The sequence below is a fragment of the Candidatus Brocadia sp. genome, assembly GCA_021646415.1.
Classification (GTDB): Bacteria; Planctomycetota; Brocadiia; order Brocadiales; family Brocadiaceae; genus Brocadia.
Window position 1 is genome coordinate 1 of sequence record SOEU01000010.1, and the last position, 115,343, is coordinate 115,343.

The window sequence follows — 115,343 nt, forward strand, 5'->3', positions numbered from 1 at the left end:
AAATCTATTCCCACAAAATAACTCATATCTGCTCCTCCTTTCTTACCGTTTTCACCGTTTATTTCACGATGCCCTTATGATACAATTTGGCATCGAATTGTGAAGGAGCCTTCTATATGATTATCACGTCTCACGTCCTTCCACATCCCTTATTCATCAGGTCGGCCCTGACGGAGATAAAGATAAAGTGAAAAGTGATGAGGTAACTATACATAATATATATTCATTCTTTATTCTCTATTTTATTTATCTTCTTGGTCAACATAGCTCGTATTTCCTCACAGATTGCCTCTCTCTGAGCAAAGGTATCTACCGATATATAGTTAAGTCTCTTTAATTTCTCATACCAATCTATACTTTCATTGGCAGATCCTCTGGATACATATAAATAATGCTCATACTCCTTACCTTTTCGCCTTCCATAACCTTCTGCTATATTTGCACTCACAGAAGAAACGCTCCTTAAGACTTGATTTGATATTATCCTGGCAACTTCGGTATTTGGAAACTTTTCAGCATCCTTAACAACATCCTCAAATAAACTCATTGCTTTTTGCCATACTACTAAATCTCTGAAATCATTCATATTGATCCCTTCCTTTCTCCTTATTTTATCTTTTCTTTTCACCTTCCTTTTCCCTTTCACTCTGCCCTTTCTCTTTCACTCCGCCTTAAGCGGGCCGTCTCAATCCCTTATTCATCAGGTCGGCCCTGACGGAGATAAAGATAAAGTGAAAAGTGAGAAAAAATCATTCAGCACGCACTACCATTTTTCATTCTTCCTATCTTTCACTCATCCCTTTATCTCTCACTCCAACGGGCCGTCTCAATCCCTTATTCATCAGGTCAATGATTCACACATGAGGATGGGAATGATGTCCCTCATTTATTTAATGTGTCTCAATCCCTTATTCATCAGGTCAATGATTCACACAGAAAGTCCAGGTATCATGGACACCGCCTACGAAGTCTCAATCCCTTATTCATCAGGTCAATGATTCACACAGAAAGTCCAGGTATCATGGACACCGCCTACGAAGTCTCAATCCCTTATTCATCAGGTCAATGATTCACACTCAGCAATTGAGGTCTTTGCGGCTTTATATCGCTCGCGTCTCAATCCCTTATTCATCAGGTCAATGATTCACACTTTATGATTTTTTCGTACTGTATCGGTTGCGCAATCGGTTGCGGTCTCAATCCCTTATTCATCAGGTCAATGATTCACACGCCAAGGCACTCCACTTCAGTTCGCGGTTGATACTGAAAAAGTCTCAATCCCTTATTCATCAGGTCAATGATTCACACGAAAGCGAATTGAGGGCACTCCAGGCAGACAGCGAGACGCGTCTCAATCCCTTATTCATCAGGTCAATGATTCACACGGGAGGGAGCAGCATTATCAAGGTGGCGGTCTAGTACGGGCGTCTCAATCCCTTATTCATCAGGTCAATGATTCACACGGTACCCCTTTCAACCATAATAAACACAAATACTTACAAGGCCATTTTCTGTAACCTCCTTTTTTGAGCACCATCTTTTTCTATCACCTCCTTTAAATTTGGACAAAAATTTATTATAATTATCCACAAACACATTATTTACAGTTTTTTCTGTAACCACCCCCTCTTTTTGCAACGTTTTCGAGTTTCGTTAACCCATTGCAGTACCTTACACGATGTAGACATCCTCCACTCTGGTTACTTTCCCCTGCCCGATAACGTGAATAACCCTTTCACAATTTGCACAGATGGTATATATTCTCACACTGTCGTCCTCCTGCAAGACAATTTTCTTAATTCTGGTCACCATTTTGTTCAGGAGACTGCTATCCAATATACATTCAAAGACGCTATATTGCACCCTGTCTCCAAAATCCTTAAGCACCTTTGCCAGTTTCGTTCTCCTTCCGGTGTCAGGTATGTCATAAGAGACGAGATACAGCATATCATACCTCCTGCAGAAAAGGGATATATCGTTCATTATTCTGAATACTGGCAGCCAGTTTTTCCGCCTGAAAACGAAAACACTTTCGAAACGTGGTATTTTCTTTGGTTTCTTGTCGAATAAACTCGCGATTGAGCATGCCCTCGTATTCCACAAAATAACGCTTCAATGCCTCACGCCTGAGATATACTCCTTCATTGGGGTTTGAGTAAAAGTCCTCCTGTCCGAAAACCCTGTTGTTTACGAGATTGAGCGTAAGCCGGTCGGCTACTGGGGCTCGAAATTCCTCCATGAGGTCAGAAGCGAGGGATGCCCGCCCATAGTCAATACTATGATAGTAAGCAAGGTATGGATCAAAACCCAGTCCATCGAGGAGCGATGATAGTTCACTAAAAATCATAGTATAGCTCAGGGAAAGGAGGGCATTGACGGGATCGGTGGACGGATGCTTCTTTCTTCCCGGAAAACTGAATTCACCCAGGATCATTCTGCCAAAGGCATCAAAATAAACCTTCGCCGCATTCCCTTCCATGCCAAACAACTGATTGATATAGGTAGCCGATTCCACATCTTCAAGCTTTGTTTCAAGAGCGGCAATCTCCGTTTCAAGGTGAAGCTTAGGATGATTATACGAAAACAGGCGGACAACATTATAGCAATTCATGATCTTCCCAGCCACAATTGCCTTTGAGAGCATGAGCCTGAAGTCATTATCCCAATATTTCTTGAACTGTTGGAGACGCAGGGTAATGTTTTTGGGTGTAGGAGAGGTTATCTGGCCTATGAGTTTGCCCGTTCGTGTGAGAATGGCCATCTCTATGCCATGTTCAAAGAGTTCATGCACGGCCTGAGTGGTAAACTGGACGTTCCCGAAGATAAGCACGGCATCTATTTTGTGACACTGCACTTCAAGAAGAATGTTATCATCCTTCTGGACAATAAGCCGGTCACCGCTCTTGCGTAAAACAGAGTTCTGTTCGGTCAGATAAAGGTTAGCCACAATCAAAACCTTTCTTTGGAGTAGTGCAGTACTTCTTTCCTCTGATCTTATCCTTGCCTACATCTTTCATCTTTACATTTGCTAAAAACGCAAATGAATGAACATTGCCCCTCCTTGCGAAAGAGGAAATCGGAAGCAAATTATTTCTTTACCTCCCCTTTGTCCCCTCCTTGCAAAGGAGGGGATTGAGGGGTGGTTTTTGTAATAATATCGTGTAAGACACCTTTTATATTTTTGACTATGTCATTATTTGTATATCGTAACACCTTAATTCCCAGAGCCTCTATCTCTTTTTGTCTTTGCCCATCAGAAACAATCCGAGGTTCATAGTAATGAACCCCACCATCAACTTCGATTGCCAATCTGCGTTCCGGGCAATAAAAATCGACCGTATAATTATTAATCCCATATTGCCTTCTGAATTTTAAACCGTTAATTTGTTTGCCTTTTAATTTTGACCAAAGTAATATTTCCGCTTTTGTCATCTTCTTTCGTAAATACTGCCTTTTCTTTGTATGTTCTTTTTTGTTAAACATTTCTGTCATATTTAACAACCTCCCCTTTGTCCCCTCCTTGCGAAGGAGGGGATTGAGGGGTGGTAAAATTAATTTTTATGCCTTCACCCTCCTTCGTATGGAGGGGAACTTTTACAGCCTCATATAAAAATGTGAGTATGCATAACCATTTGAGGGTTAGGATGAGGATGGGCTATTACTTCGCTTCTTGAAATAATCATCTAAGTTTAATGGACCAGGATAAAACAGGACTTTTTTCTCCTTCTTTGGGCGATCAAAAGGTACCATAATCATGCTTCGCACGAAGGTAACGCCGAGGAATTTGAATCCGTCTTCAAAGTTAAGTATTTGTTCTTCATCCAGCTTTAAAAGAAGTTTTCCAAGGGCCTGTTTTGATAATTGAAGTGCATTCTTTGCCTCTTCTGGTTTTTTGCAAAGAATGACAAAGTCATCAGAATACCTGATTAATCTATATCCTTTCTTTAACAATGCCTCATCCAATTCGTCCAGAAACAAGTTGGCCAGGATGGGAGAAATGGGTGAACCCTGCGGAATACCTTTTTCTAATACAGTTAATGATTCACCATCCCAGATTTCGGCCTTCAGCCAGAGTTCTATAAGTTTTTGGATATAGGGAATAGAGACATATTTTTTGAATTTTGCCAGCAGAAGGTCATGATCCACGCTGTCAAAAAAGGCGTCTATGTCGGCATCCACTATCCAATGATAACCATGATCATAATATTCCTTAATCCTATAAACAGCCTGTTTCACTGAACGACCTTTCCGATAAGCAAAACTGCAATCCTCGAATTCCCGTTCAAGAATAGGCTCAATGGCTTGTAAAACGGCTGCCTGGACAACCCTGTCTCTCACCGTCGGAATGCACAGTGCCCTAGCCTCACCATTCCCCTTGTCAACCAGGATCTTCAGCAGCGGGAGGGGTGAGTACGTTTGCTCAGCCAGTTCCCTTTGCATGATTCTGAGGTTTATATCCAGATTGCCCTCATATTGTTCAATAGTAACTCCATCCACCCCCGCACAACCGTGATTCTCCTTAACAGCCTGAAAGGCGGAATACCGGGATGTAAGGTTAATAGCGAAGTTGTTCATGCTCAAAATGGATTGTGGTCAAATATCAACACGTCTCCGGTTACAGGAGACCGATATGTCAGTTTCTTCGCCTTGCCATGTAGCGCATGGGCAACAGCCAGATAAAGCCACACAGGGGCTTTGCCCGTTAAAACTATTTCATTGCCTTCGCCAGCCAGGTCAACGACTTTTTTAATATAATTTGACAAGTTTGAAAGCTTGGCGGTTTCAGAGAAAAATGTGCTCAAGTCTATTTCTTTAACCATCGATATTGAATCAACCAACCTTTGCTATATGTATCTTTGAGTAAAGCTCTAACAAATATTCACCCATTTTATCTAATATGATTCCTGGTTTTATAGCAAGCGGAATAACGTTGTATTTTCCACTTTGCTGTTCTACATATTGAATATCTATAGAGGAATCTAGTGCACCGAAAATCAATCCAATAGTAATTGATTTGGTTCCACCTGAAATGTCCACAATAATATCGGTGCTTTTTAAGCTTATATGGTTCAGATTTTCTTTTGAATAAATTTTAGAGAGTAAAGATTTTACTTGTTCAATCAATTCAAGTTCGCCACTTTCAGTTAAGTGGCAAATATTCTTGTGTCCATCTCGATCATAAATCTTTGCATTAGGCATGAATTTATTGAGAAATTCTTTAATACATTCCCTGTAAGGCATACTATCTTTAGTTGCTAATGGCCATACATATTGAAGAACATCTTTATGGTGATATAATCCCTTAAACAGTTGGCCAATACTCTGTTCTTTATATAGCAGGCTTATATCAGGTTGTTTTGTGGCTAAAATTATTTTATTTATTTCTTCAGGTGGTTTCTGTGGTTTACTCAAGGACAAAACCATTCCCCTATGTTGATTCACAACCTGCGAAGTAGTCTCGTCCATAGAACGCTGATTTAAAATTGGTTTGAATTTTAGATATATATAACTTATCCATGCACAAAAAGAAAAAAACGGAAACAGATTAATGAATATGTTCAACCAATTGAGGACAAGAGGTCTTTCCGCAAAAACAGTCAATAGCAGTTTCCAAAATTCGTATAGACCATTAGTCGCTATGCCTAACCAGGCAAGAGTACCAATACCGGTAATAATAATCTTAGGAGTAATTCTGTCGATTCCTAAAATCTTTAGTGCTGTCATTTTTCATTCTCCACTATTAATTTCACCCATCCTAGCGTGTCCTGTTTGTTGTTTAATAGGTTAACAACCCGCCTTGTCTTTGGGAAATTACCTGTGTAACTAGTATTTTTCGTGGCATGGCATAGGATATTATCATAAAGGGTTTTATCTTTGTCTTTGACTAACAGTCCCATCGTAATACTAAAATAACCTTCGTTTTTCCCTATGCGGATAGCAGGGCTGGTTGGGGTATTCTGATGCTTGATACTATGAAGCATAGTAATTATTTGTGGCTTATTGAGATTTGTAAAATAGTCTATTTCCTCTCTTAAAAGCCTATCTGTAAATTGGTAACAACACTGAAATACATTTTCTATATCTGAAACCACCCACTTTTGTTCAGGAGTAAAACCGAGTTTATCAAGAACAGTTCTATTTGTTCTGTTGTTCTCCAATTGAGAGAACTGACACGTAAAGATTTGATCTTGTGTACAGAGTTCCTGGAAAAGAATGATATCTGTTAAATTACCTTGTGTGTCTCGTTTTTTGGTATTTTCTACCTTCATACTCGAAACAAATAAACATTGAAAAGGGTCTTTTAACTCGCTGTCTCCTACTTGAAAAACTTTCAGAAGATCATACTTTGCATCACTGTTGTTATTTACCCTGAAAAGCTTGTTTTGCAAGTTCTCTTCAATTTTGCCCACTTCTTTTATAAAAATATTTTTAATGTCATTTATTCTTATTTTTGGATATTCTTCATGCCGGATTTTCTTTGTTATCTCATTCAGTCTCTTTTCACCGAATAGTCTTTTTAATTCCTCTTTTTGAATTTGTTTAAGTTCCGATATTGATAAGTAACTATTACCCTTTCTACCACAAGACGAAAGAATCAAAAATGTATTTCTAAATTTATTTTGAAGTTCCAACAACTGTTTTTTTAACCATACATAATTTTCATTGCTGCCTAATAAATGATATGCTATTGCCGTCCTTATTGCCCCTTTTATTTCTGTACCAGGAATATAAGGTCTATTGTTTTGCTTGATAAAGCAATCAATATCACGCAGATTTCTTTCGGCGGAATAGTTGTTGAGGGTATATATGGCAACTTTTTTGAATTCGTTTAAAAGTTGAGGCTTGTTGAGTTCAGACTTACAAAATTTAAACCAACTTGGATACTTCTCTGATACAACCCAATCCATAAAAGATTGCAAGTCTTTCTGGTTTAATATCGTTTTTATTCGATCAAAGTTCATAACAAATACTCTCTTTGGAGTTGAGAAAATATCTTCAACGTATGACAGCCCGTTATACTTCTCTCCATTCCCAATATGTATTGGAGATAAGGTTTTAATTTGAAGTTTCATCTTGAACCTCCTATATTGCCAAAGACAGGAAAGGCAAGTCCGTTCTGATAAATCTTCTGTCTGTTTATTTCTTTTACAACAGGAATTCTTCCGTAAAATTCTCTTTTTTCGTTAGCTTCAAAACATGAGCCTTCTTTCAGATACATGACCTTAGACTTCCATACATCTTTACCTTTGAATTCTGCCTCTGAATCAACCTTTGAGCGATACGGGAATATTTCATAAAACATGGCTGGACTCTCTAGATTTATCTGTTTTACATCAGGAATATACCTGGAAAGGGTGAAAAATTTGCGTGAGTTGTCATCTCCTATGGACACTTCGTTCAAAATATCTATCTTAAACCTTCCCTTCCCAACAGAGCGATTACCGCCAATACCCTTGTCTTTGAGATAACGGAAAACTGGCCTAAAGAAATCTATCTCATTAGTTTTCATTAAAAAGTGTAGTTTAAATGCAGGACTTGTAAAATATTCTTGCTGATAAAAGGTTTGTCCTTCTCCACCGGTGGACATAGTCAATCGATCTGTGGAATTTTTCTGTACAGCCATACTTTTTGATCCTGGGTTTAACTTTTCAAAAATAGTCTTATATTCTTCATCATCCATAAGTAATTTGCCAGTAAGTTTAATACCTCCATTATAAAAAATCTTAAACAATTCACCTTCAGAAGTACCGTTCAATATTTTCATAAATAAAGAGGCCGATACATACTCTGCCTTCTTGAATTCCTTATAACGGGAGATAATACACACTATCTCTTTCTTTGTCTGCGCCATCTTGTTAATATTTGAGGCAGAAATGCATTCTAAGATTGGCCTTGGATAAAAAGGTATTGCCGTGTTTGCTTCTTCAATGTATGGAAACGTGGACGAGATAACGAATTTTGGATTTAACTGGAATTCATGCAGTATATCCACCAATGAGTTTTTATCTGAGCTATCTTGGTATATCCTTCTTATTCCCCAGCAGATCGCACCAAATAGGGTATCTGACGAAGGAAGGCTAGAAAAAGAGGAAGAAGGAGTAAGTTTTATTTGATAAATTTTCATTTCTGCGCCTTTATTGGGAAAATAGTATTAAAATTTATATGAATATCTCTTGGCGTTTCGTTACCGCTCTGGTTAACCACAGTCTCATCTTTGCCTTGGATATAATAAGCCATTTCTCTTTTATAAATTTTTATCTTTTCAAAAACTACCTTCCCAGAACCTCTGCTTCCACTTCCGCCAAGGGCACTGTCCTCAAGGAGCATCATCCCTTCAAAGACCTTTTTAATTTTCTGTTCATCCTCCTCTTTATAAATATCAAAAAGCATCTCAACTTCAAATACTGAATCGGCTGTAACCCTTTCCATCGGTCTCGGATTTGCTTCAGACGTCAGTCTGTTGATAGTATTTTCAGTTTTTATTTCCGTGTAAATTTTTTCGCCGAAGTTGATTTCCCACCTCTCAACAGTATCTTTTTTAGGAAAACTATCACGCACAGTAAGGCGCGTTGGTTCTTTAACTGCCGATGCTGCCGAACAGCCAAATACGATACAGACATCACACGTACCACAGTCACATGGCTTTATGGAAGGGGACATTCGATCAAGCTCTTCTTGTAATTTATTCTTTTTTACAGGATTGTTTTCACCCGAGATTTTATCTATCAATGCTTTTCTCTTTGTTTCAAATTCATCAATTTGGTATTCAGTACAGGTTAAATTGTTTGCTCTTTTTGTGGTCCACTCAAGCAAACTTCTTATCTTCCCTTTTAGTGACGAGCCTGGTATATAGGGATAACCTGTAATAGGGTCTTTAATTACTGGGTTTTCCATCCCCCCTATATCAAATCCCTCATCCGTTCCACCAATATGTAATCCAGTAATACAACGCATATCTCCCTTGATGATATATTTGCCAGAAAATTTGTAACTATTGTTTGACATGAGATACTCCTCCCTTTTTATCCATTTCTCTTTTCTTATGATATGCAATGACTGCCGTTAACAAGTTTACAAATCTTTTAAAATCCACAACTGTCTTAATCTTGTTACTAGACAAACATATCTTCATAACTTCATAAAAGTCTCTTGTTATTAAGCCCCTTCCGTAACTATAAGCAAGTTCGGGCATAAGTGGATAAAACCCTCTGGGGTCAACCGGATCATTATTTTCTCTACCTTTTAGTTCTACTGTTTCTATCTTTTTTATATGTCCAAAAAACTTCCTTATCTGGGTAAATTTCATTTCCCCCCTTTCTCCAGCTATAATATCAGCAATTTTCCCTTCAAGAGCATAATCCTCAGGTTCTAGCACGGAAAGTGTTTTAAGGCTTTCAAGATGCTTTTTTACATCTCCCATTGAATTAAAAGAAATCATCATTAATCCCCCTTTCTTGATTTCAACAAGGCATAGCTTGCTGGTATTCTAATTTTTCTAAAATATCCGTTGCCAACCGTTAGTAATTTCTCTTTGAGATATTCTTTCAATTTTATTTCTCCACTCGTTATTTTTGCATCCTTTTTAATATTCCTTTCCATTTGATAAATTAATGCTGGAATATAATTGAGGTCATCCCCTGATTCATACTGTTTATGTTTCCTTAAAAGTCCATGAATAAAACCCCTAGGCAAACGATCTTCTTTTTCAACAGCGGTAATTGCCTCAAAAAACATTTCTCCGCAATCGAGAAGATTATCAAAACCAATAGATTCTCCATCCATCCACTCAACTGTTTCTCCAAAAATAGTTATTCGCCTTCTCCCTTTATCCTTTGACGATTCAAGTGCATCACCAGCAGCCTCTACCGCCAAGCTTATAGGATACTTGGGTTTGCAAAAAAATATACCGGCAGAGATATTTATATCAACATTATTACAGGTATATACTTTAAATTCGTCACGAATCTTCTTTGCAAGAACTGGCATCTCACTCCACGGACCAACAATCATGAGGTCATCTCCACCAGAATATACAATATAAAAGATGTTTTCTATCTTATCGGCTTTTTCTCCCCAACCAGCCTTATGGGCATCCTTTTTCCATTCTTCAAAAACTTTTTTACAAATATTATTCAGGTATCCACCAAAAAACCAATCCATCCCCCTGCTTAAGGCAGCAATTCGGGATATAGATTTTTGTCCTTCAGGAAGTCCAATGGCAAATATAAGTCCAAGGTAATCCACATCCATCTTAAGGATGCCAATCCTCTTATCGCCTATGCTCATATCTGCTATAGTCTCAAAGGTTAAAACCCTATCCTTTAGTGCCTGCTTTTTGCCATCTTCCTCTTCTTCTGTTTCTTGCTCAAAATCCTCCTTTGCTATAGGGGCGGCATTACCAATGAATCTGAAATTGCCAATAGTCTCATTCATCATTTGAATAGTTAAAACATCTGGAAGTTCATTGTATTTGTCAGTATATTCATTTGCTGATAAAAGATAAACATTTCCAAACTCACCAAACTCTATGTCAACACCCTTCATCGAGTTATTGGGTCTTGAGAGAAAGGCTAAATAGCAAGTTTTGGGCAACTTGCTCCCTATTTCATGGTGTTTTTTGCATAATATACATACCTCATCATTTTCCCCTTTTTTTACAAGTGTTGTATTGCAAGACCTGCAAACTCTAATCTCTTCCTCTGGTTTTCTATCTTCCAACCAAAACCAATTCTCACCCAAAAACTCTTTACTCTTCCTTTTCTTAACCAATGATAACTTGTCATCTAGAGTCTTTAAGAGATTAGAATAGTCCTTGAGGTCATTACGGTCGGCACTTACTGAAACCAGCACGAGTCCTAATTCACCGTTGTATTCTTTCAACAGCCATGTATTTATCTGGGTTAATATTTTACCAATATCATGTTGAATTTTATCTGTATTAGGTATCAGCATTTCAAATCTGCCACCACCGCAAAAGAGGAGATGAGGCGTTGCCAGAAATAATTTATTAAGGATGTAAGTAGCCATTACTTCTTGCAGTAATACTAAATAAAATGAACGCCCTCTTAACCTCTTAGAAATACCACCAATACCTTGAGTGCTTGTTATTTTGTAAATAAATTTCTGGATGCCTGAAATATCACCACTAAGAAGCAAAAATTCATTCCCATCTTTCTCACCACTTAACTTTTTAACAAATAAACATCCTGCTATTGCAGAGGTTGTTTTAAGATGGTCAAATAGAGAAATGTCCGACTCACTTTTGTAAGCTTCACTCGGTATGCACCATGTATATTTTTGGAGAAGTGAATAAAGAGTGTTTAAATAGGAATGTGTGTTAAATGCTAGGATATTTTTGACTTCCAAAGCAAAGTCTTCCCACAATTTTTTATATTCATCTTCAAGATTTTGTTCAGGGAGCTTACAAGGAAATAAATCATCCTTTTTTAGGGATAGAGGTTTCAGGTGGTGGGAATATTCATTTATTTCCATCCCATTATTGTAAAGAGATATTTTTCCAAAAACTGACCAAAGTCGTTCTTTAGATGGGTCTCCAGTTTCTTCTGCATCAAGACTAATTCTTTCCATACCAGCAGATAAGGCATCTGCCAAGGTAATAAATTCAGCATGGTCATGATGTGTGTTTATTGCAAACGCTATTTTCTCTTTTTCTTCCTCTCCAAATAGAATTCGTATCTTTTTAGCAAAATACTTTTGGTAACATTTTAGTCCAAGAGAGGCATGATCTCTAGCTTTTCTTTCTTCTTTGTCTAATCCTCTTTGATAAAACTTCCCAATATCATGGAGCAGTCCTGCAAGCACTACCGTCTGATATTCCCTTTTCTTTTTTTCGTCCATTTTTTCCTCCAGTATTATCGCTTATCGTGACCGTGTACCGTATCCGTTGAAACACACCCCTGCGCCCCTTATTCGACAAGCTCATGACAAGTCTTGTTTGAAGGAAATTACGGACACATCTCACGATAATTTAAGCTTTATTCCCGTCCTCTTTATCTCCTCCGCCAGCATCCCTCCATCGTAAAAATCTTCGGGTCTGAAAGGGAGTGGTTCTATACGACTATCAATCTTTCGTCTCAGTGGCACAATCCTTCTCCGGTCTTCAAATCGATCTCCGGTAAAATCTGGTGAAACCAGCACAACGTCAATATCGCTCCATTCCTTAGCCGTACCCTTTACAAAAGAGCCAAAGAGAATTGCCTCTCTTATTTTGATCCCCTTTTTCAAAAAGGTGGTTTGCAACCTTCCATTATTGGGGGGATTAAGGCGCAGTCTTTTTGCGCCGAATCCACCTTCCACATTTTTCTAAATGGTGGATTCGCTTCGCTTAATCCACCCTACCCATACTGAAGATTCTAGCCAGTATTGAACGCTTTTCCTCTGTTTTTCACCCATTTTTTTCTTCATTATGTGTTCGTTGTTCGTGACCGTACTCGGTGTCCTTGAAACACACCCCTGCGCCCCTCTTTTCAGAGGGAAATATACTTCCTTGCCTCTCGTTCAACTGGGTGCTCACGACGAATCTTGTTAAAAGGGAATTACGGACACGTCTCATGAAAAAAGCCTTTCCCTTATCCTTTTTGCCTTTTCCGACATCGCCTTGTGGAAAAACTCCATCTGTGCCTCAAGCCACAGAAGCTTTTCCCGCACAGGCTTTTGTCTGTATGCTTCTATATCTTCTTTGGATTTGTAATAAAGCAAGGGTGGTTTATTTTTCATACTTCCATTCCTCTTTAATCTGTTTCAGATAAAATACATCTGCAATATCCTGCGGTCTGCCTGACTTTTCCTTCATCTCGATGAGATATTTCAGGGATATTACAGGAATGATTATCCTGCCTGCCTTCATCTCCTCTCTTGCTTCATATACCTTTTTGAAATCGAATGGTAATTCAACAAAAATATCAAGGAGAAAGAACGGATTTTTTGGATCGAATAAACTAAAAACCATCATCCCTTTATCTTTTATCCAGCTTTCCCTATTTTCCCTTTTAATAAAGTCATCGAGATTTACCGGAATTTTTGGTTTAAAATTCAGCTCTTTCATAACTGCAACAAATCTATTGATGTTATTTTCTTCCAAATCGACAACGAGATCGATATCAGCCGTAGCCCTTTCGATGCCGTAGAGATTGACAGCAATACCTCCGGCAACCAGATAGCGAACCTTAGCTTTATTTAATGCTGAAAATAGACTTTCAAATTTGATCAAATCAAACTCCTTTTTTCTTTCACCCCTTTGGGGTTGATTCTCTATTATTTCTCTGTCCAGGTGCTTCGCCCCTGGCTACATACTTTCTGCCCTTTGGGCATTTGAATTATTGCCTCCGTGTCTCTGTGGTAAAAATAAGTTTATTGTATAGGAATTTTTATTTTATTTAAGCGATTTTCGAGTCCATAACCAATATGGCATGGTAATAGTCTAATGGAAGACCTCCCCTTCATCGTTCGACTGAGCGTTCGTCTGAGCTCACGCCGAAGACTCACGACGAAGTCCCCTCCTTGCGAAGGAGGGGAAAGAGGGGTGGTTATAAGTTCTATAAAATCTCATACTTCCCCAACCCAAAGGATGTCCCTTTCCCCACATGCACATACTCTCCTAACTTTAGCAAGGGTATAAATTCATTCAAATCGCCCTCATATGAAACGGTACCCGTAACACCACCCAGCGACATCCATTCTTCCTGCCGTGTGGAATAGCGCTTCCAGTCAAACCACTGAATGTCCGATGCTGTCTGCCTTACTGTCTTTGCTTTTTCAATAAGACCTTTAAAATCTAGTTCCAGCTTTTCGCCACAATGGAAATAAGATAAAGAGGAGATACGACGCAAGAGGTTTCTGATAAGGACATGGAATTCGATTTTGTCGGTTATATGGCCATCAAAACGCAGGCGTAGCGGGGTTAATAGCGAAATGGTTATTTTGTTGTTATGGTTATTTCCATGAGAACTACCCTGTTGAGGCAAGTTTTTGACCCCGCCTTTATCCTCCCCTTCGTAAGGGGAGGAAACTGCGCTGTTTTTACCTTGCAATGATGAGAAAGTTTTATTGCATTTTGCCATAGAGCGGTTTTCCATATTTTCCTGGACAAATTGGCGGGCTTGTATGATGGGATAATGGTTTGTGAGTGTTTGGTCTTTACTGTTGTAAATCTGAACAGACTCGTTTTCTAAACCGATGCCTTCCACCTTTAGCAGGTCGTATTTACCCCTGCCCTGTCCGACCCCCTGTTTTCCCAGTTCGGTAAAGGTATAGATAAAATAGGGCAGGTAATCGATGGCTTGACCTATGAGGATCAGGTGAAAGGTGAATGCTTCGCCTGGTGCGAAGGATTGTTTCTTGTCTGAAGGCGGTTCAATAACAAAGGGGTGGGGTACTTTTGGATAAAGCCGAAGTATCTCGGTATCTTGTGGAGGAGGGGTCTCAAAGATGTACGAATAAATGCACTTTTGTTTCAGGAGACACTCATCACATCCCTTGCCTTTTATCACACAGACAACACGTTTAAAGGCATATCCAAAACCGCCACGAAAGGCAGCGCCTTTATAGGTAGGAAAGCGTATGTGCTCTTTGGCGCAGACGGTAAATCTGAACTTTGCCAGTCGGAATGTATTGAGCATAGAAAACCTAATAAAAATTAGATTAATTCCAGCGAAACCGGTGTTTTTAAAGATCTGCTTAACCCCAATATATTGTATATCCTATGAGAAAATCAATGAGAAAATATAATTGATAATGGTTTATTTCATGAAGAAACAAATTTCCTTGAATACCTCACTATTACTGGTAAAATATGAAAATTTGCAAGAGTATCAATACAGGTAAAAACAACAGAATGCCCTATGTATTTGTTTTCTCAGCGTTCTCTGCGCCTTCTGTGGTGAACTATTACGATTTTTATGTGATTACAATTTATACTATTAGCTTTACCCGCTACCATGGACAAACTTCATGTAACGACACAGTCCCATGCAGAGTTTATCGATATCACACAGGAAGTGAATGGAATCCTGGAAAAAAGAGAGATTAAGGAAGGGATATGCTATGTATTTGTGCCCCATACAACAGCCGCCGTTACGATTAATGAAAACGCCGACCCTTCCGTCCGAAAAGATATAGTAAATGAACTCAACAGGCTGGTACCATGGAATGGGCATTATACTCATATGGAAGGGAATGCCGCGGCCCATATCAAAGCATCGCTGGTAGGCTCTTCCGTATCTATACCCATTTCAGGCGGGAAATTGGCCCTTGGGACATGGCAGGGTATTTATTTCTGCGAATTTGATGGACCCCGACGCAGAGAAGTTTTTGTACAAATTATTAAGCGTGAATAGCACCCAAATTAAACACAGAGCCGCACTCAATTGCCCCTGGAATCTAAAAGACGCCATAAAGGTTTTCCTGGCCTACATGCTCCTTATGCTTGTCGGGATGCCAGTTATCGTACGGTTCATCAACGCATTATTTGGTTATAACGTTCTGAACAACATTACACCGCGGAGCCTGATTCTCTTCATTTCACTTTTTGTTAATCTATCGATCTGTGCCTACGTATTGTACATTGTCTGCATTCAATATCATCAATCAATTGCCGCCCTGGGACTGTCTGTCACAAATTTATTTTCCAATATAAAACAGGGTATTAAACGATATCTCATTACGTTACCTCTCATCATGCTTGCGGGTTTCATTATCAACCTGATCTCCAGCTATTACGGGCAAAATCCGGAAATGCAAGATGTTGTTCGATGGGTGCTGGAAGAAAAGTCACTCTTCATCCTGGTCAGTTTGATATTTTTCGGGATTATTATTGCCCCGGTTATCGAGGAGATCATGTTTCGTGGATTTCTGCAACCGGCATTGAAAAATTCCTTCGGCAGACGATATGCCGTTGTAGTAAGTGCATCACTTTTTGCAGCCGTGCACATGGATATCTTTGCCTTTTTCCAGATATTTATTCTGGGAATGCTCCTGGGTTATTTATATGAAAAGACACAAACTCTTATTGCATCTATCGTCGTGCATGTCTTACACAATTCATTAACCCTTGTTTTTTTACTGTATTTTAAATATTTTTTAAAGGGAAAGGTTCCGGTATTCTGACTGGGAAATGGTAACAGTTCCCCACAGAGACGCAGAATATCACAGAAAATATACGCTGGAGTTGCAAGCTGTAAGCTATCTCTTTAAATTCTGAACTGTTACTGAACTTTCAGCTCTTCACTTACCAGCATCAATTCGGTGGTGTTCCTTGTGTATCCGTGGTGAATTAGTATGATACATGAACCCCTGGAGGCACTATGTTTAGAGATGCAGATGAACAATTAGAAATTATCACGCGTGGAACGGTAGATATCGTTACGAAAGAAGAGCTGATAAAGAAACTAAAAAGGTCAGTAAAAGAAAATAAACCACTCCGGGTAAAATTGGGGCTCGATCCCACAGCCCCGGATATCCATATCGGGAATGCTATACCCATCCACAAATTGCGCGCATTCCAGTCGCTCGGCCATACAGCTATACTCATCATTGGGGACTATACAGCAACGGTAGGAGATCCTTCGGGGGTTAATAAGACGCGTCCTATGATTACCTACGAAAAGGTATTGGAAAATGCCAAGACCTATCTTTCACAGGCAGGCAGGATCCTTGATATGAAGAAGACGGAGGTGATTTATAACAGTGAGTGGTTTAAGAAAATGACCTTCCATGAGGTCATCCAACTCGCTGCAAAGATGACCGTAGCCAGAATGATGGAACGTGACGATTTTACCAGGCGTTACCATGCCGGCATTCCCATTAGTGTCCATGAGTTCATCTACCCCCTCATGCAGGGCTACGATTCCATTATGGTAAAAAGTGACGTAGAATTGGGCGGCACAGACCAGTTATTCAGCCTGCTCGTGGGAAGGGACCTGCAAAGGGATGCCGGTGTAGAACCACAGGTTGCCCTGACCACACCCCTCCTTGAAGGAATCGATGGAAATAAAAAGATGAGCAAGAGTCTGGGAAATTATATCGGCGTAACCGAATCTCCCGGAGAAATGTTTGGTAAGGCGATGTCTATCCCGGACAATCTGATGCGCAAGTACTTTGAACTTGCAACAGACCTGAGTACCGGTGAGATCAACCAACTCCTTGATGTCCATACCCATCCACGCGCGGCTAAAGTAGCTTTAGCCAAGGCAATTGTCCGGCGTTATCATGATAGTAAAGATGCAGAGGCAGCCGCGGCAGAGTTTGATCGTGTCTTTAAAGAACGTGAACTCCCGGATAAAATCCTTGAAGTCGAAATATCAGAGAATGAACTAACGGATGGCAAGATATGGATTGCCAAACTTATCGTCCTGTGTGGCTTTGCTGCTACCAGCAGTGAGGCACGACGATTGGTTCAACAGGGCGGAGTAAGTGTGAATGGCGAAATCGTTAATTGCCCCACCTTAAACATCGAGATAAAACCTGATATGATCCTTAAGGTAGGAAAGCGCAGGTTTGCACGGATAGTAATAACTAATTAGCATTCAGCGGTTAATTGAGAAGCCGATCGCTCACAAATGAACAATGCTTTAATCGTGTTCCTCAAATATCCCGAACCCGGAAAAGTAAAGACCCGCCTGGCAAAGGCACTGGGGGATGAAAAGGCATGCGCAATCTACAAATCTCTGGCAGAAGGTGTTATCAAAAACATTATCTCAAAAAATTCAAGGACGTTTAATATCCACATCCTTTTCACACCTGCTGATAAAGTAAATGAAATCAAGGATTGGCTAAGACCCCTCCTCAACAGCGATCAGGGAGTTGACACACACCACATACCCCAGGAAGGCAAAGATCTGGGCGAAAGAATGCTCAATGCCTTTCAACAAATATTACAAGAAAAACATTACAAAAACGCCATAATTATTGGAACAGACTGTCCTGGAACAGATGCCTCATTGATTGAAGATGCCTTTGAAGTATTGAAGAAAAAAGACATTGTTATCGGACCGTGCAGGGATGGTGGTTATTACCTGTTAGGTATGTCAAGCTTAGTGCTTGATTTGTTTAAAGATATTGACTGGAGCACAGATCGTGTCTTTGACCAAACGATGAAAAAAATAAATAAGAATAATTTATCTTATAACATTTTAAAGACCTTAACAGATATTGACACAAGGGAAGACTTATATCGATGTGCACCAGATATCCTGACATGTGCAAGTCAAAAATAGTAATGCGTCTTTGATGAGATTGTCTATAACAGAAGGGACGATGACACAGAGGGTTTTCTGCGCAAAAGTGTGTATCTTTATTAGGCTCAGTATAGATAATTTTACATCTTCTTTCCGGTATCCACACAAATTCTATGAAACTTGAATTCCACTACTATATGTGCTAAACTTTTTTAAGTGTAGTTTCTCTGTTAAGAAACTGCTATTGATAACAACCATGTTGCGATCTTTTTGAAAAGAGCTTTTTCCCAAAAATGCTTTAGCATACTTCTCACTATTCTTTCCGGCATAACAGGAGATTCGTTCTGCTACTTATGAAAGGATGAGGCTGACGTCTGCATAAAGAATTAATCGTGATCATAACTCTAAGACAGGTTAACTAAAGAGGGAAAGCTGTAAATGTATTCGTGAATAAATCGGAACCTGTTCTCTGGCCTTGTCAGACTTTTACCATGGTTGGTTCTGACAAGATTCAGGCTGGTTCTGGAATATAAAATGAACGAATATAAAACAATTAAAAACACTACTACATTTATAAAGGATGCAAGTTTTGATTCCAAAAGGATGGATGACCCTTTTATTACCGGGGCATATATTCCTGAAGAATACAACTTAAAGATTTCTGGAGAAGGCCTTCAATTGGCAAACAGAAACGAATTGAGACATCCTGTTGGGGTTGTTGCTGCCAGGTCTTTGCGGTATTTCAGCACAAATGGCGAAAATTTTAATATCTTCCGTATACGAGATATGGTCGTCTGGCGGCTCAGGCACATCTACAACAGTTTCAACTGGTGGAATGCCTACGTGGTAAATGCAGAAGGTGAACGGAAATATATGCCCATGTTATACATAGGGGAAAAATTCGGTACTGTAACAGGTAATACAAACGAGGCAGATATTGTGCCAAGTGCATTTGAAAATGACCGGTGTATCATCAATCAGGAAAGTAAGGGAGGGGCGATTTTTGCCGTTGGGTACAGTGAAAGAGGTGCATTATTCAATTCTCCCGATATGTATGGGGTCAAAACGATTGTTGGAAATAAGTATAAAGGCGCTGGCGTTAATGTGATCCATAGTATTACAAAGAATCTCAGGCTTATGGCAGAACGCTCATTAAAAGCCAACGGTAAAGAGATCTCTCCTCAAAGTATTCATGATGAAATCAAGGAGATGAAAATTGTTATCCTGGACAGGCCCAGGCATGAGAAACTCATTAAAACAGTAAAAGAGCTCGGCGCCCAATTAATTCTCGTTACGGATGATGACCTTACTCCTACCCTTGCAGTCACGAGAAACGACATTGACCTGATCACCGGTGTAGGTGGAGTTCCCGAAGCAATATTAAGTGCAATTATCGTTGAAAAATTAGGCGGCGAAATGAGCTTAAAAATATTACCTGCTGATATAGCACAGGATGAAAAGTTATTGGGGAAATTACATAATTGGAATCTCTTCAAGAAAAACGAAATAGATATCTTACGGAATTTTAAAATTGTAAGACCCGGCACAGAAAAAGAAGGAGAGAAGCCATGGGATACCGTCTGGACTTCAAGGGATTTGGCCAGGGGCATGGATATGGTTTTTACAGCCAGTGTCATCAAAAAAACCCCATGGATAAGGTTCCCGGATGGGAAAGAAGTTCCCGGAGTAGAATTAGAACCTGAAACGGGAGAAGTAACGGTACATATAGTTCGTATTGCCGGTAATAACCTTGAAATTGTCCCCGTCATCTATACAACAGCAATCAGTGAATGCATCATGCAATATAAAGAGCCGGCAGAAGCTCATGCCAGGATGGATGGAGATTTGCTCATCCAATGGGGAAAAGCGTATGCAGAGTTCGGTATGTTTCAAAACGCAAAAGAATGCATACGAAAAGCACGGACATGCGAAGACGCAAATGAGGATTTCCTGCAGAAGTGTGATGCTTTGTACGATTATATTGAGGGATTAGATGTCCTTGTCAACAAGCATGTTCAAACACCAGGAACTTTAATAGAACATTTTAAAAAGGTATGCCTTTTAGGACGGAAAGACGATTTATGGCTAAAATCCAAGCTCATGATTAAAAGATTTTTCGAATACCTCGGTGACAAGCATTATCATGACCGGCACTATGAGGATGCCCTTGCCTGTTATAAAGAGGCATTACAATACAGCCCCCAATTGAATCTCTACCGTAAGGTAAATTCTATTCAGATGAGAGATATGCTGGAAGAGTATTTTCATCTGATTGACAAAATATATAAGGAACTCAATTACAACGAATCGAAAGATCTGGAAAAATACAAACTTGGAATCGCATTGGAAGTTTTTTATAGCAACGAGGGGTTTTTAAAATTTTCGTGCAGAGAACCGTGGCTTATCTTCTTCAGGAGAACTGTATTACATGGGATAAAGCCTTCTTACAAATTGGCCATTCTCATCAAATTATTAAGATTACATAAGAAATTAAATACCACAAGCGATGAGGAACTTTCCCTCTTTTTAAAGAGAGAATTTGGTATGATGGAAGATGAAATAGATAGTATTCTCAATTATAAGAGGGCGCACAAAAGATTCCATTCTGTAAGTGAACTCTATCGTGTAAAAGGATTGAATTTGGAGAGCTTTTCAAAATTACTGCTCCCACATGTAATTGTAGAAAGCCAAAACGAACTGGAGGATGCCGATATCCCGCTGAGTATCAGCCTTGTTGAGGTAATGGAAAAAAGATATAAAAATATGCTGGAGGAACTTAAGGATGGATACAGGAAAGAGGCGCAAGAGCATTCGTATGCAATGGCAGAAGCATATCATTATGTAGGTCTTGCACTGTATGATGTCGGTGATGACGAGGGTACAAAAATATATTATGAAAAGGCACTCACAAAATTTCATGAGGTCGTAGAGAAGTTCAAGGGAATAACACCGGTTAATACTCAGTATCGTATTGGCAATCTTTACGAAGAATTAGCCATGCTCTATGAGAATGAGAAGGGAGAGTATTACAAAAAGGCAATAGATGCCTACACACGTATTATAGATGAGCAGCAATCAATAAAATTATTTGGTTATATACGCGGGTTGGTTTCGGTCCGAATAGAACAGGCTAAGGAGAGGGTAGAATGTTTGAAAAGAGAATTGTTACAGGTAACTGACGGCCTTTGGCCTTCTGTCATGTAAATTTATCAATAAATTCCTTATCTTGATGATTCTATAACAGCCCCATCTTCTCATCAAATCCACACATCACATTCATGTTCTGCACGGCCTGGCCGGATGCCCCTTTGATGAGGTTGTCGATAGCGGAGAGGACGACGATGCGGTTTTCGGTGACCTTTGTGGCTATATCACAAAAGTTGGTATAAATTACGTCTTTTGTTTTGGGTGTTTCATGGCCTTCTTTCAAACGAATAAAGGGTTCGTTACCGTAAAATTCTTTATAGAGTTTGTGTACCTCATTGTCACTGAGAATCATACTCGCTGGCCTCATCTCATGCTTTGGCTTGGCATAGATGGTACACAGGATGCCACGATTCATGGGGACAAGGTGAGGGACAAATTGGATAGATATCTTCTGGTTTGTCTTAATGGAAAGGATATGTTCAATCTCCGGACTGTGGCGATGCCCTCCAACACTATAAGCCTCGATGTTCTCATTGCATTCGCAATAGTGGGTATCTTCCCTGGGTTCACGCCCGCGTCCAGACACACCTGACTTGGCATCCACGATAATATCGTCTGAAAAGATGATCCCTTTCATGAGCAAAGGGGCCAGGGCCAATATCGTTGCAGTCGTATAACAACCTGGATTGCCTATCAGATTCGTTTTTTTAATTTCGTCCCTGAAAAGTTCCGGAAGGCCATACACGGCTGTTTCAATACCCTTGCTATCCATATGCTGTGTCTTATACCACCTTTCGTAAAGTGATTTGTCGCGGAAACGATAATCGGCACTGAAATCTATGACCTTGATGCCCTTTTGTACAAAGAGAGGGACATACTGCATAGAGATGGCTGGTGGTAATGTAATAAAGGCGAGATCAATATTTTCAGGAACTTCTTTCTGCTCAATAGTTTCGCACGGCAAATCAAGCTGGTTTTTTAAAATGGGGAATATGTCTGATATCCTGGGACGGTCGGTTCGGCGTACTCCGAGATAGGAAATTTTTACCTCCGGATGGTGTAAAAGAATTTTTATTAGCTCAAGGCTTGTATAAGCCGTGGCGCCAATGATTCCAACATTTAACATATTTTAAGAGTAACCACAGATTTCACAGATTACACTGTTTTTTTTATTTATCTGCGTAATCTGTGGTTTTAAAAGTTTTTTATTTGTCTGAAAATTGTGTCATGAAACCTTGCTAAAAATTCTTTTCTTTTTCTTTTCCGGTCCTTTTAGTCCGAAAACGACCGGCAACATCTCATCCACTTTTTCTACAAATACGAAGTTCATCTCCTTCTTTGCATTTTCCGGCACTTCCACCAGATCCTTTTCATTTCGTTTAGGCAAGATAACGGTAGTGATCCCTGCCCGCTTGGCTGCAAGCACCTTCTCTTTGATACCTCCTACCGGCAGAACACGACCACGCAACGTAATCTCCCCCGTCATGGCTACGTTGGAGAGAATTGGTGTTTCTTTCAAGAGGGAAATCAGTGCCATTGCCATCGTTACACCTGCAGAAGGCCCATCCTTCGGAATGGCACCTGCGGGGATGTGGATGTGAAAATCGTATTTATTAAAATCCTTGAAGGTGATTCCTAGCCTCGTCAATTTGGCCCGAATATAACTCATCGCAGCCTGGGCCGATTCCTTCATGATGTCACCCAGTTGCCCTGTCAGCAAGAGTTTTCCCGTGCCAGGCATGAGAGTAGCCTCAATAAAAAGGATGTCACCGCCAGCCTGTGTCCAGGCAAGACCCGTTGCTACACCGGCTTCCGAGGTCCTTTCCGCGGCTTCTGAGAAAAATTTGATGGGGCCTAACAAATTGTACAACATATCAGCCGTTACGGTCACAGACTTTTTTTCTCCTGAAGCAATGTCTTTGGCCACCTTCCGGCAAACATGGGCAATTTCACGTTCGAGATTACGGATGCCAGCCTCACGGGTATAATCACTGATAATGGTTTTGATGGCATCATCCACAATGGTAATCTGTTCTTTCGTGAGTCCATGTTCCTTCAATTGCTTTGGTATTGTAAACTGTTTTGCGATAAATACCTTTTCATCGGCTGTGTATCCGGGAAGTTCCAGTACCTCCATTCGGTCCTTAAGCGCAGGAGGGATGGGATCCAGGAGATTTGCTGTGGTAATGAACATTACCTTGGAAAGATCGAATGGTACATCGAGATAATGGTCTGAGAATGAGTGATTTTGTTCAGGGTCTAAAACCTCAAGCAGCGCCGCCGAGGGGTCGCCTCGAAAATCAGCACCCAGTTTATCAATCTCATCCAGCATGAATACCGGATTATTGGAACCCACCTTTCGCAGACCTTGAATAATACGCCCGGGTAATGCACCTATGTATGTACGCCGGTGGCCGCGAATCTCAGCCTCGTCTCTTACTCCTCCAAGTGACATACGCACAAATTTTCGACCGATGGCACGCGCAATCGACATCCCCACAGAAGTCTTTCCGGTGCCAGGTGGACCTACGAAACACAAGATGGGGCCCTTCATGTCCTGTTTTAATTTTCGGACTGCGAGATATTCCAGAATCCTGTCTTTGACCTTTTCCAGGTCGTAATGGTCTTCATCCAATACCTTACGGGCCGCCTGGATGTCCAGGTTATCAGTTGTGGTAATTGCCCATGGGAGAGCAACCAGCAGGTCGAGATAAGTCCTGGAAACTGTATATTCTGCAGAGGCAGAGGGCATTTTGACGAGCCGGCTTAATTCCCTCTCGGCTTCTTTTTTAGCTTCAGGAGGCATTTTCGCCTCTTCAATCTTCTTGGTCAGTTCTTTGACCTCAACGGCACGCTCGTCTCCCTCGCCCAATTCTTCCTGGATCGCCTTCAGTTGCTGCCTCAGATAATATTCCCTTTGCCCCTTTTCCATCTCACTTTTCACCTGGGACTGTATCTTTGTGGCCATCTCCAGCACTTCCATTTCGCTCGTGATAAAGGCAGTTATCTTCTGTAATCTGGCCTTCACATTGATTGCTTCAAGTACTTGTTGTTTTTCCGCTACGCCAATATTCAGGTGGGATGCAATCATGTCTGCCAAACGGCTTGGGCTGTCAATGTTGACAATTGCTATTTTCAGCTCTTCGGGTAAGGATGGCGCCATGGATATCATACGAATAAACTGATCCGCAGCATTTCTTGCCAGTGCCTCAGTCTCCATATCATTCTCAATAATATCTTCCAGAACGGTCACCTGGGCCTTAAAATAAGGTTCTGTTTGGATATATTCATCGATTTTGATTCTGCTGACACCTTGCACCAGCATCTTCGCAGAGTTATCGGGCATACGAAGCATCTGGAGCACAACAGCCGCTGTGGCATAATCATGCAGATCCGATTGCTTTACAACCTTGAGATCTTTGTCTTTTTGTGCCACAAGCGCCAGAAATCGGTTCGCTGCAAGGACATGATTCAAAAGTTTAATATCTCTTTCCGTAACAACGCTGAGGGCAGCTACCATACCGGGGAAAACCACAGTATCCTTAACGGGAAGGACTGGCATTTCCTTTGGTATCTTTAGCTTCTCTGGCTTGTTCTCTTCGGCTGATCCAGATTCCAGGTTTAACGTGACTTTAGCTTCTGATGGGTCTTTGCCTTCATTATCTGCCATATAATCATACACCGTTTCAGAAAATAATTACCATGAACTTATTGATGAAAATTAATTTTTATTGAAAACTTTTGAGATGATTGTTGCTGCGCCTTAGGTAAAATGACTTGCAGAAAGCCATCCTTATACGTGGCTTGTATATTGTCCATATCAATGGGTTTCGGAATGAATATACTCCTCTCGAAGTACCCGTAACGGATTTCTACCTGATAAAAGCATATCTTTTCATGTGGTGCAGTATCCCTTATAAATCCACTGATGGTAAGGACTTCGTCTAAAAAGGAAACACGAATATCCTCTGATTTAGTGCCAGGCAAGGACATCGTTACTACCACTTCATTGGGAGTTTCATAAACGTCAGTAGGAGGTTGCCATGGCGTTGAAGAATTGGTAGGAATATTTTTGTTAAAGGCAAAAAATTCTGCAAAGAGCTTTTCCAATTTATTCTCTTTTGCATCAGCTTTGTAATGAATACTGTTATAATTCGCCGACATCTTTAACCTATCCGCCTCCATATTTTTATGAATGCCAATAAACTGGCACAAAAGGATGAAACCAGTAAGACAAAAAAGAATGCCATTTCAACCGAAGGGAAAAATCTTACTGTTTAAAACGGCAGAGATTCCTTACCCCAATCGGAAAGACCATATATTTAAAGGTATTGCCAAATGGAAACCAGAATTACTATAACAATTTTTATTTTCAAGTGCAAGAGGTTTCAATTTATCAAACTTTTGATACGTGCAAGAAGATAGAGAAATTACGAAGTCACCAATAAAAAACCCCGCATACATGCGGGGTTTTTTAAAAAAATTGTTAAATTTAGTTATAAACGCTTAGGGATTTTCCCGATTCATTATTAATACATATCTCCGTACCCACCGTATCCTCCACCCGGCGGCATGGGAGGCATCTTCTTCTTTTCAGGTATCTTACCTACAATGGCATCTGTTGTGAGAAGCAAAGTGGATATGCTGGCTGCATTTTGCAGTGCCGTTCTTACTACCTTTGTCGGATCAATTATGCCTTCACTTACCATATCACAATATCGATCCGCACTGGCATCATAACCTTCGTTCCCTTTTGCGCTTTCCACTTTCTGTACAATTATGGCAGCGCTCACTCCTGCATTTGTAGCAATCTGTCGTAAGGGTGCCCTTAGCGCCCTGCGTACAATATCAATGCCCACGGCTTCATCTCCGGATAGCTTAAGTGCATCCAGGGCCGGGAGGCACCTTAAAAGTGCCACACCTCCACCAGGGAGGATGCCTTCTTCAACAGCAGCACGGGTTGCATGCAGGGCGTCTTCCACTCGCGCTTTTTTTTCCTTCATCTCGCTTTCAGTAGCAGCGCCCACATTAATTTGCACCACACCACCAGCCATCTTTGCCAACCTTTCCTGAAGCTTTTCGCGGTCATAATCTGAAGTTGTTATTGAAATCTCCTTTTTGATCTGTTCAATGCGGGCTTTTATCTTTTTGCTTTCCCCTGCCCCTTCAATAATGATCGTATTTTCTTTATCGATCTCAACTTTCTTTGCCCGGCCAAGATCTTTGAGCTGGATAGACTCCATATTAATACCAAGGTCTTCAAAGACCGCCTGACCACCAGTAAGGATAGCAATATCCTCTAACATGGCCTTGCGCTTATCTCCAAACCCCGGTGCCTTTACTGCTGAGCATTTTAAAGCTCCACGCAGTTTATTAACAACTAAAAGAGTTAATGCCTCCCCTTCTATGTCTTCAGCAATAATTAAAAGTGCTTTTCCCGTTTGAGAAACTTTTTCCAGTATAGGTACCAATACCTTGGCGGTAGTAATTTTTTTCTCATGGATTAAAATATAGGGGTCTTCCAGCATGCATTGCATCGTATTTGGATTCGTAACAAAATACGGTGATAGATAGCCTTTATCAAACTGCAGGCCTTCAATCCATTTCGCTTCGGTTTGCAGGCTTTTGCCTTCTTCCACCGTTATAACTCCGTCCTTTCCAACCTTTTCCATGGCATCAGCAATAATCTTTCCAATTTCAGTGTCGTAATTCGAGGCCACTGTGGCTACCTGCTCAATCTCCTTTCGCCCTTTCGTAGGAATACTCATTTCCTTCAACTTTTTGACCACAGCTTCAACGGCCTTATCAACGCCGCGCTTGAGTGCCATCGCATTAGCGCCAGCCGTAACATTTTTTAATCCTTCAACAAATATGGCTTCTGCAAGTACGGTAGCAGTTGTGGTACCGTCACCCGCAACGTCGCTGGTTTTGGATGCAACGGATTTTACCATTTGCGCACCAATATTTTGCATATGGTCTGAAAGTTCAATTTCCTTCGCAACGGTAACTCCGTCTTTTGTAATGGTGGGAGAACCAAAGCTTTTTTGGATAACGACATTGCGTCCCCTCGGTCCCAGTGTAATCTTTACTGCATCCGCCAGTTGTTTTACGCCAAGCTTAACGGTTTCCAATGCATCATGATCAAATATAATCTTTTTTGCCGACATATCTACGTATCCTCCAAAATTTTTCTACCGCTAATAAATACTGTTGACGTATGGGCAATGAGCAAAACTGATGCCGATTTATTCATATTATATCGCCCCCGGCCGACATTATCCTCCAAATGCTAACTTCTTGTGTATCAATGAAATAAAGTCCACATACCAGGAAAATGGAAAATACGAAAAACCCTTTGCTGTGCAGACATGCCATTATGGCGGTGGCCTTATTGAAACACCTATGAATTGTATGCCAAACTGACAGGAGGTTTTTTGGTGAGGTGTATTTGAAATTTCTTTCAAAGAAATAAAGCCGTCGCAAATTTATTTATTCTTTATTACTGAAGATATTTCATATACAATAATCACCATGAAAAACAAATATTTTTCCCATATCACTCTTTTTATTTTTTGCCTGTTTTTTTCTTCAGGCTGTAGTTTCATATCTATTTCCCTGGCCCCATCTGTCGAACCACTCAAGGAAACAACGGTATCTGGGAGTGGAAAAGACAAGATACTCATGATCGATGTTTCCGGCATTATTTCAGAAGAAAGAAGGCGAGGCCTTGCAGGGCTTTCGGAAGAACCGGATATGGTTGCCCGTATCAAAGAAGAGCTGAAGACGGCAACCAGAGACAAAAACATGAAGGCCATTATCCTGCGTATCAATAGCCCGGGTGGCACAGTTACCGCCTCAGATATGATTTATCATGAGATAGAGCAATTTAAGAAAACAACCAATATTAAAATTATTGCATGTATCATGGATTTAGGGGCATCGGGTGGTTATTACGTGACCGTTTCTGCTGACAAAATTATAGCACACCCAACCACGGTTACCGGCAGCATCGGTGTTATTATGATCAATCTTAGTGTTGAAGGGCTTCTGCAAAAAATCGGCGTGAAGGACACCTCCATTAAAACGGGTGAATACAAGGATATGGGTTCACCCTTAAAAACGATGACAGAGGAGGAACGAAGGATATTTCAAGGCGTAATGGATACCCTGTACGAGAGGTTTTTGGCAGTCATTGCGGAAAACAGGAAGAAACTAACCCCTGAAAAACTGAGATTCCTTGCCGATGGCAGGATTTATACCGCCCGACAGGCATTGGAATATGGTCTCATTGATCAGATTGGATACCTCGATGAAGCCATTTTACTGGCAAAGGAGGAAGCAGGGCTAACAGAGGCACGGGTTGTCACATACCATAGGCCCGGAGTTTACAAGAACAATATTTATTCCCAACTCAGCAATGCAGGTTTTGGCGCCATTAACCTTCTGAACATCGACCTAAAATCATTCGTTAATTCAGGCACGCCGTCGTTTATGTACCTATGGGCACCATAAGATAATGAAAATATCAAAATACAAAATGCAAAACTACCGACTTTTATTTTGTGTTTTTCAATTTTCACTTTTCATTTTGCATTTTTCCGGTAGTTTTGAGATAGCATCCTGCTAGGATTTAAGCTTATGTAAATACCCCACCACCTTATCTCCCATTCCGGAGGTCGGGAGTATTTTGTCTTTTGGGGTATTGGCACTGGCAATATCACCCGTTCGATACCCATCTTCCAATACAGCCATAATAGCCTGTTCAATGGCATTTGATTCTTCACGAAGACCGAAGGCATATTTCAACATCATGGCTCCAGACAAGATTTGGGCTAATGGGTTGGCTTTATCTTGTCCTGCAATATCTGGTGCTGAACCGTGGATAGGTTCAAAGAGCCCAAAACCCGTCTCTGAGAGGCTGGCGCTGGGAAGCATGCCAATAGAGCCGGTAATGGCCGATGCCAGGTCTGACAGGATGTCTCCAAACATATTCTCGGTAACAATCACATCAAATTGTTTCGGGTTTGTTGCCAGTTGCATGGCGGCATTGTCCACGTACATGTGATTAAGCTGAATTTGTGGATAATTTTTCAGAACGTAGTCAACAACCACCTTTCTCCAGAGTTTTGAGCTTTCCAGGACGTTTGCCTTATCAACAGAGGTTAGCCTCTTATTGCGTTTCATAGCCGCCTCGCAGGCAACTTTCGTAATCCTCAGAATCTCTGGTACAGAATAGATCATATAATCCACGGCGTAATCCCCCTGAACAGCCCCTTCCTTCAAGGTAAGTGACTTGACCTTGTTCTTACCGAAATACACCCCCCCTGTCAATTCCCGCACAATCAGAATATCCAACCCCCCTTTCAGGCGTTCTGATTTCAGGGATGCCGCGTCTGCCAATGGGCCGAAGATTACAGCCGGACGCAGGTTTGCAAACAAGCCATAAATACCCCTTAAGGGCAACAATGCCCCCCCTTCAGGGGTTAATTCTGCGGGCAAGTTCTCCCATTTTGGCCCACCCACTGCACCGAAATAAATAGCATCTGCATTATCACATACCTTTTTTGTTTCATCCGGCAATGGATGACCATATTCATCATAAGCGCACCCTCCTACTAATGCCTCTTTATATTCAAAGGTATGGCCAAATTTCTTCGCAACGGCATCCAACACCTTTCGTCCTTCCTTCATTATTTCAGGCCCGATCCCATCTCCGGCCAGTACAGCAATGCATTTTTTCATTTATTCATCTCCGTATAATCCATAATCTCTATAGGTAAATTGTTTAAATCAGGACGCAAATTTATGCAGATACATACAACTGGGGCACGGAGCATTGTCCCCTACAAACCTGTCAATCGTTCGACTGATCGCTCACGACGAAGTACGCGTTCATCTGTGTCCAAAATAAGGAATGATTTTACCTTTCTTTTTCAGAAGAATCTACTTCTATTTATTATTGATTCTGCATACGAAATGGCTAAAATTACACAAATAGTCGGATCACCGCAGAGTCGCAAAGGTCGCAAAGAACGAGTGGAAGACGACGGGTATCGTGTCGCACGTCGCATGTCACCCATCACTTTTCAGCGTTTTCTGCGCCCGTTCGATTGACAATAACTATTACAAATTATAATAAGAGGCACTTCATTGAAGATATCGGTTGTTATTCCCACACTAAACGAAGAATCCCACATTGAAAAAACACTTCAAAGCATTACAAAACAGGACGGTGATTATGAATTCTTTGTAGTAGACGGAGGCAGCAGCGATAATACAGCCACTATCGCCAAAAGATACACCATGGTGATAAACAGCAAACGTGGCCGGGCAATTCAAATGAACACGGGGGCAAGAGCATGCAGCGGTGACATTCTATTATTCTTACACGCCGATACAATTCTGCCGGGCAACGCCTTCCGTGAGATACGAAAAAGGATGAAAGATGATACGGTAGCAGGAGGTTCATTTTTTATTGCGTTTGACACAGATACCTTTATACTAAAAGGTGTTTCTTTTATCACACGCTTTAACTTCAGACTCTTTCATTTTGGTGATCAGGGTATCTTTGTGCGGCGGGAAGTCTTTCAAACACTCCGCGGATACAAAGAAATACCCATTATGGAAGACTATGATTTTTATAAAAGGCTAGGGAACCAGGGTAAGGTTATCCTTATACGGATGCCGGTGATTTCTTCGGCAAGACGATTCGTCAAGAAAGGTGTAATAAGACAGTTGTTGATTAATAAGTGCGTGGTTCTGGCCTATTGGGCTGGTGTGAATATACAAACCATTAAACGTTTTTACGACGACGTGAGGTAAAAAATATGCAGATATTGCTGACAAATGACGACGGCATCTATGCCCCCGGAATTGATGCCCTGAAGCATACCATCCAGGACCTTGGCCAAATTACCGTGGTGGCTCCTGATGTCGAACAGAGTGGGGTTGGACACTCCATTACCTTCAGTCATCCATTACGAATCAGAGAGGCACATTTAGACAATGAATTTCTTGGTTACAGTGTGAACGGTTCTCCGGCCGATTGTGTAAAACTGGCCATTTATGAGGTCATGAAACAGAAGCCAGATGTAGTCATATCAGGCATCAACATGGGTTCCAATGTGGGTATCCATATCCTGTATTCCGGAACAGTGGCTGCCGCAGTTGAGGCTGCCATCATGGGATTTCCCTCCATCGCCATTTCATTCGAGATTTCTGGCCAATATGCTGACATCCATGGCGCAGCAAAGGTTGCAAGGAGCGTCATAGAACGCATTCTAACGCATAAGTTGCCTGCAGGGTCGTTACTCAATGTAAATATCCCCTCAATTCCCCCGGATCAAATCAAAGGAATAAAGGTAACACGACAATTTGCCCATGATTTTAAAGAAAACTTTGAGAAACGTATAGACCCGGGTGGAAAGGCCTATTACTGGTTAATAGGCACAGACAAGGCCCTCCACCGTGAGGAAGACACGGATATTAATGCCGTCAATGAAGGCTATATCTCTATTACCCCTCTCCGTTATGACCTGACAGATTACACCATGCAAAAAAAGGTTGTGGAGTGGGACTGGAAAGGCATCGTGTCGTAAGTTTGGTGAAACCGGGCTCGCCTTAAGACTTGAAAAATCCGGGAATAGTCGTGCTCATGAAAAGTAAATTGAAGCATATTTACCAAGATAAAAATCAATTTTGAAGACTGGAAAATTCTCGTTTGCAAGAAAATTCATTTAATTGTCTCTATTGGAATCGCGTATAGGGATTCTTCACGCATACATTCGGTAGCAAAAGCAAAAACAGCGCGTATACTCTCTTTTGTTAACGTTGGATAGTTTTCCATGACCTGTAGTTCTGTCCATCCCTCGGCAAAAACCCTAAAATAAATTCCACTGACATTCGCGTTCCTTTAACGACGGGCTTGCCAAGCAAAACTTCTGGATCTGAATGTATGTATTTTCTCCAATCTATATTTGTCATTATTTTGTCTCCTTTCATATGAATCTGTTCATATGCACTGCGGATATACTATCAATTTTACGATGTTTGCGCAACCGGCAAATTGTCTAAAAGCTTTATTATATGAGGGATAAAATGAAAGTAAATTGGAAAGATTATATCATAAGCACTTCTGATGTGCTTCATGGCAAACCGCATTTCAAGGGTACAAGAATTCCCGTAAACCTTATTCTAGGCTATCTTGCAGCGGAATACAGCAGGAAGGAAATGATCGCAGAGTTCCCGGACCTTAAAAATGAGCATATTATTGCATGTCTGGATTATGCTATCTACCTCACCTGATCCATCGCATTTACTACATTCGTGCCATGCTTCTCCTCCAGTAAATGCCTCTAAGAAAGAATGAATACTACCTGATCCGTTACAGGTTTCACATTTAACTGTTCCATTACCATCACACCGAGCACAGGTTGCCATTCTTACTCTACCTCTCTTTCTAAGTTATTTAGAATATAAAATTAAAAGAAAGCCGTAAATTTCACGGTTTTTTGGAAGTTACCTAGAGGAGTAGGGTCATAGGCACAAGTTAATCATATTTTGTAACACTTTAGTTTTTTGAAAAACTATCAAGGCAAAGCCTTGTGCTGATTTCGCCCCGGAGGGGCAAATTGCTCATAGGCAGGCAATTTATTGCCTGTGTTAATGGAAAGATAAAAATAAACCCTGTAGGGGTGAATGAAGATTATGGATACAAAATCGTCTCAATCGTCCCTACGGGACTGTATTTCTATTTGATAAAAATACAGGCAATAAATTGCCTGCCTATTACCTCACGTCCCTATAGGGACTTAAAAAGCACAACTCATCTTTCAAAAAACTAAACTGTTTCCATATTTTTAGTATCCACCATCTCCATCTCCATCACCACCACCGCCAGTCTCTTTTTTTAGTTGGACATCGGCTATCTCATTTTCCCCTTCTGCAAGTTCGATTTTCTTTTTTGCATTCTTGAAGCCCTGCTTTTTTACCTTCAAAATATAATTACCAGCACTTAAATCTGAAAATAGATATTTACCGTCACTATCAGTAATGGTTTTGTCCTTGAAATCCAGTTCCTTGCTTTTTAAAGAAACTTTTGCACGCTTAACCGGCTTGCCGGATTTTTTGGCTGTTACTGTACCGGATACACTACCTTTTGAAATGGGTGTAGGTACTAAAGTAGGGGTAGGTGTTTGGGCGTTTATCGTGTTGTAAGAAAATACATATGCACTGGCCATGATAAGGCATAAAGATAACGTAATGTTTTTAAACATGGTAACCTCCTATTTGTCAAAAAAACAAATATTAATATTGTTATTCAGCGCCGAATAACTCTTTCTGGTTGCGGTTATGCTGCACTAAGGTAATTTCTAATAAAAGTAATATTATACGTATTACCAAGAGAGTCAATAAAAAACCTTGACTTGTCTCTATTTCAATTCTATAATAAAATTCAAGTTTGCCACGAAGACATCAGGATTTTTCTTTGTGAGACTTTGTGTCTGGTGGCGTAAGAATAGTCTAATGACTGATTGAAAAATATGGGCAGATAGCTCAGTTGGTAGAGCACAGGACTGAAAATCCTGGTGTCGCCGGTTCGATCCCGGCTCTGCCCACCACTTACTACCCTGATATGTGTTTAGAACAAGAAAAGTCGAAGTTTCGTGACCGCAAATCAATCATTGAACAATTGTCCAAGACCTTATAATTCCCTGCCTTTTTATCCATTTCCCGATAATTAGATAACTTGCTCGATGTCCAGTTTATAAATATTACTTTATTAAAAAAAACAACGTAGTCCTGGAATATTTTATTTTCCCCTGGTAATAATACGATTATGATGAATTTGAAGCGATTAGATACGAAATCCTTAGAAGAGCGTGCAAAGGTTATTCGGAGGCATATCATACGGATGCTAACGAAGGCAGGCTCCGGGCATCCTGGAAGTTCACTATCAACGGTAGATCTGCTGGTTGCTCTTTTTTATAACAAATTACGGCACAATCCACAGTCCCCTCGATGGCCAGATAGGGATAGATTTATTTTGTCGAAAGGTCACGCATGTCCTTCGCTCTATGCCATACTTGCTGAAATGGGCTATTTCGATACAGCCATGCTTGATACACTGAGACAGTTCGGCAGCACCCTCCAGGGACACCCCTGTATGAAAACAACTCCGGGCATTGAGGTATCCGGTGGATCGCTGGGACAGGGTCTTTCTGTCGGTCTTGGGATTGCCTTGGCCGCAAAATTGGATAAAAAGGATTATCGAACGTACGTCATGTTGGGCGACGGAGAAATCGAGGAGGGGCAAGTGTGGGAAGCTGCGATGGCCGCAAGCCATTACAAGGTGGATAACCTTTGCGCCATTCTTGATCAAAATGGGCTGCAAATTGATGGGTTTATTCATGAGATTATGTCATCACACCCGATACCTGATAAATGGCGGGGGTTTGGCTGGCACGTGATTGAAATTGACGGACATAATTACGAGTCTATCCTGGCCGCTTATGATGAGGCAGAGAAGATTAAGGGACGGCCAACCGTCATTGTGGCGAAAACTGTGAAAGGAAAGGGTGTGTCTTTCATGGAAAATCATGTTGACTGGCATGGGAAGGCCCCTTCGAAAGAAGAGGCAGAACGTGCACTGGCTGAATTAAAGTAAATGGCAATATACATGACAACATAAGTTTACAACTGTCTGTCATTCCGGGCTTGACCCGAAATCCACTGTTTTTCTGGATTCCCGCTTTTGCGGGAATGACATATTGGTATTTGATTAATGACGCTGTGTATAATTCACCGCAAAGAATAAAAAGAAAAGATAAAACAAATTAATGGAAATATCCAATGACTGAAATGGTAGCCACGCGTCAGGCATATGGTGACGCACTGTTAGAGCTTGGAGAAAAAAACAAAGACATCGTGGTTCTGGATGCTGACCTCTCAAAGTCCACGACAACAGCCAAATTTGGCAAAAAATATCCCGAACGGTTCTTTAATATGGGAGTTGCTGAGGCCAATATGATGAATACGGCTGCGGGGTTGGCAACGTGCGGAAAGATTCCTTTTGTGAGCAGTTTTAGCATCTTTGCAACAGGCCGGGCATGGGAGCAGATTAGAAATACGATCTGTTACAGTGGACTAAATGTAAAAATTGTTGCCACCCATAGCGGTGTATCAGTTGGACCTGACGGTGCATCACATCAATGTATAGAAGATATCTCCCTGATGCGAACAATTCCAACTATGGCGGTTGTTGAACCGTGTGATGCAGTTGAAACAAGAAAGACCATTCTGGCGGCTGTAGACTATAAAGGTCCACTCTATATCCGGTTGGGTAGGGCTGCCGTGCCCATAATTACTAAAAAAGAAGACCCTTACACCATTGGAAGGGCAAATATCCTCAGAACGGGAGAGGATGTGGCGATTATCGCCTGTGGGGCATTGGTGGTACACTCACTTGCAGCAGCCGACATGCTATCAGAGGAGGGAATTAAGGCAACGGTAGTCAATATGCACACGGTAAAACCAATAGATCGGGAAATACTGGAAAATGCAGCAAAACAATCGAAGGCCGTGGTAACTGCAGAACAGCATGTACTGGACGGTGGTTTGGGCAGTGCGGTTGCGTCGATATTAGCACGAACCTACCCTGTACCTATCGAGATGGTCGGCATCGATAATCGTTTTGGCCAATCGGGAGAACCCGATATCCTCTTCAAAGAATACCACCTCTTACCGGAAGATATTGTTCTGGCAGCAAAACGAGCCATAGAGCGAAAGAAAAAATGAAAAAAAGGATATGCATCTTTTTCTTATTTATAACCCTCACAGCACTGAGAGCGATTTCGTTTGGGCAGGACAAACCTCCCGAAAAACCTCAGGTTGAGGGAAAAGAACAGGTTAAGCCGACCAGTGAAAGCATTTATGAGGAGTTTGAAGAGCTTATTAAAGTCGTAAAGGAATTACAAGACAAATATGTCGAAGAAATACAGCTGAACACAATCCTCGTAAATGCATACTGCGGGATGCTTTCCGGGCTTGATCCTTACAGTCAATATTTTAGCCCCGAAGAGTTAGAAGATCTCAAAATTGAAACGGAGGGAGAGTTTGAAGGACTGGGAATCGAAGTAATCATTAAAGATGGATTGTTAATAGTGATTACCCCCCTGCTCGATTCTCCTGCATTTAAAGCCGGAATTTTGGTGGGTGACCGAATCATCAAAATCGATGGCGAATCTACGGAAAACATGAGTATTCGTGAAGCAATAAAAAAGCTTCGGGGAAAGTTAGGGACAAAGATTACCCTGACTGTTGTTCACGAAGGCGATACAGCACCTGTAGATATTACCATCGAACGTGCGAAAATTTATGTAAACAGCATCCGGGGTGCCAGAATAGCGGATGATGAGTATAAGATCGGTTACCTTGCCGTATCGAATTTTCAGGAAAATACCACAAAGGACATGGATATAGCTATCCAGGATTTGTTGAAAAAAGGCATGAAAAGTTTGATACTGGATTTGAGATTTAATCCTGGCGGATTATTAAACGCCGCTGTAGATATGGCCGATAAATTCCTTGAAAAGGGTATAATTGTTTCCACACGTGGGAGAGATAAGACACAGAATTATATATACCACGCCCGGAAGAAGGGAACGTATCCCAATTTCCCAATGGTAGTATTGGTAAATAATGGAAGTGCAAGCGCCTCAGAAATTGTTGCGGGTGCACTGAAAGACCACAAACGGGGATTACTGCTGGGTGTTAAGACATTTGGCAAAGGGTCTGTTCAAAGCCTGATTCCCGTGGGAGATGGAAAGGCTGCTTTAAAATTGACGACCGCACGGTATTATACCCCTTCCGGAGTTTGTATCCATGAAAAAGGGATTGAACCTGATATACAGGTACCACTCAATTTTGCGGAAATAAAGGCACTGCACGAGCATTTAGCCACGTTAAACATTGAGAGCAAAATGAATGAAGTTAAGAAGAAGGATGCAGTTCACAAAGATCTCACTGAGGGAAAAGAAACGCCAAAATATGAAGATATCCAGCTCAAAAGAGCAATTGATATTCTGAAAGGCATTGAGGTTTATGCGAAGAGTATGCGCACTCATTAAAAAAATTAAAATTGTAGTTCACGTGTAAATTGTTTTAACGAAGGCAGGGAAATCTCCTGCCTTTTTTTAATTATGCTAATTCTGGGCATTGAAACATCCTGTGACGAGACATCGGCTTCTCTTGTGAAAGATGGTAGAGAGATATTAGCAAGCATTATTTTGTCACAGGATACATTGCATCGTAACTTTGGAGGTGTGGTTCCTGAAATTGCCTGTCGCGCTCATTTAGAGTCCATCATAGGGGTCATTAACAATGCCCTTGCAGATGCAAAAATACAACTTACTGAAATCGATGCAATTGCAGTCGTTAATACACCCGGGCTGATTGGCGCCTTGCTTATTGGTGTAACGGCGGCTAAGACGTTGTGCATGGTGTTGGACAAACCTTTGATAGCTACCGACCACCTCCATGCCCATATCTATGCGAATAACCTTGAATACGCCGATATACCGTATCCTGCTGTCAGCCTTGTCGTTTCGGGAGGCCATACCATACTTTTTTTATCCGAAAGCGAGACGAAACATGTTCCGCTGGGCTGGACAATTGATGACGCGGCTGGCGAGGCTTTTGATAAAGTAGCAAAGATATTGGGCCTTGGTTATCCCGGTGGGCCCATCATTGACAAACTGGCAAGGCGTGGGAACCAATGTGCAGTGACATTCCCTAGGGCTTATCTTGAGAAGGATTCACTTGATTTTAGTTTTAGCGGACTCAAGACGGCGGTACTCTATTACTACCGGGGGCAAGATTTAAAAGATACCGATACAAAAACATTATCTGATCAAAAAATAGCAGATATTGCCGCAAGCTTTCAGGAAGCAGTGGTGGATGTTTTGGTGGATAAAACTGCCCTGGCCGCAAAAATGTATAACGTATGCAGTATACTGACGGGCGGTGGTGTTGCGGCAAACTCCAGGCTTCGGCAGAGACTAAAAGACAAATCGAAAGAGTTGTCTATTCCGGTCTATTGTCCATCAGTTCGGCTCTGTACGGATAATGCTGCTATGGTGGCTGGACTTGCCTATAAGAAGTACTTAGAAGGGGATATTTCAGGGTTTGATATAGAAGCTATTCCCTAAAGTAAAATAAATGCGTAAAATCCAAAAAGATATTTTATATATAGAATAGAACCAAGTTATGAGTAGGATGGATTAAGGCGTTGGTTTTTACGCCGAATCCACCTTCACGGTATTTGTAAATAGTGGGTTCGCTCTGCTTAACCCACCCTACCGAAAATCCGCTTAAATAAAATGAAAATTGCTATACAATTAAGTTATGGATATTGATGTTATAAAACAATTATTAGAAGGTTATAAAGCCGGGGAAGTGTCGATACATGACGTCCTGGGAAAGATCAGAGAATTGCCTTATAAGGATATTGGTTTTGCTAAGGTAGACAGTCATCGTAAAATTCGTTGTGGTTTTCCAGAGGTCATTTTTTGCATGGGAAAGACCCCTGATCAGGTTGTGAAGATCGCAGAACATATCGTTGCAGGTGAGAATGATATGCTTGCAACCCGCGCGAGCATGGAAATTTATGAGGCCGTTTCAAGGAAATTTCCAGAAGCCGCTTACCATGAACAGGCAAGAGCAATTACGATACGAAAGACCCGTCGAAAGACCCGCAAAGGGTTAATCTTAATCATAACCGCAGGTACCTCTGATATCCCTGTTGCAGAGGAGGCAAGGGTGACGGCGGAGATCATGGGCAATAATGTGCGGGTATTGTATGATGTTGGTGTCGCAGGGATCCATCGGCTTATGAAAAATCATAGTGAATTACTAAAGGCAAGCGTGATTATTGTAGTGGCCGGAATGGAAGGTGCATTGGCGAGTGTCGTAGGAGGTTTGGTAAATTGCCCTGTCATTGGTGTGCCAACAAGTGTTGGTTACGGAGCCAGCTTTTATGGAATTGCAGCACTTTTATCTATGCTGAATAGTTGCGCCTCTGGTGTATCGGTTGTAAATATTGACAACGGCTTTGGGGCTGCTTATGTTGCTTCTTTGATCAATCAGACAAAAAAGTTACTGTAATTTTATGTATGAGGTAAAAGCATTACCAAAGATTCCTTCCAGAAAACCTGATACTCACAAAGGTAACTACGGAAGGGTATTGGTGCTGGCTGGTTCCAGTGGTATGACGGGTGCAGCGTGCCTGTGCAGCAGCGCTGCGCTGCGTGCCGGCGCTGGACTTGTAACCCTGGGAATCCCGGAGAGTTTGCAGGGAGTCGTGGCATCCAAACTGACCTGCGTCATGACGCATCCCCTGCCAGAGACGCATGTAAAAACCCTTTCTGAATTGGGGCGTCAGGATATCCTTGATTTTTCGCAACAGTTTGATGTTATTGCCATCGGTCCCGGACTGTCCCAGTACCTTGAGACGAAGAGACTGGTACTATGGTTATTACAATCTCTGGATCGGCCCATTGTGCTGGATGCTGACGGAATCAATGCTTTGGCAGATAATCCGGAAGTATTACAGAAAACAAAAAAACAGATCATTTTTACACCACATCCTGGAGAGATGGCACGCCTTCTCGGAATATCTTCTACGCAGGAAATTCAATCTCACCGCTTGGATGTGTCCAGGATGTTTGTTAAAGGCAAGAATAATGTGACCCTGGTGTTAAAGGGACATCAGACCATTGTTATGAATGAAGAGAAGTTTTATATAAATAAGACAGGTAATCCCGGAATGGCTACTGCCGGGGCTGGCGATGTGTTGACCGGCATGATTGCGGCCTTCCTGGGGCAAAATTTTACACCCTTTGAGGCTGCACAGATTGGTGTGCATTTACATGGTTTGGCAGGAGATCTTGCAGCGCAGGAAATGGGTGAAATTTCGATGATTGCCACGGATATAGTGAATAAATTACCGAAGGCATTCCTGACTTATAAAGAAAGTACGAGTATATGAAACGATTGCTAATCGTGGTGATTCTGGGATGGTTTTCCAATTCCTTAAATTCCTTATATGCTGAAAATAGCGCCTATTATACTCCAAAAGGCACTGTCAATGAGCAGTTGAAGGAGGGAATTGACTATACAAAGCGGTATATAAATATTTGTATCCGCACCTTTGCAGCCTTAGATATCATAAAAGACCTGGAAGTTGCCAGAGATAAAGGCATCCGGGTACGTATTGTAATTTTAGAATATGACAATAACAATAAAAGAGGCCCGCTGGCTGATACACTGCTTCACAGAGGATTCGATACCAGGGTTCTTAAGACCCGGATTGATAATGATCAGGTACAGGATTTTATATTATTGGATGACAGGATTTTGGTAACCGGGGCGTACAACTGGCTTGCCTACCGGAAAAGAAACATTTATAATGACGTTCTGTTCCATTACGACCGGGAAAGAATTCGCGCTTACAAGAACATATTTTATACCCTGTTTACAGAAGGAGAGGCCGCTCCTTTCTTAAATAACCGCAATGAATGGGCCGCGACGAAAGATCCGCTTGTTTCTGGTATTCCTTCCGATATCTCGGATGCTAAACAACCGGCTCAGGATCATATCCCGGATAAAGAGCTAATGGCTACCGGGAAATCTTCAGAACCGGCTTCGGAGGCAACAATACCGAAAGATTTTCTTGAGATCTCTTTTGATGAGTTGGACAAGCAATTTGGGAAGAAAAGTATGTTTTCTCGTTCTGAAAAAAATGAATTGTGGAAGAAGTACAAGGGTAAATATGTCCGGTGGCAAGGGGTTGTCTCTTATAAAGGAATGGGACGTGTAGACTGGAATCGTATCGGAGTAAGTCGTCAACAGAACAAGGATGCGGAAGTAGAAATCCGGTTTGACTGGAGGATGTTCGAAAAGATAATGAACGTTAGGGTGGGAAGTACGATTACGTATACCGGCAAATTGGTCTCCCGTTCCGGGCTCAATGCCCCTTATCGCCTGGATGATGGAAATATAGAATAATAGTATCTTCCAAAGATAATTTTGACATTTTTCAGCAAAAATATAAATAAAATTAACCCTGTCAGGGTTGACTCACGAATTTCGTGCTTCGAATTTTGTCTTTTCCGACTTGTTCAGGTTAGGAGGATAGCGTATGAAAAAGATTACTGCAATTGTAAGAGAAGATAGGTTTGCGATGGTAAAGGACGCTTTATTGGATATTGGGTATCCTGGTATGACGGTAACCGAAGTAAAAGGGCATGGTCATCAAAAGGGCATTACCGAGCAGTGGCGCGGAAGAACATTTAGAACAGATCTTTTAAAGAAAATACAGATGGAAATGGTAGTTTTGGATAAGGATGCCGAAAAAATTATACAATGCATCGTAAAGGAAGCGAAGACAGGCAATATCGGAGACGGAAAGATTTTTGTTTCCCCTATTGAAAATGTTATTCGTATTCGTACAGGGGAAAAGGGCGAAAAAGCCATTTAGTGAATGTCATCATCAAACAAAGGTTCTGCGGATGACACAAAATACAATACTTATTGTGGATGATAAAGAAAATATTCTCAAAACTTTGGAAGCACTCCTTGAGAATGAAGGCTATAAGATTTTTTTTGCAGATAATGGTTTTAAGGGGCTGGAAATTATCAAACATGAAGATATACATCTGGTCATCTCTGACCATAAGATGCCCAATATGGATGGTACACAGTTTCTCAAAGAGGTAAAACAGTTATTACCGGATACGGTCAGGATCATGTTAACCGGACATGCCGATTTAGATGTAGCTATAAAAGCAATAAACGAAGGTGAAGTTTATCGACTTATTACAAAACCGTGGAACAACACAGAACTTTTAAGTACTATCAAACAAGGCTTTGAATACTACAATTTGCAGCAGGAATTAGATCGATTAAACAAGCTTATACAGTTACAAAATAGAGAACTTAAGGATTGGAATTCCAAACTTGAGCAAAAAGTGTCTGAACAAACCGAGCAAATAAGGGATTTATTCCTTGACGCTATTAAATCCCTTGTCTTCGCACTGGAAGCAAAAGACAAATATACGGAAGGGCATTCCCGGCGGGTCACAAAATACACTACTTACATCTGTGAAAAACTGTCTTTATCAAATGAAGATGCAGAAGATATTAAACTCGCAAGTCTATTGCATGATATTGGGAAAATAGGCGTCAAAGAATCCATATTAGACAAACATGGCAAATTGACAGGTGATGAGTATGATCATATCAAAACCCATGTTGTTATTTGTGAACGTATCCTGGCGCCCATTATCAAAAAAGAATCAGTCATCCAGATCGTTATGCACCATCATGAACATGTCGATGGCAGTGGATACCCGGAAGGGCTTAAAGATACTGCAATTCCTCTGGGGGCCAGAATAGTTGCCGTAGCGGACGCCTTTGATGCATTGTTATCGGAGCGACCTTATCGTAAAGCGCTTGACAAAGAAAGTGCCCTTAGAGAACTGATAAAATATTCAGGCATATACTTTGATCCTGAGATTGTTAAGATACTTGCAGAGGACGGATGTAACCTTGTAAAATGAATCTGCATCTGAAAGATCTCTCAAATATTGTTGTAATAGGCGGAGGACCGGCAGGTAGTTTCTTTGCACACTTTGCTTTAAGACTTGCGAAAGAACACGGTCTTAAGGTTATTATAACCATTCTAGACGGAAGAGATTTTATTCAAAAGGGACCTGTTGGTTGTAACATGTGCGCCGGGGTTTTATCTGAAACCCTTACCGAAAAAATGGTAAGCCAGAAGATTATCCTCCCCAAAACACGCGTACAACAGGAAATAAATGGCTATTACTTTCAGACACGGGAACGTGGCATTCAATTACACCACCCCAAACCAGGACATACACCCAAAATAATAACGGTCTTTCGCGGGAACGGCCCCAGATTTTCAGAATTGACAACCAATATTAGTTTTGATGACTTTCTCCTGAAGCATGTGGTATCTGAAGGAGTAAAAGTCATCTCGGCAGTTGTAGAAGAAATAGAATTGCCAGAACATCCGCAGGATCTGGTAAACATCGTTTACAAGGAAGCCGATTTAAGAAAAAAGATGGCTGCTGACCTCATTGTTGGCGCATTTGGGCTCAATACAGCCCTTATAAAACGAATTGTTGGCAAGGAATTCGGCTATCGGGAACCCCAATCGGTACGGACATGCAATGCAGAACTTTACCTGGGGCGTTCCTTTATTCAAGAGCGTTTTCATAATACCATTTACGTATTTGCCCTGGGGATGAAACCCATCAAGTTTGCCGCCTTTACCCCGAAGGGAGATTACATAACTGTCTCTCTCATCGGAAGAGAAGATATAACAAAGGCCCATTTGATAGAATTCATGAACCATCCAAAAGTACGTGCGCTTCTGCCTGCAGGATGGATGCTACCAAAAGACCTCTGTATTTGCTTTCCTAAAATACCGATTACCCACGCCAGCCATCCCTATACGAACAGGTTGGTAATCATCGGGGATGCCAGTATCTCCCGCACCTATAAAAATGGTATTGAATCTGCTTTTGATACTGCGCAATTAGCTGCGCATACAATCTTCGAAAGAGGTATTTCTGAAGAAGATTTTAAAAAGGGGTTCTATAAACCTGCTTTAAAACTTTTGGCGCAAGATAATTTTTTCGGCAATCTTATATTCAATATTCATGATTATACCACATCCCAAAAGCACTTAGTAAATGCACAAATTGATCATCTGATAAAACGACGGAATGCCTGGGAATCTATTCAGATTAATAGCATCTTGTGGAATATGGTTACTGGCAACGCCAGTTACAAAGAGATTTTTTTTAAGGTTATCGACATTCGCTTGCACATTGCCATGCTCCCCTATATACTTTCTGCGGCTGTAAAGCAAGCGCATGATTATTGTAAGAACCGGACACGACTGGAACATGAGAAAAAATTAAAATTTTTAAGAAATTTGGGGCTGGGTCCTTTGCAGGACAGACAAACAGTCGCCATAATTGGCGGAGGACCCGCAGGCTCCAGTTGTGCGATAACCCTCAAGAACCTTGCAAAAAAACGAAATATCAACCTGGACGTTATTATCTTCGAACTGAAAGATTTTGAAGGTGGTATTGAACACAATGAATGTGCGGGGGTTCTTTCTCAACCCATTGAACACATTATTGAGGACAAACTGGAAATTCCTTTCCCCTGGCATCTCGTGAAAAGGGAGGTGCCTGGCTACTATCTTCATACCAACAGTCATATCATCAAGCTTGATGGAGAGGGAGAAATTTCTTACGCCCTGCGCAGGATCCAGTTTGATGCCTATCTGTTGCAAAAGGCAAAAGCGGCTGGTGCAACCGTGATCAGAAGCAGGGTTACTGATGTAGAAATTGGTAAAGATAAGGTTACGGTATATAGTGAGGCGAAACACATACGGGCTGACGTCGTTGTAGGTGCATTCGGCCTTGAAGAAGGTACCCATAGGATATTTGAAAGGGAAACCCCTTACAAGTCTCCAAGGTTTTTATTGACCATATTAACCAAATTTCATCCCAAAGGAAAGCACCACAACCTGGAGGATACAGACGGGTACATCCATGCCTTTCTACCTTCGCTAAAAGAAATAGAATTTGGTGCTATTACCCCAAAGGCAGATCACTATACTATCAATATCGCCGGGGCAAAGATTTCCGCCAGGTCTATGGACGAATTCTTACAATTACCTGCTGTTTTAGAAGTACTCCCCAAAAATTTCACTGAATTACTGGGAGGGCTGGACTACCACCGGGGTTGTTTTCCGATAAAACCTGCCAAACACCTGTATGGAGACAGATATGTCACCATCGGCGATGCAGCCGGTCTCATTCGTCCTTTTAAAGGCAAAGGGGTTAATTCTGCGTGCCTGATGGGCATCAAAGCAGCGGAAACAATGATAAATATTGGCATATCCAGAGAGGCATTTCAAACATATGCAAACAGCTTTAACGAGGTCACAAAAGACCTTCCGTATGCGCATGCCGTGAGGAGGTTTGTTATCTGGGGTGCTTATTATGGCTTCCTAACACCCATTCTTCAAATCGCTTCGGATCATCCGGCATGCAAAAGGGCGTTATTCGATAGCGTATCCGGGAAAAAGGCATATCGTGAAATCTTGATGAGCACAATCAGCATAACACTCTTCATCAGAATAACTATGACACTTATCCGATGGCTCGTAAAGCGCACAGCAACATTTCATAACAAACATTTTCTCATTTAACTACCTCTCTTTAATTCTAAAAAATATTCAAAATTAATGGATAAACAAAAGCACTAACCTCACCACCCCTATTATCAAGAGTATAATACCTATAAACTTCGCTAACTTCTGAATAAAAATCAGCAATATGCCTAATCCTATAATGATATATGGGCTCGATCCACCTATAAAATTCCCTATCCGCTGCGGAATTGATATTATATCGGGATTTACTTCCTGCCCAAAAACCACTCTTGCTGTAAGAAATGTTATAACAAGAAAAGTAAGAAACAGCGATATCTTCAGAGTTCCAATGCATCGTTTAACCATAAGCAAAGCCTCCCGTAATTTTCCCCCTGGCAATGAAGGAATTGAAAAAATTGCGAAAATAGTGTTTTCTACAATTTACCATTTTAAGCTTCTGTTAGAGTTTTTATTCCAGATTGGAATGCCTTTTATGCATTTCGTTCTCAGAACTATTCAATCTTTTTACCAACGAAAGAATAACCCCATCTAGGTATACCAGGCACGCCTGCTCAAAGAGTGTACTGCGAAATTGAATCGACCCACTGTTTTTATAATTGGTACTCACTTCCTGTACAGGCAATTCGATAACAATGTCCGCCTGTGCGGCAAGCGGGGAGTTTTTGTGAGAAGTTACTGCAACTACTGTGGCGTTGGCCTTTCTTGCCAGTCCGGCGATATAACGGGTAATGTGTGTACTGCCCGAACTGCTACATGCTATCAACAGATCACCCCTATCAATATTCGGGGTTGTAGCATCACCAACACAGTACGCATTTAAACCGATGTGAGTGAGCCTCATGGCAAAGGTACGGGATACCAGACCCGATCGTCCCTGGCCTGTAACAAATACGTTTTTAGCAGCGAGAATTTGCGATACAAACTCCTCGTAAGCTTTCTCATCGATCCTATCGAGTACGGATTGGATTTCATCCAATATAATGTGCGTAATTGCCTTGATACCTATTGAATTACCACCGATCTTCAATTTATTTTCCTCTAAACACTTGTCGGACATTATAGTAAATTTAATAGTTCACCCCACCCTTGCCCTTCACCCCGGGAAGGGGCTGAACTGTTACTAGTAAATTTAGTTATCAAAAGGAGAAAATTAATAGATGCACGTCACATGCCCATTCGGAAATTACTGGGAAAAAAACCAATAAAATTCTATCATGCTGCATGCCGCATTTCAAGTAATCATCTCCTCTGACGGCCAGCACTTCCGTATATTTATTTTTGTTGCTCTCTGCCTTAAGCTGTGTTAAAATTCTTTCCGTTTGAGTATCATAAGCAAATAAAAAATCTATTCTTGTATTCCCTAATAAAAAGGAGTCTTTGCATGGGAGAGATTCTCGGTAAACTCATTAGCCTTTACGAAATTGCACTGCTTATTAGAATTGTACTCTCATGGGTACCGCACAATCCCTATAACCAGGCTATACAATTTCTCTATAAAATTACAGACCCCGTGTTGAATCCCGTACGAAAACTCATTCCACCCCTGAGAGGTATAGATTTTTCCCCCGTGATTGTATTTATTGGTTTAGGTATTGTCAAACGGATTGTAGGGGGAATATTTTGATTTACAACATATTAAAAGAAACACATGGTAAACCTACACGTAGCGCAAAATAGCCACAACCAAATTCCCATCGATGCTTCCCTCTCTCCACACGTGGGAGTAAAAAAACTCGTCATTATGGATGTAGATGGCGTCCTGTTTAAAGGACAATTCATTTTACATTTGGCGCGCTCCCTTGGGATATTGGCATATGTACGAACGGCGATACTATGCCTTCTTTTTAATATGAACAAAATATCTATCTATGAGTTGCTCATCCGGGTATATGCAAGCTTTAAAGGCGTTACGCTTGAACATGCTCAAATGATTTATAATACTATTCCCATAATAAAACATGCGAAGGAAACGATTGAGACACTCCACAACCATGGCTATCTGGTAATTCTCATAAGCAGCGGCGTACCGGATCTATTTGTAAAAGACCTTGCGATAAAACTATCGGCAAATAACGGACACGGCCTGGAGGTCGGTACAAACAATAATCAATTAACGGGTGAAGTGTTTGGGAGACTTTCTAAACCCAACGGGAAGAGAAATCTCGTCGAAGAGATATTGAGCAAAAATAATCTTACCTGGCAAGATACTATTGTCCTTGTGGATGATCGTAACAATCTTGATATCATGCAGAAAGCAGGTATTACTATTGGTGTCAATGCACATTATGCGGTACGACAGCGGGCACAGTACTTAATTGATAGCGGAAACCTGTCAGAGGTACTTGATATTATGGATATCGAGGATGCCGATACTTACAAGACCCTGTTTGCGGGTATGAGGAAACAGTTTACCCATTCGTGGTATCAGGAAATCAGGAGAAAACTCTTGCATATCCTCATTGCTTTTGTACCCCTCTTTTCATCTTTCATTTATCATACAACGCTTTCAGTACTTTTTTCCCTCTTGGTTGTTTATACGATTTCTGAGTGTCTGAGAGTAAATGGATATTCATTTCCTTTGCTCGGTAGTGTAACAAGGTCAAGTATTCGTAAATTGGAGGAACGTGGTTTTGCATTTGGACCAGTAACCCTGGTTTTGGGTGCCATTCTGTGTCTGCTATTTTTCCCTGCGGTTATAGCAAATACTGTTATTTGGATTGTTGCCTTTGCCGATACAGCAGCTACAATAGTAGGCAGGAGCCTCGGCAATCATAGAATTCCTTATAACATGAAAAAAAGTATCGAAGGCTCTCTGGCGGCCTTGCTTGTAGCTTTTCTTTGCGGATGTATTTATTTGCCTCTTTTTCCGGCTTTACTCGCCTCATCGTTTTCCAGTATACTTGAATCATTACCACTGAGGTCATTGGACAATTTGCTCATGCCTGTTGGCACCGGGATTTTATTAGTATGCCTTGGGTACTCCTAGCGCAGCACAGCCGCAACTAAAAAGAGTTACTCAGTGCTGAAAATAATACTAAAGAATATCAAATATCATCCATGAAAAATCGTAAAAGGTGAAAAGAACGGGTTGATATGGTTACCGCCCGGTTAATATTACAGGGCTATTGAGATAGACCCAGGATCAAGAAATGATGCAAACAAGCAACTTTACATACAAAAAACCTGAACTGGTTGCGCCAGCCGGAGATATTGAAAAGCTCAAGACAGCGATTGAATATGGCGCTGATGCCATCTATGTGGGTGGAGAAAATTTTAACCTGCGTATGGGGGCTCCCGGTCTGACGTTATCGGAAATCGAAGAGGCAACAACCTGGGTCCATGAACGAAGGAGAAAAATTTATATTACCTTGAACATCTTTGCCCGCAATTATCATGTTTCTGGCATACGTCCTTATTTAAAAAAGCTTGCTGAAATCCCGATTGATGCAGTAATCGTTTCAGACCCGGGTATTTTCTTAACGGTAAGGGAAATTGCCCCGCATATTCCCATACATCTCAGTACACAGGCGAACACCACCAATGTAAAATCTGTTGAGTTCTGGCATCAACAGGGCGTGAAACGGGTGGTACTCGCCAGAGAATTAAGTCTGGGGGAAATCCGGGAAATCACGAATACTTCTCAAATAGAAACCGAGGTATTTGTACATGGCGCCATGTGCATGTCATATTCCGGACGTTGTCTCCTGAGTAGTTTTATGACCAACCGACATGCAAACCTGGGAGACTGCTCCCATTCGTGCCGATGGCAATATGTCCTGAAAGAGGAAAAACGACCAAATGAAACATATCCAATTGTGGAAGATGAAAGCGGTACATTTATCCTGAGTTCCAAGGACCTTTGTATGATTCAACATATTCCCGAACTGGTGCACGCAGGCATTGCCGCGTGGAAAATCGAAGGGCGTATGAAGAGTCAATATTATGTCGCCGCGGTGACAAGGATATACCGGGAGGCACTGGATCGTTATTTTGCCGATCCCCATGGATATGTGTATGACCCAAAATGGTTATCTGAGCTTGAAAAGGTAAGCCACAGGGAATATGGAACGGGCTTCTTTTTCGGAAACCAAGGGTATAGAAATCAGACTACACATCCTGGAAATTTTTACATTAAAGAATATGACTATCTTGGTATGATTCATAATGTGCTTTCTGATGGTCTGGCTGAGGTGTTGGTAAAAAACAGGATTTCGGGTAACACCTTTGTAGAAATAATGGGAAGACGTTTGAATGAAGATTTTACCCAGGTTCTGCTGGACCTCAGGAATGAATACAACGAGGCTATCGAAACTGCCCACGTGGGACAAAAGGTACTCATAAAGGTATCACGACCCGTCCATAAATATTTTATGCTCAGGAAATGTGGATGAAAAAGACGGTAAAGAACGTTGCAAAGAATACGGGCGGTATCTGCCTTATACTTATGGGTTGTATGATGATTTTTACCCCTGGTCCGGGACTGTTTACAATCCTGGCAGGATTGTATATCACGAATTTCCCCGGAAAGTCTCTTCTTGTTGCTAAGTTGAAGAAGACAAAATTTTACCATCAATATGTGATTAAGATTGAATCAAAAATAAGAACAAAGCTAAAAAGGAAGAAGATCTAGTAAAGAATGAACATTAAAACATGTATCTTGATTGCTTCTGTCGTTTTCGTAACCGGATGTGGTTCAACTGATTATTTAAAAAAAATATCCCCTTTTAAAAAGGAAGAATCAACCCTTGAATCGAAAGTGGGTACACAATCCTCTGATACACAGAAAAAAGAGGAAATATTTGTGTGTGCGGGGGATATTAACGTTGCTTACAAAAAATTGGGGGAAGTGAGTCTGGGAGAGTTCGGTTTTTCGGGACACGATATTCTGGCTTCTAAAATAAGAGACAAGGCTCGTGCTGTTGGCGCGCAGGCAGTCATTAATATCCAGTATGACACGGGGGCTTCGAAATCATGGGCAGGATACGGCGAACTGGGGGGAACTGATTACGGGGTAAGGCATACATCGTGGTGTAAGGGAATGGCAATTGTGTTTTTAGAATCCCATGACTCGCTGGGCCTTCTGTTATGTAATCTTACAAAAGAAAACAGGGAGTGGTTTGGATTTAAAAAAGCACAGACTGGAGTAATGGTCGTTAATATTATGCCGGGAAGTATTGCAGAAAATGCCGGTATTGCGGTAGAAGACCTTATTACAGAGTGGAATGGTGAAAAAGTTGAAAACAAGTTCCTTTTCAAACAGATGATTGAAAGGACTGCTGGCAAGGAGGTTAAACTCAACCTGCTTCGTGCCGGGGAAATTAAGATGGTAACCTTATCCGTACCTGTCACCGTGAAGAGACTGGTTGTGTCATCTGAATCCACCCCTCCCGAAAAACAAAAATTGCCTACAAATGAAAAAGCAGAACCTTCCCCGTATAAAATTAGCACACATACCCCTGAGGTTCACAACGAAATTGGCGATCTTTACCTTCGAAAGGGAATGTATGATGAGGCCATCGAAGAATATAAAAAGGCCATTGAAGCTGACCCAAATTGTGCCATTGCCCATTTCAACCTCAGTATCGTATATGATAAAAAAGGCATGAAAGAAAAAGCCGACGAGGAGTACGCAACGTATAAAAGATTAAAACCAAATCGAAAGTAAACGATATTTGGCCATGGATTAACACAAGTAATTACAAATGAATATAAAATGAGATTCTTTGCATTTACCTTATTAATGTTTAGTTTATTTATACTACAGCCATTGTCTGCCGCAGAACTGCTTAAAAACGGTGACTTTGAATCGGGAGATATTACGGGCTGGAAGTACTGGGAAACCTTTCCGTGGGATGGGGACGGAGCTCCTGTAGAATCTCCCACCCATGTAACTATTGCTATTCCCGGTACGATTGGAAATCCTATACCACCTACGACAAGCGGTTTCTTCGCTTTGACACAGCAGGTTGGCTCCAACGGAACTGCAAGGGGTGGCCTCTATCAGGAAGTTAAGGTAATAGTAAATACCCCCTATATTTTAACCGGTCATCTTGCATTTTATGGCGATGATATCGGAGATTTTACTATCGTAGGAATTTTAGACGGTAACTGGAATCCGGCACTTGCTTTTACCACGGTAAATAAGAATTACATCGGTGGCAATACTACTTCATCATGGATGGAATTTTCTCTTATGATCGCACCCACAAAAGACGTAATTACCGTCTTTACGGAAACAAGACAAGACTGGATGCACGGACACGTTGCAGGATGGTATGACAATCTGAGCCTACGTCCAGTCCCAGAACCCACAAAACTTTCTCCATCACAAAACCCCAAAGACAATTCCGTACGCGAAGAAAAACAAACTACCAAATGAGCGTTGGTGAATGATTGCATCCTGACGGTCCCGCCCTGGTGACCAGTCTTCGTCCGCAATGCCCATTTCCCGGGTGAATAATTGCGTCCAACTTGTTTCTTCTTTTTTTTATCCTTCTGTTTTGTGAGCAGCTTCTCCTGTCATAGTTTCTTGAAAAACGGAAAATTTGTAGTACAATTAAGAGCAGTAAAAGGTATTATAACGAAACAGGCTCATAAAAACTCTTCTCCAGCTCAAATAAGGCGTATGTTTTGTTACTTAAAAACAACAAATAAACAAAGTCAATGGGATAATTCAAATTTAATAAATGTCTTAAGATGTTCTTATGTGTTAAATTAAGAATCACTCAATGTATGATTGAAAATTATTTTATATCAGGTTTATTAATGTAATACAGCTACTGTAATTGCATATCCTAATAATAGCTCTTTCTCAGCCAAGTCTATAAAAAGCTGTATCCTGTGTGAAAGATGTTATAGTACAAGAACACACCATAAAGGACATTCATCCTTTTGCATCAATCCGTTGTTGTCTTTGGTATACTTCTTAAAACATATCCTTTACAGGTTGCGATCATCGATAATCAAGTTGCCTGTACAATGAGCCCGGCAATGAAAGCACATGACGGAACCGACTTGATACACCGAGATTATATGCCTTCGGAGGTAACAATCATGAATGAAAGACCAAGACCATTTGTCCGAATGTTAATCGCGGGTTTCTTTTTTCTTGCCGCAGTCACCCTCAACATTTTATTGCCGCGTTATTGGCATAATATACCTGAAATTGTTAAGCATTTGCTTCTCATCTTCAGCGCGATAATGTGCGTTCATATCCTGGAGTATGCATACCTCTGGTGGGAAATTTTTGGGCATATAAGAAGTATTTTAAAAGAAACTCTTCAAGCCACACATCAGCTCATTGATAATAACCGCAGTTCTTTGGAAAAATTTTTACAAGCCTCCAACCGGCTCATCAGTTCAGCAGCAACCTGCGGGTTAACGAATATCTATTGTTCCCGGAAAGATGTTAAGGGCGATATATATGATGCTGTAGAAAATGCTGAAAAAAGGGTATGGCTCCTCGGCATCACGTTCTCAGAGAATGTTCATCTCGACGAATTACTTTCTACACTCAGCAAAAAGATTTCGGACGGGCTCGATGTTAAAATACTTCTGCTTGACGTATTCCGGGATACAGCGGTCTTTAGAACATTGCTTGAAAGTACTGCCCCTGAGGTTGCAAAGATTATTAATATTAATAGATCAAAAATACAGCCAACAGACCCCTTCTTCCATCAACGATTGTACAGCGACTTTACCCATGCCTTTGACAGACTTCGGAACTATCCAAATGTCACACCTATTGTTAGATTTTATGCGCATAATCCGGCCTGCTGGATGATGATTGTAGACAACACCGCACACTTTCAACCTTATACATTTGGACGAAGCGCAAGTCAGCATTCATTGAATCTCTGTGTTGGCGCCAATATGCCGGTATTCAAATTTCAGATGCAGACGATAGGAAAACCTTTTGAGATACTCGAAGACCATTTCAGGAAGCTGTGGCTGACGTCCAACGTGGATATGTTTCACATTGAGGCCCGAATAGCAGACCGTAATCGGATCATTAACGACATATTCAATTCTAATCTTTCATGGTTTCAACATGTGTACGAGACACTTCATGCATCCAGGGAGACTATGCACTATGCAATTGACCGAAAATTCCCACGTCAACCCTGGGAATGGAAGCAGCTGTCGCTGAACGTTTGTTCTGAAGACTGTAAAACTGTTATCAGTGCAACCATCTGTGATTATTCTCGTGAAAGCATCTCTTTAAAAACAGAGGGTTCTTTTCCATTGAGCGAGGGGCAAATCGTTATTTTACAGGGCATACCTCCAGCAGAACCATTAACAGCCAATTTTATTATCGATCATTTCCTGAGAATAAAGAAATTCATGGTCAAACGAATAGTGAACGGGCCACAACCGACCATTGGATTACAGGCAATTCCTGAAAATGAGAAATATAATGGACAGAATCAAATTGACAGTGCTTTAACCGTTTCTTCCGGATAATGAAACAAGATTACCTGGAGTAAGTGTCCCATATGGAAAGCATTCAAATAAACATCAATCACATCTGGCTTATGGCAGCGGCATGCATGGTATTCTTCATGCAACTCGGCTTCACCTCCTATGAAGCAGGCTTTGCACAATCCAAGAATGCCATTAGTGTTTCTATTAGAAACCTGATGGTTACTGTCATAGCTTCTTTGGTGTTTTATACCTTCGGATTTGGATTTATGTTTGGTAAAAGCCATATGGGGTGGATTGGGTTAGATCATTTCTTTGCCATGGGAGTAATGGCACATCAGGGCAATCTGGCTTTCAGTTTTTTCTTTTTCCAGTTGGTCTTTGCCGCTACTGCCGCTACCATATTGACAGGTGCCATAGCAGAACGTTCAAATATTATTTCTAATATCTTAGGTATTATATTTGTCACGGGCATAATCTATCCGGTTTTCGGTCATTGGGCATGGGGGAATCTCTTTTGTCCGGGGCAGTCCGGCTGGCTGGGAAGATTGGGGTTTATTGATTTTGCAGGTTCCACTGTGGTACATTCGATTGGTGGATGGTTCGCCCTGGCGGGTGCTGTGGTTGTGGGTCCAAGAATTGGTAAGTATAACCCTGATGGTTCTTCAAATCGAATGGGGTTACATAACATTCCCCTGGCTACACTGGGTACCTTCTTCCTTTGGTTTGGTTGGTTTGGCTTTAACGGCGGAAGTCTTCTAAGGGCTAGTGCGGGCATCGGTCTTGTCATTACCAATACAAACCTGGCACCGGCTGCCTCTGGGGTTTCGGCACTAATACTGAATTACTTGATGGAAAGGAGGCTGGATGCAGGAAAACTCTTTACAGCTATACTGGCTGGTCTGGTAGCTATAACGGCAGGCTCAAACAGGGTAAGTCCAGATGGTGCTGTTTATATTGGTTTAATTGCCGGTATCGTGTCAATCATGGCCCAGGACTTTATTGAAAAGATATTAAAGGTCGATGACCCTGTCGCAGCTATTGCAGTTCACGGAGTGGGTGGTGTTATTGGCACCCTCTGCGTTGCTCTCTTCGCAGAAAAATCAACCCTCCTGGCAGAAAACGGCAACCGATTGTACCAGTTCGGTATCCAGGCTATGGGCGTAGGGGTAGCCTTTCTATGGTCGTTTGGGCTGGGAATGCTTTTTTTCTGGTGTCTTAAGAAGATCGTAGGTGTTCGTGTAAGTCCGGAAGAAGAAAAGAGGGGGCTTAATGTTGCCGAATACGAAGACGTGGCTTCATGGCTTGATTTTATTCGTATAACAAGGCTTCAAGACTTGAATATCGTTCTGGAGAAAAGAGTTGCAGAAAGAACCGAAGAACTTCAAAAGGCGAATATTGCACTTGAAAAGGCCAACAGACTGAAATCAGAGTTTTTGGCGACAATGTCTCATGAGCTTCGAACCCCGCTGAATGCCATCATCGGTTTTGCCGAGGTTTTAAGGGACGAAATCACCGGAACCCTCAACGAAGAGCAAAAAGAATTTGTGGGCGATATCCATAGCAGTGGCCAACACCTGCTCAACATGATTAACAGCATCCTTGACCTTTCAAAGATTGAAGCGGGGAAATTAGAGCTTCAATTTGAAGAGTTTCCTGTAGAAGAGGCTATTCATGAAGTATTGAACACGATTGTGGGATTTTCTGATAAAAAAGGCATCAGTATACGCACCTATATCCACGAGGACATACCTTCTCTAACGGCAGATAAAATGAAATTTAAACAAATTATGTTTAATTTGTTATCCAATGCCATCAAGTTTACACCTGAAAATGGCAGAATTACCATCAAGGCAAAACTTATAAACCAACATATCCAGATTGCCGTAAGTGATACGGGTATTGGCATCAGGCCAGAAGACATGGACAAATTATTTGAGGCGTTTCGTCAAATAGATGGTTCATATGCGCGCCATTACGAAGGAACAGGCCTTGGCTTGGCACTTATAAAACGTCTAATCGAATCGCATGGGGGAAAGATATGGGTAAAAAGTACGTATGGGAAGGGAAGCACCTTTACCTTTACGTTACCCATAAAACCGCCAAAAAATCTTTCTTAACAATTGTTCATCGTAAGTCCAGCCGAAAGGTTTTTCCGATTTTTATGTAGGGCAAGGCATCGCCTGCCTGATCAAATGCGGCAATGTGATGCAATGCATACAGCCTCCATCATTGCAAGAAACCGTTCAACGTCAGAATCATTCCCAACCAATTCGTTCATTCCACATCCCGCACAAATTATCCACGTGCGTACGAAATAAGTGGTAGGCGATGCCTACCCTACACGGTTACCAAAAACACAACCCATTGACACGAGCCTTATGTAGGGCATGGCACTATGTAGGGCAAGGCACCGCCTGCCATATAAAATGTGATAATCATATAGAAGGCTCCTTCACAATTCGATGCCAAATTGTATCATAAGGGCATCGTGAAATAAACGGTGAAAACGGTAAGAAAGGAGGAGCAGATATGAGTTATTTTGTGGGAATAGATTTACATTCGGATAATAGTTACCTGGGAGTGATCGATAAGAAAGATAGTCGGATATTTGGCAAGAAACTCCCCAATGATCTTGGCATGATCTTAAAGGCACTGGAGCCATTTCAGAAGAAGATACAAGGGATTGCGGTAGAGTCGACATACAACTGGTATTGGTTGGTGGACGGATTACAGGCGGCGAAATACCAGGTACACCTGGCCAATCCTGCGGAGATGCAGCAGTATAGTGGCATGAAGTACACGGACGATACTTGGGATTCCTATTGGCTGGCACATCTGCTGCGTTTGGGCATATTACCGGAAGGGTACATTTATCCGAAAGAGATAAGGCCGATACGGGATTTATTGAGAAAGCGAACCATGTTGGTACGGCACAGAACAGCGCACATATTAAGCCTGCAAAACATGGTGAATCGCAATACGGGAAGAAAGGTGAACGTCAACGATGCGAAGAGGCTGAGCGAAGAAAAGATAAGCGAGCAGTTAACGGATGAACACCACAAAATGGCCGTGCAGAGCGACAAGGCAGTGATAGACTTTTTCCATGAACAGATAGACCGGATAGAAAAGGCCGTACTGAAAGAGGTAAAATTACGATATCCGTATGAAGAACTGCTCACCGTACCGGGGATAGGCAAGATATTAGGGATAACGATCATGCTTGAGACAGGAGATATTAACCGGTTTCCCACGGTATCAGATTACTCCTCATACTGCCGGTGTGTATCGTCCCAAAAGATATCAAACGGGAAGAAGAAGGGAGAGGGGAATAAAAAGAACGGGAACAAATATTTGGCGTGGGCGTATGTGGAAGCGGCAAATTTTATGGTGAGATATAGTGAACCTGCCAGAAGATGGTATCAACGCAAGGCAGCGAAGACGAACAAAATCGTAGCAATCAAGGCATTGAGTAACAAGATAGCCAGGGCATGTTACTTTATCATAAAGGACCAAACACCGTTTGATCCGAAGAAATTATTTCACTAAAACCGTGGGTGGAGCAGGGAACCAAAGAGATACGAAGTGGTTTATAAAACCCAAATAAAATGGAAACTGTTCCACTCACCAGAGAAAGGAGTAAGGGAAAGGGAATCCCGGATAATTTGTCAATAATCAGTACGAGGGGTGGCAGAAGATTGCCCTGGAAAAAGCCATTCATGGGTTATTTAACACCCGAAAAAAGATATGTTTAAAGAGAAAGTCATGTGAAGAGCAAAGGCAAAGGAAAAAGTGCAAGAGAGGAGGATCAGATCAAAGAGATGAAAGAACAGGGAAGCAGAGGTATGTAAAGGAATGAAAGAATGGGGCAGTGAACCGGTATAAGGGTTGGTAATCAATCCATGAGATGTGATTGGGAAGCTGTTCCATGCATAAAATGGAGTCTGAAGGCATGATCTTCAAAGTCCGCCTATGCTGTGAGCCACAAGGGGTTGGCCGGAGAGCCACAGGTTTGTGACAAACAATTGGACACAGCATGGTACCAACGATTTTCTGGGGCAGCTACTTGCCAGGGGCATAAGGAATTTATCGTACAAGCACGTCCTCATGGAAATGAGGAATAATTCCTGAACGTGTGCTGAATTTGTTCAGCACGAGCCTTGATCCGGATGGGTGACTGGTGCTGATTTTTGTAATCCGTAACTACAAAGGAGAAAATACGGGTGCGGTCAATGAGGTGAATGCTTATGAGACAATATCATTTTCGTGATAATAAAGGCAAAAAATCTTCGATTTTTTGCTCGAGAGAATTTTTTTTCGCTTGACAAAAGCCTTCTAATGGGTGACAAAAGCCTTCTAATGGGTGACCCTGTGAACTCCTCTATGCGATGTTTACCAGTAATTTTCCATTGACAAATGTTTTACAATTAAGTAAACATAAACACATGCGTACAGTAAAGCAAAAAGAATGAAATAATTATGGAGTTAAAATTATGATAACGATAAAGAAAGAGGCGCTGGAAGTAATTTCCAGACTGCCTGATTCTGTCAATATGGACGATATTATGTATCATCTTTATGTTTTAGATAAAATTAGAAAAGGGCAAGAAGCGATAAAAGACGGTAAAATCATTTCAGTTGAAGAATTGAAAAAAGAAATGAAATCATGGTAATCTGGTCTATTCCTGCAAAACAGGATTTGAAGAAGATATATGATTACATAGCAAGGGACTCGAAATATTATGCAAGAAAGGTTTCGCAAGGCATTGTAGAAAAATCTGAACTGTTACATAAATTTTCAAAAATTGGAAGAATTGTTCCCGAAATTGGCGAAACGAATATTCGGGAAGTGATTGTCTATTCATATCGTCCTACTTACGAAATATCACCCGATAAAATTGAAATTCTCGCACTAATTCATTGCAAGCAGGATTTTTCACCGGCAAGTTAAATCTTTTTCGTTAATGTTTTTTCGTCGGTTTCCATCCATGATGGTAGCGGTTCTCCAGTTGCTTCGTGATAGATAGTTTCCGGTGCCACATCCACGTCTCCAGGCCAACATAAGACACCCAACTCAGGATGTATATATGCCTGTTTAAAATATTCAATGTCAGAAAAGCGGGCATATACACTACCTTCTTTTATGTAATCTTTGAAGTCAACTATTCCGCTTTTCCCGTTTTCAAATGTGAGCTTAAGTTTGTATTCACCTATATATTTTATTTCTGTAATATCATAATACATTGAATCAATCTCCTTATTCCAAAGGTTCAATTTTAATTAATGGTTTTTCCTGTTCTACGGCTTCCCAATTTTTCAGGAGTTCGTCTTTATGGAGTGCTGCCCACTCCATAATAAGCCCAAGTGCTCTTGGTGGTAAATATCCATTCAGAATTGAAAAATCGAGAATATTGATAGATATTTTATGATTTCCATAGCGAGCATGAAAATGTGGTGGATTGTGATCTTTGTGAAACATACTTATCACAATACCAAAAAATCTACATATTTCCGGCATCTGGTTCCTCCTCTTCTTTGTTAAGTGTTATTAAAATCAACACAAACACTCCTTGTCAACATTATTATTACAGAAATTGCCCTCTGATTGTCATAGCTAAAAAATACCCCCGCGGCCTCAACAGCTCAGGGGGTATTTTTTGTTATCACTCTATATATACCAAAACGCTTGCTGTTAGTTTAAATTCTGTTCATTCCAGAGTTTGTCGATTTCGTTTCTAATTATATTTTTGATTTGCGATTCTTCGCTTAATTCCGGCGGGCTCAGGTTTGCATGTCTGTGCGTAATCGCACACAAACAGGCAACATTAACCCACCGATGGAAATTATCAAGGACTAATTTGATCCAGAAAAGCACGGCTTAAATACCCTGAATTTTATCCGTTGTTCGAATATTGCTCGCTAATCGTGAGAAGCAGCCCGTAATGCCGCTATTCTTACCGCTGTATTAAAATCGGTTCCACATCTATGGACAACCTTAAAGACCTTTATTGACGAAGGGAGATTAAATAAAGAATCACTACAGAAATTTGGATTTTCAGCTTTGAAAGGTTCTTACGAAGGCGCCTTGAGAGGTGGAATTGCTGCTGCAGTAACTGCTTCACGTCGAAAGTTGCTTGTGGTAAAATGATAAAAAGATGAATATGAGGTAGACATGACCAGTATCAAAGAGATAAAATTTACCGAATACGATATTAAATCAAATTGGAAATTGTATAAACAAACCTTCTCAGTAGGTACAGGATATGAAGGAAAAAAGTAAAGATTTTTTTATGAGAAACGCTGAATTAAGCACAGAGTTTAGTAAATATATTTTAGATCATCCTGAGATGGATAAGCTTTTTACAGAAGAAAAAGTAATTATATTTCTGCCGGAATTTGACCCAGAATTAAAAGAATTTAATCTCAATATGGCAAAAGAGATTGAGGACGAAGGCGGAAAAGTTATCTATGTAAAAGTAAAGCAGTTATCTCCAAAAATTCAATCGAGATTGGTTGGAGTAGAAATTGGGGTTAAATGAAGATGATTAACAGAGAGGACATTGTATTTGAGAGGGGGCCACTCTTGATTAGTGATTTAATTTTTTTTCTGTAATAATTCATCAGGTAATTAAGGTGTCACCATATCTGATTTTAATAAGGGTAAACCGTTCCAAACGATTGTACCCATATCTATTCTCTTGGCGCTCTTGTGGGTAATTTTATAGGAAGCACGTGTGCCGTATTAATTTTTGAAGGGAGTAAATCCATCTTCCTGTCATTCTTTATTGAATCCGGTCTCTCTTTTTTTAACATCGTAAAACAAGACTTCATTATCCCGTTGGAAATCCTTGAAAGATGCGGCTTTGATTTGATTCAGATTGATAAGGTCGAACTTGATACAATCAAATTGGACACTATTAAACCAGACAAATCTAATTTAAGCATAACCAAAACGGACGGCAGCATTGACATTACGTTATTGAAAAGAGGATTAATTAACGTTAATACGATAGGGTACGTATATTAAGGGGCAATTAGGGCTTTATTTCTGACGTAACGAGTCTTTCGGGTTGTGCAGCCATAATCTTAAACCGCCGGTTTTTTTTTCATCCAGCCTTACATGGCCAGGTTTAAATACAAATTTTATATGGAAGGTATGAGAAATGTTGAAAGTAAAAGACAGAAATAACAGGGAAAAAGATTTTATTCCTTATCTTCCTGTCTTCCTCAGATGCCACTGAAGAATTAATCTTTTTTATATACTCCCCCTCTGACTTTGGCTTCCAAATTTAAGTATGGCCCATTCCCCGAATTGCAGTTTTACAGGGAAATCTTTGATCATATTATGTATAATTTGAAGTATGATTTAAAATTCTTATTTGGAGGAATAAAAATGGAGCTAACAATAGATGATAAGAAAATGAGAGAAATTATGAAGGACGTTATTATTGAAATGTTGAAGGAAAACAGAGAAGGATTTTGTAATCTTAATGGTGAATACCTGATGCATCTTTCCTGCAATATCCATAGGAATCCGTTGCGAGCCAAACGATCTCTAGCGTCTGCTTTTGAATACTGTAAACTTTAAAGCTCTGGTGGTAGAAACGGTAGATAGGGTCTTCGTAGCGCCAGTTACTGCTGCATTTTGTAGGAAGTTCCTCAAGGGAAGATAACTTAGTCTGAAGGTTTTTGAAGAGTTCTCTCACTTCTCTTCTATTATCCGAAGTGCTTGCTTTTTTTGCCATTATCTACCTCAATCTTTGTGCACCAACTCTTTTTCTATAGCTTTTTGAACGAGCTGGTTCAATGACAGACCCTTTTTGATAGCTGTTTCAACTACCCGTCTGTGCATCTCTGGCGGGATACGGACATTAAAACTTCCTTTATACGACCTCATGGGTGCTTTACCCATCTTTTTGCAAAGTTTTATATAGTCGTCTACTTCCTCATGGAATGCCTTTATCAGTTCGTCTACGCTGCGGCCTTCAAAGGTTACCAGATCGTCTATTCCTTCTATTTTCCCGTGAAATACCTTATCCTCCGCACTAAAATGGACAGACCCTATAAAACCCTTATACGTTAAAACATCTTTCATTATATCGCCCCCTTGTTTCTCAGTGTTTCCTCAATATCATCCAATTGATACCGTTTACGCTCTGGTCCTGGGTGTGGCCTATATAGTTTAATGATATGTTTCGTCTCAGGATTTACAAAAGCCACTCTTGACCCTGCCGTCTTACCTGTACTTGTCTTTTCATAACCAAGACCCGCCAAAAGCTTTGCGAGCTCATCACAAGTAAAATCCTTCGGCTTTGACAAAAAACGTTTCAGTAGCTTTTCAAACTTGCTCGTCAGCTAATGATAACATGAAATATTTACTATGCAACTGTATTTTAGTTACGATTTCATGTTGTACCTGATCATAAAAACGCATCAGGGGAATTGAGGGGATGGGGGTCACCCATTAGAAGGCTGTCCGAGAATGTGGTCAATAAATAATAAGAGACAAAGGAATACTTATGCTCTCTATCGCATCACCTCCAAATCGATTCAACAACCTCTCTGCCAGGGGAATCGGTAACGACACCTACGCCTATCTCTCAATGACCTGATGCTCTATGATAAAACCCCATTGATCGCTTGCCACCAGTCGGCAAGCATTAAAATCGAGGCAAATACAAATACCCCCAATGCCATTCCGGATGCCGTAAGTGTGGAAGTAAGCCTGCGTATCAAGAGAGTACGAAAGCTATAGAAGAACGGTATTCTTGGTCTTCCGGTTGCGCAGAAAAGCGGTCTTCTGGTCACGTGGAAGAATATATTCAGGATACAATTCCAGATAGCCTTAGGCTCTATGGCAAAGTTAGCAAAAAAATTTTTTCGTCGATATAGATACCGCCAAACTAGTCTTCGCAGGAATTTCCTTTAAAATTAAAGACAATCACGTATCTATCATTATCCCTGGTAAAGGCTACAATGCCATTATCATTGTGAATGTGTGTGATTTTGATATCACCCCAGGCAAAACGCCCTAAGCCGCTTCTCTGGATATCAAACATTTTTTGGTACCATAACCGGACTTTACTCCTTCCAGGATCGGTCTCATAATCCTCTATAAGAATTCTATCATCCCACCATGTATTGCCAGTACCAGGATCGTAAGCGCCAGGGTTATGTGCAGGCAATTTGCCATTATTCTCACCGAATTGCATAGTTTCACCCCTCCCTGGCCCATAAAAATCATAGGAATACCCTTAGCCAGAATAGTTCCGGAGGCCGCTATCTGGTTCATTTCCCAGCCTTTTCCGTCACGACCTCGCTTAGCGATCCTATCGTCCGTATCGGCAAATGAAATGGTCGGTAACAACACGATAAAAAGAAAAATGGAAATACCTATGGTAGCGGTTTTTGGGAATTTATACAGTTCGATTAGCTCCTTTCGATCTTAGTTATTTTCTGAGAAATAGGCTTGAATTATCGAAGCGCAGGAAAAGTTTTGTCTCCATATTTATAGTGAAAGGGTAAAGGTGATACAAAGAATATGAGGAAAATATTATGACCCTTTGGCCTTCATTTTCACAAGTATTCAAGCAACCATATCAGCAGCTTTAGATATTAAGTTTACTACTTTCGCTATCTTTTCAATAGTTTCAGCAACTTTTCCTAAATCTTTAATAGCCGCCTTCACGGTTTCATGTGCTTCCTGAATTCCTTCGACGGCTTCTTTGTACTCTGCGGTATCCTGACGTACGTTTTTATCTATCAATTCCTGAAGTTTCTTAGCTATCTGTTTTTGTTGCTTCCTTAATTCTTTAACTTTTTTGGGATTTCGTTCTTTAAGAATTAATTCGGTACAATCATCAAGTAATTTCGGTAAACTTTCTCCAATTGTTGTTGGCATAACAAATCCCTCTGAATTTTTAAAACGTTCTTATTCTTGTCCGAGCACTTTAATTGCATCAATAATCATTTTTACAGAATCACGATAACCTTTAAGGTTTTTGAAATCGTCCGGAGTAAGTTCCAGGTTTTCCATACTTTTATAGAGTGCATCATTTGCCTTTTTCATATTTCCAATGGCTATAGATACATTTTTAGCAACGGGGGCGACTCTGTCACGATTTGCCTGGGTTTGTTTGTACATCTCAACTAATCGCAGTCGGGTAATAACATCATCTGGTTTTGTATTTAAAAAAGAATCTTGGATTGCAGCAATTGCAACGTCTCCTGATTTTTTATATTGCATTAGCAAGCGCACCCCTTCTTCTTTAAACTCATTACTTAACAAATCACATAAATGATCAATCTGGCCTTTTGTGTTAGTGACAACTTCTCGTACAGCCTTTGCCTTTTTTGCTTCAACAACAAAACGCCCTATTTGATAAACAACCTCACCAAGGGCATCAGCTTGTTTATCACTCATCTTTTTGTCGCCACTTGGAAGCCCATGAATACTTGCAACAAACTTATCCGATGCATTTCTCAGTCCCTTCTCTTGCGTTTCATCGACTAACGCCTGTAATAGCTCTCCATAGGTTTTTAACACTTCAACAGCTTGAATCCTGATTTTAACATCTTCAACATCGAACGCTTCATCTAAATTGTCAAGTCCGGCTTGCCCTTCCTCTTCACCAACGGCGGCAAGCCGATATGTGTTCATAAGAATTGTACCATCTCGCATTTGTACAAATTCATTCAATGTCACTTCCGCTAAAGCAGTTGTAGCTTTGCTGAAATCAGCAGCATTCTTTCGCTGGTTCTCTGTTAGGGTAGCACATCCGATTTGAGCTAACAGCCAAAGTACCGAAGAAAGACATAATATCATTCGGTACAACTTCTTTGTAAAAACCATCATCGGTCTCCTTTTAGTTAATAAGATTGAGGAATTTAACTTATCAGCAATACACAGAGAGGAATTTCAGCAAACTATTCGTTTCATCTATAAGGGATTACCTTCCTTTCTTGATAAAATCAGAGGATATGGTTAGGCGCTTGGCGCTAATAGGGCAGAACAAATAACACTTATTCTTTAATATTTTGGCTATTCATGAACTACCCCTCTTGCCCGGAAGTATTCTTTATCTTGTCCTTTTCTTCCTTCTTTTCCTGTGTTACTTCTGTGATATACACCTCAACTTCGCGCTGTATGATCGTCTCCACACACCCGGCAAAAATGGAATAGGCTTCGGCATGGCTCTGGTAATTTTGATAAGAACTGCTTAATTGAAAGAATTGCCATCCCTTAATCTTCAGGCATTCAACGGTGCGCCGATAGTGTCTCCAGCGTTCACCGTAGTGGAAAAACTCTTCCACGGCAACGCTGGTAGCTACCAGCAGACTAAGGCCAAAGGTGATCCATTTAATGGCTTTAGCAATCTGTCCTACACCACTCAAACTTACCAGTGCAGGAATAACCACGCCACCAACAATGGCGATCAGGCGTAAGGTCTAATACAGAGCACGGTCTTTATTTGTCTCTCTTTCCATCCATAACACCTGATTAAGCCATCGGGAACGCAGAAAATGCTTTTGCGGATCGGACGGCGTCAGCGTCTCAACAATTGCACTAAAATCTTGCTTCGAAAACTCATGATAGTTTTGCTGTGGTATCATTCGATCCTTTAGAATATGTGCTTTTTAATTCTAAGGAAAGCAGGAATGACAGGAAAATTCATCGATTCCTGTGTCCTTTAGCTATAGACTTTTTATTTTTCTCCGTATCCTCTGTGATTAATTGTTGTTTTTCCCCTTCTCAGAACTGCTTTTGACTTACATAAATATTAGCTTCCTTATACTTGCAAGTTTTGAGGTATTCCTCAGCAATCTTAATATACTCCTCTTTCTTTTTTTCTCATTTTTCATACCTAAGAATTGTCATATTTCCAAAATCATTTACAACCGTGCCTGTTACAACTTCCACAAATAGGGGTAAATGTACGTTAGGAAAATCAAAGTCCGCTTGTATATGCCATAGACGAGCGCCATCTTTTCCCCATGTGCGTATCAGTGGATTCATCCCTATTTAATAAAACCCCTCTGATACCTTCATGTTTTAATTGAAAACCTTTGTTTTATGCCTCTTTACGAGAAAATAATGCCCACGCTGATAATCCAGACAGGGTTATTATGGCAACGATAGCTGCGCTAACCAGAAAATTACGCTTGCGAACCTGCCTTTTCTTTTCTCGTTGCTCAATTTCACTGCGGCTCACATCGTAGATATTGGCAAGGAGTGTATACCAGGAACCAGAGAAAGTGCCTTTATTTATCTTGTCTTTTCGTTGGTCAAATCCAAGATAGCTTGTGGCAAGTGGCATTTCCATGACTTCACAGAGCGATTCAGGGAAGGCCTTACTATCTTCCTGCTCGGGTTTTTTTGCCTCATTGTTAGGAATACCTGAGAGGAGAATTGGAATAATATTATGAGCACCATGAATCTTTGCAAAGGTTTGAATTTCACCATTTACAAAATCACTTTTACGGGCATCAGGAGAGCAGATAATGATAAGCTTTTTAGAGTTTTTGAGGTGTTTTCCAATAGATTGATGATACTCAACACCTGTAATATCCTCTACAATAAGATTGTGTTGCGTGGCTTCTTTAAGATCCCTGGGAGGCTTATATGCGCTTAAGGCCTTTTCCAATCTACTGGCAAATTCTTTATCCTTACGCGAATAGCTTATGAAAACATCACTAACAGCGGAAAGATTCAACATCGATGTCTGATGATCTCCCATTGGTGTGCGAGAAACAAAGCATAACGTGCTCAATAACAAGGAATTATTCATCAATATTCGTTAGGATGTCGTTTCGTCCAGTCGTGAAGCTGACCACCATCTTTTGGGCATTCATATGGTCCGAATCGTTCAGATTATACCATTGATCTGGGAATTGATTGCGCAAACTAAACTGCATGTCCAACTCGAACGCACCCTACGCTTGTTAAATAGATAAAACAAACTGCATCCGCACAAGTTACCGCATAAATCAAAATAAATGGCAGGCGATACCTACCCTTGACTGATCATGAGTTCCCGTATTCATTTGAGACTGAAACAAAACTAGTTGATCAGGATTTTCCGTATTCATCTGAGATGGGTCTGGCCAGAATGTTATAATTGCGTAAAGAAGGAGACCGGAGAAGAGGATAAGATATGCTATAATTGAAGCAATGCCTCCTATACCAACCGGCTTTTCACCTTTTCGTGCAATTTTCTGTCCTTCGTTTGTTTTATCAGATATTTCAGCCATTTTCATCCTCGCTTTTCATCTAAAGCTTAAATTTTCCCGTATCAACCCACTCATTCTTTATCAGCGACCACCAATCAACAGCGAGACCCTTCAATACATAATCATAAGGAAGCCAACCATAACCGCTCTCACCCCAACCCGTCCCCCATGAGTTTCTTATCAATAATGCTCCTGTTGTTTCTACACCTCCAACATTATTATTTTTTATTTTTATAGTGTCATCATAACCAACAGCGACAACGGCATGACCGCCAGCAAAATCGTCATTGGGAACCGGATAAGGTATCTTTCCCGATGTATCTGCCTGAGAGATTGAGCTATAAACCGTAAACCCAAACATAGAGGGAAGACCTGCTGCTAAATTTGTTTTAATTCGATTCAGCAATGCATCCTTAGAAGTCCCAAGTGGATCAAGCCGATAATATTTAATCGCCTGATAATTCTGGGCATATGCATAACAAAAAGCAGACGGCTCTTCTTCAAAATCGGCAATTCTATAAGGCCAATGCTCTTCTGGAGGAACACCAAATAATACCAATGCACTCATTGTTGTCCGAAGATATGCACCGGTATCTCCCTGCCACTTTAATAAATTCCGTGTAACCTTATAAAGAAATAGTCTGGAAGCATCGATATGCCTTCCAAATGCCCTTCTTTCAAAATACTCAACAATCCCAATACCAGCATGTGCGGTGCATGAACCAATTGTCTCTTGATCCTCAATAGGAGAACACCATGATCTCAAGTCGATAGAAGATGGTAGGCTTGCTTTTGCAGTTTCTACCACTCCAGTTTTCTTAAGTATTACTTTTACAGGATCTTTTTGCTCTAATCGCTTATGCCTTAAAGAAACTTCACTACTTTCTATTGTATAATCACGAAATTCAGGATAATCTCTCCTCCATCCCATTCCATATTTTTTAATAGTCTCACTCATACTATTTTCCTTTCATCTTAAGATTGAAAAGGTAAATTGGATAAATTAAAAAAATTGTAATATTTTAACTTTTTGAAACAGTTTAGTTTTTTGAAAGATGAGTTGTGCTTTTTAAGTCCCTATAGGGACGTGAGGCAATAGGCAGGCAATTTATTGCCTGTATTTTTATCAAATAGAAATACAGTCCCGTAGGGACGATTGAGACGATTTTGTATCCATAATCTTCATTCGCCCCTACAGGGCTTATTTTTATCTCTCTATTAACACAGGCAATAAATTGCCTGTCTATGAGCAATTTGCCCCTCCGGGGCGAAATCAGCACAAGGCTTTGCCTTGATAGTTTTTCAAAAAACTAAAGTGTTACAACTTTTTGAAAAATCATAGCAGCTTTACTGGGTAAAACTCCCATTTTTGGGTATCTGGACACCATAAGAAATTCTTCGGCCTATTCTGGACTTTAACATATTTAGTCTACTGCCTGAATCTTGCACTTGCGCAAGATAAAAGAAGGTGAAACCATAAGGATTACCTCATTATAACAGGGTAAGTAACATTAACCTATAATAAGAGGAGGTAACCCAAATGGTTAAAAAGCAAAATAAGAATACCGCCAAAAGGCGGGAAAATCAAGAAGAAGCCGACTGTCCAGCAAATGCTAGTAAAACAGGGTCACAGTTATTGCAGTGAGCGTTTGAGCCCATTTGGAGGGCTTTTGGGGTTGGTAAAATTTATGGAGTTGATACGATTCAAAGAGATATTGAGGGATTGTATAATCCACCGTCACGAACACCGGACATGGGTCACCATAATATGGTGTATGGTTTTATAATGCTTTTGTTTATTGGGTTCAACCGGGTATGGCATTTTCTGTATATCCAGACAGACTCAATGTTGTGTTCGATATTTCATGTGGTAAAACTTCCGTTTGTTACGACATACTGGCGATATGTGAATTCTCTGGGGATAAATCAAGGCGGGTCTCTGTTGATGGTAATGAGTGCGTTGAGAGAGCGGGTATGGCATTTATGCGAAATGGGGTACGAGATGATCCACATCGATATAGACACTACGGCAGAAACCATCTATGGGAATCAGCAAGGTGGTCGCAAAGGGCATAATACAAAGAATCGTGGGAAGAAGGGGTTTCGTCCCGTGCTGTGTTTTATCGGGAAGACGCGAGAATATTTTGCTGGCAAGTTGCGCAGTGGAGAGACGATGGGAAGTGAGGAGGTAGGAGAGGTTATTCGGAGTTTTAAGAAATATCTCCCTGGTTGCGGTAAAGAAGGTAATCCTTCGTGGTGACGGGGAGTTCATCAGTTGGGAGAGTGTGGAAACGGCTCTTGAAGAAGGAGAGAGACAACGTGCTGGCTGCATAAAATCGCTCCGGGAGTTGGAGCGCAAGAAACACATAGTTCCTCCCCGGTCTGGTAACATACGAAGCAAAAGAAGTCCGAGGCGTCTTGTCGAAGGGGTGGCGGAGGCGAAAGGGATACCCGGTGACGTTAGTGAAATAAGAGAATTGCGGTTAATCAGGGTAAAAACGGAAGAAGAGATGCGGATATGGAACAAGTTGATGGTCCAGGGTCATCCGCGGGGAGCCGGGCCATTGGTAGGACGGCAACTTTACTATTTGGTGAAGTCTGAACATGGATGGTTGGGAGGAGTAGGGTTTAGTTCTTCCGCGTTACATTTGGAGGCTTGTTGAAATTGCGGCGGATAAAGCTGGGCAACCAGGTCGGGCATATTACGGAGTTGCAGAAGGAGACTGGCCAAAAGTCAAGGCCTATTATCGGTTTATTGACAAACCGGACGATTCGGCGGTAACCATGTCAGCAATACTCCAGCCGCATCGTGAGCGTACAATACAGCGGATGAAGGCACAGAAGACCGTGTTTTGTATTCAAGACGGTAGTGATCTCAATTATTCCACATTAGAAAGATGTGAAGGTTTGGGGTCTCCCGGCACAAACCAGACTGGCAAGCAGAGTAAGGGATTGCACCTGCATTCCACCTTTGCAGTAACAGGCAGTGGTCTTCCCCTGGGAGTACTCCGGGCAGAGTGTACCGCCCGGGGGCAGAGGTCTCTGGAAGACGATCGCCCCTCTATCGGCAATCCCGATAGAGGAGAAGAATACCTTCAGTTGGATTCAAGGAGTTCGCGATTGTATGGATATAAAACTCCTGATGCCCCACACATCGTTAGTCTGTGTCATGGATCGGGAGGCTGATTTTTTTGAAATCTTTGACGACCGGCGCCGTAAGAGTCCTCGTGTAGATTTACTCGCCCGCGCTCAACACAACCGTAAGACAATGGGAGAGAATAAGCTATTTGAGGAAGTCATGCAATTGCCGGTACAGACCCGGATAACCATAAAGATTCTCCGGCAAAGTGTCAGAGTCAAAAAGAAGAATCAGAAAGCACGGAATAAGCGTGCAGCCCGTATTGCAGAGGTAACAGTTCGATATGCCTGCAGAATTGCCCAAGCGAATCCATAAGTGGATGCCACGTCTTGCCAAGAATGTATTGTTGGCGCAGATGCCATATTTGCCAGCCTCAATCCCGCATTGGAAATCTTTTCCTGATATTCAAAGGTAGAAAAGGCATCGAACGATGTTGTTACCCTTAAAGAATATCTTGAACACGTCTGTGCTGCCGTGGCAAAAGAGGCGTTGAATATGATATTTGAAGGGGCATATACCTCAGGTTTTGAGGAAGATGCCCGTTTGACGGCCATGTGGTTATGGACATTATCAACAGGTGTGACCAATGGAAATAATAATATAAGGACAGATTTCAAACCTGCCTTCATAGAAGATAACGATGAAGAAGTTGATGAAGATGTTGAGAAAAGCAAGAATACAGGAAAAACAAAAATGTCTGGTTACATGCTTGAATATGATGCCGCGACAGGTTGCATCAGGCCATGATACTCTTTGCGGCAGAGAGAGGTGAAGCTTTGAAAAGATTCTTTGTCGAGGATGGCGTTGGTCGCGACGAACAGTACTGGCGTCTCGCCCAGGCGTTTTTCGGCGCACCCAAAGACCCTCTCATTACCCTTGGGACAGCTCCACTTGATGATCCGATGTTCCGTGCAGCAGTTTTTGAACAGATCGGAAGTGACAAACCCGAAGGGGCTGTAACCACTGATATCTCTGGTAAACCAGATGCACATGCAGTAAGACTTGATAAAGAGTTTGTCGATACGATAAGAAGACCCCACCGCATCAGAAGACAGCAACGACGATATTTTTTGAATCAAACGGCGGTCAGGTAAAAGCGGAAGCAACGTTACCGGAAATCAGACTGGCTGTTGCAGAGCCTGAACTTGATATAGGCAATGTGGAAACAGTGCTTGATGCACTATCAGAATCCTGTTATTTTCTTACGGTTGAAAAGGCAAAGTATCGTTTTCAGCCTGCTCCCTAACCTGAACAAACTCCTTGCAGACCGCAGAACAACGATTCTTCAGCCACCAAAAATTGAGGAAAGGGTCAAAACGGAAACACAAAAAACTTTTGCTATACTGCCCTCGAATATTTCTGGAATTAAGAGGATCTATTTCCCTGAAAGAAGTAACCAAATTCCAGATAGGGCAATACTAACTTTTGTTGTTCTATCGCCTGATCAATCAATGCAGGATGAAAAGAGAGCGAGTCAATTCATAGACCAGATGACACGGGAGTATTGAGCCTTGGCAAGGACATTGAAAAGCGCCCTGATATGGTGTGTTCCGGATAATCCGACAATTCTCCCTGAAGAAGCCAGAAAATTGCTTGCATGGGAAGATATCGAAGAAGAACTCGATGAATTGCATCTAGACGAGACACAAAAGCATCAGTTATCTATAAATCTGAAAAAGGCAGAACGGGATTTAAAAGAATCCGTATGGCGCACGTACAATAAAATTATACTCCTGGGAAAAAATAACGACTGGCAGGATATAAACCTCGGTCTTACACATTCAAGCGCTGCTGAATCTCTTACGGCATTTATTCTCAACAGATTGAGACAGGATGGTCATGTTGAAGAAGGAATCAGCCCAAACTTCCTTGTACGTAACTGGCCTCCGGCTTTTAAGGAATGGAGTACTCAATCAGTAAAAAATACCCTTTTTGCATCCCCTCAGTTTCCTCGTCTTTTGAACCCTGAAGTTATCAGGGATACCATTCCCCGTGGTGTTGGCAATAGAATTATTGGATATGTAGGAAAGATTTCTGACAGTCATTATAAACCATTTCATTACGATGAAAGTCCATGCCATCGGATATAGAAGTATCAGATGATATGCTCATTATTACAGAGGAAGAAGCAAAAAAACATATTGAACCACCAAAACTGACCAGACTCGAAATATCCCTTTCAAACGTTAGTATGGAACCTGGAAAGAGCTATAGTTTTTTAGTGAAAGGATTCGATCAACACCATTGACCTATCGATGCAGATGTAGATATTTCCCCTTCTAACGGAATCCCAAAGCAAAAGATCGATGAAACAAAATGCGCTTTAAGAGAATTAGGATTGAGTGATGTAATATGGATAGAATAATTTTTCCGAAACAAATCGAGCCTACTTAATCCCAAAACCCAAGATAGGATTTTGGGTTAAATGGAAAGATAAAATGTATCAAGGAAGCCATGCTCCACTAATAACAAAAGAGTTGTTTGAAAAAGTGCAGACTGTTTTAACAGGTAACTTTCATCCATATTCAAACAGGAAAAATTTCCACTTTAACAATACGATAATTTACGGAGTATGTGGTTGTAAAGTTCTCGGTGAAGAAAAAAGGGAAAAGGTATATATAATATCATTGTACTTTTTCAAAAGGGAGACAAAATGATAATGGAAATGGATATCTCAGGGAAGAAAAGTTAGTAGAGATGTTTGAATATCCTATAAAAAGGATCACTTTGAACGATGAAATTACAGAATGGATTATAGAAGGTTTAAAGGAATACACAAAAAATAACGTTGAATTGCAAGAGAAACCGATATTATACACTCAAAAATCAATATGATAAAGTAGTCGATTAAACAGATTATATGATTCTAAATTTGATAATGAGATTACTGAAGATATTTTTAAAATCAAAGAAAAGGAGTATAAAGATCAACTTATCGAGATTAAAACACAATTGGATAGTTTCAAGATAATCAATCCTGATTTTTATGAATTAGGCTATAAAACCTTCGAACTTTCAAAAATACTTTATTCTCAATATGTTAGAGCAAATTATGAAGACAAGGCCAGAATCTTGAAATTTATAGCTTCGAACTACACACTAAATGACGTAAGCCTTTGCCCTACATACAGAAAGCCCTTCGACATCATTGCCGAAGGGCTTTCTCATACAAATTGGCTCCCCCGGTAGGATTCGAACCTACAACCAACCGGTTAACAGCCGGCTACTCTACCATTGAGCTACAGGGGAACCTGTTTATTTTCTCTTTCTATAAATTATTGCAGATAATTAATCAGTCTGAATAATTCTTTTTTCATATCCTGACGATTGACAATCCTATCCAAAAAGCCATGCTCCAGCAAGAACTCAGCCGTCTGAAAACCCTTTGGAAGGGTACGCTTTATTGTCTCTTGAATAACCCTGGGACCTGCAAAACCAATCAATGCCTTTGGCTCTGCTATCGTAATATCAGCCAAAGACGCAAAGCTGGCCATTACTCCACCCAAAGACGGATCTGTTAGTATCGATATATATAAACCACCAGCATCTTGAAATCGTGCTATTGCGGCACTCGTCTTCGCCATTTGCATGAGAGAAAAAACTCCCTCCTGCATGCGCGCACCACCGCCAGAACCCGAAATAATAATCAAAGGCAGCTTCAGTTCCATAGCTTTTTCTGCAATTCGAGTGATCTTTTCACCAACTACGGAACCCATGCTTCCCATAATAAAAGATGGATCGGTAATTCCAATCATTACCTCTCTCCCATTGATCTTTCCCTTTCCCACAATCGCAGCTTCTTTTAGACCAGTCTTTTGTTGTTCTGCAGCCACCCTTTCAGGGTACGTTACCCGATCTTTAAAACATAAAGGGTCGCACGGCACCATATTAGCCCACATTTCCTCAAAGCTGTTTTCATCGACTAAAAGCTTCAATCTATCTCTGCTAAATATCCGAAAGTGATAGTTGCATTCGGGACACACGAACATCTTTTCTTCAACAACCTTTTTAAACAGCATACCCTTACAAGCATCGCAACGTATCCACAAGCCATCGGGCATATCCTTTTTTTTTCTGAAGAAAACCATTGGGAAAACACCCTACCTGTTATAAAATTTTTTATACATATCTTAAAGAGCAATTCAGATATCAGAGATTACTCTGATATCACACAAAACAACCCTTCCATCGCGAAGAAATCCGTTTTTTCGCACACCATCAAATCAATCCGATGATGTCTACTTATTTTAAAATCCAATCCGATAAAACATGACACTCTAGTCTATAAACTTTTAAGAAAAAAACAAGTTGTTTTTCCAGATGAACGAATTTGCAAAAATAAACCTTTTCAAATCTTGATACAAGAATTTTATGCGCTTGACACGAAAATACCCTTCACCCTAACCCTCTCCCGCAAGGGGCGAAGGAGCTTTCTTCCTCTTTTGATGGGAGGGACTAAGGGAGGGTGGCGCATTTTCATGACCTTTTGTGAGCCTGCTGCTCATGAATGTTTACTCTATTTTGATATTCATCCCTTACTGCCTGCTCTGCCATTTGTCTGAGGGTTTTAATTGCAGTACATGGATCATTTGTTTTAAAAATTGCGGAAGCCGCAACTATCACATTAGCACCCTGTTGGACAGCTAGAGTAATGGTTTCTGTTGTAATACCGCCGTCAACTTCGATATCCGTTTCATCCGGTGCGATACTGCGCAATCTTGCAATCTTTGGTAGAACATTTGATATAAATCTTTGCCCTGCAAAACCAGGATTTACAGACATAACAAGTACCATATCCACCGCATCCAGGAGATCTTCAACCAACTCCGCCGACGTATCTGGATTCAGCGATACTCCAGCCTTTAAACCCGCATTCTTAATCAAGGAAATAAGTTCTTTAGGTTTTTCGGTGGTTTCTATATGGAATGTTATCAGACTACCATCCTTTGCCGCATCGGCAAATGCATCCACATAATGTTCCGGGTGTTCAATCATCAGGTGAATGTCTAAAGGCACCTGAGTAATACGCCTTATCCCTTCTACAATGAATGGTCCCATAGTTATGTTTGGGACAAAATGACCGTCCATGACGTCGATATGGATCAGATCAACGCCAGCCATTTCCACCCTTTTAATTTCATCCTCTAAGCGTACCGGATTGGCAGCGAGTATAGATGCTGCAATTTTGATTTTTGGCTGCATGTGCTTCTATTTTTTTGCTTTATTCCCCTGATCGTTAAATATATGGCAAAAAGGTTCTCTATTTTTCAATAGCTCCATTCTATTTAAGATACCGGAGGCGAAGAGGTTCTTACGCTTCTTCTTCTATCAGACAGCGATGCAACTCCCGGGAGTTCGCCGCCTTCTAATAGCTTTAAGAATGCTCCACCTCCTGTGGAAATAAACGTTACTTCGTGCGTCTTTCCTGATTTATGAAATGCCATATCGGTATCACCACCACCCACGATTGTTGATGCATGAGAAGTTGTTACTGCATCTACCATCGCATATGTCCCTCGACTAAAAGCATCAAATTCAAATGCCCCCATTGGGCCATTCCAGACAATCGTCTTTGCATCCTGGAGTGCTTCAATGAACAGTTTCGTAGTAGCAGGACCAATATCAAGGGCAATCCACTTTTCCGGAATTTCCTGATATGGAACTACCTTTGTCTCTGCCTGTCCATCAAAATTTTCCGCAACAACAAAATCCACAGGCAGATACAGTTTTGTGCCATTTTTTTTAGATATATCCATCAAATTTTTTACCGTATCAAGCATGCCATCCTCAACCAGGGACTTGCCGACGCCAAAACCTTGTGCCTTGAGGAAGGTAAATGCCATAGCCCCTCCAATAAGGATTTTATCCATTTTCTTAGCCAGATTTTCAAGGATCTTTATCTTGTCAGAAACCTTCGCCCCACCTAACAAGGCTACAACTGGCCGCATGGGATTATTGACTGCCTTCTCAAAATAATCTATCTCTTTCTTGAGTAAGAATCCCGCCGCAGATGGTACATATCCATCGATACCAATCATTGAGGCGTGCTTTCTATGGCAGTTCCCAAAGGCATCTTGTATTAACACATCACACAGACTGGCCAACTCTTTTGCAAAAACAGGGTCGTTTTTTTCTTCACCAGGATGAAATCTCAGATTTTCCAGTACAATAACATCCCCATAGTGCATCTCTTCGATCTGTTTTTTTACCTTTGGGCCAATGCAATCCTCCGCCATAATTACCTTTACCTTTTCACCGAGGAAACGCTGTAGTCGCCTTACAACTGGCTTGAGACTGTATTTAGGATTTACTTTACCCTCCGGCCTCCCCAGATGTGAAGCTATAATTACCTTTGCTTCTTCATCTAACAAATAGTTAATAGTCGGCAATGTTGCCCTTATTCTGGTATCATCAGTAATGTTCCCCTCTTCGTCTAAGGGTACATTATAGTCCGTTCGGACCATTACCCTCTTTCTTCGTACTTCGATATCTTTTATAAATAATTTTTGCATGGAATCAGGTTGGTTTGATAATAATTTATTATTTTATAGATTTATATACGGGCTACCAATTCGACGAGATCGACCATACGATTTGAAAAACCCCATTCATTGTCATACCAGGACACTACCTTCACCATACGTTTATCAATTACATAAGTTAATGCCGAGTCAAAGATGCTCGAATGGGTATTTCCAATAATGTCGGAAGAGACGATAGGATCTTCGGAATATTCCAAAATGCCCTTTAGCTCACCTTCAGCAGCCTTTTTCACAGCAGAATTAACAGCATCTACTGTAATATCTTTTGAAACGAGTGCAACTAAATCTGTTACAGAGCCGTTGGCAACGGGTACACGCATAGCCAGACCATCTAATTTACCCTTCAGTGAGGGGATGACCTCTCCAATGGCCTTAGCTGCCCCAGTCGTTGTGGGAATGATATTCACCGCAGCAGCCCTTGCCCTCCTTAGGTCTTTATGGATGAGATCGCTAATACGCTGATCGTTTGTATATGCATGAATTGTTGTCATGAGACCCTTTTCAATACCAAAATTATCGTTTATTACTTTTGCTAAAGGCGCCAAGCAATTCGTGGTACATGAGGCATTTGATACAATTTTATGTTCGGGTTTAAGATCCCCGGTATTAACGCCGACAACAATCGTGGCATCGATTTTGTCTTTAGCTGGTGCCGAAAGTATGACCTTCTTAGCCCCGGCATCCAGATGCTTCGCGCAATCTGCCCTGGAAGTGAATATCCCGGTCGATTCTATTACAATATCTACCCCAAGGGATTTCCATGGCAACTTCGCAGGGTCTTTCTCCATTAACAGCTTGACTTCTTTGCCATTCACCATTAATGACTTTTCTTTTGCCTCTATGCTTCCGTCAAATCTACCATGTACCGAATCATACTTTAATAATATTGCCAGCGATTTCGAGTCGGCAAGATCATTGATAGCCAAAACGTCGATGCCCCCTCGTTGAGCAATCGCACGAAAGACATTTCTTCCGATTCTTCCGAAACCATTTATACCAACCTTAATAGCCATAGCAACCATCCTTTTGCAATACCTATGCTTACTGTTGCGAAGGAGCTAAACTAATACTCCAACAAAATAGATCTATAATAAAATGCCAAACAAAAGACAAGGTATTTTAACAGTCAGGTATAATTTGTCAAGTATTTTAATAATCCTCATAAACAGACTTTCCTTTTAAAACCAGAGGGTTTTCTTTCGGCTTTAAAATGGATTATGTTTTATTGCAAGAATCTGTGCGTCATCGTAAAAACACTAAATTGCATTGAAAATATTGAAAATACCATTAAAATTGAGGGAAAGCAAAAACCGTAAAAATACATATAATAAAGTATTGCAGAATTTCATAAAACTTTAAACATCGCCGAAATTGTTTATGTCTGAATCGTATAATTTATTTCGTTCCGTAAGGATTATTAGCGTCTGCACCTTTTTAAGCCGCATACTCGGTCTTGCAAGAGACATGATATGCGCCAGCATTTTCGGAACAAGTATGGTATGGGATGCGTTTACCGTCGCATTCAAGATCCCCAATTTATTCCGACGTCTCTTTGGTGAAGGTGCCCTCAGTGCGGCCTTCATTCCTGTCTTCACCGAACACATCGAAAAACGTGGCAGAGAAGAAGCTTTCGCCTTTTTCAACGTTGTAGCCACAGCACTCATTATTATTTTGGGTGGCATTGTCTTCCTTGGCGAAGGCTCTTTCTTTGTTATTCCAAGGGTATTTCAGATACAGGAAAAATGGCAACTCATCATTAAACTGCTTATTATTATGTTTCCCTATGTCTTCTTCATTTGCCTTGTTGCTTTTATGGGTGCGGTACTGAACACCCTTCGTCATTTTTTTATGCCGGCATTTGCACCGGTTGTCATGAATGTGTGCTGGATATTGGGGGCCGTTTTGGCCCCCTATACGGGAAAGGCGCTGGACAAGATGATTTATGCAGTTGCCATCTCGACCTTTCTCTCAGGCCTCGTCCAGGTAGTCATTCATATTCCTACCTTACGGAAAAAAGAATTATACTACCGGTTCATTCCCAGCTTTTCACATCCAGGCTTGAAATTGGTACTGACGCGCATGGCGCCTATTGTCTTCGGGCTCGGCATTGTGCAGGTCAATGTTTTGCTTGATAGCCTTATCGCCGTTGGGTTTTCTTCCTCACAAGGCGGACCAGGCAGCTTCAATTTTGCAGGGATGACTGTCCATTTCCCCATGAAAGCCGGCGCAGCATCTGTACTCTATTACAGCGACCGACTGATCCAATTTCCTTTAGGCGTATTCGGCATCGCCATGGCCACAGCAGTATTTCCGCTCTTTTCCACCCATGCAGTACGAGAAGATTGGAACAATTTTTCGACTGCTTTCAACAAGGCGTTAAAATTTATCCTGTTAATCGGCATTCCTGCATCACTGGCTATCATCGTGCTTCGGGAACCGATCATCGATCTCCTTTACAGGAGAAATCAGTTTAATGCGGAATCGGCTTACAGGACATCACGCGCCATTCTCTTCTATGCTTTCGGGATATGGGCATACTGCGGTCTCCATGTATTGATCCGTGCATTCTACTCCGTCAAAGATACCGTTACCCCTGTCAAGGTGGGGGCAATGTGCGTTGGTTTAAATCTCGTTTTAAATCTTTCGCTTATCTGGGTATTACAGGAAGGTGGGTTAGCACTTTCCACTGCCATCAGTGCCATTGTTCAAATCGTTATTTTAACCATCATATTGCAAAAAAGACTCCGTATTAAGATAGGAAGTGAGGTTTTTGTCTCGTTACAAAAAACCGTAATCGCCTCAGTAGCAATGGCCTTTGCGTGCTGGTTCGCCCTCAGGATGTTTCCCGATTTAAACGGAAGTGGGAGTCTTTATTTTAAAGGGCTTCGATTATTTATCCCTATGCTGTCCGCACTCGCTGCATTTACTGCAACCTCAATCTTACTCAAATCAGAGGAATTTGGGCACCTAGTCAGACTATCCTTAAGAAAAACGCAATAGTTGCATTTGAATTGTAGAGGAAAAATGCCATAATATTGATGTTAAAAGCAAGACCTGACCCCAGCCCTTCTTACGATAGTGTAAATCGACTGGACGAATTTTTTAAATCTGGAGTTTAATTCGATGGAACTTCCTCATGCAAGAAACCTTCTAAAAGAGAATTACTCCGACGAGAGGTCTTGAATCAACTCGTTCCCAAATTTCATTTGGGAACGCAATGGGTCGAGAAACTCTGTTTCGATGGACATACACGAAACAGAGTTTCGCTTGACACTGTGTTCCCAAACGGATGCTTCAACAAGTTCAGCACATGGTTTGGGAACAAGCAAATAAAATAAAAATCAAGCCTGACTGGGTTGACTCACAAATTTCGTGCTTCAGATTTTTGTCTTTTCCGACTCATACGGTTCGTCTCTTAAAAACTATAAAAAATTCGTCATATTACAAATTGATTTATGGAACTTGTATTACAAGGCATTTCAATTCTTGATAAAAATATTTTTGCCGGAAATCTCAAAATTATCTTTGGAAGATACTATCACAGTTAATTTCTTAGCTATTTCATTGACTCGTCTTTTAGAGAGCCAATTTTTTGCCCCATTTTAACTTTTACATTGCTCACCTCATAAACAGTGTTGTTAACATAGATAGGATCCATCAACCGATTCGGTTCAAACAGGAGCACAATTGCAGAACCACCATATGCAAAAAAACCTAACTCGTCACCTTTTTGAACAACATCGTTTTCCTTGCGAACGAAACTTATTGAGCTGATGTCAGCAAGACCAACAGGAACAACGCCAACAATGCCGTAGCGAGAAGTTTCTATCAAAAAGTAACCACGCCGACGTTCAAAAAAGTAATTTGTCCAACCCTGTGCAGCGAAATAGAGACCTCCGAGTTGTTTTACTTCAATTATTTTGCCATTAACCGGAGAATGAAAACGGTGATAATCCGATGGCATCAAAAAGCAAATTGCTCCATCTCCGTTTAAGAACCTATCAGCCAACGTTGAATTATCTAACAATTTTTTCACATCGAATATTTCATCCTTTACTTCGAAAATTGCCTCTGTATTTAACTTTCCATGTATTTTACTGATGGTACAATCAGCCGGAGAGGTAATAATCGAGTCATTAGCTGACATATAAATTGGCCTGGCACCCGATTTTATTTTTCTCGTAAAAAAATCGTCAAAACTTTTGAACCCACCAGATGGAACTTCATATTCCCCTATATTAACGGTTGGATCTTCCACCCATTCTTTAATATTCTTAACTGATTTTTCACTATCCATGAAGTTACCCCTGGCAGTGACAAATTTATTGAGCCAATCTCTGAAAAGCGGTTGCCTCAATAGCATTCTAATATTTTGATTTCTTCTATAAATTTCATTGAAGAGATAAGAATATTTTTCAGGATTATCGGTTGTTGGGAGAAAAACAAGCCAGTCATCAAAAAAACTAAAAACATCTTCAATCTTCTTATTGTACCAGTAGGAACCTTCTTTCTGCTCTTTTAAAGCTTTGTCCAGGTTTAAACGAAGATCTTCGTTTGACTCCACAATTTTTTGTAATTCTTTAACAACTGGAGAGTGTTCGACTTGACTCTCCATGCCTGATGCATTACTTAACAGAAGCATAGAACAATTACTGATACAAAAAATTAACGAAAGAATTTTGTTCATTGAATTCATTTGTATCCTCCTGACCCAAACGAGTTGGAAAAGACAAAATCCGAAGCACGAAATTCGTGAGTCAACCCTGTCAGGGTTTAAAACCCTGACAGGGTTAATTTTTATTTTTGCTAAAAAGTCAAAATATTTTTTAAAAGATACTATGGAATTTTTTATTTTACTACTGTGATTAAAAAAGAATCTATTATTAAAGGCAGATTATACGAATAAATCTTTGTTTTCCCACTCAAATTTACACGATATCGGCGAGCTATATTATTCGTTGATAATATATGTTTTTATAGCGTATAATTAAGAAAAATACAAAATTGAGAAGCACGATTAATTAGTAAAAGAAATCAACAGATTCATGGACAAGGCAGAAATTCTATCGATTACCAATATGTCTTTATCTGAACTTGAGGGACTTTGCACCACAATGGGTGAACCCGCTTACAGGGCCAAACAAGTACTTTCCTGGGTTTATGGCAAAGGCGCAACGACCTTTGACCAGATGTCCAACCTGCCCAAAAATTTTCAAAAGCAGCTTGCTGAGCAGTGTCAGGTCTTTCAAACCAAAGTTGATGCCGTTACACAAACTGAAAACGGCACGGAAAAATTTTTAGTTCATCTATACGATGAAAACGTAATTGAATGCATCCTTTTAAGGGAAGGGAAAAGGATTACCGCGTGTGTCTCTACACAGGTAGGCTGTGCAATGGCATGCCAATTTTGTGCAAGTGGACTCTTAGGTCTTGAAAGAAACCTTATGGCAGGTGAAATTGTTGAGGAGGCCATCCATGGCAAAAATCATCTTTTCACCAATGAACGCCTTTCCAACATTGTCTTTATGGGCACCGGTGAACCACTGGCAAACTACGATAATGTCGTTAAGGCGATTAGGATTATGAATGCCGAATGGGGGCTAGGAATTGGGGCTCGGCACATCACCATCTCAACAGTGGGCATTATAGATGGTATCCGCCAATTGGCACACGAAGGTCTCCAGGTAAATCTAGCGATATCCCTTCATGCACCCAACGATATTATACGATCGCAGATAATCCCATCGAATAAAAAAATAGGTATTAAAAATATTATTGCAGCAGCAAGAGAATATTTTGAAGTTACTGGTAGAGACATCAGTTTTGAATATACCCTGATCGATGGCCTCAATGCATCAAAACAAGATGCAGAATCACTGTCAATGTTGCTCAAAGGAATTCAATGCAATATTAACGTTCTTCCCGTAAATCCCGTGGAAGAATTTGACTGGAAACCCCCTTCCCAGGAAACGATTGAAACCTTTTGCGGGACGCTGGAAAAACATGGTCTCGTAGTTACCCTCCGAAAGAAAAAGGGTAGCCATATTAACGCAGCCTGTGGACAACTCCGTCTGCAAAGGCATAAATTTTTATGGAAAAACCCATAATATTTTGTTAAATAAACTTATTCATTTAAATTTAGCAAAAAGGAGCATTCCCATCGCAAGTCGCATAAAAATAGAACTTATCGATACGTTAAAGGAAACTGTCTCAAAGGTCATTCAACAGACCAGTTCTCTAAAAAATTGCAAGTACGCTGACATCCGGCTTGGCATACATGAAATAAGGTACGCTCATGCCGAGAATGGCAAGGCGAAGGGAATAGGCGAAGATGCTTCTATTTCTTTTGGCATCAGGATGCTCGCGGGTGAGATGAGTGCATGGGGGTTTTATGGTCAGCCTATTGGAGAGGCAGAATCCAACCCAAAAACTTTCAGCAAAATAGTCACCCTGGGAATAAACAGGGCGCATGCAAGGGCAATAGCCAACGCGGACAAAAAGGCAGAGTTCAAACCAATCGGCCCGTCACTGACAGGGGTAAATCTTGCAAAAACCGATATCAGCCGGGATGTTATTGGAGCCGTATTTGACGAAGATCCGAGGAATGTATCTTTGAAAGAGGTCATTACCCTTTGCACAAAAATTTCTGGTGAAATGCATGGCATTTCTGAAGACGTGCAATACGCTGCCCTGGACGCGCAAACAGGCATAAGGCGGGAATTATTTTGCAGCACCGAAGGTGCCATCATTGACCAATCATATGCACTTACCCAGGGAATGGTAGCTGTTGTGGCACAAAAAGCCGGAGGCGTCCCTGAGGTTTGTTACGATTATCTTGGAGATATTCGTGGATGGGAAGTTATAAAAGGGAAAAACGTTTACAAACAATCCCTTGCCGATTTTGCTTTCATGCGAACACATGAAACCCTGGAACTTACAGAGGCAGATTTTCTCCCCGCCACGAACGACGCTGTCGTGGTCGTAACAAATCCGCATTTTAATGCACTTTTAGTCCATGAAATTGTAGGACATCCGACAGAGGCAGACAGGGCATTAAAACTCGAAACGGCTTACGCAGGGCGATCCTGGCTATTTAGAGATTTTCATGATAACGAGTTGGGAAAACAGATTGCGTCTCCTCTTTTAAGCGCATATTCAGATCCATCCATCAATGGATATGGACACTACAAGTATGATGCGGAAGGGACTCCTGCAAAACGGGTAAATCTTATCGAAAACGGAGTACTCAAGGAATTTATGAATGGACGTGAATACGCTGCAATACTGAACTACCCCCCAAATGGCTCTATGAGGGCAACTGAATCCGATTATGTCCCTCTGGTACGAATGACTAATACAGTCTTTGCAAACGGGAGTAAATTTCCCGCAGAAATAATTGCCGAAGTGAAAGAGGGGTATTTCATTGTTAACCACCGCATCCCGTCCATTAGTGAATCCAGAGAAAATTTTCGAATTTCTGCACAAAAGGTATACAAGATAGAAAATGGGAAATTTACAAAACTATATCGGCAAGGCGGCATTACTGCTGATTCAAAGGATTTTCTCATGAACATCGATGCCGTGGGAAATGACTTCACAGTCTTTCCTATCCCAAACTGCGGAAAAGGACAACCCATGCAGATAATGCGCGTTGGGAACGGTGGCCCAACATTGCGTTCAAAGGCACGATTAACAGGACGTCAAGAATCATGATAAGTATAGAAGAACTCCAAAGTTGTGTTCGTAACGGAATAGAATTCGTCAAAAAGCAGAAGAATGTCATTGATGCAGAAATCTTTGCATCCTGGAACGAACAGATAACTGTGCGTCTCAATTATACATCAGACATTCCTTGCAGCGGTGTCCAAGAACCCAAATCAACGCAATTAAGCGGTATTGGTTTATTGGCTGTTTTTAAGACAGGAAAAGAAATCAAGATCGGATTTGGCAGCACCTCTCATACTATTACCCCCAAAGGCATTGCAGAGGCATTCAATAAGGCAAAGAAAAACAGAATCCACGACCCCGACTTTAAATCTCTTCCGGTACCTATCGGGAAACCCGTATTAGAAAACTACCATGACCCTGCGGTCATGGAAATGAGTGATGAGACGATTGTTAATTTGGGTTGGCAAGGACTAAAAGGTGCCCTTACGGAATACAATCAAAAAGGGTTTACGAAATCAATTATCGTCGGTGGCGATATTACCATAACAAAAGAACGTATGGCCATTGTCAGTACAAAAGGTATCGACGATTTCGACGAATCCACCATTCTTACAACCACTATAACCTCTATGATCGAGATGGAAAGGGTCAAAGGCGCAGGATGGAATACCAGTACCCATTTATCCAGTTTTCATCCTGAAGAGGCGGGACGCGAATCAGCTGAAAGCGCAATAAGGACAATCGGGGGAGAGAGAATACCCGATGGAACATACAATGTTGTTTTTGGAAGACAGCCTGTGACGGACTTATTTACAAACCTCGTGATACCGGCCTTAAGTCTTTCTTCTATAAATACATCTGATACTCCTTTTCTGGGAAAACTGGGACAAAAGATAGCGTCTGAATTATTAACCGTTTATGACGACGGCACCATAAAGGACGCTATCGGGAGTAAAAAAGTCTCCTGTGAGGGTATTCCTACGGGAAGAACAGACCTCATCCATAATGGTTTTCTTGTGGGTTTTCTTGCAAACAATTACCTTTCAAAAAAACTGGCAAATAAAATCGTTTCGTTTACACCGAGAAATGGTTTCCGTTTTGGAAAAGGTGGAAGGAGCCATACCATACAACCCCGGATATGCCCAACGAATATTGTCATAGGAGGCAAGGAAGAAGTACCCGGTCAATCTTTATTATCAAAAATAAATGATGGTATTTATATCGGAAGAATTTGGTATACTTACCCCATCAATGGACTTGCCGCAGGTGACTTTACCAGTACCATCATTGCCGATTCCTACTTAGTTAAGGGAGGTAAAATTGTTAAACCTCTAAAACCCAATACAGTAAGGATTAATAATAACATCACGGATATTTTGGATAAAATTATTGCTGTATCAAACGATAAAAGGCAAACGGTTGTCTGGGGAGGTGAAGAGGTTGTTCTCGCACCGGAGATTGCAGTTCAAGCTGTTAAGTTAGAAAACATCTCTTGTTTTATATCTTAAACTGATTGTTGAGTTTTTGATCATTAACTTTTAACAATTTCACAGAAAGGAGACACAACGATAGTTAGTTAATAGCTTTCATTGGTAATAATTCTTTAATACCTTTAATTAAGATATTCAATAAAAAGGAGATTGATCATGCGCGCAAAAGTAGATGCTGATGTTTGTACAGGTTGCGAACTTTGTACCCAGACGTGTCCTGAAATATTTTCCATGCAAGGTGACGTAGCTGTGGCCAAAAACATTGAAGTGCCTTCAGAATTTGAAGATGCTTGCAGGCAAGCGGCTGAAGAATGCCCAGTAGAAGCAATTATAATTGAAGAGTAAAGAAATAGTCAAAAAACAAAAGACCTTAAATATCAGTTTCTGATATTTAAGGTCTTTTTTATTCATGCTACTAAACATCAAGGAGGGGTCTTCTGCCAATTCTTCTTCTTCTCCTTAAAATTGCACGCCCGCCCTTCGTCCTCATCCTTTTTCGAAAACCGCACATCCTTTTATGCTTTATAGAACTTTTCCTGATATTAACCTTCATGATTGCATACCTCCTCAAAATTTTTACACAAGACACAGAAATGAAGAATTTTGCTAACATATCACATCTATCAATTTATTGTCAAGACATTTTGTAAGAACTATTGAATCATGATTTTCTGTGCTTACCCCTTAAATTTAGAACTTTAAAAGTGTTAAAATCGTATTGACATTAATCTTTTGAATTGATAATATGTCCGCAGTTAATCATAAATATCATACCTAGAAATTAGTTAAGACTAAGAAATATTTTTCCCTAATCTCGTGCTATAACAAGGAGGCAATGTTTTTCAAAAAATCCATTCACATGAATCTTTATGTAAAATTACCACTTCCACAACAAAATAATATCTTTCGTTTTAAAAAGGAGAATTGTAATGCAAACAACGACAAAAAGGGACTTATGTGAAAAGATTGCCAGAAGGACAGACAATACCCATATGATTGTAAAAAAAACGATCCAAATGTTTTTAGACGAGATTATTGGTGAGCTTGCGCAAGGTAATCGTATCGAATTACGTGATTTTGGAGTTTTTGAAATACGTCAGCGCGCTGCCAGAAAAGCAAGAAACCCAAGGACCGGAGAAGTAGCTTTTGTACCTGCTAAAAATGTGGTAGTATTTAAGGTAGGTAAATTAATGAGAGAAAAGGTTGGCAACGCAACACCAACCCAAGAGCCCACGCAGGAAACGTAAAATTATTAATACAGCATGTTCAAACAAAAACAGATTATCGAAAAAGGAATCATAAAATATATCAATGGCAATCAGGCGACTGTGGAAATAATAAAGCCTAATTCACAGGAATGCAAAAGTTGTGGTGTTTGTATGGGTATAGAAAACAATCCTAATCTTTTAGAAGTCAATGCATTTCCTGGTTTAGGCGTGGGTCAGCAAGTGACATTAAAAATAACCGAACATTCCCCATATAAAAGCATGATACTCCTTTTCATATTACCTATCGCAAACTTGCTAGCAGGCAGTTTACTGGGTCAAAAATTTTCCTTTATCTATCCAAGCTCGCAAAACATGAGGATGGTATTCTGCGGGTTTATTTTCTTTATATTATCTATTGTAGTTGTAAGTATCTATGACAAAAAAACAAAAAACAAAAAACACGCACACCGGAAAATCATATCAATTGATGCTAAAAACAATTATAATATAACTACACGATAACTAGTCACTTCTCAGACAGAACTTCTCCGGATTCTTTATCTGTATAACCATTTTTCATCAAAAATCATTATGGAAAACAGATTAGATACAGAGTTTGGGAATCTTGCTATCTCCGAAGGATTTGCAACACCTGAACAGGTATATATTTGCCAACTCGTTGTCGATACCTTTGAGGAAGAAAACCGAAAAAGTATTGAAGTTATCATGAAAGATCGTGGCTATATAACATCCGAACAAGAAACATATCTTTTTAAAAAGATGGGGGTCACGATCGTCTTATGTCCCCACTGCAATAAAAGAATCAAGAAAGCTAATGATGATCTCCAGAAAATTATTGATTGCAAACACTGCGGGAAAAGATTTGAACATGAAGCATCTTGTCAATCCGACACTCAGCAAACATCACTAACGTCCAACAAAACGTTGGCAGCCTTTCAACTGCAACAAACGTGCGATCGCCATATTGGTAAATTATTGGGGGGAAAATATGAAATAATAGAAAAGATCGCAGTCGGTGGCTGGAGTACTATATATAAGGCCAAAAGAAGGTTATTAAATATCGATGATATTGTTGCTGTGAAAATATTACATATAAACCTAAGCGACAACCCTCACGACATTAAGAGATTTTATAATGAAGCGGCTACTATCAGGGAATTACGGCATCCCAATGCGATCCACCTATACGATTTTGACCGGGACGCAAATGGTACAATTTACATGGCCATGGAATTTATCCATGGCAATAATTTAAAGGAAACTATAAAGAACAACGGCACATTCGACGTCTCAAGGATGTTAAATATCATTTTTCAAGTGTGTGATGTAATATCGACTGCGCACAAACATCCCAGAAAAATCATCCATCGGGATATTACACCTCAGAATATTATGTTGTCCAGAGTTGGAGAGGTAGACGATTTTGTAAAAGTTTTAGATTTTGGAATAGCAAAACTGCGGACACATGACAATATATCTCTGACCGGAAGCATCGTAGGAACCCCCCTTTATATGGCACCAGAACAATGGCGAGGTGAGTGTGACGAAAGGACAGATATATATTCACTGGGGGTAATCATGTATGAAATGCTGGCGGGAGAGACTCCGTTTCGAGGGGATCAGATCACATTAATGAATAAACATTTAAATGAAAAGCCGCAATCGTTTCGAAAGTTACATAAAAATTTAAAGATTCCAAAATATCTTGAAAATATTATATTCTGTTGCTTAGAAAAAAACAAGAATAAGAGACCCCAATCAATAGACGAACTCAAATCATTATTACAAAGAGGAAAATGTAGTACTAAGTTACAGCTTGCGCATTATTCCAAAAATAATTTGCTTATTATCATTCCAACCATCCTCTCAATTCCATTGGTACTCTACGTATTCTTTTTTCCAGAAGAATATAAAAAAACCACCACTATTCCACGTAAGAGTGTTCATATTCCTGACTCCTTCAGAGAAACAAACAGGGCTCAAAAAAACGACAACACCAAAAGACAAAAAACCCGGGATAATAACTTGGAAGCATTTTTAGGTGAAGAACCGGGTAAAAACAAGAGGTCACAAGATTCTGCAAGCAATAAAATATCAATCAAGCCTCCGCATCCCATTGATAGCGGAAATTTAGATCATATTGCCGATGAAAAAAAAACTGCCAATTATCACTATTTAGATACCGCTGTTGACAATATTCAAAAATATGGCATTTATACAAGCACAAAAGAGGCAGTAACAAAACCGGAACCGAAGGAAATAGTAAAAAGGGAAATCCGAAGCTGGCTACAGGAGTATAAAAAGGCATGGGAAAAAGGAGATATTGAGACATTAAAAGAGATTGGTCATATATCTTCAGAAAAAGAAGAAAGTAAACTACGGCAACATTACCAGTATGTACACGATGTTAAGGTTTTCATTCAAAATGAAATAATTGAGATAAACGATGATAACAGCCAGGCAACTGTTAGTTTTGACAGAACCGATGCGTGGACTGATGAGCGTGGGAATCGTCATAAAAGAGTTTTACCCAGAATAACCAAAATCCTTCGCAACGAAAATAATATATGGAAGATTATCAAAAAGACAGATGAATTGGAGAAGCAAACCCCAATATATAAGAATATTTTGGATAATATTACCACAAAATATGATTATTTGCGGAATAACCTTACCATAACATATGATCTTTTGCGGGAACAAATCAATAATCGTTTTACAAAATAAACTAAGGTACGGCAATCATGTTGTATAGATGTAATATTCTCCTTATACCATTTATTTTTACGCTCGTATTTTGCCAAACGACCTTTTCAGATAGTATGACCGTTAGTCCTGACTCATTTATTCTCGACCTCCAGGGCAAAGGCACTGCTACTGTGAAAATTTTCAGTAATCAGGGAAGCCCATTAAGTGGCATCATGGTTGTTGCAAAAAGTGAAAAAGAGAACACCGCCACAGTTACGCCAAACAACGGATTGACAAACTCAAATGGACAAATTTCCTTTACGATTAATGGTACATCCAATGGAATTGCAACAATAACTTTTACCGCAAATGCCCTGTCAAACTCCCTGTCTCTTACCGTCGTTTCAAATATCGCACCCTGTGCAATAGCTTCCAGTAGTGGCGGCGGTGTAAATACCTTTGGTCCGAAAAGGATGAACGACGGCAAAGAAAAAGATAATTGCAGTTACCATTGGATAAAGACACGAAATAAGGTCGGGCAAAAGAAAAATGCATGGATTCGACTCGATTGGAATAAAGCAGTTACTCTTACAAGGATGACTATACAGACAACAGATTGTAATGAAAGTTGTGGTGAAGATCCAGACGATCCTTTCTATATAGATCCAGGCAGAAACCTCGGCAACGGATTAGTTCAATATTTAAATGCGGATGCAATCACGTGGATTACAGATAGTAACTTTGTAAAAAAAATTGGGGACATCGAATATTCATTCGCAAAACCCATAACTACCAAAGCCATCCGTATCAGGAAAATTTCCCCTTCAGCAAGATGCAAGGGACAACAATCCAACCCAGTTGTTTTTGAATGGAAGGTCTACGGAACACCATCCTGTAATTAAGCATTTCTCCAAACGCTTCACCTTATGAATACCTATCCCTATTCTAAAAACTTTATTGACTTTTCAAGGATAATAACTAAGTATTATAGTATCTCCCAAAGATAATTTTGACATTTTCAGCAAAAAATAAATTAACCCTGTCAGGGTTGACTCATGAATGTGCATCGGATTTGTCTTTTCCGGCTTGTTCTGGTTAGGTATTCGTCCTTTATTCACAGCATTTTGGATACACCATATTTTCATGGTAACAAGATCCCTGTTAATCATACTTGTCACTTTATTCATAGTTACTCGTTTTGTAACCAGTGGTTTAGCCAGCGGTCTATCAGACTTAATAACAACATTATATGGTGGAAACGGCATCCCTGTAACAAAGGTATTTGAAAAGGAAAGAGAAACTGGTGGGGTAGATGTGATTACAACCGTTCAGGTACCTTTAGATTCAATTTCTGAAATTCAGGGTCTAAATTCAGTGTTAAATACCGAAAAGGGTGAGTTCCCGGTAAGTTCAACAAGTGGTGGCTTTGCTTTTCAGTACGATAGCGAGTTAGAGGTATTCACAAGGACGACAGACAGCCTTGGGCCTATTTTTGCAGAAAGGGCTCCTACCCTCGGGAAAGGAAAGTTAAATTTTGGTTTTTCTTATACATACATTAACTTTTCTACATTAGAAGGAAGGGATTTGGACGATTTAAAGTCTACTGTATTATTAGACGAAAACCAAAAAGATAAAAATTTACTTCAACTGAACTTTGATGTGGATGTAAAAAGTAATTTATTTTCTTTTTATGGTACATATGGAATAACAGACCGTTGGGACTTCTCCATTCTTGTACCAGTCATGCAGATCCAACTCGACGTCGATAGTACTGCAACGATATTAAATCGGACACGAAAAAAAGGGGTAACCGGTAAAACCCTGGGTTACAGTCTGGATTCCGGAGAAACAATGAGTGACTCAGTTTCCGGCGCATCCACCGGACTTGGGGATATTTTCCTGAGAAGTAAGTATAACCTGGTCACATCTAAATGGATAGATTTTTCAGCTGCACTCGATGTGAAGCTGCATACGGGAGACGACGATGAACTTTTAGGAACGGGAAGAACCAGTGTAAAACCATTCCTCATATTTTCAAAAAATATTAGCCATTTTACACCACATTTTAATTTAGGATATGAGTTCAATAGTGGAACTGAAGGGCACGATAGAATTATGTACACAGCTGGTACCGATTATGCTTTTAGTATTGAAAATAACCATTTCTCTGTTGCAGTAGATATTATTGGCCGTCACAAAACAGAGAGGTCTGATATTGGTAATGATATCGTAGATTTTTCAACAGGATTTAAGTGGAGTCCACGCATGGGAATGCTTGTATTTTTTAACATACAAACGCCCCTTAATGACGACGGACTCAGAGCCGATTGGATTCCAACAATAGGATATGAGCTAAACTTCTAAAAACTTTCAATAATGTTATTATATATATGCCTTACTCATCACAATTCATAAGTTGGCCAAGTTTAGATAAGGCCTTTTTCTCAATCTTCCTGACCCACTCCCGGCTAATGTTGAGTTTTTTGCTTACTTCCCGAAGTGTCATGGGTTCTATATCATCAAAACCATATCTCATTTTTAACACCCGCGCCTCTTGATAATCAATTATCTCAAGCAATCTTCTTAATTCATTCTTATCATGAGATTCAATCAACTCATCTTCAGGCATTTTCACACTTTCATCAGGAATACGTTCGCTCAGTTCCATTGAATCATCTTTCCGGGAATCTATCTCGTTTAAAGTGAAGGTATGCCGTACTGCCCTTTCTATCCACCGGGCCTGTTTCTCATCGACGTTCAACTCTTGTGCAATTTCGTCCCGACCGGGCTGCCTGTGAAGGGTATTCGTCAATTTCGACGACATTCTTTTCCACTTGGAAACCCTTTCTGCCATATAAATGGGAATGTGTACGGTTTTTGAGTTATTAATCAGAGCACGTTGAATAGTCCATTTTATCCACCATGAAGCATATTTGCCAAACCGTTGACCCATCGTATAGTCAAATCTTTCCACGGCACGTATTAGCCCGATATTTCCTTCACTAACCAGGTCCAGAAGCGATGCCCCATAGTAAACAAATCGCCGGGCAATCTTTATAACCAATGGAAGATGAGCTATCACAATAGACTCTTTTGCCTTCGAATCACCCTCGGCAACCTTTTCAAATAACCTTCTTTCTTCTTCTATTGTGAGAGGAGAAATTTTCTTTAAATCTTTTATATAAATCTGAAGTGCAAATTCCATTCATTATCCTCCTTCATTTTTATACAATCTACTCTGAAAAATCGGTGGGAGTATGCTCTCCTGATCATGCCATAATGAACACGCAGATCACAAAAATTAAAGAAAGATGTGACCTGCGAAGTTCACAAACAAAATATTAATTCAACACATGTGACCGCTAATATGCAGATGGTATGCCAGTGAATTTCAAAAAAAGTTATACATTTTTTAAATGCTGTAACAGTCTGTCTTGCCTGATGTTATAAAACACAACAAATATGTATACCTTTAAAATGTGAAAAAGAAAAGAGTATAACTACTCGTGACATTTCTTGAATGCCACGTTTTTGAATTCTATTAAATACTTGTAAATTAGGGGCAAACAGGGTTGCTACTTTTCGTAACACCTCAGGTCTGTGCCGATTGTATACAAAATCACAATCTTATGTCCCTGATAGAATACTTAACTGGAAAAAGTTTCGCGTCTCTATCCTGGAAAAGATATGGTCCGAAGTATTTACTCTTTATAGAGGTGGACTGTCCCGATCACTACAAAGAAATGCTTTTCAAGAAAAACAATCAGTATGAGGAAGGATTTTTTTCTTATCAGTTTGATTTTATCATACGACTTTACAAACGAAGAAGATGTGCATTAATTCTTTTTCACTGATTTCAACATCTCAAATACTACTCCAGGCAAACCCTCTCTGTTTTCATAATTCACCATTACTATAGTGACATCTTTACGTTTTTTTATACCTTCAGTAAAAACATCGCCGTTTTCTTTTATAACACAGAGAAGGGATTTTTCACTATCGAGAATTCTGCTTACGAGTTCCCTGAATTTCATTGAAAAGAGTTCCATTTTCCCGATTTCATCTATAACAACAACTGATTTCTGTTCCATAGCCCTCTCTAAAGCAGGTATGGCAACCTTTTCGAAGGAAACCAGGTCAACACGATATTTACCAACTTTATAATTACTATTAAACTCAACGTGAGCCAGAACGCCATCCTCACCATCCAGCGTGACAACCCTGAAACCCATACGTCTATCCAACTCACGAATTTCTTCAGTATAGAATCCTCCTGCATCCACTCCCAGGAGGGGTATAATCTTTTTCACTACCGATGTCTTACCTATACCGGGTTTACCCGTTAATAAAATATGTTTCTTCATAATCAGCCCTTAAGTTGAGGGAAAACGAAGGTGTGATATAACTCTCTCCTTTACTTCTTCCGGTACTGCAGTTATAAACTTACTGACCGAGCGCTTTGACGATGGTCTCTCCAAATTTTTGCGCAGCAGTGGGACCACTGGCAGTGATAATGTTACCATCCCTTTCCACATCGGCACCAGTATAGTTTGCGCCAGCAGATTTTATATCTTTTACCGTTGAGGAATAGGTAGTAGCATTTTTATCCTTAAGCAAACCTGCCCTTGCAAGGGTTACCGGTGCAATACAAATAGCCCCAACGATCTTTTTCGCATTACTTGCATCGGTCGCAATCTTATGGGCAGTTGGGTTATCCCAATATTCGTCAGCTCCTGAACCCCCAACAAATATAACAGCATCATACTCTGCCACATGAATGTCTGTAAACAGGATGTCTGGTTTTACCTTCGCTCCCAACATACCTGTAGCCTCTTTTAACAAAGAAGAAGCAACAGTAACTGTTACACCGTTTTTCTCCAAAACTTCCCTGGGTTTCAACAACTCTTCATCCCTGAAATTATTACTGGCAATAATCATTACGGCTTTTTTCCCTTTTGCAGATTGCATAATATCTTCCCCCTTTGCATGGACAATCAACATGCCTGATAAAATAAACGATGTAAAGACCAAAGCAACCGTGAAATATTTATTTCTCATTTTTTCAGACTCCTTCCCAGCTCCTTCTCCACAGCCTGCACTTTATGTTCGAGCATCTTTACCTTCTTGTCCTTCCTTTCATCAATCTTTACCATGGTATACACCCTCTCCGATATCTCCAGCATCTTATTGTGACATTTCTTAATCAGATCAAATACCCGGTCACTTTCTCCCTCTATTACAGTACCCATGGCGTTGAGCTTATAATCCAATCCGCTCTCATCGATGATTTCGACAATCTTGGCAACATAACTTGCCAGGTCTATCCCCTTTCCAATGGGGACCACACTGATCTCGGCAATCATGCAACACCTCCTTTAAAATTTGCTTTGGATTCATTAATAAAACACAAATCAAACGATAATGAGTCTCAAAGGGACGAAAGAACATAGCCAGGGGTGAAGCCCCTGGAGAAGAAAAGATCATAATATCAGCCCTGAAAGGGAGAAAGAGAAATCCCGACTTTTGGTTGCAGCGACGCTGGTTTAAGTCTACTTGCTTACTGACTCTGCTATAGATCTCTGCCCACACGACACCAGTTCGTAATCCATACTCCCCAAACCAATCTCCTGTGCATAAGTAATTTGAACGGTATAATCAATTTGAGGCCAGACATCTTTAAAGAAATCCTTTCCTATGTGTTCCTTGATAATATCCGCTGTTGCCTTCTCAATGGCGACAGGATCCCTGGAGGCTAGAATACCGATATCCGCAATGTCGGGTTCGAAGGGCTTATCCATACAATCGCAATGCTTAGTAATATGGGTCAGGAAATTGAAAAAGACCACTTTCTCTGTCTTTCCTTTTAAAATGGCCAGACAGTGTTCCGCAACCTTTTTTTGAAGGTTGACCGTGCTCTCATCCCAGGCAATCTTTACGGCATCAAACTGACAAACGGCCAGACATTCCCCGCAACCAATACATATCTTAGGATCGATAATGGCATACTGCTCACCCATCTGAATTGCCCCCACCGGACACCACCTACCGCACACACCACAGGTATTACACCGTTTCTTTAGGATTTGAGGAATTACACCTGAGTGCTGGGCCAGTTTTCCGCCACGCGATGAGAGTCCCATCCCAATATTCTTTAGGGTAGCGCCCATACCGGTTGCCAGATGCCCCGTTACGTGTGCGATTGAGACAATGGCATTGGCCGCCTTGGCCACGCCGGCCACATACGCATATTTGCATAATTTCAGGTTGATCTCCACCTGTATGTCATGCTCCCCAAGGAGCCCGTCTCCGATAATAATGGGGGCGCCGACATTTTCATAACTAAAACCGTGCTCGTGGGCATGCGAGATATGATCAACGGCATTGGTACGGCGACCGACATACAGGGTGTTCGTCTCTATCAAAAAGGGTTTTCCTTTGCAATCCTTTACCTTGTCCACAACTGCTTTAATGATTGGTGGTTTGAGGTAGCCAATATTCCCTTTTTCGCCAAAGCTGGTTTTCACTGCCACCATGTCATTCTTCTGAATCGTATCTGCAAAACCAGCAAAATCAAAGAGTTGTTTCGTCTTTTGCACAACGGAAGAAACACCTTCACCATTTTCTACCTTGATAAAATAGACCTTACTCTTCACAAGTTTTCTCCATGAAACAACAAAGGTATCGCCAAAGCTTGGTTACAGAACTGCTATATAAGAAGAAAAGTATTTAAACAATGGAGGATAAAATGCAGAACGTTTCATATTGGTACACTTGATCTATATATTGAACCCGAGGCAACAAAACTCTCGACAATCTCACAGATGATATTTTTAGTGATATTTATTTCTTGTCCAGTTGAACAGATACTGGGACTGGATTTGCGATAGAATTAAATACTGGTGAATATTTCTGCGCCATACGGATGAGTTCCTCTTTCTTTTCTTCGGATATATCAGCGTCGATTTTGAAGTACACGCGGATATTCTCATATCCGACTTTCACGTCTGCCGCTATACCAAGAAATCCACGGAGGTCTAAATCACCCTCTAATCTGGATTCAACTGCTTTTATTTTGATTCCTTTGGCAGACGCATGAGCAATCAGGCTTGTCGTCAGACAACCCGACAAGGCAACCAGAAGATATTCGACAGGATTAGCACCCTCGTTCTTTCCCAAAAGAACAGGGGGTTCGTCTAATTCAAACATCATAGGCTTCCGGGAAGTATCTTCCTTACCGGCACCAAAAAAATCTTTAATGGTTGCACGATTGTGTGTTCCGTCGATCCATTTATTAGTTGCCCGAAATTTGAACTTCGCAATTTCTGGTGTCTTCTTAATCTGCTCTATTGTGCTATACAACTGGTCGACGTCTACTCCGTTGACTTTATTTTCCGGTGTCATCCCGTTCCTCTCCTTTCTTTAATAGCCAGAGTCTCTCAATGATATAAAATTCGCCCCCAACATGGATTCCACTGCCTATATGCCGCCTTTTAATACAGGTATCATAAAATTTATATTGGTAAGGTATAATAAAGCAGGTCATTTTGTCAATAGTGAGTTCGCTTCGGGTGCAACGTCACCTTTCCGGCGAAATCCTTGTAGAGTGTAAATATTCGCTGTGTTTATCAGCGTTTATCTGCGTCCCATTACAGAATTATGAACTATCATACAATAGGACATATTCCTTGATTTTGACGTCAAATTCTGATATTTTCATAAAAATGGAAAAATTATTAAAATTATCACCTGTTTACGATATCCTCCAAAAGGCAGAGCATGATGAACGCTTGAGCTTCGAGGACGGTGTACGGCTTTTCAAGTCCAATGACATCCTCCATATCGGTCATGTAGCAAACATCGTCCGTGAACGGAAAAACGGCAACAAGGCATACTATATTACCAATCGCCACATCAACTACTCCAATATCTGCAAGAATCGATGTAAATTCTGCGCCTTTAGCAGGGATAAAGAAGAATCCGGTTCATATGAGATGGATATGGAGGAAATCCTCGAAAAGGCCGTAGCTGCGGTTGAAGAGGGTGCAACGGAACTCCATATCGTAGGCGGATTGCACCCGGATCTCCCCTTCGATTTCTACATAAAAATGCTTCGTGAAATTCATGAAAATTGTCCCCACGTACATATCCAGGCATTTACCGCAGTAGAAATCGAACACCTGTCTCAAATAGCAAGGCTTTCCGTGCGGCAAACGTTGAAAGAACTCAAAGAGGCAGGGCTGGGTTCTTTGCCGGGAGGAGGCGCTGAGGTATTTTCTCCAAAGATTCGGGAGGCATTGTGTCCGGAAAAACTCAGCGGCGATGGGTGGTTACAGGTAATGCGTGAGGCCCATACCCTAGGATTACGGAGCAATGCAACGATGCTTTATGGTCATGTAGAGACTCCGGAGGATAGGGCCAACCATCTCATGAAGCTAAGAGAACTTCAGGACGAAACGGGCGGCTTTATGTCTTTTATCCCACTGGCATTTCATCCAAAAAACACTAAATTGTCAAATAATTCCAGTACTACAGCTATGCTGGATTTAAAAGTCATCTCGATAAGCCGGTTGATGCTTGACAACTTTGACCACATCAAGGCATTCTGGATTATGCTGGGAATCAAGCTATCCCAGATATCTCTTAGTTTCGGCGTAGACGATATTGATGGAACCGTACAGGAAGAAAAAATTACCCATGCTGCTGGTGCAGAAACACCGGAGGCCTTGTCCGTCCATGAAATCATCAAACTGATCAAAGAGGCCGGCCGTGAACCCGTTGAACGGGATACACTTTATAATCCCGTAAAAAGAAAACAGCGGGACGTCATGCTTCAAAAAGTATAAGTCAACATGTTGGAAGAAAAATTACGAATTACGATTTGCGAGTTACGATTTCAAATCTCAAATCGTAACTCTAAAATATTTTCGTTCTAGTTTGTTCAGGTTAGGAGGTTTTAACAATCAATGACCGAGTTCCCAAAACTCTTCAGCCCATTTAAGATCGGTTCTCTCAACGTAAAGAACCGCATGGTAATGTCACCTATGGAAACCCATTTATGCGACAAAGAGGGCTTTGTAACGGAGGAGATTATCGCTTATTACAAAGAGCGTGCTTTGGGCGGAGTGGGATACATTACCCTAGAAAATACTGCAATAGACCCTGCTGGCAGGGTTAATGATGGCATGTTATGTATACATGATGACAAATTTATTCCCGGTTTAAGAAAACTAACGGATTCCATCCATGCAGTCGGTGGAAAGATTATCATACAATTAAGCCACGCAGGGAAAGAGGCGTTGCCCTACTTTACCGGTTTGAAACCCGTAGCCCCTTCTGCCATTCCAAGTCCTTTAACCAAAGAAATGCCCGATGAGTTAACGGCTCAAGAAATTAAGTCTCTAATTAACAAATTTGCCGAGGGTGCGACCCGTGCCACAAAGGCAGGATTCGATGGTGTTGAAATCCACATGGCACATGGATATCTGGTAAATCAATTTCTTTCCCCTGAATCGAATATACGAACAGACGACTACGGGGGAGACACAGCCCGCCGTTCACGATTTGCCAGGGAAATTGTAGAAAGTATCAGAAGACATGTACCCGAAGACTATCCGGTTATATGCCGTATCAGCGCAGACGAGTATACCGACACAGGGCTCAAACTGGAAGAAAGTAAGGAGATAGCCAGAATCCTTGAAAATGCGGGCGCCAGCGCCATTCACGTTTCTGCATGCAATTATGCATCCGCCTTTTTTAATATACCCTGTTATTATTTAGAAGAAGGTTGTTTCATCCATCTGGCAGAGGGTATCAAGTCTGTTGTAAAAATACCTGTATTAGCTGTTGGCAGAATTGTTAATCCCACTATGGCTGAAAATATACTGCAGGAAAATAAGGCCGACCTCATTGTTTTGGGACGTACCCTTATTGCAGATTCCCACTTCCCCAATAAGGTGAAAGAAGGCTGGTTTAATGATGTAAGAACCTGCATAAGCTGTAACCGATGTATCGAAAGTATCTCTGAGAAAAAGCTTGTATGCACGGTCAACCCTTACATTGGCAAAGAGGGCATTTCCTGCACAACAAAAACCACTCAACCAAAGAAAATACTCGTCGTTGGGGGTGGACCCGCCGGGCTCTCCGCTGCTCAGTTACTATCCAGCCGGGGGCACAACGTTACTTTGTGGGAAAAGGAGCCGCAGCTTGGCGGAAGTTTTCGTTATGCATCCCTTGCACCAAGGAAAGAGTCTTTGGGGAAGTTTCTCGATTATTTAATAAATCAGGTTAAAAAGACAAACACTACGATTCTGCTCAACAAAGAAGCGACTGCGGAATCTATCAAACAGTTTGCGGCAGATGTAGTCGTTCTTGCGCATGGTGCCAGAAACGTTCCCGTTGAAATTAATGGCGCACAAAGTAACGGTGTGCTTAATGTCACAAGAGCCTTCGTGTCTGCAAATACCCTTGGAAATAACATAGCTATTGTTGGTGGAGGCCCCGAGGGTTGTGAACTAGCTGACTTCCTCGCATCTCGAGGCAAGAAAATTACCCTTATAGAAATGCGGCGTGTCCTGGGACTGGGTTTGGTTGCACATCCCCGCTATCATGTTTGCGAACGTCTTAAAAAAATGGGCGCTCAATTGCATATCAACGCAAAGGTCACAGAGATCGGACACAACTACCTGGTCATCAGTCGCCGAAGGGAGGCAGATCAAAAACTTGAGGGGTTTGATACGATCGTTATTCCCACGCTGCATCAACCCAACAATGCACTTGCAGCTTCTATTCAAACCTTCGTTCCTGAGGTTTATATTGCTGGTGACGCCGCGGAAGGCCGTACAGCACTTGAAGCTGTCGCTGAAGGTGTAGAAATCGGGATGAAAATCTAAAGAAACGGGAATCACATGGGGAAAAAATCGATTGTCATTGGCCTGGACGGGACTCCTTACAGCCTTATTCATAAGTTAACGCAACAAGGTATTTGCCCAAATTTATCCAAATTACTATCCGCTGGTTCACTCCGCGAGATGAAATCCACACACCCAGCGGTATCTTCCGTGGCATGGACATCTTTTATGACAGGGAAAAATCCGGCCAAACATGGTATTTTTGGCTTCATGGATAGAATTCCCAATACCTATGATATGTACTATCCTAATTCCAGGCACATACAGGGTAAACCGATTTGGGACATCCTCAGCAGTTATAACAAGCGGTCTGTAGTAATTAACGTACCGTCGACTTATCCTGCCTCAGAAATGAATGGTATCCTTATAGCGGGATTCGTAGCAATAGACCTTGCCCGGGCATCGTTTCCAACCTCAATTGTGCCCACTTTGAAGGAAATGGGATACAAAATCGATGTTGAAACACATCTTATCCATGAATCAAAGGACAAGTTGTTTGACGACTTATTTGTAACACTGGAAAAGAGAACCCGAGCAATTCTCCACTTTATGAAGCATGAAGTCTGGGATCTTTTTATCGGAATATTCACAGAGACAGACAGACTGCATCACTTTTTCTGGGAATTTACGGAAAGAAACGACCCCAAATACAGTCCGTTATTCCTGGACTATTACAAAAAGATAGATGCAGCTATCGGCAAAATTGCGGAAAATATTGACAGTGACACCACTCTTATCCTGCTGTCTGACCACGGATTTTGTTCATTACAACAAGAAGTATTTATCAATTACTGGTTAAAAGAGGAGGGGTTTTTACATTTCAAAACAACTCCACCCAAATCTTTAGCTGATATAGGCGAGGGATCAAGGGCTTACTGCCTTGATCCTGGAAGAATTTATATCAATCTGAAAGGAAGAGAACCAAATGGCTGTGTGGAGGCAGGCAATGATTATGAACAATTGAGAAATACGCTTATATCAAAACTTACAGGTTTGGAAGACCCTGCCACAAAAACAACCATAATTGATAAAATCCACAAACGGGAAGAAATTTATCATGGAAAATATTTTGATAGAGCACCTGACCTGGTAATAGAACCCAAGCATGGTTATGATTTAAAAGGGGCTATCCATAAAGAGGCACTTCTAAGTAAGAGCGTTTTCAGTGGTATGCATACCTACGACGATGCATTCGTGTATGTGAATCACAAAAATATCACCCAGCATTCTTTAGCGATTATGGATGTTACCGCAACTATATTCCATTCATTGGATATTCCATTACCTGACGATATAGACGGTGTAAATTTTGTAAAATGGAGATAACGATTATCGGTTCCGGCACAGGGATGCCATCGAAGACAAGGGCATATCCATGTACCCTGTTAAAAATAAAAGACAAACATCTTGTTTTCGACACTGGCCCCGGCTCCTTACGACAACTATTCCTTGCGGGCGTTACCTATTTGGATATCGACCACATCTACTATTCCCATTTCCATCCCGATCACTCACTAGACCTCGTTTCGATCCTATTTGCAATGCGATATAATGAACCGAAAAGAACCAGGCCTCTTTTTGTTACAGGCCCCACGGGTTTAAGGGCATTTCATGAAGGCTTGTTATCGGTATTTGGAGAAACAATAGAACCCAAAACCTTTGACCTGCATTTAGAAGAAATCGACAAAGGGGAAATGGTCTATTGTGGTTGGAAAGTTATTGTGGAACCCATTCAACATTCAATGCATAGTATTGGCTTCCGCATAGAATCCATGGAAGGTAAAACTTTGACGTACTCTGGCGATACGGATTATTGCGAAGGCATCCTCCGTTTAGCCAGAAAAGTTAATACTCTGATTCTTGAATGCTCTTTTCCAGATGACCAAAAGGTTGAAGGCCATCTTACTCCCAGACTTTGCGCTCAAATTGCGAAGGAATCCCAATGCGACAGATTACTATTATCACACTTTTACCCAGTCTGTGATTCCAGCATAAAGAATAATATGTACTTGCCAAGGGAACTTAAAAATATTTATACCGGCGAGGTCATTTTTGCAGAAGATTTTGCAAGATTTACCATTTAACCAGCATGCATATCTCACAAGAGGTTAAAATATGAAAAATGCAAAACAACCCTGACAAAGAAAAGTATGCCATTCTCGTCGCTGATATGTTAAACGATTTTGTCAATAAAGGCGCTTCTCTCGAAGTTCCCGCAGCAAGAACGATAATTGGCAATATCAAGAAAGAAATAAAAACGGCAAGAAAAAAACATATTCCCATTATTTATTGCTGCGATGCACATAAAGATAAAGACCCGGAATTTAAACTGTGGCCAAGACATGCCGTAAAAGGAACTGAAGGTGCGGATGTTATCAAACAACTCAAACCACATAAAGAAGATTATGTGGTGGCAAAAAGGAACTATTCCTGCTTTTATAAAACCTCTCTGGATAAATTACTAAAAAGATTAGGCATAACACATTTAATAATTACCGGTGTTGTAGCGAATATTTGTGTTTTATATACTGCAGCAGATGCCTATATGAGAGGATATAAAATTATTATCCCTCATGATTGCGTTGCGGCACTTACCAGAAGCGAACATCAATTTGCTTTGCAACAAATGAAGCGACTCTTTCATGCGGAAATATTATAAAATTTCATAATTCCTCGCAAAAATGCAAAAGGGGTATATAAAACGTACATTTTTATATACCCCCTTTTCTATTCTTCAACTCTTTATTTTGAGATTGCGAATGTAGTCACGATGGTTATTTTGTACCAAAATTTCTCACAATTTCAACCATCTTCTCAATCATTTCAGGTGACATCTTTCCCTGATAACCAGGGCATTTTCCCTTGCCTGTGTTTATGTGCTTTACAAGTTGTTCATCTGTTTTCGAGGATTGAAAAGCAGGATCGGTAAAATCAGGAACACCAAACTCGTGCCCTTTAGCAGTACCCTTGCCACCATTTCCGTGGCAAAAATAACAGCTCTCTTGTACAGCAAAACCAAGACCAGCGAAAATCGTATATGGGCTCTTTGTCGTATCTCCAGGGGTATGATGGGTTAAAGCCCATACTGATGAACTAGTTACGGATAACCCCAAACCCACAACCGCTGGTATGATGTATGATAAACGCAAAAATTTCATAATTCAATTCCTCCTCGTTTATAATTTATGTAGGATGTCTAATGTATTTTATTACGGAACAAGCTTCAGTTCAGACCTATAAATCTTATGACAATTCCTGCAGGCGATAGTTAGCCTTCTGAACTGTACCTGAATTTCTTCTAGATCCTTATTTGCTGCTGCCTTATCAATCTCAGTTGAATGATAGAGAACCTCATCATTCAAAACATTATAATTCTTATCGGTTGCAAATTTGCTCTTGGAAATTTCCGTGTCTGCGTTAATCGCCTTAGCAGCTTCCGAAAATTTTGCAAATTGACTTTCATCTGCGGTAGAAAGCCCAGTCATAGCCCTCATTGTCTGAAAGTTATCCCACATTTTTTTACATAACTCGCCCTGGCTTTCCTGTCCAAAACTCACTGATGACACCGCAGCAATGAACAATGTAATCGTTCCGGCAAAAATACCTTTTTTTAGCCTCATTTTCCCCTCCTCACTTTCCTTTTTTTCAAAATAACTTTATAAACGTACATATTACTTGTCGAAGTACAACAAAACATCTGATTCTGATAAATACGAAAAAACCACAGAACAGAAAAGGGCTTTTATTCTTCAACCTGTATCTCGCAAGTTTAGCGATCAGCCCCTAATTTCAGACTTTCACTTCACCTCCCTTCATAACTAAAAACGTTGCATTGCATAGTGCAAATGTCGTAATTTAAATGAACCAACTACGCGTAAAAAACTACCCTAACGTTTCCCAACAGCTTTTTACCATATAATCGGCGAAAAATCGCATCGTTCTTTCTTCTTAATGATGGAAGAACGATCAGGAGATCAATATTGTTCAGGAACCAAGACTCACTATGTACTTGAAGCAGAAAAGGAGCATGGGAAAATGGGGTATAGCGGGTAGTAGCCAATTTTTCTACCGCTGTTACCAAAAAATCTGATGGGATCACAGCAAGATTAATTTTAAAACCCCGATTCACGGCAATATATCATTGAAGACAAAATGAGTCAAGGAAAAATTTCATGGGTAATTGAGCAAGAACCTGTAAAATTCGATTTTTTATTATATTTAACAATCTTAATATGCTTCCTGAAGAGAATCTCTACCAATCGTTTGGAATACCCGTTTCTTTTGGTGCAGGTATTTCTACTTGCCCTGGTTGTAATTCCTCCTTTTTGCCAGGATACAATTGTGGGTAAATGTGAATTCCTAAATGTTTATGACACAAAGCACACGTTTGTCTTAACCGTCTTACCTGCCATTGGGCATCTTCCAATGCACCTTTCTCGTCCTTATGGTTTGCAACTTCTAACATCTTTTCTGCCTCTGACAACATTGTCTTATTCAGATCCTGATATTTTTTATCATCAGGCCGAGCAAATTTACTGATGACTGTCTTAGTCAGCTGGACAATGTTTGCACTCGCCTCAGATATAACCTTCCAATCATTACTGGTATATTTGTAATACCCTGATATTTGTTCAACAGCCTTATAGTTCTTATCTATTTCACCCATAATCTTGGCTAATTCACTCTTTTCTTTTTCACCCTTCGGCGTCTCATTGGCTAACCCATGAGTTGCTGTGATGCATCCGACAACAATCAATCCTGCAAAAAAAATCTTTCTTACCAACTTCTTTAACCTCCACCAATGAACCAAAATTTATACCTGTATCAACACAGACTGCTACCTGTTTATCGCTGGTACGTTCATACAAACGGTCTCACCTTAATCATTTTTGTCACGTACAGCAAAGCATATAGCATACCAAAATAAACAAAAGAAACAACTCCTCCAACAACAATGATTTATTACATCAACCAAAAATCAAACAAAATATCTAAAGGAAAATAATTGGTTTAAATTAACCACAAAACGAGAAACATGAACCAAAATTTACAGGGAAAAAAAACAAAAGAAAGGCTATTATAAAAAAAATATTCTATATGTCAAATATTTAATTCGAGTAATCACCTGAGAACATGACCTGCTCAGGGGCATAAACAACGCAGCTTATCACATGCAGATGATTTCCTCGCCAATAATAAAATGAAATGGTTTTTTACAACACAAACTTAACCTTTGTCCGTAAAAATTCCCACGATTGCGCCAGTCATGCAGGTAGCAATGGTTCCAGCTCTAATGGATTTAATTCCCAAAGAGCCTATTTCGTCTCTCCTTCGTTTTTTGAAGGATCCACGATAGGGACTTTACAATAATCGGCAAAATCCGCCAGTATGAATTGTATTGCCAGCCTCACCAGTATGTCACGCAATTTAACTTTCCATCTGTTTTCACTCATAGCCCAGGCTATAGTGGTCAATGCCAGTATTCCAAAGATGCCGTGAATAATCGTTTTCCCTTACCTTTGTCCTTTATATTTCGAATTTGTCAAAAAACAAACGATAGTATTTGCTCCGTACCGAGTACATCTTTTGGGTTGTGGCTACGCCACACCAGGTTACACACAAACCTCTTATGCAAGTGCTTCTCTCGTCAGCCTTTCAGCTGTCTCAACCATATCTTTCAAATCCCCTGAAGACCGCGTCTCCACATAAAACCTTACCTTCGGCTCAGTACCTGAAGGCCTTATCAAAAACCACGACCCGTCATCAAGCACGATCTTTATTCCATCTACGCTTATTATCGTCTTGATATTTTTAATTAGATTCCCAACTGTTATTTTGTTTCCAACAGCCAGTTTCACCTGGAGGCGTGAAAGCTTTTCAAGAAGTGGCGCACCTGCCAGAGAACGATCAACCTCCACACCAGCCCTCTCCGGGAAATAAGCCCCAAATTCCCCCTCGAGTTCACGGAGATACGCACCGATATTCTTCCCGGTAACTGCCATCATCTCAATCGCAAGCAAAAGCCCAAACATCGCATCCTTCTCGAGCGTATTATTATAGCCTGATATACCGTCGCTTTCTTCATAGGAAACGATAGCCCTTTCTTTTGCGTCCTGAAGCATATACGGTCTGAAATTTTTAAAGCCAACTGCCGTCTCTTTTATAGGAATGCCAAGTTTCCCGGCAATAGCGTTTCCAAAATTGCTTGTAGCTACAGATTTTACCAGGACACCCGAAATATGCTTGTATGTATACAAAAAATGTAACGCCATAGCCCCAAAGTGGTTCATCGTAATATCCACTTCTCCATCAGTAAACCTTATTCTGTCACCATCGGGATCCATGATTACACCCAACTTAAATTTGCACTCACTCTTTCCCAATAAATCCATCACCAACCTCATATTCTTTGCTGAAGGTTCTGGTGGTATGCCTCCAAAGAGATAGTCATCATCCGCCCTTAGATATTTTATTTTCGAACTTTCACCAAGGAGTATGTTCGGCCTTTTCCTCGTAGCGCCATGGACATGGTCGATACAAACAAAACAGTCTTCCTCTTTTATAAATCGCCTTATCCTCTCAAGGTCTAAGGTGCCACGTTTTCTGAGAAAGTCCTCATAAAGTGTTATCGTATCAATTTTGTGGAAATCCGCTACTTTTGGTTCTTGTATCACCGTCTTCTCAGCCATCATCCTGTTTGCATTTTTTTCGATAACCTTTGTTATTTCTGAACCAGCCGGGCCACCATCAGATGGGTTAAATTTAAATCCCGAATAATTCGCAGGATTGTGCGAAGGTGTAAGGTTTATCGAGCATGCCGCATTTAGCATGTCAATAGCAGCAGAAAATTCCGGTGTAATAGCTTCCCCTGCGTAATAGACCTTTATCCCCTCTTTCACTAGCAACCCCATTACGGATAAAGCGAATTCTGGCCCTAAAAACCTATTGTCATGGCCTACTATCACACCACGTCTTTTAACCTCATCAAAATCCGTTACTCCAAGCGACTCCATCACCTCTTGTCCACCAGTCCTGAACATTTCTATAATCGCCGTAGTTATTATACGCACGTTATGAAAGGTAAAATCTGTACCTATTTCACCTCTCCAGCCAGATGTCCCGAAAATGATCTCAGCCGGTGAAATGTTCTCTATCGCAAACCTTTTAATTTCTTTGAGAAGGCCAGCGTTCCTTTTCACGTCTGAAAGGATAACCTTCCAGCATTCAGTTGCATCTTTAAAATTATTCATTTATATATCTACCTCCGGAATAATCGCAATATACTTCCTTGCATTTTAAGAGTTTTACGTGCCAGAACCTTTTCTTTTTTTGTCTTTGATTTTACCTGCATTTTCAAGGCTTTCAAGGAAATTAACTTTAGTTATTGACACTATAATCTTATTTATTTAAGCTAACCGTAGATATCTGAAAAGCCAGCTCAGGAGTAGATAAACAATTTATACAGGAGGTTTTTGAGATGAAATATCAGGTAGGCAAAATAGGAAGAGTTGTTGTCGCAAGATTTGAAGACAAAGAAGATGTCCTTGGGAATCTCAGTAGCATAGCAAAAAAAGAGGTCATTAGCTCGGCAGCATTTTATCTGGTAGGCGGTATGCGTGAAGGGAAGATCGTTGTCGGGCCTGAAAAAGATGAACTCCCTCCGACCCCGGTATGGAGAGAGCTTGGCGAAAGCCACGAAATCGTCGGTTTTGGAACCATATTTAACCAGAACAACGAACCAAAGGTCCATCTACATGCCGCGTTCGGCAAAAAGGATAACGTAAAAGTAGGATGCCTCAGAGAAAATTCCAGTACATTTCTCGTCCTTGAGGCAGTAATTATCGAACTCAGCGGAATCAATGCCGTGAGGGAATTTGACCCCGTGTCAGGATTAAATATACTTAAGCTTTAATAAAAAATCTTTTTAAAGTTAAACAAATTCATTATGCATAGATATTTTCCATCCAAGATTGGTATGCGAGGAATATCAAATGTACCCGGAAATTCATTTTTTACTGAACGATAGAGAAATTTGCATCTCTGGGCATCCCGGTATGCCAGTGTTGGATTATCTCCGGAGAAGAGAAAGATTGATGGGTACCAAGGAAGGTTGCCGCGAAGGTGACTGCGGGGCGTGCACGGTGCTCGTTGGCGAACTATCCGGTGAGCAAATAGTATACAAACCTGTTACCTCCTGCCTGATGCCATTGGGAGAATTGTATGGAAAACATCTTGTTACAATCGAAGGATTGAATATGCCGCACCTCTCGCCCGTACAGCAAGCTATTGTGGATGAAGGGGCTACCCAATGTGGTTTTTGTACACCGGGTATTGTCGTCTCCATCACAGGCTATTTGATGGAAGACCATCAGGAAATCACTAAGGAGGGAGTAAAGAAGTACCTCAGTGGACACCTGTGTCGTTGTACCGGATACCGTTCCTTAAAGCAAGTTGTAGGTCATTTTAAAAAGATGTTAAATAACAACAAGGGTATCGAGTTTCTTGTTATTAATAAAATGCTTCCAGGATATTTCCTTGAAATTCCAGCCAGGTTACGCAGGATTCCCGAAATAAGCTTTCGTGAGGAGGAAGAAAAACCAGACTTTTTTATTGCAGGAGGTACTGACATTTGCATACAAAAAGACGAACTCCTCACTGAATCCCGGGTTTGTATCCTCAACAGGCGACCGGAAATGAAGGGTATATTTAAAAAGAATGGTTATCTGCATATTGGTGCATTAACGACTTTTGAAGAATTTTCCCAACATACCGAGACAATCAAAATTATTCCATACATCCGGGAATATATGTTTCAGATTGCCTCTTTGCAGATTCGTAATCGTGCGACCCTGGGGGGGAATATTATCAATGCCTCGCCGATTGGCGATATGACAATCCTCCTGTTGGCGTTGGAATCATTGTTAGTTTTCAAAGATGGTGAAAAAGAACGTACCGTGCCCATCACGTCCTTTTACAAGGGTTACAAACAGCTTGATAAAACATCAACAGAAATCCTGACAGAGATTCTTATTCCCGAACCGACCTCCGGTACCCTGATCAATTTTGAAAAGGTCTCGAAAAGGAAGTGTCTTGATGTTGCCTCTGTCAATAGCGCCATAAAAGTACGTTGTGAAGATGGGATCATTCGCGAGATTGGTCTGGCGATGGGCGGTGTTGCACCAATCCCTTTATTCCTGAAGGTAACCTGTCAATATTTCCTTGGCAAGCAGGTATCCAGGGAAGTCATTGAAGGCGCTTTTCTCATTATGCAGCAGGAAATTTCTCCCATAGATGACATCCGTGGAAGTGCAGATTACAAAAGGCTTTTAGCCCGCCAGTTTTGCATTGCCCATTTTACAAAAATTTTTCCGGAAAGGGTGAAAGCGAGGGATTTCTATGGAACGTATTGATGCCGCTGCTCATACGCGTGGCGAATCTCAATACATCGATGATATGCCCCTGCCGGGAGAAATGCTGTATGCCTGCGTTTTCTCTTCTCCCGTGATGCACGGGAAAATACTTTCATTGCATATCGAAGAAACATACTCGCTGCAGGGAGTAGTTACTGTTTTAACTTCAAAAGACATACCCGGCGAGAACCAGATCGGCCCGATCATCTATGATGAAGAATTGCTGGCGAGCAGTGAGGTATGCTATGTTGGACAGCCCGTGGCAGTAGTAGTGGGAACGAGCCCGGAAATTGCCCTAAGAGGTGTTAAAAGAATTGTTATGAATGTCGCCGAACTCCCTGCGGTTACTGATCCGAAGGAAGCTTTTCTGCAGGGTAAAATTATTGGCGTTCCGAGGACCTTTGTGCTCGGGGATGTGGATGCAGTATGGCAAAATTGTGACTTTATCGTAGAAGGCACTTGCGATATCGGAGGTCAGGAGCATGTTTACCTTGAAACCCAGCGGGCACGTGCAATTCCACTGGAAGGGAATAGTATCCGTATTTATTCAGCAACGCAGGGTCCAAGTGCTGTACAGCGGCATGCAGCAAAAATCCTGGGAGTGCCCGCTTCTTCCATCGAGGTAGATGTTAAACGGCTGGGAGGCGCATTTGGCGGCAAAGAGGATCAGGCAACACCATGGGCATGTATGGCAGCCCTTGCGGTCTGGCATACTCAAAAACCGGTGGAACTGGTACTCCGACGGGCTGACGATATCAGGATGACAGGCAAACGACATCCGTATAAATCCGACTTTAAAATTGGTGTGACCAAAGAGGGTAAGATACTGGCATATGAGGTCAAACATTACCAGAACTCCGGAGCCACGGCAGATTTATCTACCGCAGTTTTGGAAAGGACACTCTTTCACAGCACGAACAGTTATTTTGTCCCGAATGTACGGATATTTGGAGTCTGTTGCCGAACCAACCTCTTATCAAATACCGCTTTTCGGGGTTTTGGTGCTCCACAGGGGATGTTTGTCATTGAAAGTGCTATCACAAAAGTTGCTGAGAAATTGGGCATACCGCGGGAAGAGATTCAGCAGAAAAATCTCCTGAAAGAAAATGACCTTTTTCCTTACGGCCAACGCGCAAGGAATTGCCATATTCAAGCCACATGGAATAAGGCCGTGGAAAGATATGATTTGCCAAAAATCCGTCAGCGTATCGAGGACTATAACCAGACCCATTTTGAGACGAAAAAAGGGGTTGCCCTGATGCCGGTTTGTTTCGGTATCTCTTTTACAACAACCTATATGAACCATGCAAGTGCTTTAGTTCATGTATATACTGATGGCAGCGTAAGTGTTTCCACAGGTGGAGTAGAGATGGGACAGGGTCTGACTACCAATTTAGTTATTGCTGCCGCAAGAGCCTTTGGAATCGAAGGTCATCGCATCAAGATCGAAACCACAAATACAACGCGAATTGCTAACATGTCACCCAGCGCTGCCAGTTCAACAACCGTTTTAAATGGGAACGCAATGCTACGGGCGATCCGGCAGATTCTTGACCGGCTGAAGTCTCTTATAATTCAGGAACTTCGTGTTCCGGACAAGGATAAAATCACCATCGTTGACGAAAAGGTTTTTTACGATGGACATGAAACAGGCTGGGGGTGGGAACAATTGGTTCAAATTGCTCATTTGAATCGTATAGACCTTTCTGCACACGGTTTTTTTGCCTCACCGGAAATATATTTTGATAAAACAAAAGAAAAGGGCCACCCTTTTGTGTATCACGTCGTCGGGACTGCGATTATCGAGGTAACACTGGATTGCCTGCGCGGCACATATGATATTTGCTCGGTAAAAATTGTGCATGATTTGGGCAGGCCGCTCAATGAACACGTCGATCGTGGTCAGGTCGAGGGTGGACTGGCTCAGGGATTGGGGTGGATGACAATGGAAGACTTGCGATTTAATGAAAAAGGCCAAGTGCTTTCAGGTGCCCTGGCAACTTATAAAGTCCCCGACGTTTATTTTATACCCGACGACATTGAGGTGGAGTTTCTGGAAAATGGAGAAATCCTGGGGCCTTATGGAAGCAAAGCGGTTGGTGAACCGCCCTTGATGTATGGGATTGGAATTTTCTTTGCGCTCCGTTATGCCATGCGTGCCTTCAAACCTCACAAAGAGTTTACATTCGCTTCGCCCCTGACACCGGAACGCATCCTGTTGCAACTGCATTCAGAATATTTGAATAAATAAAGGATGCGTATTTACACAGATAATACTAAAATTCGTTGGCGTGTTTTGGGTTTGTAATTTTAAAGTTTAGGAATTTCAAACTTTCTGCTACTGCCTTACACACCCCCAACCCCTCTCAAGAGGGGATTAGAAAAGTCCCCTCCCGGGAGGGGATTCAGGGGTGGGTTTTGTCTTATTATAAAAAGTCGTCGAAGGCCTAATTTAATGATAGGAATTTCAATCACAGTTTCCCCTCTTTTTAGAGGGGAGATTTAAAAGTCGCTGCCAAAGGCAGCCTAATTAATTATAGTGAACGAATTAAATAAGTATACATCACGTACCCTCTCATCAAGGGAGGGGAAATAAAGTACACCTTTAAATAATGAGATATAGAAGTACCCATCTCCCCTGGCGGGAGAGGGTAATGGTGAGGGGGGACGTATACTTAATTTTTGTCATTACTAAAGTTGTATTTTCAAACTTTGCATTCGTTGTGTCTCTGAAGTGGGACAATTTGACCGGGATATAAGTTATGAGGGAAGTCGTTGAGGAAGCTCTTCGTTTAACAGGTAAGAACGAATCTTTTGTAATAGTTACCGTAACATGCACCAGAGGTTCCACTCCCCAAAAGGCCGGCGCTAAATTATTAGTCCGCCAGGATGGTAGCCGTGTTGGCACCCTGGGCGGTGGTTGCATTGAAGGGGACATTTGGTGCCTGGCTAAAGAGATTTTGCATAAACAGGGTGGCCCATTGTTGCGCAAGTATGATTTGAATGAAGAATTTGCAGCCAGGGATGGCCTGGTCTGCGGTGGAACAATGTATTTTTTCCTAGACCCCATTTTGAAACCAGATTATTTTAAACCTTTTATCACTGAAATTGTGCAGGCCTATCGTGGTAATTCATCAGTAGCTATGGCAACTGTGGTCAGTATTTCCAATATCCAATCAAATTTGGGCTCAAAGTTGCTCATTAAGGAAGACAGCTCTACCAAAGGAAGTTTAGGTGATCCTGAAACAGACCATGAAGCAAGTTCAATTGGCCGTGCAATTGCTTCATGCGGTGGCAATAAAATATTCCAGACAAGGGATGGGAAAGAAATCTTTGTAGAGGGCTATACATCCCCACCAATACTTGTCTTAATGGGCGGGGGACACGTCAGCAAGGCAACTTCCAAACTAGCGGCTACATTGGGATTTCGCATCTACGTAATTGATGACCGACCGGAATTTGCCAGTAAAGAACGTTTTCCGGAAGCTGAAGGTGTTGTAGTTGCTGATTTTGATAAAGGGCTTGAAAAGATACCCGTTAATCCCAACACTTACATTGTTGTAGCTACGCGCGGACATCGGTATGATGATATGGCATTGTCAGCGGCAGTTCAAACACATGCCCGCTTTATAGGACTGTTGGGAAGCAAGCACAAGACTCTTGAGATTTACAAAGGCCTCATACAAGCAAACGTCCCGTTGGAACGTTTACAAGAAGTGCGCGCCCCGATAGGGCTCAATATCGGTGCACGCACTCCCGAGGAATTAGCAGTCAGTATCATGGCAGAAATCGTTATGATTCGTAATGGGGGCGACGGCGCTCCCATGAAGATGGACGCGAAGCATTTGAATAATTTGGTTGTAAAATTGTAAGAATTTATTTTTTGGAAGAAATCTATGGAAATTTTAAAGGCAGTTAAAGAGAGAAGGAGTATAAGGAGTTTTCAGAAAAAGGACATTTCCGACGAAATTGTTGATAAGCTCATAGATGCATTAATATGGGCACCGAGTGCTGGAAATCTGCAGGCAAGAAAGTTCTTTTTCATTAAAGATGCAAAACTTAAAAGGGGAATTGTCTCAACTGCTTTAGGCCAAAGTTTTATTGCTGAGGCACCTCTTGTAATCGTCGGTTGCACCGACAGCAGGATCTCCGGCAGATACGGAGACAGGGGTGTATATCTTTACTCCATTCAGGATGTTGCTGCCAGTATTATGGGTATGATGCTGGTAGCGCATGAAAACGGGCTCGGCACGGTATGGGTGGGCGCGTTTGACGAGGAAGAGATATTCAATCTTTTAAATTTACCTGAAAATCTCCGTCCCATTGCGATAGTGCCTGTTGGTTACCCCCTCAGGATTCCTTCACCCCCTCCGCGTGTATCAAGGCATGAAGCCGTGGAGTTTCGATAATCAAATGTCCGGATAGCTGTAATAATTTAATCAGGCCTTCGCTACTCTTCCAATGTAGCGCGAAGGGTCTCTTCGCTTTACAACCGCAGCTTTCGCTGGTTCAATCGTCCTCGATTGAACCGAAACATTTGATATAATCCCACATCACAGCATAAATTCAAGCTTTAGAGTGCTGTTCAAATATATGGTTCAACCTGCAAGATTGAACCAGCCTTGAGCGGCTATCCGATGTCCTAAAACCCATATAAATAAAATTGGGCATGGACAAACAAGTTTGTCTGTGCCACTCTCGAAATTTGTTTAATGAATCTAAACCCCCTTGTTACGGTTACACATGATGCATTAGAGTATTACGCCGTAAAACTTTTTTAGGAAGTTTTTTCCTCCCCACCATCGTTTGACTAAACGCTCACGACGAAGTCCTCTCCTTGCGAAGGAGAGGAAAAAGGGGTGGTCTTTGGTTGCGGCTGTTGCTGCATTGTGCATCATTCAGTCTTTATGCCTGCAACCCGCAAGGCCTGCCACAACCCCTTCCAGGGCACTCACCACATACGCAAGCCGGTCGTAATCGATTTTGTCAGGAGTATCCTCC

112 protein-coding genes, 2 tRNA genes, 4 pseudogenes and 1 CRISPR repeat array (1 of these 119 running past the window's edge) are annotated in these 115,343 nt (G+C 41.0%); of the genes and pseudogenes, 63 read left to right on the forward strand and 55 right to left on the reverse strand.

Going from position 1 to position 115,343, the window contains the following annotated elements; all coding sequences use genetic code 11:
• Positions 1-223: 223 nt before the first annotated feature.
• The 15 genes from E3K36_09380 to E3K36_09450 form a co-directional block, all read right to left on the reverse strand.
• Positions 224-628: a four helix bundle protein gene (locus E3K36_09380; GenBank protein MCF6155448.1), complete on the reverse strand. Its 405-nt coding sequence runs from the start codon at positions 626-628 to the stop codon at positions 224-226.
• Positions 629-823: 195 nt separating this feature from the next.
• Positions 824-1,463: a CRISPR direct-repeat array (repeat unit 37 nt; unit sequence GTCTCAATCCCTTATTCATCAGGTCAATGATTCACAC).
• A 208-nt stretch (positions 1,464-1,671) separates the two neighbouring features.
• On the reverse strand, positions 1,672-1,947 hold the full coding sequence (gene cas2 / locus E3K36_09385; protein MCF6155449.1) for a CRISPR-associated endonuclease Cas2: 276 nt from the start codon (positions 1,945-1,947) through the stop codon (positions 1,672-1,674).
• 1 nt (position 1,948) lies between these two features.
• Positions 1,949-2,998, reverse strand: a complete 1,050-nt coding sequence (gene cas1 / locus E3K36_09390) for a CRISPR-associated endonuclease Cas1 (protein MCF6155450.1) — start codon at positions 2,996-2,998, stop codon at positions 1,949-1,951.
• 89 nt (positions 2,999-3,087) lie between these two features.
• Positions 3,088-3,492 carry an endonuclease domain-containing protein gene (locus E3K36_09395; GenBank protein MCF6155451.1) on the reverse strand — a complete coding sequence of 135 codons (405 nt, stop codon included), beginning with the start codon at positions 3,490-3,492 and terminating at the stop codon, positions 3,088-3,090.
• Positions 3,493-3,639: 147 nt separating this feature from the next.
• Positions 3,640-4,575 (reverse strand): RNA-directed DNA polymerase, encoded by a 936-nt coding sequence (locus E3K36_09400; protein MCF6155452.1) that lies wholly within the window; start codon positions 4,573-4,575, stop codon positions 3,640-3,642.
• Between the two features lie 2 nt (positions 4,576-4,577).
• The gene (locus tag E3K36_09405; protein ID MCF6155453.1) at positions 4,578-4,820 is read right to left on the reverse strand and encodes a hypothetical protein; all 243 of its coding nucleotides are present in this window, start codon (positions 4,818-4,820) and stop codon (positions 4,578-4,580) included.
• Between the two features lie 10 nt (positions 4,821-4,830).
• Positions 4,831-5,724, reverse strand: a complete 894-nt coding sequence (locus E3K36_09410) for a hypothetical protein (GenBank protein ID MCF6155454.1) — start codon at positions 5,722-5,724, stop codon at positions 4,831-4,833.
• Positions 5,721-7,073 carry a type III-A CRISPR-associated RAMP protein Csm5 gene (gene csm5 / locus E3K36_09415; GenBank protein MCF6155455.1) on the reverse strand — a complete coding sequence of 451 codons (1,353 nt, stop codon included), beginning with the start codon at positions 7,071-7,073 and terminating at the stop codon, positions 5,721-5,723. Before csm5 ends, E3K36_09410 begins: the two co-directional genes overlap by 4 nt.
• Positions 7,070-8,125: a type III-A CRISPR-associated RAMP protein Csm4 gene (csm4, locus tag E3K36_09420; protein ID MCF6155456.1), complete on the reverse strand. Its 1,056-nt coding sequence runs from the start codon at positions 8,123-8,125 to the stop codon at positions 7,070-7,072. Before csm4 ends, csm5 begins: the two co-directional genes overlap by 4 nt.
• Positions 8,122-9,006 carry a type III-A CRISPR-associated RAMP protein Csm3 gene (csm3, locus tag E3K36_09425; protein MCF6155457.1) on the reverse strand — a complete coding sequence of 295 codons (885 nt, stop codon included), beginning with the start codon at positions 9,004-9,006 and terminating at the stop codon, positions 8,122-8,124. The genes csm4 and csm3 overlap by 4 nt, the downstream gene beginning before the upstream one ends.
• Entirely contained in the window at positions 8,993-9,442 is a 450-nt protein-coding gene (gene csm2, locus E3K36_09430; GenBank protein MCF6155458.1) for a type III-A CRISPR-associated protein Csm2, read from the reverse strand. Before csm2 ends, csm3 begins: the two co-directional genes overlap by 14 nt.
• Positions 9,442-11,859 (reverse strand): type III-A CRISPR-associated protein Cas10/Csm1, encoded by a 2,418-nt coding sequence (cas10, locus tag E3K36_09435; protein MCF6155459.1) that lies wholly within the window; start codon positions 11,857-11,859, stop codon positions 9,442-9,444. Before cas10 ends, csm2 begins: the two co-directional genes overlap by 1 nt.
• Positions 11,860-11,979: 120 nt before the next feature.
• Positions 11,980-12,291, reverse strand: a complete 312-nt coding sequence (locus E3K36_09440; protein ID MCF6155460.1) for a nucleotidyltransferase domain-containing protein — start codon at positions 12,289-12,291, stop codon at positions 11,980-11,982.
• Between the two features lie 436 nt (positions 12,292-12,727).
• Positions 12,728-13,231 (reverse strand): hypothetical protein, encoded by a 504-nt coding sequence (locus E3K36_09445; GenBank protein MCF6155461.1) that lies wholly within the window; start codon positions 13,229-13,231, stop codon positions 12,728-12,730.
• 325 nt (positions 13,232-13,556) lie between these two features.
• Complete coding sequence (locus tag E3K36_09450) at positions 13,557-14,639, reverse strand: CRISPR system precrRNA processing endoribonuclease RAMP protein Cas6 (GenBank protein ID MCF6155462.1); 1,083 nt, start codon at positions 14,637-14,639, stop codon at positions 13,557-13,559.
• Between the two features lie 318 nt (positions 14,640-14,957).
• Between E3K36_09450 and E3K36_09455 the strand changes: the two genes are divergently transcribed.
• The 5 genes from E3K36_09455 (at position 14,958) to E3K36_09475 (ending at position 21,398) form a co-directional block, all read left to right on the forward strand.
• Positions 14,958-15,356 carry a YjbQ family protein gene (locus tag E3K36_09455; GenBank protein MCF6155463.1) on the forward strand — a complete coding sequence of 133 codons (399 nt, stop codon included), beginning with the start codon at positions 14,958-14,960 and terminating at the stop codon, positions 15,354-15,356.
• On the forward strand, positions 15,271-16,125 hold the full coding sequence (locus E3K36_09460) for a CPBP family intramembrane metalloprotease (GenBank protein ID MCF6155464.1): 855 nt from the start codon (positions 15,271-15,273) through the stop codon (positions 16,123-16,125). Before E3K36_09455 ends, E3K36_09460 begins: the two co-directional genes overlap by 86 nt.
• 197 nt (positions 16,126-16,322) lie before the next feature.
• On the forward strand, positions 16,323-17,540 hold the full coding sequence (locus E3K36_09465) for a tyrosine--tRNA ligase (protein ID MCF6155465.1): 1,218 nt from the start codon (positions 16,323-16,325) through the stop codon (positions 17,538-17,540).
• A 36-nt stretch (positions 17,541-17,576) separates the two neighbouring features.
• Positions 17,577-18,233, forward strand: coding sequence for a glycosyltransferase (locus tag E3K36_09470; protein MCF6155466.1), 657 nt, complete (start codon positions 17,577-17,579; stop codon positions 18,231-18,233).
• A 495-nt stretch (positions 18,234-18,728) separates the two neighbouring features.
• Positions 18,729-21,398 (forward strand): fructose-bisphosphatase class II, encoded by a 2,670-nt coding sequence (locus E3K36_09475; GenBank protein ID MCF6155467.1) that lies wholly within the window; start codon positions 18,729-18,731, stop codon positions 21,396-21,398.
• A 31-nt stretch (positions 21,399-21,429) separates the two neighbouring features.
• On the opposite strand, the gene E3K36_09480 is transcribed toward E3K36_09475, so the two are convergent.
• From E3K36_09480 to groL, 4 genes are all read right to left on the reverse strand, one after another.
• Complete coding sequence (locus E3K36_09480; GenBank protein MCF6155468.1) at positions 21,430-22,467, reverse strand: N-acetyl-gamma-glutamyl-phosphate reductase; 1,038 nt, start codon at positions 22,465-22,467, stop codon at positions 21,430-21,432.
• A gap of 99 nt (positions 22,468-22,566) precedes the next feature.
• Positions 22,567-25,011, reverse strand: coding sequence for an endopeptidase La (lon, locus tag E3K36_09485; protein ID MCF6155469.1), 2,445 nt, complete (start codon positions 25,009-25,011; stop codon positions 22,567-22,569).
• 38 nt (positions 25,012-25,049) lie between these two features.
• On the reverse strand, positions 25,050-25,526 hold the full coding sequence (locus E3K36_09490; protein ID MCF6155470.1) for an Hsp20/alpha crystallin family protein: 477 nt from the start codon (positions 25,524-25,526) through the stop codon (positions 25,050-25,052).
• Between the two features lie 344 nt (positions 25,527-25,870).
• Positions 25,871-27,508 carry a chaperonin GroEL gene (gene groL / locus E3K36_09495; protein MCF6155471.1) on the reverse strand — a complete coding sequence of 546 codons (1,638 nt, stop codon included), beginning with the start codon at positions 27,506-27,508 and terminating at the stop codon, positions 25,871-25,873.
• Between the two features lie 355 nt (positions 27,509-27,863).
• Here groL and sppA point away from each other — a divergent pair, with 355 nt between their 5' ends.
• Positions 27,864-28,853, forward strand: coding sequence for a signal peptide peptidase SppA (gene sppA / locus E3K36_09500; GenBank protein MCF6155472.1), 990 nt, complete (start codon positions 27,864-27,866; stop codon positions 28,851-28,853).
• Positions 28,854-28,964: 111 nt separating this feature from the next.
• Here the strand turns inward: sppA and leuB are convergent, their stop codons facing one another.
• Positions 28,965-30,083, reverse strand: coding sequence for a 3-isopropylmalate dehydrogenase (gene leuB, locus E3K36_09505; GenBank protein ID MCF6155473.1), 1,119 nt, complete (start codon positions 30,081-30,083; stop codon positions 28,965-28,967).
• Between the two features lie 387 nt (positions 30,084-30,470).
• Here leuB and E3K36_09510 point away from each other — a divergent pair, with 387 nt between their 5' ends.
• Both E3K36_09510 and surE read left to right on the forward strand, forming a co-directional pair.
• Positions 30,471-31,163: a glycosyltransferase gene (locus tag E3K36_09510; protein ID MCF6155474.1), complete on the forward strand. Its 693-nt coding sequence runs from the start codon at positions 30,471-30,473 to the stop codon at positions 31,161-31,163.
• A 5-nt stretch (positions 31,164-31,168) separates the two neighbouring features.
• Positions 31,169-31,939: a 5'/3'-nucleotidase SurE gene (surE, locus tag E3K36_09515; protein ID MCF6155475.1), complete on the forward strand. Its 771-nt coding sequence runs from the start codon at positions 31,169-31,171 to the stop codon at positions 31,937-31,939.
• 134 nt (positions 31,940-32,073) lie between these two features.
• On the opposite strand, the pseudogene E3K36_09520 reads toward surE, so the two are convergent.
• Positions 32,074-32,315: pseudogene (locus tag E3K36_09520) on the reverse strand (DUF433 domain-containing protein).
• Positions 32,316-32,438: 123 nt separating this feature from the next.
• On the opposite strand from E3K36_09520, the gene E3K36_09525 reads away from it, so the two are divergent.
• Together E3K36_09525 and E3K36_09530 are read left to right on the forward strand one after the other, a co-directional pair.
• Positions 32,439-32,645 carry a DUF433 domain-containing protein gene (locus tag E3K36_09525; GenBank protein MCF6155476.1) on the forward strand — a complete coding sequence of 69 codons (207 nt, stop codon included), beginning with the start codon at positions 32,439-32,441 and terminating at the stop codon, positions 32,643-32,645.
• A 326-nt stretch (positions 32,646-32,971) separates the two neighbouring features.
• Positions 32,972-33,184, forward strand: coding sequence for a hypothetical protein (locus E3K36_09530; GenBank protein ID MCF6155477.1), 213 nt, complete (start codon positions 32,972-32,974; stop codon positions 33,182-33,184).
• Positions 33,185-33,199: 15 nt separating this feature from the next.
• Here the strand turns inward: E3K36_09530 and E3K36_09535 are convergent, their stop codons facing one another.
• Positions 33,200-33,616 carry a carboxypeptidase regulatory-like domain-containing protein gene (locus E3K36_09535; GenBank protein ID MCF6155478.1) on the reverse strand — a complete coding sequence of 139 codons (417 nt, stop codon included), beginning with the start codon at positions 33,614-33,616 and terminating at the stop codon, positions 33,200-33,202.
• Positions 33,617-33,885: 269 nt separating this feature from the next.
• Between E3K36_09535 and E3K36_09540 the strand changes: the two genes are divergently transcribed.
• From E3K36_09540 to E3K36_09590, 11 genes are all read left to right on the forward strand, one after another.
• A tRNA-Phe gene (locus E3K36_09540) sits at positions 33,886-33,961 on the forward strand.
• 218 nt (positions 33,962-34,179) lie between these two features.
• Positions 34,180-35,007: a transketolase gene (locus tag E3K36_09545; protein MCF6155479.1), complete on the forward strand. Its 828-nt coding sequence runs from the start codon at positions 34,180-34,182 to the stop codon at positions 35,005-35,007.
• Between the two features lie 185 nt (positions 35,008-35,192).
• On the forward strand, positions 35,193-36,137 hold the full coding sequence (locus tag E3K36_09550) for a transketolase family protein (protein ID MCF6155480.1): 945 nt from the start codon (positions 35,193-35,195) through the stop codon (positions 36,135-36,137).
• A complete protein-coding gene (locus E3K36_09555; protein MCF6155481.1) occupies positions 36,134-37,468 on the forward strand; it encodes a S41 family peptidase in 1,335 nt (444 codons plus the stop codon). Before E3K36_09550 ends, E3K36_09555 begins: the two co-directional genes overlap by 4 nt.
• Before the next feature lie 72 nt (positions 37,469-37,540).
• Positions 37,541-38,548, forward strand: a complete 1,008-nt coding sequence (tsaD, locus tag E3K36_09560) for a tRNA (adenosine(37)-N6)-threonylcarbamoyltransferase complex transferase subunit TsaD (protein MCF6155482.1) — start codon at positions 37,541-37,543, stop codon at positions 38,546-38,548.
• A gap of 196 nt (positions 38,549-38,744) precedes the next feature.
• Positions 38,745-39,503, forward strand: a complete 759-nt coding sequence (larB, locus tag E3K36_09565; protein ID MCF6155483.1) for a nickel pincer cofactor biosynthesis protein LarB — start codon at positions 38,745-38,747, stop codon at positions 39,501-39,503.
• Positions 39,504-39,507: 4 nt separating this feature from the next.
• Positions 39,508-40,386: an NAD(P)H-hydrate dehydratase gene (locus tag E3K36_09570; GenBank protein ID MCF6155484.1), complete on the forward strand. Its 879-nt coding sequence runs from the start codon at positions 39,508-39,510 to the stop codon at positions 40,384-40,386.
• The gene (locus E3K36_09575; protein MCF6155485.1) at positions 40,383-41,405 is read left to right on the forward strand and encodes a hypothetical protein; all 1,023 of its coding nucleotides are present in this window, start codon (positions 40,383-40,385) and stop codon (positions 41,403-41,405) included. The genes E3K36_09570 and E3K36_09575 overlap by 4 nt, the downstream gene beginning before the upstream one ends.
• A 133-nt stretch (positions 41,406-41,538) precedes the next feature.
• Positions 41,539-41,877, forward strand: coding sequence for a P-II family nitrogen regulator (locus tag E3K36_09580; protein MCF6155486.1), 339 nt, complete (start codon positions 41,539-41,541; stop codon positions 41,875-41,877).
• The gene (locus E3K36_09585) at positions 41,831-42,958 is read left to right on the forward strand and encodes a response regulator (GenBank protein MCF6155487.1); all 1,128 of its coding nucleotides are present in this window, start codon (positions 41,831-41,833) and stop codon (positions 42,956-42,958) included. The genes E3K36_09580 and E3K36_09585 overlap by 47 nt, the downstream gene beginning before the upstream one ends.
• A complete protein-coding gene (locus tag E3K36_09590; GenBank protein ID MCF6155488.1) occupies positions 42,955-45,654 on the forward strand; it encodes a hypothetical protein in 2,700 nt (899 codons plus the stop codon). Before E3K36_09585 ends, E3K36_09590 begins: the two co-directional genes overlap by 4 nt.
• Positions 45,655-46,066: 412 nt before the next feature.
• Here the strand turns inward: E3K36_09590 and hxlB are convergent, their stop codons facing one another.
• On the reverse strand, positions 46,067-46,675 hold the full coding sequence (gene hxlB, locus E3K36_09595) for a 6-phospho-3-hexuloisomerase (GenBank protein MCF6155489.1): 609 nt from the start codon (positions 46,673-46,675) through the stop codon (positions 46,067-46,069).
• A gap of 324 nt (positions 46,676-46,999) precedes the next feature.
• Here hxlB and E3K36_09600 point away from each other — a divergent pair, with 324 nt between their 5' ends.
• The 11 genes from E3K36_09600 (at position 47,000) to E3K36_09650 (ending at position 58,990) form a co-directional block, all read left to right on the forward strand.
• Positions 47,000-47,242, forward strand: a complete 243-nt coding sequence (locus tag E3K36_09600; protein ID MCF6155490.1) for a YggT family protein — start codon at positions 47,000-47,002, stop codon at positions 47,240-47,242.
• Positions 47,243-47,266: 24 nt separating this feature from the next.
• Positions 47,267-48,604: a hypothetical protein gene (locus E3K36_09605; protein MCF6155491.1), complete on the forward strand. Its 1,338-nt coding sequence runs from the start codon at positions 47,267-47,269 to the stop codon at positions 48,602-48,604.
• A 163-nt stretch (positions 48,605-48,767) separates the two neighbouring features.
• The gene (locus tag E3K36_09610) at positions 48,768-50,009 is read left to right on the forward strand and encodes a U32 family peptidase (protein MCF6155492.1); all 1,242 of its coding nucleotides are present in this window, start codon (positions 48,768-48,770) and stop codon (positions 50,007-50,009) included.
• Complete coding sequence (locus E3K36_09615) at positions 50,000-50,248, forward strand: hypothetical protein (protein MCF6155493.1); 249 nt, start codon at positions 50,000-50,002, stop codon at positions 50,246-50,248. Before E3K36_09610 ends, E3K36_09615 begins: the two co-directional genes overlap by 10 nt.
• Before the next feature lie 6 nt (positions 50,249-50,254).
• Positions 50,255-51,283, forward strand: coding sequence for a tetratricopeptide repeat protein (locus E3K36_09620; protein MCF6155494.1), 1,029 nt, complete (start codon positions 50,255-50,257; stop codon positions 51,281-51,283).
• A 48-nt stretch (positions 51,284-51,331) separates the two neighbouring features.
• A complete protein-coding gene (locus E3K36_09625) occupies positions 51,332-51,997 on the forward strand; it encodes a hypothetical protein (protein ID MCF6155495.1) in 666 nt (221 codons plus the stop codon).
• A 674-nt stretch (positions 51,998-52,671) separates the two neighbouring features.
• A complete protein-coding gene (locus tag E3K36_09630) occupies positions 52,672-54,081 on the forward strand; it encodes a hypothetical protein (GenBank protein ID MCF6155496.1) in 1,410 nt (469 codons plus the stop codon).
• Between the two features lie 32 nt (positions 54,082-54,113).
• On the forward strand, positions 54,114-56,159 hold the full coding sequence (gene amt, locus E3K36_09635) for an ammonium transporter (GenBank protein MCF6155497.1): 2,046 nt from the start codon (positions 54,114-54,116) through the stop codon (positions 56,157-56,159).
• Positions 56,160-56,571: 412 nt separating this feature from the next.
• Complete coding sequence (locus E3K36_09640) at positions 56,572-57,588, forward strand: IS110 family transposase (protein MCF6155498.1); 1,017 nt, start codon at positions 56,572-56,574, stop codon at positions 57,586-57,588.
• A 944-nt stretch (positions 57,589-58,532) separates the two neighbouring features.
• The gene (locus E3K36_09645) at positions 58,533-58,712 is read left to right on the forward strand and encodes a hypothetical protein (protein ID MCF6155499.1); all 180 of its coding nucleotides are present in this window, start codon (positions 58,533-58,535) and stop codon (positions 58,710-58,712) included.
• Positions 58,706-58,990 (forward strand): type II toxin-antitoxin system RelE/ParE family toxin, encoded by a 285-nt coding sequence (locus E3K36_09650; protein ID MCF6155500.1) that lies wholly within the window; start codon positions 58,706-58,708, stop codon positions 58,988-58,990. The genes E3K36_09645 and E3K36_09650 overlap by 7 nt, the downstream gene beginning before the upstream one ends.
• Here E3K36_09650 and E3K36_09655 read toward each other — a convergent pair.
• Together E3K36_09655 and E3K36_09660 are read right to left on the reverse strand one after the other, a co-directional pair.
• Positions 58,987-59,283: a DUF2442 domain-containing protein gene (locus tag E3K36_09655; GenBank protein MCF6155501.1), complete on the reverse strand. Its 297-nt coding sequence runs from the start codon at positions 59,281-59,283 to the stop codon at positions 58,987-58,989. The genes E3K36_09650 and E3K36_09655 overlap by 4 nt on opposite strands.
• A gap of 13 nt (positions 59,284-59,296) precedes the next feature.
• Complete coding sequence (locus E3K36_09660) at positions 59,297-59,557, reverse strand: DUF4160 domain-containing protein (GenBank protein MCF6155502.1); 261 nt, start codon at positions 59,555-59,557, stop codon at positions 59,297-59,299.
• 745 nt (positions 59,558-60,302) lie between these two features.
• On the opposite strand from E3K36_09660, the gene E3K36_09665 reads away from it, so the two are divergent.
• The 3 genes from E3K36_09665 (at position 60,303) to E3K36_09675 (ending at position 61,627) form a co-directional block, all read left to right on the forward strand.
• On the forward strand, positions 60,303-60,578 hold the full coding sequence (locus E3K36_09665) for a hypothetical protein (GenBank protein MCF6155503.1): 276 nt from the start codon (positions 60,303-60,305) through the stop codon (positions 60,576-60,578).
• A 170-nt stretch (positions 60,579-60,748) separates the two neighbouring features.
• Entirely contained in the window at positions 60,749-61,066 is a 318-nt protein-coding gene (locus tag E3K36_09670) for a hypothetical protein (GenBank protein ID MCF6155504.1), read from the forward strand.
• Between the two features lie 366 nt (positions 61,067-61,432).
• Positions 61,433-61,627 (forward strand): hypothetical protein, encoded by a 195-nt coding sequence (locus tag E3K36_09675; GenBank protein ID MCF6155505.1) that lies wholly within the window; start codon positions 61,433-61,435, stop codon positions 61,625-61,627.
• Between the two features lie 165 nt (positions 61,628-61,792).
• Here E3K36_09675 and E3K36_09680 read toward each other — a convergent pair whose 3' ends face one another.
• The 11 genes and pseudogenes from E3K36_09680 to E3K36_09730 all read right to left on the reverse strand — a co-directional run bounded on the left by E3K36_09680 (position 61,793) and on the right by E3K36_09730 (position 68,522).
• A complete protein-coding gene (locus E3K36_09680) occupies positions 61,793-62,134 on the reverse strand; it encodes a type II toxin-antitoxin system HicB family antitoxin (protein MCF6155506.1) in 342 nt (113 codons plus the stop codon).
• Positions 62,134-62,394 (reverse strand): type II toxin-antitoxin system HicA family toxin, encoded by a 261-nt coding sequence (locus tag E3K36_09685; GenBank protein ID MCF6155507.1) that lies wholly within the window; start codon positions 62,392-62,394, stop codon positions 62,134-62,136. The genes E3K36_09680 and E3K36_09685 overlap by 1 nt, the downstream gene beginning before the upstream one ends.
• 294 nt (positions 62,395-62,688) lie before the next feature.
• Positions 62,689-62,805, reverse strand: a pseudogene (locus E3K36_09690) (ABC transporter permease).
• Between the two features lie 7 nt (positions 62,806-62,812).
• Positions 62,813-62,948 (reverse strand): annotated as a pseudogene (locus E3K36_09695) (ABC transporter permease).
• 677 nt (positions 62,949-63,625) lie between these two features.
• Positions 63,626-63,940, reverse strand: coding sequence for a hypothetical protein (locus E3K36_09700; protein MCF6155508.1), 315 nt, complete (start codon positions 63,938-63,940; stop codon positions 63,626-63,628).
• A gap of 30 nt (positions 63,941-63,970) precedes the next feature.
• The gene (locus tag E3K36_09705; GenBank protein MCF6155509.1) at positions 63,971-64,894 is read right to left on the reverse strand and encodes a hypothetical protein; all 924 of its coding nucleotides are present in this window, start codon (positions 64,892-64,894) and stop codon (positions 63,971-63,973) included.
• Positions 64,895-65,091: 197 nt separating this feature from the next.
• A pseudogene (locus E3K36_09710) lies at positions 65,092-65,652 on the reverse strand (DUF4231 domain-containing protein).
• A gap of 458 nt (positions 65,653-66,110) precedes the next feature.
• Positions 66,111-66,827, reverse strand: coding sequence for a toll/interleukin-1 receptor domain-containing protein (locus E3K36_09715; GenBank protein ID MCF6155510.1), 717 nt, complete (start codon positions 66,825-66,827; stop codon positions 66,111-66,113).
• Between the two features lie 199 nt (positions 66,828-67,026).
• A complete protein-coding gene (locus E3K36_09720; GenBank protein ID MCF6155511.1) occupies positions 67,027-67,290 on the reverse strand; it encodes a hypothetical protein in 264 nt (87 codons plus the stop codon).
• 19 nt (positions 67,291-67,309) lie between these two features.
• Positions 67,310-68,227 carry a cysteine protease gene (locus tag E3K36_09725; protein ID MCF6155512.1) on the reverse strand — a complete coding sequence of 306 codons (918 nt, stop codon included), beginning with the start codon at positions 68,225-68,227 and terminating at the stop codon, positions 67,310-67,312.
• An 82-nt stretch (positions 68,228-68,309) separates the two neighbouring features.
• Entirely contained in the window at positions 68,310-68,522 is a 213-nt protein-coding gene (locus tag E3K36_09730; protein ID MCF6155513.1) for a hypothetical protein, read from the reverse strand.
• A gap of 500 nt (positions 68,523-69,022) precedes the next feature.
• Between E3K36_09730 and E3K36_09735 the strand changes: the two genes are divergently transcribed.
• From E3K36_09735 to E3K36_09770, 8 genes are all read left to right on the forward strand, one after another.
• Positions 69,023-69,529 (forward strand): hypothetical protein, encoded by a 507-nt coding sequence (locus tag E3K36_09735; GenBank protein ID MCF6155514.1) that lies wholly within the window; start codon positions 69,023-69,025, stop codon positions 69,527-69,529.
• Positions 69,489-69,932, forward strand: coding sequence for a DUF4338 domain-containing protein (locus E3K36_09740; protein ID MCF6155515.1), 444 nt, complete (start codon positions 69,489-69,491; stop codon positions 69,930-69,932). The genes E3K36_09735 and E3K36_09740 overlap by 41 nt, the downstream gene beginning before the upstream one ends.
• Positions 69,933-70,053: 121 nt before the next feature.
• The gene (locus tag E3K36_09745; GenBank protein MCF6155516.1) at positions 70,054-70,455 is read left to right on the forward strand and encodes a hypothetical protein; all 402 of its coding nucleotides are present in this window, start codon (positions 70,054-70,056) and stop codon (positions 70,453-70,455) included.
• Complete coding sequence (locus E3K36_09750) at positions 70,394-70,723, forward strand: hypothetical protein (protein MCF6155517.1); 330 nt, start codon at positions 70,394-70,396, stop codon at positions 70,721-70,723. Before E3K36_09745 ends, E3K36_09750 begins: the two co-directional genes overlap by 62 nt.
• Before the next feature lie 180 nt (positions 70,724-70,903).
• Positions 70,904-71,155 carry a hypothetical protein gene (locus tag E3K36_09755; protein MCF6155518.1) on the forward strand — a complete coding sequence of 84 codons (252 nt, stop codon included), beginning with the start codon at positions 70,904-70,906 and terminating at the stop codon, positions 71,153-71,155.
• Positions 71,152-71,502 carry a hypothetical protein gene (locus E3K36_09760; protein MCF6155519.1) on the forward strand — a complete coding sequence of 117 codons (351 nt, stop codon included), beginning with the start codon at positions 71,152-71,154 and terminating at the stop codon, positions 71,500-71,502. Before E3K36_09755 ends, E3K36_09760 begins: the two co-directional genes overlap by 4 nt.
• Before the next feature lie 417 nt (positions 71,503-71,919).
• Entirely contained in the window at positions 71,920-72,498 is a 579-nt protein-coding gene (locus E3K36_09765) for a hypothetical protein (GenBank protein ID MCF6155520.1), read from the forward strand.
• Positions 72,499-72,846: 348 nt separating this feature from the next.
• The gene (locus tag E3K36_09770) at positions 72,847-73,065 is read left to right on the forward strand and encodes a hypothetical protein (protein ID MCF6155521.1); all 219 of its coding nucleotides are present in this window, start codon (positions 72,847-72,849) and stop codon (positions 73,063-73,065) included.
• 517 nt (positions 73,066-73,582) lie between these two features.
• Here the strand turns inward: E3K36_09770 and E3K36_09775 are convergent.
• From E3K36_09775 to gap, 5 genes are all read right to left on the reverse strand, one after another.
• A tRNA-Asn gene (locus E3K36_09775) sits at positions 73,583-73,657 on the reverse strand.
• A gap of 26 nt (positions 73,658-73,683) precedes the next feature.
• Positions 73,684-74,496 carry an acetyl-CoA carboxylase carboxyltransferase subunit beta gene (locus tag E3K36_09780; GenBank protein ID MCF6155522.1) on the reverse strand — a complete coding sequence of 271 codons (813 nt, stop codon included), beginning with the start codon at positions 74,494-74,496 and terminating at the stop codon, positions 73,684-73,686.
• A gap of 388 nt (positions 74,497-74,884) precedes the next feature.
• On the reverse strand, positions 74,885-75,610 hold the full coding sequence (gene rpe, locus E3K36_09785; GenBank protein MCF6155523.1) for a ribulose-phosphate 3-epimerase: 726 nt from the start codon (positions 75,608-75,610) through the stop codon (positions 74,885-74,887).
• Between the two features lie 83 nt (positions 75,611-75,693).
• A complete protein-coding gene (locus tag E3K36_09790) occupies positions 75,694-76,920 on the reverse strand; it encodes a phosphoglycerate kinase (GenBank protein MCF6155524.1) in 1,227 nt (408 codons plus the stop codon).
• A gap of 41 nt (positions 76,921-76,961) precedes the next feature.
• Positions 76,962-77,963, reverse strand: coding sequence for a type I glyceraldehyde-3-phosphate dehydrogenase (gene gap / locus E3K36_09795; protein ID MCF6155525.1), 1,002 nt, complete (start codon positions 77,961-77,963; stop codon positions 76,962-76,964).
• Between the two features lie 364 nt (positions 77,964-78,327).
• On the opposite strand from gap, the gene murJ reads away from it, so the two are divergent.
• Positions 78,328-79,950 carry a murein biosynthesis integral membrane protein MurJ gene (gene murJ / locus E3K36_09800; GenBank protein MCF6155526.1) on the forward strand — a complete coding sequence of 541 codons (1,623 nt, stop codon included), beginning with the start codon at positions 78,328-78,330 and terminating at the stop codon, positions 79,948-79,950.
• 556 nt (positions 79,951-80,506) lie between these two features.
• Here murJ and E3K36_09805 read toward each other — a convergent pair.
• Positions 80,507-81,646, reverse strand: a complete 1,140-nt coding sequence (locus tag E3K36_09805) for a hypothetical protein (GenBank protein ID MCF6155527.1) — start codon at positions 81,644-81,646, stop codon at positions 80,507-80,509.
• A 349-nt stretch (positions 81,647-81,995) separates the two neighbouring features.
• Between E3K36_09805 and rlmN the strand changes: the two genes are divergently transcribed.
• From rlmN to E3K36_09825, 4 genes are all read left to right on the forward strand, one after another.
• Positions 81,996-83,057 (forward strand): 23S rRNA (adenine(2503)-C(2))-methyltransferase RlmN, encoded by a 1,062-nt coding sequence (gene rlmN, locus E3K36_09810; GenBank protein MCF6155528.1) that lies wholly within the window; start codon positions 81,996-81,998, stop codon positions 83,055-83,057.
• A 154-nt stretch (positions 83,058-83,211) separates the two neighbouring features.
• A complete protein-coding gene (locus tag E3K36_09815; GenBank protein MCF6155529.1) occupies positions 83,212-84,663 on the forward strand; it encodes a TldD/PmbA family protein in 1,452 nt (483 codons plus the stop codon).
• Complete coding sequence (locus tag E3K36_09820; GenBank protein MCF6155530.1) at positions 84,660-86,126, forward strand: TldD/PmbA family protein; 1,467 nt, start codon at positions 84,660-84,662, stop codon at positions 86,124-86,126. The genes E3K36_09815 and E3K36_09820 overlap by 4 nt, the downstream gene beginning before the upstream one ends.
• A 138-nt stretch (positions 86,127-86,264) precedes the next feature.
• A complete protein-coding gene (locus tag E3K36_09825) occupies positions 86,265-86,453 on the forward strand; it encodes a ferredoxin (GenBank protein MCF6155531.1) in 189 nt (62 codons plus the stop codon).
• 70 nt (positions 86,454-86,523) lie between these two features.
• On the opposite strand, the gene E3K36_09830 is transcribed toward E3K36_09825, so the two are convergent.
• Positions 86,524-86,661 carry a 50S ribosomal protein L34 gene (locus E3K36_09830; protein ID MCF6155532.1) on the reverse strand — a complete coding sequence of 46 codons (138 nt, stop codon included), beginning with the start codon at positions 86,659-86,661 and terminating at the stop codon, positions 86,524-86,526.
• 376 nt (positions 86,662-87,037) lie between these two features.
• On the opposite strand from E3K36_09830, the gene E3K36_09835 reads away from it, so the two are divergent.
• From E3K36_09835 to E3K36_09855, 5 genes are all read left to right on the forward strand, one after another.
• Positions 87,038-87,355 carry an integration host factor subunit beta gene (locus tag E3K36_09835; protein ID MCF6155533.1) on the forward strand — a complete coding sequence of 106 codons (318 nt, stop codon included), beginning with the start codon at positions 87,038-87,040 and terminating at the stop codon, positions 87,353-87,355.
• Positions 87,356-87,370: 15 nt separating this feature from the next.
• Entirely contained in the window at positions 87,371-87,838 is a 468-nt protein-coding gene (locus E3K36_09840) for a hypothetical protein (protein ID MCF6155534.1), read from the forward strand.
• Between the two features lie 69 nt (positions 87,839-87,907).
• Positions 87,908-90,064, forward strand: a complete 2,157-nt coding sequence (locus E3K36_09845; GenBank protein MCF6155535.1) for a serine/threonine protein kinase — start codon at positions 87,908-87,910, stop codon at positions 90,062-90,064.
• Positions 90,065-90,159: 95 nt separating this feature from the next.
• A complete protein-coding gene (locus E3K36_09850; protein MCF6155536.1) occupies positions 90,160-90,927 on the forward strand; it encodes a hypothetical protein in 768 nt (255 codons plus the stop codon).
• 241 nt (positions 90,928-91,168) lie between these two features.
• Positions 91,169-92,389, forward strand: a complete 1,221-nt coding sequence (locus tag E3K36_09855) for a hypothetical protein (protein MCF6155537.1) — start codon at positions 91,169-91,171, stop codon at positions 92,387-92,389.
• A 31-nt stretch (positions 92,390-92,420) separates the two neighbouring features.
• On the opposite strand, the gene E3K36_09860 is transcribed toward E3K36_09855, so the two are convergent.
• The 6 genes from E3K36_09860 to E3K36_09885 all read right to left on the reverse strand — a co-directional run bounded on the left by E3K36_09860 (position 92,421) and on the right by E3K36_09885 (position 97,426).
• The gene (locus tag E3K36_09860; GenBank protein MCF6155538.1) at positions 92,421-93,230 is read right to left on the reverse strand and encodes an RNA polymerase sigma factor RpoD/SigA; all 810 of its coding nucleotides are present in this window, start codon (positions 93,228-93,230) and stop codon (positions 92,421-92,423) included.
• Positions 93,231-93,861: 631 nt separating this feature from the next.
• On the reverse strand, positions 93,862-94,395 hold the full coding sequence (locus tag E3K36_09865; GenBank protein MCF6155539.1) for an NTPase: 534 nt from the start codon (positions 94,393-94,395) through the stop codon (positions 93,862-93,864).
• A 73-nt stretch (positions 94,396-94,468) separates the two neighbouring features.
• The gene (locus tag E3K36_09870; protein ID MCF6155540.1) at positions 94,469-94,993 is read right to left on the reverse strand and encodes a DJ-1/PfpI family protein; all 525 of its coding nucleotides are present in this window, start codon (positions 94,991-94,993) and stop codon (positions 94,469-94,471) included.
• Positions 94,994-95,079: 86 nt separating this feature from the next.
• The gene (locus tag E3K36_09875; protein MCF6155541.1) at positions 95,080-95,388 is read right to left on the reverse strand and encodes an MTH1187 family thiamine-binding protein; all 309 of its coding nucleotides are present in this window, start codon (positions 95,386-95,388) and stop codon (positions 95,080-95,082) included.
• Positions 95,389-95,574: 186 nt separating this feature from the next.
• A complete protein-coding gene (locus E3K36_09880; protein ID MCF6155542.1) occupies positions 95,575-96,678 on the reverse strand; it encodes a DUF362 domain-containing protein in 1,104 nt (367 codons plus the stop codon).
• Positions 96,679-96,865: 187 nt separating this feature from the next.
• Positions 96,866-97,426: an OsmC family peroxiredoxin gene (locus E3K36_09885; GenBank protein MCF6155543.1), complete on the reverse strand. Its 561-nt coding sequence runs from the start codon at positions 97,424-97,426 to the stop codon at positions 96,866-96,868.
• Positions 97,427-97,746: 320 nt separating this feature from the next.
• Here E3K36_09885 and mqnE point away from each other — a divergent pair, with 320 nt between their 5' ends.
• The 5 genes from mqnE (at position 97,747) to E3K36_09910 (ending at position 103,591) form a co-directional block, all read left to right on the forward strand.
• Complete coding sequence (mqnE, locus tag E3K36_09890; protein ID MCF6155544.1) at positions 97,747-98,868, forward strand: aminofutalosine synthase MqnE; 1,122 nt, start codon at positions 97,747-97,749, stop codon at positions 98,866-98,868.
• A gap of 120 nt (positions 98,869-98,988) precedes the next feature.
• Entirely contained in the window at positions 98,989-100,914 is a 1,926-nt protein-coding gene (locus E3K36_09895) for an FAD-dependent oxidoreductase (GenBank protein ID MCF6155545.1), read from the forward strand.
• A 15-nt stretch (positions 100,915-100,929) separates the two neighbouring features.
• Positions 100,930-102,258, forward strand: a complete 1,329-nt coding sequence (locus E3K36_09900; protein MCF6155546.1) for a hypothetical protein — start codon at positions 100,930-100,932, stop codon at positions 102,256-102,258.
• Positions 102,249-103,016: a ribonuclease Z gene (locus E3K36_09905; protein ID MCF6155547.1), complete on the forward strand. Its 768-nt coding sequence runs from the start codon at positions 102,249-102,251 to the stop codon at positions 103,014-103,016. Before E3K36_09900 ends, E3K36_09905 begins: the two co-directional genes overlap by 10 nt.
• Before the next feature lie 38 nt (positions 103,017-103,054).
• Positions 103,055-103,591 (forward strand): cysteine hydrolase, encoded by a 537-nt coding sequence (locus tag E3K36_09910; protein MCF6155548.1) that lies wholly within the window; start codon positions 103,055-103,057, stop codon positions 103,589-103,591.
• A 115-nt stretch (positions 103,592-103,706) separates the two neighbouring features.
• On the opposite strand, the gene E3K36_09915 is transcribed toward E3K36_09910, so the two are convergent.
• From E3K36_09915 to E3K36_09935, 5 genes are all read right to left on the reverse strand, one after another.
• Complete coding sequence (locus tag E3K36_09915) at positions 103,707-104,090, reverse strand: cytochrome c (protein MCF6155549.1); 384 nt, start codon at positions 104,088-104,090, stop codon at positions 103,707-103,709.
• A gap of 51 nt (positions 104,091-104,141) precedes the next feature.
• Positions 104,142-104,552 carry a hypothetical protein gene (locus E3K36_09920; protein MCF6155550.1) on the reverse strand — a complete coding sequence of 137 codons (411 nt, stop codon included), beginning with the start codon at positions 104,550-104,552 and terminating at the stop codon, positions 104,142-104,144.
• A gap of 632 nt (positions 104,553-105,184) precedes the next feature.
• Positions 105,185-105,715 (reverse strand): hypothetical protein, encoded by a 531-nt coding sequence (locus tag E3K36_09925; GenBank protein MCF6155551.1) that lies wholly within the window; start codon positions 105,713-105,715, stop codon positions 105,185-105,187.
• 532 nt (positions 105,716-106,247) lie between these two features.
• On the reverse strand, positions 106,248-106,406 hold the full coding sequence (locus tag E3K36_09930; GenBank protein MCF6155552.1) for a hypothetical protein: 159 nt from the start codon (positions 106,404-106,406) through the stop codon (positions 106,248-106,250).
• A 153-nt stretch (positions 106,407-106,559) separates the two neighbouring features.
• On the reverse strand, positions 106,560-108,182 hold the full coding sequence (locus E3K36_09935) for a phosphomannomutase (GenBank protein MCF6155553.1): 1,623 nt from the start codon (positions 108,180-108,182) through the stop codon (positions 106,560-106,562).
• A 227-nt stretch (positions 108,183-108,409) separates the two neighbouring features.
• Here E3K36_09935 and E3K36_09940 point away from each other — a divergent pair, with 227 nt between their 5' ends.
• From E3K36_09940 to E3K36_09960, 5 genes are all read left to right on the forward strand, one after another.
• On the forward strand, positions 108,410-108,844 hold the full coding sequence (locus E3K36_09940) for a DUF296 domain-containing protein (protein ID MCF6155554.1): 435 nt from the start codon (positions 108,410-108,412) through the stop codon (positions 108,842-108,844).
• Between the two features lie 79 nt (positions 108,845-108,923).
• Positions 108,924-110,342, forward strand: coding sequence for a 2Fe-2S iron-sulfur cluster binding domain-containing protein (locus E3K36_09945; GenBank protein ID MCF6155555.1), 1,419 nt, complete (start codon positions 108,924-108,926; stop codon positions 110,340-110,342).
• A complete protein-coding gene (locus tag E3K36_09950; protein ID MCF6155556.1) occupies positions 110,329-112,593 on the forward strand; it encodes a xanthine dehydrogenase in 2,265 nt (754 codons plus the stop codon). Before E3K36_09945 ends, E3K36_09950 begins: the two co-directional genes overlap by 14 nt.
• A 511-nt stretch (positions 112,594-113,104) precedes the next feature.
• On the forward strand, positions 113,105-114,214 hold the full coding sequence (locus E3K36_09955) for an XdhC/CoxI family protein (protein MCF6155557.1): 1,110 nt from the start codon (positions 113,105-113,107) through the stop codon (positions 114,212-114,214).
• Positions 114,215-114,238: 24 nt separating this feature from the next.
• The gene (locus tag E3K36_09960; protein MCF6155558.1) at positions 114,239-114,751 is read left to right on the forward strand and encodes a nitroreductase family protein; all 513 of its coding nucleotides are present in this window, start codon (positions 114,239-114,241) and stop codon (positions 114,749-114,751) included.
• A 489-nt stretch (positions 114,752-115,240) separates the two neighbouring features.
• On the opposite strand, the gene E3K36_09965 is transcribed toward E3K36_09960, so the two are convergent.
• Positions 115,241-115,343 carry the final stretch of a M28 family peptidase gene (locus tag E3K36_09965; protein MCF6155559.1) on the reverse strand. Its footprint extends 854 nt past the window's final position, so the window shows 103 of its 957 coding nt (coding positions 855-957); its start codon lies beyond the right edge, outside the window; the stop codon is at positions 115,241-115,243.

Excerpts from the sequence above, each read along its gene's own strand:
- cas2 (MCF6155449.1), bottom strand. The coding sequence starts at position 1,947 with ATGCTGTATCTCGTCTCTTATGACATACCTGACACCGGAAGGAGAACG.
- E3K36_09395 (MCF6155451.1), bottom strand. The coding sequence starts at position 3,492 with ATGACAGAAATGTTTAACAAAAAAGAACATACAAAGAAAAGGCAGTAT.
- E3K36_09400 (MCF6155452.1), bottom strand. The coding sequence starts at position 4,575 with ATGAACAACTTCGCTATTAACCTTACATCCCGGTATTCCGCCTTTCAG.
- E3K36_09405 (MCF6155453.1), bottom strand. The coding sequence starts at position 4,820 with ATGGTTAAAGAAATAGACTTGAGCACATTTTTCTCTGAAACCGCCAAG.
- E3K36_09410 (MCF6155454.1), bottom strand. The coding sequence starts at position 5,724 with ATGACAGCACTAAAGATTTTAGGAATCGACAGAATTACTCCTAAGATT.
- csm5 (MCF6155455.1), bottom strand. The coding sequence starts at position 7,073 with ATGAAACTTCAAATTAAAACCTTATCTCCAATACATATTGGGAATGGA.
- csm4 (MCF6155456.1), bottom strand. The coding sequence starts at position 8,125 with ATGAAAATTTATCAAATAAAACTTACTCCTTCTTCCTCTTTTTCTAGC.
- csm3 (MCF6155457.1), bottom strand. The coding sequence starts at position 9,006 with ATGTCAAACAATAGTTACAAATTTTCTGGCAAATATATCATCAAGGGA.
- csm2 (MCF6155458.1), bottom strand. The coding sequence starts at position 9,442 with ATGATGATTTCTTTTAATTCAATGGGAGATGTAAAAAAGCATCTTGAA.
- cas10 (MCF6155459.1), bottom strand. The coding sequence starts at position 11,859 with ATGGACGAAAAAAAGAAAAGGGAATATCAGACGGTAGTGCTTGCAGGA.
- E3K36_09450 (MCF6155462.1), bottom strand. The coding sequence starts at position 14,639 with ATGCTCAATACATTCCGACTGGCAAAGTTCAGATTTACCGTCTGCGCC.
- E3K36_09455 (MCF6155463.1), top strand. The coding sequence starts at position 14,958 with ATGGACAAACTTCATGTAACGACACAGTCCCATGCAGAGTTTATCGAT.
- E3K36_09465 (MCF6155465.1), top strand. The coding sequence starts at position 16,323 with ATGTTTAGAGATGCAGATGAACAATTAGAAATTATCACGCGTGGAACG.
- E3K36_09470 (MCF6155466.1), top strand. The coding sequence starts at position 17,577 with ATGAACAATGCTTTAATCGTGTTCCTCAAATATCCCGAACCCGGAAAA.
- E3K36_09475 (MCF6155467.1), top strand. The coding sequence starts at position 18,729 with ATGAACGAATATAAAACAATTAAAAACACTACTACATTTATAAAGGAT.
- E3K36_09480 (MCF6155468.1), bottom strand. The coding sequence starts at position 22,467 with ATGTTAAATGTTGGAATCATTGGCGCCACGGCTTATACAAGCCTTGAG.
- lon (MCF6155469.1), bottom strand. The coding sequence starts at position 25,011 with ATGGCAGATAATGAAGGCAAAGACCCATCAGAAGCTAAAGTCACGTTA.
- E3K36_09490 (MCF6155470.1), bottom strand. The coding sequence starts at position 25,526 with ATGGAGGCGGATAGGTTAAAGATGTCGGCGAATTATAACAGTATTCAT.
- groL (MCF6155471.1), bottom strand. The coding sequence starts at position 27,508 with ATGTCGGCAAAAAAGATTATATTTGATCATGATGCATTGGAAACCGTT.
- leuB (MCF6155473.1), bottom strand. The coding sequence starts at position 30,083 with ATGAAAAAATGCATTGCTGTACTGGCCGGAGATGGGATCGGGCCTGAA.
- surE (MCF6155475.1), top strand. The coding sequence starts at position 31,169 with ATGCAGATATTGCTGACAAATGACGACGGCATCTATGCCCCCGGAATT.
- E3K36_09525 (MCF6155476.1), top strand. The coding sequence starts at position 32,439 with ATGAAAGTAAATTGGAAAGATTATATCATAAGCACTTCTGATGTGCTT.
- E3K36_09535 (MCF6155478.1), bottom strand. The coding sequence starts at position 33,616 with ATGTTTAAAAACATTACGTTATCTTTATGCCTTATCATGGCCAGTGCA.
- E3K36_09545 (MCF6155479.1), top strand. The coding sequence starts at position 34,180 with ATGATGAATTTGAAGCGATTAGATACGAAATCCTTAGAAGAGCGTGCA.
- E3K36_09550 (MCF6155480.1), top strand. The coding sequence starts at position 35,193 with ATGACTGAAATGGTAGCCACGCGTCAGGCATATGGTGACGCACTGTTA.
- E3K36_09555 (MCF6155481.1), top strand. The coding sequence starts at position 36,134 with ATGAAAAAAAGGATATGCATCTTTTTCTTATTTATAACCCTCACAGCA.
- tsaD (MCF6155482.1), top strand. The coding sequence starts at position 37,541 with ATGCTAATTCTGGGCATTGAAACATCCTGTGACGAGACATCGGCTTCT.
- larB (MCF6155483.1), top strand. The coding sequence starts at position 38,745 with ATGGATATTGATGTTATAAAACAATTATTAGAAGGTTATAAAGCCGGG.
- E3K36_09570 (MCF6155484.1), top strand. The coding sequence starts at position 39,508 with ATGTATGAGGTAAAAGCATTACCAAAGATTCCTTCCAGAAAACCTGAT.
- E3K36_09575 (MCF6155485.1), top strand. The coding sequence starts at position 40,383 with ATGAAACGATTGCTAATCGTGGTGATTCTGGGATGGTTTTCCAATTCC.
- E3K36_09580 (MCF6155486.1), top strand. The coding sequence starts at position 41,539 with ATGAAAAAGATTACTGCAATTGTAAGAGAAGATAGGTTTGCGATGGTA.
- E3K36_09585 (MCF6155487.1), top strand. The coding sequence starts at position 41,831 with ATGTTATTCGTATTCGTACAGGGGAAAAGGGCGAAAAAGCCATTTAGT.
- E3K36_09590 (MCF6155488.1), top strand. The coding sequence starts at position 42,955 with ATGAATCTGCATCTGAAAGATCTCTCAAATATTGTTGTAATAGGCGGA.
- hxlB (MCF6155489.1), bottom strand. The coding sequence starts at position 46,675 with ATGTCCGACAAGTGTTTAGAGGAAAATAAATTGAAGATCGGTGGTAAT.
- E3K36_09600 (MCF6155490.1), top strand. The coding sequence starts at position 47,000 with ATGGGAGAGATTCTCGGTAAACTCATTAGCCTTTACGAAATTGCACTG.
- E3K36_09605 (MCF6155491.1), top strand. The coding sequence starts at position 47,267 with ATGGTAAACCTACACGTAGCGCAAAATAGCCACAACCAAATTCCCATC.
- E3K36_09610 (MCF6155492.1), top strand. The coding sequence starts at position 48,768 with ATGATGCAAACAAGCAACTTTACATACAAAAAACCTGAACTGGTTGCG.
- E3K36_09615 (MCF6155493.1), top strand. The coding sequence starts at position 50,000 with ATGTGGATGAAAAAGACGGTAAAGAACGTTGCAAAGAATACGGGCGGT.
- E3K36_09620 (MCF6155494.1), top strand. The coding sequence starts at position 50,255 with ATGAACATTAAAACATGTATCTTGATTGCTTCTGTCGTTTTCGTAACC.
- E3K36_09625 (MCF6155495.1), top strand. The coding sequence starts at position 51,332 with ATGAGATTCTTTGCATTTACCTTATTAATGTTTAGTTTATTTATACTA.
- E3K36_09630 (MCF6155496.1), top strand. The coding sequence starts at position 52,672 with ATGAATGAAAGACCAAGACCATTTGTCCGAATGTTAATCGCGGGTTTC.
- amt (MCF6155497.1), top strand. The coding sequence starts at position 54,114 with ATGGAAAGCATTCAAATAAACATCAATCACATCTGGCTTATGGCAGCG.
- E3K36_09640 (MCF6155498.1), top strand. The coding sequence starts at position 56,572 with ATGAGTTATTTTGTGGGAATAGATTTACATTCGGATAATAGTTACCTG.
- E3K36_09645 (MCF6155499.1), top strand. The coding sequence starts at position 58,533 with ATGATAACGATAAAGAAAGAGGCGCTGGAAGTAATTTCCAGACTGCCT.
- E3K36_09650 (MCF6155500.1), top strand. The coding sequence starts at position 58,706 with ATGGTAATCTGGTCTATTCCTGCAAAACAGGATTTGAAGAAGATATAT.
- E3K36_09655 (MCF6155501.1), bottom strand. The coding sequence starts at position 59,283 with ATGTATTATGATATTACAGAAATAAAATATATAGGTGAATACAAACTT.
- E3K36_09660 (MCF6155502.1), bottom strand. The coding sequence starts at position 59,557 with ATGCCGGAAATATGTAGATTTTTTGGTATTGTGATAAGTATGTTTCAC.
- E3K36_09665 (MCF6155503.1), top strand. The coding sequence starts at position 60,303 with ATGAAGGAAAAAAGTAAAGATTTTTTTATGAGAAACGCTGAATTAAGC.
- E3K36_09675 (MCF6155505.1), top strand. The coding sequence starts at position 61,433 with ATGGAGCTAACAATAGATGATAAGAAAATGAGAGAAATTATGAAGGAC.
- E3K36_09680 (MCF6155506.1), bottom strand. The coding sequence starts at position 62,134 with ATGAAAGATGTTTTAACGTATAAGGGTTTTATAGGGTCTGTCCATTTT.
- E3K36_09700 (MCF6155508.1), bottom strand. The coding sequence starts at position 63,940 with ATGCCAACAACAATTGGAGAAAGTTTACCGAAATTACTTGATGATTGT.
- E3K36_09705 (MCF6155509.1), bottom strand. The coding sequence starts at position 64,894 with ATGATGGTTTTTACAAAGAAGTTGTACCGAATGATATTATGTCTTTCT.
- E3K36_09715 (MCF6155510.1), bottom strand. The coding sequence starts at position 66,827 with ATGAATAATTCCTTGTTATTGAGCACGTTATGCTTTGTTTCTCGCACA.
- E3K36_09720 (MCF6155511.1), bottom strand. The coding sequence starts at position 67,290 with ATGGCTGAAATATCTGATAAAACAAACGAAGGACAGAAAATTGCACGA.
- E3K36_09725 (MCF6155512.1), bottom strand. The coding sequence starts at position 68,227 with ATGAGTGAGACTATTAAAAAATATGGAATGGGATGGAGGAGAGATTAT.
- E3K36_09735 (MCF6155514.1), top strand. The coding sequence starts at position 69,023 with ATGGGTCACCATAATATGGTGTATGGTTTTATAATGCTTTTGTTTATT.
- E3K36_09745 (MCF6155516.1), top strand. The coding sequence starts at position 70,054 with ATGTCAGCAATACTCCAGCCGCATCGTGAGCGTACAATACAGCGGATG.
- E3K36_09750 (MCF6155517.1), top strand. The coding sequence starts at position 70,394 with ATGGATATAAAACTCCTGATGCCCCACACATCGTTAGTCTGTGTCATG.
- E3K36_09755 (MCF6155518.1), top strand. The coding sequence starts at position 70,904 with ATGATATTTGAAGGGGCATATACCTCAGGTTTTGAGGAAGATGCCCGT.
- E3K36_09760 (MCF6155519.1), top strand. The coding sequence starts at position 71,152 with ATGATACTCTTTGCGGCAGAGAGAGGTGAAGCTTTGAAAAGATTCTTT.
- E3K36_09770 (MCF6155521.1), top strand. The coding sequence starts at position 72,847 with ATGTATCAAGGAAGCCATGCTCCACTAATAACAAAAGAGTTGTTTGAA.
- E3K36_09780 (MCF6155522.1), bottom strand. The coding sequence starts at position 74,496 with ATGGTTTTCTTCAGAAAAAAAAAGGATATGCCCGATGGCTTGTGGATA.
- rpe (MCF6155523.1), bottom strand. The coding sequence starts at position 75,610 with ATGCAGCCAAAAATCAAAATTGCAGCATCTATACTCGCTGCCAATCCG.
- E3K36_09790 (MCF6155524.1), bottom strand. The coding sequence starts at position 76,920 with ATGCAAAAATTATTTATAAAAGATATCGAAGTACGAAGAAAGAGGGTA.
- gap (MCF6155525.1), bottom strand. The coding sequence starts at position 77,963 with ATGGCTATTAAGGTTGGTATAAATGGTTTCGGAAGAATCGGAAGAAAT.
- murJ (MCF6155526.1), top strand. The coding sequence starts at position 78,328 with ATGTCTGAATCGTATAATTTATTTCGTTCCGTAAGGATTATTAGCGTC.
- E3K36_09805 (MCF6155527.1), bottom strand. The coding sequence starts at position 81,646 with ATGAATTCAATGAACAAAATTCTTTCGTTAATTTTTTGTATCAGTAAT.
- rlmN (MCF6155528.1), top strand. The coding sequence starts at position 81,996 with ATGGACAAGGCAGAAATTCTATCGATTACCAATATGTCTTTATCTGAA.
- E3K36_09820 (MCF6155530.1), top strand. The coding sequence starts at position 84,660 with ATGATAAGTATAGAAGAACTCCAAAGTTGTGTTCGTAACGGAATAGAA.
- E3K36_09825 (MCF6155531.1), top strand. The coding sequence starts at position 86,265 with ATGCGCGCAAAAGTAGATGCTGATGTTTGTACAGGTTGCGAACTTTGT.
- E3K36_09830 (MCF6155532.1), bottom strand. The coding sequence starts at position 86,661 with ATGAAGGTTAATATCAGGAAAAGTTCTATAAAGCATAAAAGGATGTGC.
- E3K36_09835 (MCF6155533.1), top strand. The coding sequence starts at position 87,038 with ATGCAAACAACGACAAAAAGGGACTTATGTGAAAAGATTGCCAGAAGG.
- E3K36_09840 (MCF6155534.1), top strand. The coding sequence starts at position 87,371 with ATGTTCAAACAAAAACAGATTATCGAAAAAGGAATCATAAAATATATC.
- E3K36_09845 (MCF6155535.1), top strand. The coding sequence starts at position 87,908 with ATGGAAAACAGATTAGATACAGAGTTTGGGAATCTTGCTATCTCCGAA.
- E3K36_09850 (MCF6155536.1), top strand. The coding sequence starts at position 90,160 with ATGACCGTTAGTCCTGACTCATTTATTCTCGACCTCCAGGGCAAAGGC.
- E3K36_09855 (MCF6155537.1), top strand. The coding sequence starts at position 91,169 with ATGGTAACAAGATCCCTGTTAATCATACTTGTCACTTTATTCATAGTT.
- E3K36_09860 (MCF6155538.1), bottom strand. The coding sequence starts at position 93,230 with ATGGAATTTGCACTTCAGATTTATATAAAAGATTTAAAGAAAATTTCT.
- E3K36_09870 (MCF6155540.1), bottom strand. The coding sequence starts at position 94,993 with ATGCAATCTGCAAAAGGGAAAAAAGCCGTAATGATTATTGCCAGTAAT.
- E3K36_09875 (MCF6155541.1), bottom strand. The coding sequence starts at position 95,388 with ATGATTGCCGAGATCAGTGTGGTCCCCATTGGAAAGGGGATAGACCTG.
- E3K36_09885 (MCF6155543.1), bottom strand. The coding sequence starts at position 97,426 with ATGACACCGGAAAATAAAGTCAACGGAGTAGACGTCGACCAGTTGTAT.
- mqnE (MCF6155544.1), top strand. The coding sequence starts at position 97,747 with ATGGAAAAATTATTAAAATTATCACCTGTTTACGATATCCTCCAAAAG.
- E3K36_09895 (MCF6155545.1), top strand. The coding sequence starts at position 98,989 with ATGACCGAGTTCCCAAAACTCTTCAGCCCATTTAAGATCGGTTCTCTC.
- E3K36_09900 (MCF6155546.1), top strand. The coding sequence starts at position 100,930 with ATGGGGAAAAAATCGATTGTCATTGGCCTGGACGGGACTCCTTACAGC.
- E3K36_09905 (MCF6155547.1), top strand. The coding sequence starts at position 102,249 with ATGGAGATAACGATTATCGGTTCCGGCACAGGGATGCCATCGAAGACA.
- E3K36_09910 (MCF6155548.1), top strand. The coding sequence starts at position 103,055 with ATGCAAAACAACCCTGACAAAGAAAAGTATGCCATTCTCGTCGCTGAT.
- E3K36_09915 (MCF6155549.1), bottom strand. The coding sequence starts at position 104,090 with ATGAAATTTTTGCGTTTATCATACATCATACCAGCGGTTGTGGGTTTG.
- E3K36_09920 (MCF6155550.1), bottom strand. The coding sequence starts at position 104,552 with ATGAGGCTAAAAAAAGGTATTTTTGCCGGAACGATTACATTGTTCATT.
- E3K36_09935 (MCF6155553.1), bottom strand. The coding sequence starts at position 108,182 with ATGAATAATTTTAAAGATGCAACTGAATGCTGGAAGGTTATCCTTTCA.
- E3K36_09940 (MCF6155554.1), top strand. The coding sequence starts at position 108,410 with ATGAAATATCAGGTAGGCAAAATAGGAAGAGTTGTTGTCGCAAGATTT.
- E3K36_09945 (MCF6155555.1), top strand. The coding sequence starts at position 108,924 with ATGTACCCGGAAATTCATTTTTTACTGAACGATAGAGAAATTTGCATC.
- E3K36_09950 (MCF6155556.1), top strand. The coding sequence starts at position 110,329 with ATGGAACGTATTGATGCCGCTGCTCATACGCGTGGCGAATCTCAATAC.
- E3K36_09955 (MCF6155557.1), top strand. The coding sequence starts at position 113,105 with ATGAGGGAAGTCGTTGAGGAAGCTCTTCGTTTAACAGGTAAGAACGAA.
- E3K36_09960 (MCF6155558.1), top strand. The coding sequence starts at position 114,239 with ATGGAAATTTTAAAGGCAGTTAAAGAGAGAAGGAGTATAAGGAGTTTT.